Origin of the sequence: Streptomyces sp. NRRL F-5122 (assembly GCF_001507435.1) — a bacterium.
Classification (GTDB): Bacteria; Actinomycetota; Actinomycetes; order Streptomycetales; family Streptomycetaceae; genus Streptomyces; species Streptomyces lannensis.
Genome location: NZ_LMWH01000105.1, coordinates 57,672 through 149,448, shown reverse-complemented (window position 1 = coordinate 149,448; position 91,777 = coordinate 57,672). Strand labels below are relative to the sequence as shown.

Genomic DNA, 91,777 nt, shown 5'->3' with positions numbered 1-91,777 from the left:
CATGATCCGCCGCTACATCATCTGGCGAAACCGCCATGCCGACGACCAGCACCTACAAGCCGTCATCGACAGGGCAAACGTTGCCTGAGGCGGCACTAGGACGTGCAGACCTTGGTCAGCTCTCCGGCGGCGTCCGTGACGGGGCCGACGTCGGGGGTTTTGTCGCCGTTGCGGACGGCCTCGCGGACGTTCGTGACGGACGTGCGCAGATGGTCGACCGCCTTGTCGAGATCGACGTCGTCCGTCGTGTTCCCGATCTTGTCGAGGTTCCTCTCGATGGAGTCGAGGGACGCGTCGGTCTGCGTCGGGTCGTTCGCCGCGTTCTCGACGGCCTGCTGGAGGTCGGTGACGCTGTCGGCGATCGCGTCGGCGGTCTGGACGCAGTCGATCGCCTTGTCGACGGCGTCGCAGCCCGCGCTCGCGCCCATGGCGGCGAGTACGGCGACGGCTGCGAGTGCCGCGGCGGTGGTGCGGCGGCGGTGGCGCGCGGCCATGGAACGGATTCCCTCCCCGTCGGCGGTGCGGCACTTTCCCGTGGGCGCGCCAGCCGGTCCGGCTCGCCCGACCCGTCGGTGGTCGTTCGGGGCTGTGTCCGGGCGCGCGGGGTACCCCCGGGCGCCCTTCGCGTCAGCGGTGCGGCTACCCCTGAAAACGCCGTTCGGCGCTACTCGGTTGCCTCGAGGGCGTCGCGTTGCAGGGTGGCGAGCCGGTCGCAGCCGGAGACTGCCAGGTCGAGCAGGGCGTTGAGTTCCGTGCGGTCGAAGGGTGCGGCCTCCGCCGTGCCCTGTACTTCCACGAAGCGGCCGTCGCCGGTGCAGACGACGTTCATGTCGGTGTCGGCCCGGACGTCCTCCTCGTAGCAGAGGTCCAGGAGCGGTACGCCGCTCACGATGCCGACGGAGACGGCCGCGACCGTGCCGGTCAGCGGCTGCCGGCCGGCCCGTACGAGCTTCTTGCGCTGCGCCCAGGCGACCGCGTCGGCGAGTGCGACGTAGGCGCCGGTGATCGCGGCGGTGCGGGTGCCGCCGTCCGCCTGGAGGACGTCGCAGTCGAGGACGACGGTGTTCTCGCCGAGCGCCTTGTAGTCGACGACGGCGCGCAGGGAGCGGCCGATGAGGCGGCTGATCTCGTGGGTACGGCCGCCGATCTTGCCCTTGACCGATTCGCGGTCGCCGCGGGTGTTGGTGGAGCGGGGCAGCATGGCGTACTCGGCGGTGACCCAGCCCTCGCCGCTGCCCTTGCGCCAGCGCGGGACGCCTTCGGTGACGGAGGCGGTGCAGAGGACCTTGGTGTCGCCGAAGGAGACGAGGACGGAGCCCTCGGCGTGCTTGCTCCAGCCGCGCTCGATGCTGATGGGGCGGAGCTGTTCGGGCGTGCGGCCGTCGATTCGAGACATGGGCCGAGCCTATCCATAGATGCGTCGGGGGCCCCTCCCGGTGGGAGGGGCCCCCGACGTGTGGGCGCGTGGGCTCACATCATGTCTTCGATCTCCGCGGCGATCGGGTCCGCGTCCGTGCCGACGACGACCTGGATGGCGGTGCCCATCTTGACGACGCCGTGGGCGCCGGCGGCCTTCAGAGCGGCCTCGTCGACCAGAGAGGCGTCGTGGACCTCGGTGCGCAGCCGGGTGATGCAGCCCTCGATCTCGTCGATGTTGTCGATGCCGCCGAGACCGGCGACGATCTTCTCAGCCTTGCTGGCCATGTCTCTTCTCCCTGATCCGAACCGCTTTGTCGCAGTAACCCATAGGTGGACGAACTTTGCGAGCGGTCTGGTCGTGCGAACCCGAGGAAGGCGTTCCCGACAGTGCGACCGTCCCGCGAACTGGTCTACACCACGCCGGGATAGGGCGCCAAACGCGGTGCGGCCCGGGGTGACCTTGCCCGGACATAACGACCAAGTGGCACTAATCACGTCCTTCAGACCTCTACCGCATTACCGGATCGAGCTATCGTTTCCGGGAATTCGCCGCAAGTGCGGCACTACTTACGGTATGTCCGGGACTACAGAATTCACGGGTTCCTTATCCCACCTTCACCGTGCTACAACAGGTCTACACCAGTGAGTGGTGTAGACCACGCGGGAGCTGCCCACCTCGTTCAGCCCTTCCCGTCCCCCGGCAGCCCCCAGCACATGGAGGAACTATGAGCACCGCCACCGAAACCTCGGCGGCCCCCGCAAAGAAGCGGGGATCAGGTCTGTTCCAGGGCCTGCAGAAGGTCGGCCGCAGTCTCCAGCTCCCGATCGCCGTACTGCCGGCGGCGGGTATTCTCCTGCGACTCGGCCAGCAGGACGTCCACGACAAGCTGAACCTGCCCGACAAGGTCACGGCAGTGTTCGCCACAGCTGGTGGGGCGATCTTCGACAACCTGCCGATGCTGTTCTGCATCGGTGTGGCGATCGGCTTCGCCAAGAAGTCCGACGGCTCCACGGCACTGGCGGCCCTGGTCGGCTTCCTTGTCTACAGCAATGTGCTGAAGGCCTTCCCGGTCACCGAGGCCAAGGTCCAGGCCGGCGCCGACATAGCCGCCACCTACAACAACCCCGGCGTCCTCGGCGGCATCCTGATGGGTCTGCTGTCGGCGGTGCTGTGGCAGCGCTACCACCGGACCAAGCTGGTCGACTGGCTCGGCTTCTTCAACGGCCGGCGCCTGGTCCCGATCATCATGGCCTTCGTCGGCACGCTCGCCGGCGTCTTCTTCGGTCTGATCTGGAAGCCGATCGGCGAGGGCATCTCGAACTTCGGTGAGTGGATCACCGGTCTCGGCGCGCTGGGCGCGGGTCTGTTCGGTCTGATCAACCGCGCGCTGATCCCGGTCGGCATGCACCAGTTCGTGAACACCGTCTCCTGGTTCCAGATCGGTGACTTCAAGAACTCGGCCGGTGAGGTCGTCCACGGTGACCTCTACCGGTTCTTCGCCGGTGACCCGACCGCCGGACAGTTCATGTCGGGCTTCTTCCCGATCATGATGTTCGGCCTTCCGGCCGCCGCGCTCGCCATCGCGCACACCGCCCGTCCCGAGCGCCGCAAGGCCGTGCTGGGCATGATGATCTCGCTGGCGCTGACCTCCTTCGTGACCGGTGTGACCGAGCCGATCGAGTTCTCGTTCATGTTCATCGCCCCGGTGCTGTACGCGATCCACGCGGTCCTCACCGCCCTGTCCATGGCGGTCACCTGGGCGCTCGGCGTCCACGCGGGCTTCACCTTCTCCGCGGGTGCCATCGACTACCTGCTGAACTGGAACCTGGCGACCAAGCCATGGCTGATCATCCCGATCGGCCTGGTGTTCGCGGCGATCTACTACTTCGTCTTCCGCTTCGCGATCGTCAAGTTCAACCTCCCCACCCCGGGCCGCGAGCCCGAGGAGGAGGTCGAGGACCTCACGAAGGCGTGAGCGACTCCCCCGAACGACACGAAGGCCCCGGAACCTCTCAGGTTCCGGGGCCTTCGGGCGTGTGAGGGGCGTTGCCCGTACGCCGGTCCTAGACCTCGTACGTCGCCCGGGGCGTCGCCAGTTCCACGGGTCCGGAGTAGACGGACCGGGCGTCCGCCAGATTGACCTGGGGGTCGGTCCACGGCGGGATGTGGGTCAGGACCAGTCGGCGGGCTCCGGCGCGGGCGGCGGCCTCGCCGGCCTCACGGCCGTTGAGGTGGAGGTCGGGGATGTTCTCCTTGCCGTAGGTGAACGCGGCCTCGCACAGGAAGAGGTCCGTGTCACGGGCGAGTTCGTCCAGGGCCTCGCTCACACCGGTGTCGCCGGAGTAGGTGAGCGACCTGCCGCCGTACTCGACGCGGATGCCGTACGCCTCCACGGGGTGGCGCACGCGTTCCGTGTGGACGGTGAAGGGGCCGATCTCGAACGAGCCGGGCTTGACCGTGTGGAAGTCGAAGACCTCGCTCATCGAGGAGGCCGAGGGGGTGTCGGCGTAGGCGGTGGTCAGGCGCTGCTCGGTGCCCTCCGGACCGTAGACCGGGATGGGTGCGGCGCGGCCGCCGTCGTGGCGGTAGTAGCGCGCGACGAAGTACCCGAGCATGTCGATGCAGTGGTCGGCGTGCAGATGACTGAGGAAGATCGCGTCGAGGTCGTAGAGACCGCAGTGGCGCTGCAGCTCGCCAAGGGCGCCGTTGCCCATGTCGAGCAGCAGCCGGAAGCCGTCGGCCTCTACGAGGTAGCTCGAGCAGGCCGAGTCCGCGGACGGAAACGACCCCGAGCAGCCGACGACGGTGAGCTTCATAAAGCTGGAACCTCCGCGTGGCAGAAAGTGCACAAGGCAGGAACGGGCGGTGACGGGGGTCGTGCGGTCCGTCGAGCGTAAGGCGCAAAAGGGCCGGTCGCTCCTCCGCCAGGGGCCGTTGTGGGCGAACTCACCTGTGGTGTCACCGGTTCGGCTGGACCATGGGCGCGTGGGGAGTGCGTCGGGGCGCACGACCCGCGGTGCGGCGGCGCGTTGGTGTGCGCCAAGGGCGGGCGGTGGGCCTTGTACGCCGGTACCGTCAACGATATGGACACGTCCTGGTGGCTGGCGCTGGCGGCGGTGGTGCTGCTCGCGCTGATCGCGACGCTGGTGGACGGATGGGGGCGTGGGCAACGCCCCCGCCGTGCCGCGACGCGTCCGCCTGGACGCGCCCGGCTGCATCCGCGGCCGGCCGAGATCTGGTGGGCGAGCGTTCCGTACGAGGACCGGGTCGGTTCGAAGGACCGGCCCTGCCTGGTGCTGACGGTGCGCGGGGACAGCGCGACGGTCGCCAAGATCACCAGTCGGTACCGCGACGAGCGGGCGGGCGTGATACCGCTGCCGCCGGGCACGGTGGCCGACGCCCACGGGCGGCCCAGCTTCCTGGAGACCGACGAACTGCGCGACGTGCCGCTGTGGGACTTCCGGCGCCGGGTGGGCGTGGTGGATCCCGTGCTGTGGGATCAGGTGCGGTATCTCGCTGGGTGACCGGCCTCATGGCGTGTCCTTGACGGCCCTGTCCTTCCTTCGGTCTTCGTCCTCTCCCCCGGCGTCGTCCTCACGGTGCCGTCACGGTCACCGTGACGGTCCACTGCTCGATGCCCAGGCACGCGTTCCGGCCCGGTTGCCGGGCGCACAGGGGGCGGCTCGAGGTGAGCCACGCCGTTCCGGGCGCGACCGCCTCGAACGCGGCGAGGGCGTCGCCCGGCGGGACGGCGATGCCGGCGTTGGTGGCCTCGAGCGCGTCTCCCCTGGCGGCGACGACGGCCCAGGGCCGGTCCTTGGAACCGTCCAGGGCGATGCGGATCCGCCCGCCCTGTGCCAGGCACACCGTGCGGCCCGTGTCGGCCGCGGTGAGCTGCACCTCGGGCGCGCACCCCGTCCCGGTGGGGGTCGGCGGGAGCGACGGTGAGGCCGGTGCCGACGGCGGGACCGGTGCCGACGATGCAGGCGGTGCCGACGGCGGGGTCGCACCGCTGCCGGACGAACCGGCGCCGCTGCCGGCCCCGCAGCCCACGACGAGAAGTGCCGCTGCCGCGACGGCGGTGACGGTGGTGGTCCGGTGGAGCGTCGTACCGCGCATGGGGCGGCCGCCTTCCTCTGCCTCGTCCTCGGTCCTGTCCTCGTGCTGGTGTGACGTTCCTCCAGCTCATCAGGATCCGCCCGCGACCGCGAGCGGGCCCCGGCCGCTGGTACGGCCGGGGCCCTTGGTGCCGGAGGTGCTCAGCCGGTCGTCAGTGCGGTGTCGTCGACGACGAAGCTGGTCTGCAGCGAGGAGTCCTCGGCGCCGCTGAACTTCAGGGTGACCGTGGACCCCGCGAAGGAGGACAGGTCGAAGGACTTCTGCGCGTATCCGGTGGCGGCGTTGAGGTTCGAGTACGTCGCCAGCGTGGTCGAACCGGCGGTCACCGTCAGCTTGTCGTACTGGCTGCCGGTGGTGGTCTCCGCCGTGTCGATGTGCAGGTAGAAGGTGAGCGTGGCCCTGCACCCGGACGGGATCGTCACCGACTGGGACAGCGTGTCGGTGTGCGAGGACCCGTACCCGTCGAGCCAGGCCTTGTACGAACCGCCGTGTGCCGCCTCACCGCTGTCGTTGGTGATGACCCCGCTCGTCGTGGTCCAGCCGGTGCTGCCCGACTCGAAGCCCGGGTTGCCCAGCAACTGCGCCGAGGAGCAGGAGCCGCCGGAGGAGCCGACCGTCCAGCTGAAGGACGCCGAGCCCGAGGCGCCGGTTGAGTCCTTGGCCGTGACGGTCGCGCTGTAGGTGCCCGCTGTGGACGCGGTTCCGGAGATCAGGCCGGTCGAGCTGTTGATCGACAGTCCGGTGGGCAGCCCGGTCGCGCTGTAGGTGAGCGCCGCACCCGCGCTGTCGGAGGCCGAGATCTGCAGGCTGACCGAGCCGCCGGTCGTGGTGGACTGGTTGCCAGGGCTGGTGACGGTCACGGTGTTGCCGGAGCTGCTGCCCGCCGAGAAGGCGGCCGTGCCGTTGGGGGTGCCCCAGCCGGTCGGGCCGTCGTAGCCGGCGCGCGCGGTGCAGAAGTACGACGTGGAGCAGCTGCCGTTGTTGCCGGTCGTGACGTCGTACAGGTTCGCGGTGTGGGAGTAGGGGTACTTCGCCGGGTAGTCCGTGGCGCCCGGGGTGCCCGCGAGGGCGTAGACGCCGGCGATGATCGGGGCGGAGGCGCTGGTACCGCCGTAGACCGCCCAGCCGGAGCCGCCGTAGGTGTCGTAGACCGCGACGCCGGTGGCCGGGTCGGCGACCGCCGAGACGTCGGCCTCCATGCGCCGGGAGCAGCCGGTGTCGGTCTGCCAGCTCGGCTTGGGGTCGTAGGCCGAGCAGCCGGAGCCGGTGCCCTCGGTGCTGTTGGTCTTCCACACGGACTCGGTCCAGCCGCGGGAGTTGGAGGACGTCGACAGCGCGGTGCCGCCCACGGCGGTCACGTACTGGGAGGCCGCCGGGTACTCGGCGCCGTAGGCCTCGTCGCCCGAGGAGACCGTGATCGCGACGCCGGGGTGCTTGAAGTACTGAGTGTCCTCACTGGTCTGGGACGACGCCTCACCGCCGCCCCAGCTGTTGGAGACGAACTTGGCGCCGAGCGCGACGGCCTCGTTCTCGGCCGTGCCGAGATCGGTGTCGTTCGCGGAGTTGGCCTCGACGAGGATGATCTTGCAGTTCGGGCAGACGGCGCTGACCATGTCGATGTCCAGCGCCTCCTCGCCCGCCCAGCCGGTGTCGTTGGACGGCAGCGAGGTGGTCGAACCGGTCTGGCTGACCTGCTTGAAGCAGCCGTTGGCCTTGGTGCACGCGGACAGCCCGTAGGTCGAGCGGTAGGTCGCGAGGTCCGATTCGGCGTTGGGGTCGTTGTACGCGTCGACGACCGCGACCGTCATGCCGGAGCCGCCGGTCGAGGGCAGGTTGTAGGCGCTGTGCAGGTTGGCGGGGCTCAGGCCGGAGGGTGCGGCGGCCGCCATCGCGGAGGCGAGCCGCTGCTCGATATCGGTGCGCCGCTGGGCGAAGCAGGACGCGTGACCGGCGGTCGGGGCACCGCACAGGTGCTGTGTCGGCACCTTCTGGCCGGGCTTGCCGGTGGCGTGGACGGTCTGCGCCTCGGGGCTGGTCAGCGCCCGGGCGTTCTGGGTGGTGTGGGAGGACTGCGCGCTGCCGGGGGCGCTCTGGGCGCCGGCGGCCGGGGCCGCCATGAGACCGGCGACGGTGAGGGCGAGAGCGGGGAGGGCGGCGGTCAGGAGTCTTCGCAGGCTCCGTCGCCGCTTGCTCGGGCGGGACTCACGCATGGGGTGCTGCCTCTCTCGGTTTGAGGCCGGCGCCGCGCGGGGCCTGGGTCGGGCCGGACGCGGAGCCACAGCCGGGAAGTGGGGATTCCTGAAGCTGAGTGGCAGGCCTGTGACGCGCGTAGCGACGGTAGGACGCGTTGCCATGGGCATGACACTTATAGCGCCGTGAACACCCTGAGAGCCCAGTGAGCGTGACATGACAGGGTGCGGGCAGAACCTAGCCCGGTCCGGCGAGGGCGGGCAGTCCCGAAGAGAGATCTTTGCCGCTCCATAGGCGGCACTTAGCGCGCCGATTGGCGGGCATTGGCGTGTTGATGAGAAGGCGGGTTCCGGGGGCGGGGCCCCCGGTCACCTCCGTAGGGAAAACCCTATGCCCACAGCTGACCGTGCAGTGTCTTGATCGCCTCTTCCGTCGTCGCCGCCGTGTAGACGCCCGTCGACAGGTACTTCCAGCCGCCGTCGGCCACGATGAAGACGATGTCGGCGCTCTCGCCCGCCTTGACGGCCTTGGCACCGACCCCGATGGCCGCGTGCAGCGCCGCACCCGTGGAGACGCCCGCGAAGATGCCCTCCTGCTGGAGCAGTTCACGGGTACGGGTCACCGCGTCCGCCGAGCCGACGGAGAAGCGGGTGGTCAGGACCGAGGCGTCGTACAGCTCCGGCACGAAGCCCTCGTCGAGGTTCCGCAGGCCGTAGACCAGGTCGTCGTAGCGCGGCTCGGCCGCGACGATCCGCACGTCCGGCTTGTTCTCGCGCAGATACCGGCCCACGCCCATGAGCGTGCCGGTGGTGCCGAGGCCGGCCACGAAATGCGTGACGGAGGGGAGGTCGGCCAGGATCTCCGGACCGGTGGTCGCGTAGTGCGCGCCCGCGTTGTCCGGATTTCCGTACTGGTAGAGCATCACCCAGTCCGGGTGCTCGGCCGCCAGCTCCTTGGCGACGCGCACGGCGGTGTTGGAACCGCCCGCGGCCGGGCTCGAAATGATCTCGGCACCCCACATGCCCAGCAGGTCACGGCGCTCCTGCGAGGTGTTCTCCGGCATGACGCACACCATGCGGTAGCCCTTGAGCTTCGCCGCCATGGCCAGGGAGATGCCCGTGTTGCCCGAGGTGGGCTCCAGGATCGTGCAGCCAGGGGTCAGCCGGCCGTCCCTCTCCGCCTGCTCGATCATGTGCAGGGCGGGACGGTCCTTGACCGAGCCGGTCGGGTTGCGGTCCTCCAGCTTGGCCCAGATGCGGACGTCGGGGGACGGCGAGAGCCGCGGCAGGCGCACCAGAGGGGTGTTGCCCACCGCGGCCAGCGGGGAGTCGTAGCGCATCCGCGATCAGGCCGTTCGCGGCCGGCGCCCGGCCACCGTACGGGCCGGCCGCGGCTCGGCCGCGGCGGAGCCTCCGGCCACGGCGGGCAGGATGGTCACGTTGTCGCCGTCGGCGAGCTTGGTGTTGATGCCGTCGAGGAAGCGGACGTCCTCGTCGTTCAGGTAGACGTTCACGAAGCGGCGCAGCTCCCCGCCGTCCACGATGCGGGCCTGGATGCCCGTGTGACGCGTCTCGAGGTCGGCGAACAGCTCGGCGAGGGTCTCCCCGTTGCCCTCGACGGCCTTCTGGCCGTCGGTGTACTGGCGGAGGATGGTGGGGATGCGGACCTCGATGGCCATGGCTCGGGGCTCCTGTCGGGAGAAGTCTGGATGGAGGGCGCCCCCTGCTCCAGCGGAGCCGAGAGCTTGCGGACGCGCACGGCGGCGCGGAGCGTCATGACAGGACGCGGGGCGGTACGCCGCGGCCCGGCCGGACGGCGGCAGTGCGGCGTCAACAGATGGCGCTGTTCGACCTGCACAGATCGACGTGCAGCCGCGCCACGAGCAGCGTGCCCGGCGTCTTCTTGCTCACGTCGTGGAGAACCATGGGGTCATCGTATCGATTCCCCCCTCGGCGTCCGGAGTGTGATCTCGCATGGTGGATGAATTCTGCCCGAATTGCGGGATCAGTAGCTCTTCACCACCGTGACCTCCTCCTCTGTCACCTCTCCCTCCACGATCCGGAACGAGCGGAACTGGAAGGGGCCGGCGTCGTCGGTGTCGGCGGTCGAGACCAGGACGTAGTGGGCACCCGGCTCGTTGGCGTACGAGATGTCCGTGCGGGAGGGGTACGCCTCGGTCGCCGTGTGGGAGTGGTAGATGACCACCGGCTCCTCGTCGCGGTCGTCCATCTCCCGGTACAGCTTGAGCAGATCGCCGGAGTCGAACTCGTAGAACGTGGGCGAGCGGGCCGCGTTCAGCATCGGGATGAAACGCTCGGGGCGGCCCGGGCCCACTGGGCCCGCGACCACGCCGCACGCCTCGTCGGGGTGGTCCTGGCGCGCGTGGGCGACGATCCGGTCGTACAGGTCCTCGGTGATGGTCAGCATGACGGTCAGGATAAGCAGAGGGCCGCCCCGTACCGAAGGGTGGTACGGGGCGGCCCACATGGTGGGCTGTGCGACTCAGCCGACCTTCTCCAGCCGCGTTCCGCGGCGCTCGGCGACCTGCGGGTTACGGGCCTTGAGCACGACCCAGCCGACGGCCAGGGCGGCGGCCCAGACGGCCATCACGTACAGGCAGACGCGGGAGTCCGCGTCGTACGCGATCAGGGCGGTGACGAAGAGCAGGAACGCGATGGCGATCCAGCTGCACACCGCGCCGCCGGGTGCCGGGAACGAGGAGGCGCGCAGCCGGCCCGCCACCACCGCGCGGCGGTACAGGACGTGGCTGATCAGGATCATCAGCCAGGTCCAGATGCCGGCCGCGGTGGCCACCGAGGTGACGTAGCCGAAGGCCTTCTCCGGGACGACGTAGTTGAGGACCACGCCGACGCCCATGCAGGCGACCGAGGTCGTGATGCCGAGGGCCGGGGTCTTCGACGCCGACAGCCGGCTGAACGCCTTCGGGGCCTCGCCGTTGTCGGCGAGGGTGCGCAGCATGCGGCCGGTGGAGTACATGCCCGAGTTGCAGGAGGACAGGGCCGCGGTGAGCACCACGAAGTTGACGATGCCCGCACCGGCGGGAATGCCGATTTTCGCGAATGCCTCGACGAACGGGCTCACACCGGCCCCGAACTCGGTCCACTTCACCACGCAGAGGATGACGGTGAGGGCACCGACGTAGAACAGCGCGATGCGCCAGGGCAGGGTGTTGATCGCCTTGGGCAGGGTCTTCTCCGGGTTCTCCGACTCACCGGCCGTCACACCGACCAGCTCGACGGCGAGGTAGGCGAACATGACGCCCTGCAGGGTCATCAGCGAGGAGCCGATGCCCTTGGGGAAGAAGCCGTCGAACTGCCAGAGGTTGGAGACGGAGGCGGTGTCACCGGCGGAGCTGAAGCCGAACGTCAGCACACCGAGACCGATGACGATCATGCCGATCAGCGCGGTGACCTTGACCATCGAGAACCAGAACTCGATCTCGCCGAACAGCTTCACCGAGATCAGGTTGGCCACGAACAGGACCACCAGGAAGACCAGCGCCGTCACCCATTGCGGGATGGACGGGAACCAGTAGTGGACGTAGATCGCGGCGGCCGTCAGCTCGGCCATGCCGGTCACCACCCACATGAGCCAGTACGTCCAGCCGGTGAAGTAGCCGAAGAACGGGCCGAGGAACTCCCGGGAGTACTCCGCGAAGGAGCCGGAGACCGGGCGATAGAGGAGCAGTTCGCCGAGCGCCCGCATGATGAAGAAGATGATGACGCCCGCGAGGGCGTACATGAAGATCAGACTGGGGCCGGCCTTGGCGATGTTCGCCCCGGCACCGAGGAAGAGGCCGACGCCGATGGCGCCGCCGATCGCGATCATCTGGACCTGACGGCTGCCGAGCCCGCGCTCGTACCCCTCTTCGGGGGTGTTGCCGCCCACGGCCTCACTGCCGTCGTAGTTCTTACCGACCTGCGATGAGGTCATGTGTGGTGCACCTTTCTCCATGCCGATCCGAGCCAGTCCCATGGCCCCGGATCGGGTTCCGATCCCCCCGGAATGTGATGGAGCAGTGCCTGGCCGACGGTTGTCGGCTCGGTGGCGCACCCGACCGGACGTGGGTGTTGTCCCGTCGGGCGGTCGTGAAGGTCTATCACGGCCGCACCGTTGATCGGCTGGACGCCATGTGACGTACAACACCGGAAGAACCGGACAAAGATGCACTCGAACGGGCACACCGGGCCGCGGTGGTGACGTGATCGTTATCCGGACTTGAGCCCCCGCTGAGCGAACACCGGCCCCTCGCCGAGCGCCCACAAACCCCTTTGAATCAGGGCATAAGGGTCGTGACGAGCGTCTCCTGGAGGCCACCGAGCCACAGATAGGCCATCACCATGGGCTTGCGCGGATCCTCGTCCGGCAGCCGGTAGAGGTGGTCGGTGTCGTCCTCGTCCACGACCTCGAGCCGCGAGCCGATCGCCAGGCGCAGGTCGTTCAGGGCGCCGAGCCACTGCCCGGACTCCTTCTGCGACAGCTTCAGGACGCCACCCTCCTCGCTCGCCGAGGTCAGCGCGTCCAGCGAGCGGATCACGGCGAGGGCGTTGTCGCGCTTGCGCGCCCGCAGGTCGTTCTCGGTGAAGCGGCGGAACTCGGCCGAATGCGCCCGCTGTTCCTCGGCCTCCTCGGGCGAGTCGGGGTCGCCGCCGGGGCCGCCGTAGGCGTCCGGGAACAGACGGCGCAGCACGGGGTCGGAGGGGGGTTCGCTGGGGCCCTCCGCGAACAGTTCGGCGAGCGGATCGTCCGGGGCGTTCTCGGCGGGGCCGGGGCCGATGAGTTCCAGCAGCTGCACGGCCAGCGACCGGATGATGGAGATCTCGACGTCGTCGAGCGCGACGGCGGCACCGCCGCCGGGGAGTGATTCGAAGTGTCCTGACATCAGGGAGGTCGTTACTTCCGGTCCTGCTGGAGGGTGGCCCACAAACCGTAGCCGTGCATCGCCTGCACGTCGCGTTCCATCTCCTCGCGGGTACCGCTGGAGACGACCGCCCGGCCCTTGTGGTGGACGTCGAGCATGAGCTTGGTGGCCTTGTCCTTCGAGTAGCCGAAGTACGTCTGGAAGACGTACGTCACGTAGCTCATCAGGTTGACCGGGTCGTTGTGGACGATCGTCACCCAGGGGACATCGGGTTCGGGAACGGCGAACTGTTCCTCCGCCGACTCGGTCTTCTCGATCTCTAGGGGTGCAGGAGCCGTCACACGGCCCATGCTGCCACCTCGACCGGGCCCCCGCACAAACGGACACAGCCACCACCCCCACAAATCGTCAGACTGACGAGATGGGAGTACGATCCGACGTCATGAACACAGCGGACCTTGGGCTGCCGGTGGACGTGCCCTCGACGGCACTCTTCACCGACCACTACGAGCTGACGATGCTGCAGGCCGCCCTCCAGGCGGGCAGCGCCGATCGGCGCTCCGTCTTCGAGGTCTTCACCCGGCGGCTGCCCGAGGGCCGCCGCTACGGCGTCGTGGCCGGCACCGGGCGCGTCCTGGACGCGGTCGAGAACTTCCGCTTCGACGCCGACGTCCTCGGCTTCCTGCGGGAACGCCGCGTCGTCGATCCGCAGACCCTGGACTGGCTCGCCGAATACCGCTTCGACGGCGATATCTGGGGCTACCCGGAGGGAGAGGTGTACTTCCCCGGCTCGCCGATCATGCGGGTGGAGGGCTCCTTCGCCGAGTGCGTGCTCCTGGAGACCGTGATCCTGTCCATCCTCAACCACGACTCCGCCGTGGCGGCGGCCGCCTCCCGCATGTCCTCGGCCGCGGACGGCCGGGGGCTGATCGAGATGGGCGCCCGGCGCACCCACGAACTGGCCGCCGTGGCCGCCTCGCGGGCCGCGTACATCGGCGGCTTCACCACCACCTCGGACCTCGCCGCCGGCTTCCGCTACGGCATCCCCACGGTCGGGACCTCCGCCCACGCCTTCACCCTGGTGCACGACAACGAGCGGGACGCCTTCCGGGCCCAGGTCGAGTCGCTCGGGCGGGGCACCACGCTGCTGGTGGACACCTACGACGTCACCGAGGCCGTCCGGCTGGCCGTCGAGATCGCCGGGCCCGAGCTCGGAGCCGTCCGCATCGACTCCGGCGACCTGCTGCTGGTGGCGCACCGGGTGCGCCAGCAGCTAGACGAACTGGGCGCGACCCATACGAAGATCGTCGTGACCTCCGACCTGGACGAGTACGCCATCGCCTCGCTGCGGGCGGCGCCCGTGGACGCCTACGGCGTCGGCACCCAGCTGGTGACGGGTTCCGGCCATCCGACCTGCTCGATGGTCTACAAGCTGGTCGCCCGCGCCGAGTCGGCGGACCCGCAGGCTCCGCTGCAGCCGGTCGCCAAGAAGTCGCTCGGCGGGAAGACCTCCATCGGCGGCCGCAAGTGGGCGGCGCGACGGGTCGACGAGCACGGGGTGGCGGAGGCCGAGGTGGTCGGCACCGGAGCGGTGCCGGACGGGCTGGCGGACCGGCAGCTGCTGGTCCAGCTCGTCAAGGGGGGCCAGGTGCTCACCCGCGAGCCGCTGGACGTCGTACGCGATCGGCACGCCGCCGTGCGCGCCGGTCTGCCGCTGTCGGCGACACAGCTGTCGCGCGGGGAACCCGTCATCCCGACCGTCTACGTGTGAGGCCCCCGGTCCGGCCGGAGCGGCACGGGGGACCGGTGCGGCCGGACCGCGGGGCGAGCGCGGGGTGCGGCTTCGGCCGGACCCCTGCCGCGGGCGCATGAACGCGCGGCCCGTGGGAATGCAACGGCAGCGCACCCGCGCACGCCGCCGACCCGCTGACGCCCCCTCCCGCCCGGCCCCCGAAGTCTCTAGGCTCGGTAGTTCGTACGGACGGCCGGGCTCGCACCCTCTACTCCGAACCGCCGCCAAGCCGAAGGACACCGACCATGCGCCGCGCCTTGATCGTCGTAGACGTACAGAACGACTTCTGTGAAGGCGGCAGCCTCGCGGTGGCCGGAGGTGCCGATGTGGCCGCCGCGATCACCGAGCTGATCGGGCAGGCGCCCGCCGGCTATCGCCATGTCGTCGCCACCCGGGATCACCACATCGCCCCGGGAGGACACTTCGCCGACGACCCCGACTACGTCCGCACCTGGCCCGCGCACTGCGTGGCGGGCACGGAGGGCGTGGGCTTCCACCCGAACTTCGCCCCGGCGGTCGCCTCCGGCGCCATCGACGCCGTGTTCGACAAGGGTGCGTACTCCGGCGCGTACAGCGGGTTCGAGGGGACCGACGAGAACGGGGTGTCGCTCGGCGACTGGCTTCAGGCGCGCGAGATCGACGAGGTGGACGTGGTGGGCATCGCCACGGACCACTGCGTGCGCGCCACCGCCCTGGACGCCGCGCGTCGGGGCTTGCGCACGCAGGTGCTGCTGGACCTGACCGCCGGGGTGTCGGCGGAGACCACGGAGCGGGCGCTGGAGGAGCTCCGGGATGCCGGGGTGGACCTGTCCGGCAAGCCCGTCGTCTCCTAGGGCCGGCGACCGCGCCGCCGGTGCGGTCGCCTCCGGGGGCGCTCACGCCTGCGCCGTCGGCCTCCTCAGCAGCGCCCTGATCGGGTGCCACAGCTCCTGGGACAGCTCCTGGCCCGCGCTGTCGGGTGCCGTGCGCCATATCAGCCCGTCGGGGTGGTGCAGGACCGCGGTGATCTCGTCGGGGGTCGGCGGGGCGGCGTTGCCGCGCAGGTAGACGGCACGCAGGCCCAGGTTGCGCAGTCGCGTCAGCGCCCGGGCGCGGTTCTGGGCGAGGACGAGCACGCGGACGAAGCCGCTGCCGGAACCCGGGCTGGGCAGGTTCAGCGCCACCACCACGCTGCCGTTCGGCAGCTTGCAGAAACCTCCTGCGGCCATTCAGTCACATCCCCGTTCCGGTCGGTGTCAATAAGTGCGCCACAGGACGCACCTAAACACGATCGGCGGCGGCCCGCCAGGGGGTCGCCGCCGATACGCTTCTGACCTGCGAAGATGCGGACTACTTCACCGCGGGCCCGACCTCGAGCTCGATGGTGGAGCCGTCCTTGGCCGCCTTTTCGATCTTGATCTTGGTGTTGGTGTCAGTGATCTTGACACCGGCGGCCGGGTTCGACGCGTCGTAGTAGGTGCTGGTGTGGTCGTTGAAGACCGACACCCCCTTCTGCGACTTGATCCGCACCGGCACGTCCGCCTTGTGCAGCGTGATCGCGTCGGTGGACTCCAGGGTGAACGGCGAGTCGTAGGCCTGGAACCGGTTGCGCAGCAGCGTGCCGTCGGTCCACTTCAGCGGCGCCGGGTGCGAGTCGATCGGCAGGATCAGGCCGGTGCCCGGGTGGTCGGCGGTGTTGTTGTCCGGCTGCGAGGTGTCCCACTTCCAGATCAACAGGCCGTTCTGGTACGGGATGTGCTCCACCCAGTCGGGACGGGTCGTCGAGAAGCCGAAGTTGTACGGGCCGACCTTCAGGGTCTTGTCGTACGACACGTACTGCCGGTTCTCGGCGACGTAGTACTGCTTGTAGAGCTTGGAGAAGGACGCGCCGATGCGGGAGAAGCCCGTCGCCGTCCAGGCCGGGTCCGCGCTCTCCGCGTTGTCGGAGAACACCGCCGAGCCGTCCGCGGTCACCGCGATCTCGTCGGCCGCAAAGCCCTTGAGGGCCACACCGCCGTCGGTCTGGTAGCGGAAGCGCAGATCGAACTTCTTGCCCGCGTAGGCGTCGAGCGGGTACGACAGCTTGGCGTACGCGTCGATGGAACCGGTGAGCGCCGGCTTGCCGCTGGCGTCGCGCGGGACCGGCTGACCGTTCACCGTGCCGTCGAGGACGGTCCAGTTGGCGCCGCCGTCGGTCGACACCTCGGCGTAGAGGTAGTCGTAGTCGGCCTCGATGTCGTACCAGCCGTCCAGGGACAGCACGGCCGAGGACTTGCCGGTGAGGTCGACGGACCGGGTCAGCGTGTTCTTCAGGTCGTTGCCGCTGCCGCTCCACCACTGGGTCGCGCCCTGGGCCGGGGTGACCACCTCGGTGGTGACGGCCTTGTCGGGCAGGGAGACGACCAGCGCCTGCTTGTGCTTGGTGTTGTACTCGGCCAGGCCCAGCTTGTGCCAGGAGTTCACGCCGGCCTTGGCCGTGTCGTAGTTGAGCCAGCCCAGCTGGAGCTTGTCCCAGGCGTTCATGTCGCCGGGCAGGTTGCCGATGGCGTCCTTGCCCGTGCCCAGCCAGGAACCGGACGACATCAGCGTCCAGAAGCCGGTGGAGTTCTCGCCGCCGTTGGTGTCGTACTCGTCCGGCAGACCGAGGTCGTGGCCGTACTCGTGGGCGAAGACGCCGAGTCCGCCGTTCTCCGGCTGGATGGTGTAGTCGCCGACCCAGATGCCGGTGTCGCCGACCTGCGTGCCGCCGAGCTTGTTGCCGTCGGGGCCGGTGGCACCCGCGTCGGTGCCGAAGGCGTACCAGCGGTGGGCCCAGATCGCGTCCTCGCCCTGGGCGCCGCCGCCCGCGGACTCGTCCTCGCCGGCGTGGACGATCTGGAAGTGGTCGATGTAACCGTCGGGCTCGTTGAAGTCGCCGTCGCCGTCGTGGTCGTAGCGGTCCCACTGGTCGAACTGGGCGAGTTCCGTGCGGATCTCGGCCGCGGTGTCGCCGGCCGCCTCGCGCTCGGCGACCCAGGCGTTGACGCCGTCCTGGACCGCGTACCAGGCGGCGCTGTCGCCGGCCTTGTTGGATCCGTAACGGGCCTCGTTGTAGGGGACCTTGACCCAGTCGGTCACCTCACCGTCGACCGAGTAGCGGCCCGAGGACTGCGTCTCGTAGTACTTCTTCAGCGACTCGGTGTTCTTGCCGGTGCCGAAGTACAGGTCCTGGTAGTGCTTCTGGTTGTAGTCCGCCAGCCAGTCCGTGCTGTTGTCCTTCTTGCGGTCCGGCTTGGCGATCTTGTTGTGCAGCGGGCCCGGGGTGCCGCCGTATCGGCTGTCGACCTGGTCGCCGAACTCGACCAGGATCGTGAAGATCTTGTCGGTCTTCTCGCGGCCGAGTTCGACGTACTTGCTGTCGCCCTTCTTGCCCTTGAGCTGGACGACGTTCGAACCGTCATGGTTCTTGATCTTGGCCTTGCCCGATATGACCTGGTCGAGCGCTTCCTGGCGCTGAGCGTCCTGCGTCTTGCTCAGCGGGCCGTCGAAGTCGTGCTCCTTCTGCTTCACCGGCTGTGGGTCGTGCCGGTTCACGGCGGCGGGATTCGCCGGCGTGTTCGCCTCTGCCACCGCGAAGGTCGCGAACGTGGCCGAGGCTGCCGCGAGGGTCGCGCCTATCGCGGCCGCTCTGAACGTCCAGGGTCTACTGGTCACTTGAAGTCCTCCCCGACGCGTCCGATCGCGCGGATGACGAATCCCGATCGAGAGGGGTCCGCGCGTGGTGTACGCGTGTGTCAAGTGACGACATTTGACCGGAGGTTTAGGAGAAAAGACAGACCTTGACTTGAACAGGCCAAATGCATTAATAGAAACTGGCGTTCGGTATACGAACGGCATAATCGCCTGTCAACGGGCGCGTGCATCTCCCCAGTTGGCGGACCCTATGACTCCGTGCGCCCCCTGTGCACCAGCACCGTGGGTAAGGTCACGCTTACCAGACGTTCCGCTCGGGCATGCAGGCGAATAGAGTCGGCGGGCGGAGCGTCGCAACGGTGACGGATCGCCCGGTCGACACCGGTGTCACCCCCGACACGACAAGTGCCCCAGATTCCACACGTTGTCCGCATCCTCCCCCATCGCGAGAGGCACCGGGGGGAGACCCCCACCCCGAGGAATGGCCATGCCTCGTCCGAACGCCGCACAGCTCGCCTACGGTTCCTGCACCGTGATCTTCTCCACCCTCGCCATGCTGCTGCTGTCACAGACGAGTTCGGGCCTGGGCATCGCCGTGATCGCCCTCGCGGCGCTCGCACTCGGACTGCTCGTCGCCGTGACGGTGCCGGTGCCGAAGTCCGCTTCGGCCGGTGGCCGACGGCCCGCCGCCCGGCAGCCCGCACCGGCCGCACGGCCGACGGCGTCCGTGGGATCAACGGCTGCGGCCGAGTCCGTACGCGAGCCGGCGAATCCCTGAACCGGGCGCGCAGCAGAGCACTTCACGGTCGCCACAGGCACCACCGCGCAGCGCATCACGAAACCGGCGGGTCCCGATACAGGGTCCGCCGGTTCGCGCGTCGGCCGTCACCGGGGCGTCGGCGTCACACCGTGCTGACCTCCACCGTTCTGGCCGCCTTGTCGTGCAGACCCTGCTTGTAGGGCTTGTCGAAGAAGCTCCAGCCGCCGCAGACCGCGGTCCAGACGCAGGCACAGCAGAACGCGAACGGAAGCCACAGCACCGCGGCGCGGATCAGCGAGGTCCGCACGGAGGGGCTGGAGCCGTCCTGCAGATTCGCCACCCGCATGTTCAGCAGCTTCTTGCCGAGCGTCTGCCCCGACCTGGAGATCATGACGGTGTCGTAGGCGATGTACAGCACGGCGGCGATCACGGACTGGCCGAGGGACTTGCCGGACTCGATCCGGTTGGCGTCCACGTCGTACTCGGCGGTGCGGAACACCCAGGACAGCAGCGCGACGACGATACCCACGAGGATCATGTCGATGATCCGCGCGAGCACCCGCTTGCCGCTGTCGGCGAGCGGAGGCATCCCGGCGAGGGGGTCCGTCCCGCCGTACGGGCCGTAGGGACCGCCGCCGCCGTACGGCGGCCCGGGGGGCGGAGGCCGGTCGTAGGGGCTTCCACCACCGGGCGGAGGCGCACCGTAGGGGCTTCCGCCGCCGGGCGGAGCACCATGAGGGCTTCCGCCGCCGGGCGGTGGCTCGCCGGCGGGCGGCGGGCCCCAGCGGGGTTCGGTGCCGCCGCCCTGGGACGGCGGGGTCTGACGTTTTCTGAACGGGTCCTCCTCCGGGGAGTCCCCGGAGCCGGGGGGCGGCGGTTCGGTGCTCATGGCCCGAGTCGACCGCGAACCCTCCGGCTCCGCATCCCTACAGGTCCGTCCGGGTCAGCCCGCCACGAACGTGTGCGCCGCCTTGTCGTGCCAGCACTGGCGCCACGGCCGGTCGAACACACACCACAGCACGCCCACCACGCCGACCACGAGCAGGCCCGGGACGCTGTAGACGAGCCAGCGTCGCAGCGCACGTCCGAAGGCCGGCGGTTCATGGGCCTCGATGTCCCGCACCTCGATGCCGCACAGCTTCTTGCCGAGCGTGCGGCCCCACTTGGCGGTGGGCAGCACTTCGTAGAGCACACCGAAGCCGAGGAGCACGGCGAGCACCACGGCGAGATGGAGCGAGGTCGTGCCGTCGAGCAGCCAGACCGTGACGGTCTGCCCGGAGAGTTTGGCCGCGTCGATCTTGTCGTTGATGTGGTCGATCGCCTCGGTGCCCAGCGGTACGGCGGCCACGCCCGTGACCGCCGCCAGCACCACGGTGTCCAGCAGCCGGGCGACCAGCCGCCTGCCGAGGCCGGCGGGACGGGCCGCCGCCTGCGCCCTGGCGGCCGCCAGGAACGGGTCCTCCACCGGAGGCTTCCACGGCGCGACGGGCCGGTCGCCCTCGGGACCCGGGCTCGCGAGCCGGTGCACCTGCTGGGCCCAGGAAGGCTGGCCTCCGCCGGAGCCCGTGGTCAGGGGCGTACCGGCGGACTGCTGAGGGATGCCCGGTGCGGGCTGCTGCGAAGGGGATCCCGTGGCGGCCGGCCCGGGCGCGGGGGCCGGGGGCCCCGCCGGCGGAGCGGTCCGCTGCGGAGCGGGAGCCTGCGCCTCCGGGCCCGGGCCCAACGCATGCCGGGCCGCCGCCTGGGCGCCGTCGGTGTGCGGGGACCGGCCCGAACCGGAAGCGGCCGCCTCCGTGCTTCCCCCCTGCTCCCCCGTGCGCGGGGAGAGCGCACGGAACGCCGTGGTGCCCTCGGAGGCGACGGGACCGTCGTTGCCCGTGGTGCCCGGTGCGCCGGCGTCCGCACCTTCGCCGCGCGGCTGCCGACGGAACACGACCGTGCCGTCCGGGGCCGGAGAGGAACCGGAGCCGGGGCCGCCCGGAGGGTCGGTGGGCGGGATCGTCGCCGTGCCGTCCGTGCGGTTCGCCGCGCCGTCGGGCCGGCCTGCGTGCGGGACCCGGGGGTCGGCTGCCTGGGGCGCGCCCCACGAGACCCGGCGGTCCTGGTCGCCGCCGAAGCCGGACTGCCGGGAGCGGTCGGCGCCCCAGGCCGAGGCGGGCTCCGGACGGCTGCCGTGCCGGGCGTCGGCCGGGTCCACCCGGGCGGACTCCTCGACCGGGTCCTCGTCGAAGAAGTGCGGCCCGGTCTCCTCCACCGCGGGCGGAGCGGGGCGTGCGCCGGGAGGCGGGGAGAGCGGTCCGCCGTCACTGGGCGCGGGCCGGCTGGTGCCCGGCACCCAGGCGACACCGTTCCAGTACCGGACGTATCCAGGGATGGACGGATCCGGGTAGTAGCCCTCGCGGGGTCTGTCGTCACCGGGTGCCGGGGTTGGGGCGCTCATGTCCGTCGTCCCGTATCTGCTCGGGGGCTCGTGTGGACACCCACATCTATCAGAACCGCGCACGGTGTTCTGCCGGTCCGCCTGCATCCACCCCTTTCCGGGCGATACCGTGCACGGCCTTCACACACCTGGAACACTCCCCGAAAGAATTTCTCCGAAAGGCGCGTCGCGCCTTTCGGAGCTGATCGTCGCCGTCCTTGCGCGGGCCCGCGCCCGTTGCCGGAGCGCGAGCCCGGACTCCGCGCCGCGCGCCCCGTCCACCGGACGGGTGAGCACTCCGGCGGGCTCAGAAGAGCTTGCCCGGATTGAGCAGGCAGAGGGGGTCGAAGACCTGCTTGACCGCCCGCTGCATCTCCACGCCCACCGGGCCGATCTCGCGCGCCAGCCACTCCTTCTTCAGGATGCCGACGCCGTGCTCACCGGTGATCGTGCCACCGAGTTCCAGGCCGAGGGCCATGATCTCGTCGAAGGACTCCCGGGCGCGCCGGGACTCGTCCGGGTCCTGTGCGTCGAAGCAGACGGTCGGATGCGTGTTCCCGTCGCCCGCATGGGCGCAGACGCCGATGGTGAGCCGGTGCTTCTCGGCGATCCGCTCCACGCCCTCCAGCAGCTCGCCGAGCCGGGAGCGGGGCACGCACACATCGTCGATCATCGACGTGCCCTTGACGGCCTCCAGCGCGGTGAGCGACAACCGCCGTGCCTTCAGCAGCAGTTCGGACTCGGCCACGTCATCAGCCGGGACGACCTCGGTGGCCCCGGCGGCCTCGCACAGCGCGCCGACGGCGGCGAGGTCGGCGGCCGGGTCCGGGGTGTCGAAGGCGGCGAGGAGCAGGGCTTCCGTGCTCTCCGGCAGGCCCATGTGGGCGAGGTCGTTGACCGCCTTGACCGTCGTCCTGTCCATCAGTTCGAGAAGGGACGGCACATGACCGCCCGCCATGATCCGGCACACGGCGTCGCAGGCGTCGGCCGCGGACGCGAACTCGGCCGCCAGCACCAGTTGCCGGGGCGGCATGGGCTTCAGGGCGAGGACCGCGCGGACGATGATGCCGAGCGAGCCCTCGGAACCGACGAAGAGCCGGGTGAGGTCGTAGCCGGCGACGCCCTTGGCCGTGCGGCGTCCGGTGGACATGAGGCGGCCGTCGGCGAGCACGACGTCCAGGCCGAGGACGTACTCGGCCGTCACCCCGTACTTCACGCAGCACAGCCCACCGGATGCCGTGCCGATGTTGCCGCCGATCGTGCACATCTCCCAACTGGAGGGATCCGGCGGGTAGTACAGGCCCTGTTCGTTCACCGCGCGGGAGAGCGTGGCGTTGACCACGCCGGGTTCGACGACGGCGACGCGGTCGACCGGGTTGATCTCCAGGATCCGGTCCATCTTCGTCAGGGAGAGCACGATGCAGCCGTCGGAGGCGTTGGCCGCGCCCGACAGACCGGTGCGGGCGCCCTGCGGTACGACCGGGACCCGCAGTTCGGTGGCGATCCGCATCACGTGCTGGACCTGCTCGACGGTGCGCGGCAGCACGACCACGGCCGGGGCGCCTGCCGCGCAGAAGCTCGCCATGTCGTTCGCGTACGAGGCCGTGACGTCGGGGTCGCTCAGGACGGCTTCGGGCGGCAGGCCGGCCCTGAGCCGGTCGAGGAGGTTGCCGGTGGCTTCGTCGCGCGGGGCTTCGATACGGCTCATGATCACAGCGTTGCACCCGGGGGCGGCGGTGTGAACCCCGCCCGCACACGGCTCCCCGCCCGGAAAGGAGAGGGGAGGCCGTGTGCGTCCCGTCCGCGCCGCCCCCGGGTGCCGATCGGTCCCGTTCGGTCGCGGACGTCAGGGCTCAGAGGTTTCCGCGCTTCTCCTGCTCCCGCTCGATCGCCTCGAACAGGGCCTTGAAGTTGCCCTTGCCGAAGCCCATGGAACCGTGCCGCTCGATGATCTCGAAGAAGACCGTCGGACGGTCCTGGACCGGCTTGGTGAAGATCTGCAGCAGATAGCCGTCCTCGTCGCGGTCGGCGAGGATCTTCAGCTCGCGCAGGGTCTCGACGGGGACACGGGTGTCACCGACCCATTCGCCGAGGGTGTCGTAGTACGAGTCCGGGGTGTTGAGGAACTCGACGCCGGCCGCCCGCATCGTCCGTACCGTGCGCACGATGTCGTTCGTGTTCAGCGCGATGTGCTGGACACCGGGGCCGCCGTAGAACTCCAGGTACTCGTCGATCTGCGACTTCTTCTTGGCCAGGGCGGGCTCGTTGATCGGGAACTTGACCTTGAGCGTCCCGTCGGCCACGACCTTGGACATCAGTGCGCTGTACTCGGTCGCGATGTCGTCGCCCACGAACTCCTTCATGTTCGTGAAGCCCATGACCTTGTTGTAGAACCCCACCCACTCGTTCATGTGGCCGAGTTCGACGTTGCCGACGCAGTGGTCGATCGCCTGGAAGGTGCGGTGCTCGGGCGGCTCCACGATCGGGTCGGCGGCGGCGTACCCGGGCAGGTACGGGCCGTCGTAGCCGGTGCGCTCGACCAGGGTGTGCCGGGTCTCGCCGTAGGTGGCGATCGCGGCCAGGACGACGACGCCGTGCTCGTCCTTCAGCTCGTACGGCTCGGCGACCGAACGGGCGCCGTGCTCGATCGCGTACGTGTACGCGGCGCGCGCGTCCGGGACCTCGATGGCGAGGTCGACGACGCCGTCGCCGTGTTCGGCCACGTGCTGGGCGAGGAAGTGGCCCCAGGTCGTGGCGGGCTTGATGACGGAGGTGAAGACGAAACGGGCGGAGCCGTTCTCCAGGACATAGGAAGCAGTCTCGCGGCTGCCGTTCTCCGGTCCGGAGTAGGCCACGAGCCGCATGCCGAAGGCGGTGGAGTAGTAGTGCGCGGCCTGCTTGGCGTTGCCCACGGCGAAGACGACCGCGTCCATTCCCTCGACCGGGAAGGGGTCTGCCTCGCGCGCGGTGTCGGGGGTGTGGTGTGTGGTCTGGCTCATAGCGGCAGCCTCACCCCTCCCCGCAAGCTGCGCAATAGTTTGCGCATCCACTGGGCAACCTGCACAACAGGTGCCCCTTTTTGGCGGGCGTTCTGTACAAGATGACCATCGGGGAGAGCGGCAATGGCGATCGATCATCTGGACGCCCGGCTCATCGTGCTGCTGGCGCGGGAGCCACGCATCGGGGTACTGGAGATGTCCCGGCGGCTCGGCGTCGCGCGTGGCACGGTCCAGGCGCGCCTGGACCGGCTTCAGTCGAACGGAGTGGTCCGCGGATTCGGCCCTCAGGTCGACCCGGCCGCACTCGGCTACCCCGTGACCGCGTTCGCGACGCTGCAGATCCGGCAGGGGCAGGGAGCGGACGTCAGGGCCCATCTGTCGACCGTTCCGGAGGTCCTGGAGCTGCTCACCACCACGGGCACCGGGGACATGCTGTGCCGGCTGGTCGCTCGCTCGAATGCCGATCTTCAACGTGTGATCGACCGGGTTGTCGGTTTTGATGGCATTGTCCGGGCCTCCACGGCGATCGTCATGGAGAACCCCGTTCCGCTGCGCATCATCCCCCTGGTGGAGCAGGCGGCCGAGGACCGGGAGACGACCTAGCCGACCGGGGTGAGCACACGTGAGCTTCTGGGAGTACGTGGACGACCGTCACCGACAGTCGCTCATGGACGCCTGCCGGCACGTCGGAACGGTCTTCCCGCGCGGTCCTCGCGGCGCTCCTCGCCATGGTGATCGCCTTCTCCGCCTCAGGGCCCGGCCTCGGTTCACCCGACCGCACGGACGGGCTGGACCAGGTGCCGCGGGCACGCTGGGGATCATCGCCCTGTCGCTGCTGTTCGACGCCGGACACCTGCTCCCCGGGCCGCTGACCGCCCCGGGGAAGCCCATGGCACCGGTACAACCGGAGGAGAGGCGGATGTGACCACGTCCCAGGTGAGGGAGAAGAAGAAGGCCAGGATGCCGGTCCGGCCGAGTCCTCCGGCGACGCCCTGGATCTCCTGGCAGAAGCTGACCTGCCTGCCCCTGGCGCTGGTGATCGCCCTGCTGACGACCCTCGTCCTGTTCCGGCGCGCCCGTCTGGACCCCGTCGCCCGGAACGCCATGGCGCACGGCAGGGTCACGCGAGCGTTGTGGCAGCACCTCGAACTGACCGCGATCGCCACGGTCCTGGTGCTGGTCGTCGCGATCCCGCTGGGCATCCTGCTCACCCGTGCGTCGCTGCGGAGGGCCACGCCCGTGGCCCTGACGATCGCGACCCTGGGCCGTGCGGTTCCCGCGCTCGGTCTGCTGGCGCTGCCGGTGCTCTGGCTCGGCACCGGCCCGAAGGCGGTCCTGCTCGGCGTGGTCGTCTACGCCGTCCTGCCGGTGCTGGCGACCACGATCGCGGGACTCGCGGCGAACGATCCGGCGCTCCTGAAGGCCGCGCGCGGCCTCGGCATGTCCCCGTTGGGCGTACTGGCCCGGGTGGAACTGCCCGCGGCCGTCCCGCTGATTCTGGCCGGCGTGCGCACGGCCCTGGTCCTGAACGTCGGCACGGTGACGCTGGCGGCCCTCGGGGGCGGCGGCGGTCTGGGCGTACTGGTCACCACCGGGCTCACCCGTCACTGCCTGCCGGTGCTGGTCCTCGGTTCCATCCTCACGATGGCGCTCGCGCTGCTGCTCGACTGGCTGGTGTCGGTGGCGGAACTGCTGGTGCGGCCCCGCTTCGGGGAGCGGGACTGAGGGCCCCGCGGGCGCCGGGCGCCGAGGACCCGCCCGTCACCGCCGCCGGCTAGCAGCTCGGCACCGAGCCCTTCCCCCGCTCGAGCGCCACCAGGGCGTCGACCGCGCCGTCCAGCGTGGTCACCGGAACCAGTCTGAGCCCCTTCGGCAGCTCCGCCTTGGCGTCGGGGCACTCCGCCTTCGGGACCAGGAACACCGTCGCGCCGTCACGGCGGGCGGCCTGCGTCTTGAGCGCGACACCGCCGACGGCCCCCACGTTGCCCGCGTCGTCGATGGTCCCCGTGCCGGCGACGGTGCGGCCTCCCGTGAGGTCGCCGCCGGTGCCGTCGCCGTGCAGCTTGTCGATGATCCCGAGCGTGAACAGCAGGCCCGCACTCGGCCCGCCCACGTCCGCGAGCTTCAGGGTGACCTTGACGTTCTTGTCGCTCAGGCCCAGGTACTTCAGCGCCGCCCGGGTCGCCGCGTCCTGGGACTGCCTCATCTGCTCGGAGTTGTGCTGCTCGATCTCCTTGACGGTGTCACCGCTCGGGTAGACCGCGTCGCGCGGCAGCACCGCGCGGTCCGTGCGGAGCCAGCCGTCGACCACGTCGCCGAGCGAGACGTGCGCGTCGGGACCCGTCGCCTCGATCGTCGTCATCCGCAGCTGGCCGGACGTCGTGCGGGTGGGCGTACCGCTGACCGTGATCACGGGAGCGCCCTTGTTCGCACCGAGGACGTTGGCCGTCAGCCCCGGCTGCGCCACGGAGAACGGCAGCGGCGCGGCCGCGGCCGTGGCGAACAGGGCCGCCGCGGGCAGGGCGCAGACGGCGACGGCCTTGGGACGCGAGAGACGAGAGAGCACGGGATCAATCTAACGTGACGGTGGCGTCCGGCCGGGTGCCGGTCAGCCCCTGCCGGTCAGCCCCCGTACAGGCCGCTCCGCCCGGTGGTGAAGCGCCGCAGGGCCTCCGGGAGCGGCTCCACGCCGATCCCCGGGGCGGAGGGCACCGGGAGATGGCCGTCCCGCAGCACGAAGGGCTCGGTCAGGTCCTCGGCGAAATAGCGTGCGGACGCCGAGGTGTCCCCGGGGAGGGTACAGCCGGGCAGGGCCGCCAGGGCCAGGTTGGCGGCGCGGCCGATGCCTGTCTCGAGCATGCCGCCGCACCACACCGGCACCCCGTGCGCATGGGCCACGTCGTGCACGCGGCGCGCCTCCAGATAACCGCCGACCCGCGCCGGCTTCACATTGACGACCCGGCAGGCGCCCATGGCGATCGCGGAGGCCGTGTCACGGGCGTTGTGCAGGGACTCGTCCAGGCAGACGGGGGTGGTGAGGCGCTGCTGGAGCAGGGCGTGGGCGTGCAGGTTGTTCTCCTCGAGAGGCTCCTCGACGAGCAGCAGCCCGAACGCGTCCAGTTTCCGCAGGTGCTCGGCGTCGGCGAGCCGGTAGGCGGTGTTCGCGTCGACCTGGAGCGGCAGTTCGTCGCCGAACCGCTCGCGCACGGCCCGGACGGGTGCCAGGTCCCAGCCCGGTTCGATCTTCAGCTTGATCCGGACGTAGCCCTCGGCGAGGTAGCGCTCGACGTCGTCCAGGAGCTCGGGCACGGAGTCCCTGATGCCGACCGACACTCCGGCCGGCACCCGGTCCCGCACGGCCCCCAGATAGGTCGCGAGCGACATCCCGTACGCGCGCAGCTCCGCGTCGAGGACGGCCGTCTCCAGGGCGGCCTTGGCCAGCTCATGCCCCTTGACCGACGCCAGCGCAGGGGCGAGGGCGGGGGCCGTCAGCCGGGGCAGGGCCGCCACGCGCGGCAGCAGGAAGTCGCGCAGGACGATCTCGGCGCCGGCCACGAACTCCGGGCAGTACCGCGGTTCAGGGTCGGCGGCGAACTCGGACCACCCCTCGGCGGCGTCGGTGACCACATGGAGCAGGAAGGTGTCCTTCGTGGTCATGGTCCCGAAGGAGGTGCGGAACGGGGCGACCAGCGGGATCGCCACATGGACGATCTCGGCGCGTTCGAGCTTCATACCTGGGAGTGCTCCTCTCGGGTGAGCGTGTACCAGCCGTCCCGGGACATGCCCGTCGCGCGGAACCCCTCGGCGAAGGCCTGTGCGAACACCTCGCGGACGGCGTGCCGCCAGCGCAAGGCGAGGGCGGGGTCGGCGGCCCGCAGGGCCACGACGTCATCCGGCACACGGCACCACAGACGGCCGCCGTCGGCGGAGCGCCGGGCGAGCGGCGCCCCGTCCGGCGCCAGGAGGGTCCCCGCCGTCCGCGGGGCCGCCACGGCCGGTCCGGGGCCGGGCGAGACGGCGCGGTCCGCGCTCGTGCCGGACCGCCGGGGCGCCTGCAGGTCCCACAGGACGGTCAGCCGGTCGCTCTCGTCTCCGTCGTTCACTCCGTCGGCCATCGGACCGTAGAAGTCGACGAGGTACTCCGTCCCGGTAGCACCCAGCTTGACCAGGTTGAAGCGGGCATTGCGGCCGACCAGCGGGTCGAAGGTCCAGCGCAGTGTGCGAGCACCGTGCTCCAGCAGCCAGGCACGCTGCGCCTGCTTCAGCGGGTGCCCGACGCCGCGGTCGGCCGCCGCCAGCAGGGAGTACGCGTCCGCGTCGGCGGGCGGGCCGAAGACCGCGGCGCAGGCTCCGGCGAGCCGCTCCCCTTCGACGGTGTACGCGGCGTGCACGGCCCCACCCGCGTGGACCAGGCTGTGCAACACCTCGGCGGGCAGGGGCGGGCTGCTGCGGGGTGTGCGCCAGACGTCGCAGAAGTAGTCGGCCACGGCGGCGAGGCCGGTCACGTCGTGCACGGTACGGAGGTGAACACCCGCGGTGCGCGCTGTCTCCTCCGCGAGCCGCGCCGCGCCCGCATGGGCGGCGGACAGATCCGTCTCTGCTGTCATGGGTCGAGTCTCGGGGCGCGCGCCGGGACACGCGTTGTGCGGGACGCCAAAACCTGCGTACGGTCCTGAGGGGATCGGCCAACGACCGAGGAGGCATCCCTGGACGCGAACTCCCTCGGGGACCTGCTGGACGTCGTCGGTGAACCCTCCGTACGGCTGCACACCGCGCCCGCCGGACTCGGCGTGCCCGTCACCGAGGCGCTGCTCCACGACGTCCACGCCCCTGTCCCCCGTGTGCAGGGTGCGCTGCTGCTCGCGGTGGGCGTGCGCGCCCGCTCCGCCGGACCGCTGGCGCGAGCCGCCGCCGAGGCGGGGATGGCCGCGCTCGTCGTACGCGGTCAGGACGGGCCCGTCGAGGAGGCGGAGGAGGCCGGGATCGCCCTGCTGTCCGTGGACGAGGACGCCGTCTGGCACCGGGTGCACCTGCTGCTGGCCTCGGCGATCGGGGCTCGCCCTGCGGTCACGGGCCCGGGGGACGCGCGCGGTGAGCTGTTCGCGCTCGCCGACGCCGTGGCCGCCGCCGTCGGTGGGGCCACCACCGTCGAGGACCCCCGGCAGCGGATCCTCGCGTACTCGACGGTGCCCGGACAGGTGACGGACGAGGACCGCCGCCAGGGCATCCTCGGGCTCCGGGTGCCGGGGAGCCCGGAGAACGCCGGGCAGTACCGGACCGTCTTCGCCGCACCGGGTCCGGTGCGGCTGCCGGCACTCGCGGGTGCTCTGCCGCGGCTGGCGGTCGCGGTGCGCGCCGGGGGCGAGACCCTCGGCTCGCTCTGGGTCGTCGACGACGGCCGGCTCGCACCCGATGCCGGGAAGGCGCTGGCGCAGGGTGCGTCCACGGCGGCGCTGCTCCTGCTGCGGGTGCGCGCCGCCCGGGAGCTGGCCCGGCATCAGGACGGCGATCTGCTGCGCCGCCTCCTCGACGGCACCGCCGACCCGGCGGCCGCCCAGCGGCTCGGCCCGGAACCGGTACGTGTCGCCGCGTTCGTCCTGGACGCCGCCGTCTCCGCGCCCGACGACGCACAGACCGCGCTGCGGCTGCTGGACCTCGTGAGGCTGCGGTGCGAGTCCCGCTACGGACGGCACGCGTGTGTGCTCGTCGACCGGGTCGTCTACGCCTTGCTGCCCGCTCCGGCGGAACGCGGCACGGGCCGCGGCCGCGGCCATGAGGAGCGGCATCTGCGGCTGGCCGAGGACATCGTGCGGCGGGCCGAGCAGGCACTGCGGGTACCGGTGCGGGCCGGACTCGGTGACGTCGTGCCTTCGGCCGCCGGTGCGGTCGCCTCACGCCGGGACGCGGATGTCGTGCTGCGGGTGCTCGGACCGCGGCTGCCCGTGGCGTCGGTGACCGGGGTGCGGCCCCGGATCACCCTGCTGCGGCTCGCCGAAGTGATGGCCGGACAACGGGATCTGCGCACGGGGGCCGGGGAGAAGGTGCGGGCGTACGACGCCGGGCACGGCACCGAGTACGCGCGCACCCTGCTGGCGTGGTTCGAGGCCGGGTGCGACATGGCGGGCGCGGCGGAGCGGCTCGCGGTGCACCCCAACACCTGCCGCTACCGGCTGCGGCAGGTGCGGCGGCACGTCGGGGTCGACCTGGACGATCCCGACGAACGGCTGGTGCTGTGGCTGCAGTTGAGGACGGCGGCGGACACCGGCGAAGGACTCTGAGGGCGGCCGCTGGCGCTCAGCGCAGCGCCTCGGCCACCTCCCGAGCGGCGTCCACCACCCGTAGCCCCACCCGGTCGGGCACCGCGTCCGAGAGCATCACGACCCCGACGCTGCCCTCTATACCGCTCACCCCGAGCAGCGGCGCCGCCGCACCGCTCGCGCCGGCCTCCAACTCCCCGTGGGTGAGCGTGTATCCGGGGTCGGCGACCGGCTGTCGACGAGCGGCGAGTATCGCCCGGCCGGCGGCGCCCCGGTCGAGCGGATGGCGGAAACCGGCCCGGTACGCCACGTGGTAGTCGGTCCACGTCGGTTCGACGACGGCGACGGCCAGGGCCTCGGACCCGTCGACCAGAGTGAGGTGCGCGGTGGCCCCTATGTCCTCGGCAAGCGCACGCAGCGCGGGCAGCGCGGCCTCCCGTACCAGCGGATGCACCTGACGGCCGAGTCCCAGCACACCGAGCCCGACCCGGGCGCGGCCGCCCAGATCACGGCGGACCAGGCAGTGCTGCTCCAACGTGGCCAACAACCGGTACACCACGGTCCGGTTGACGCCCAGTTTGGTGGACAGTTCGGTGACGGTCAGCCCGTGGTCCGTCTCGGCGAGCAACTTGAGGACCCTGAGGCCCCGATCGAGCGTCTGGGAGGTCTCCGCGGTCACGACGCCCACTCCTTAGTGGTGAGACGGCGGCCCGGTCGCGGCGGATGCGGCGCCGAGTCCCGTCGACGCCGCGCTCCAGAGGCCGCCGATCGGCCGGCGGCCCGGCGGATCCCGGGCCCAGTCGCTTCACGGCTGCGCTCCGCGGCGGAGCTGCCACGGGGCGTGTGCGTAGCGGGACATTAGCGAGCCGGTCCGCTCAGCGGAAGGCTCCGTCCAGAATCCGGTCAGGGGTGGGGAGTCACTCGCTCGTTTTGCGGCGATACGCACCGCTCACCGGACACCGCCCGCCCATCGGGGCGGTGTCCGTGCTCACTTCATGCGCGTGGCCCACTCCTGGACCTTCGCGATGCGCTGGCGCAGCTGACCGGCGGTGCACTCGGCGCTCGGCGGGCCTCCGCACACCCGGCGCAGTTCGGTGTGGATCACTCCGTGCGGCTTGCCGCTCTGGTGCACGTACGCGCCGACCATCGTGTTGAGCTGTTTGCGCAGTTCCAGCAGTTCCTTGTGGGTGACGACGGGCCGCCGCTCGGCGGGCAGTTCCAGCAGGTCGGCCTCCGTGTCCGCCTTCTTGCGGCTGTGCGCGATCTGCCGTGCCTGCCGCTTCTGCAACAGCAACTGCACCTGGTCGGGCTCGAGTAGGCCCGGAATACCGAGGTAGTCCTGTTCCTCCTCGCTGCCGGGATGGGCCTGCATGCCGAACTCGGCGCCGTTGTACATGACCCGGTCGAAGACGGCGTCGGACTCCAGCGCCTCGAACGGCAGCATGTCCTGCTCACCGGTGTCCTCGTCCTGCTCCCGGTTGGCCTCGTCCATCTCCTTCTCGGACTCGGCGTACGGGTCCTCGTCCTCGCCGCCCTTCTTCGGCCTGTCGAGGACGTGGTCGCGCTCGACCTCCATCTCGTTGGCGAAGGTGAGCAGGTCCGGGACGGTGGGCAGGAACACCGAGGCGGTCTCGCCGCGACGCCGGGACCGCACGAAACGGCCGACGGCCTGGGCGAAGAAGAGCGGGGTGGAGATGGTGGTCGCGTACACCCCGACCGCGAGCCGGGGCACGTCGACGCCCTCGGACACCATGCGCACCGCGACCATCCAGCGGTCGTCGCCGTGGCTGAACTCGTCGATGCGGTCGGAGGCGCCCGCGTCGTCGGACAGGACGAGGGTCGCCCGGTGCCCGGTGATGTCGCGGATGAGCTTCGCGTACGCGCGGGCGGCCTCCTGGTCGGAGGCGATGACGAGGGCACCGGCGTCCGGGATGGCCTTGCGGACCTCGGTCAGACGCTGGTCGGCGGCGCGCAGCACGCTGGACATCCACTCGCCGCGCGGGTCGAGGGCGGTCCGCCAGGCCTGGCTGACGGCGTCCTTGGTCATGGGCTCGCCCAGCCGGGCGGCGATCTCGTCGCCTGCCTTGGTGCGCCAGCGCATGTTGCCGCTGTAGGAGAGGAAGATGACCGGGCGCACGACGCCGTCGGCGAGGGCGGACCCGTATCCGTAGGTGTAGTCGGCGGCCGACCGGCGGATCCCGTCGGTCCCCTCCTCGTACGCCACGAACGGAATGGGGTTGGTGTCGGAGCGGAACGGCGTACCGGTCAGGGCGAGCCGGCGGGTGGCCGGCTCGAACGCCTCCAGGCAGGCCTCGCCCCAGGACTTGGAGTCTCCCGCGTGGTGGATCTCGTCGAGGATGACGAGGGTCTTGCGCTGCTCCACACGGTTGCGGTGCAGCATGGGCCGGACCCCGACACCCGCGTAGGTGACGGCGACGCCGTGGTACTCCCGGCCGAGGGGTCCGGCGCTGTACTCGGGGTCGAGCTTGATGCCGACGCGCGCGGCGGCCTCCGCCCACTGCTTCTTCAGGTGTTCGGTCGGGGCGACGACGGTCACCTGCTGCACGACGTGGTGGTGCAGCAGCCAGGACGCGAGCGTCAGCGCGAAGGTCGTCTTGCCCGCGCCCGGCGTGGCGACGGCGAGGAAGTCACGCGGCTGCTCCTGGATGTACGTGTCCATCGCTCCCTGCTGCCAGGCGCGCAGCTTGCCGGCCGTGCCCCAGGGAGCGCGGCCGGGGAAGGCGGGAGAGAGGTGGTGCGAAGGGGAGGAGTGGGAGCTGGCGGCGGTGGTAGTCACGGTCTCCGGTTCGGTCGGCGCTCGAAGGGGCCGCGTCCGGCGTGTCGGACCAGCGGGGGTCGTCGACGGTCGGGCCGGGCTCGGCTGTGTATGACAACCGGGCCACCCTACCGGTGGACCCACCCGCCACTCGGGGCGACGCCGCCGCTTCCGGCCCGGGTGCGACAGGGGTCACAGATCATCGGGACCACGGGGTTTCGGCCGCGCACGGGGGTCACCGCGCCCGCAGCCGGGTCGTCACCCAGGCGCCCACCAGCGCCACCGCCGTCATCGGCAGGAACACCGCGGCGAAGGCGGCCGGGTGGGAACCGGCGGCGCTCGCCTCCGTCGCGGAGGGCGCGATGGAACCGCCGCCCAGCGCGGCGAACGCGGCGCCGACCGCGGAGAGCAGGATGACGTTGGAGAGGCCGTCGGAGATCTGCAGGGCGGCCGAGTTCGCCCCCGCCTCCTCGGGGGCGGACAGCTGCAGCAGCAGGACGCTGGTCGAGGAGATGACCAGGCCCATGCCGAAGCAGCCGAACCCCCAGGCGACGGCGACGGTCCAGACGGGGACCGCATGGATCAGCACACTCGGCGCCGCGACGATCGCGGCGGCGACCACGACCATGCCGAGCGTCATCAGGCGCTCCCGGTGAGGCTCCAGACGTGGTCTCGACTGGACGTAGGACCCCAGCGCCCAGGTGCCACCGCCCGCCGCGAGGGAGAACCCGGCCAGGGTCGGGGACAGTCCCCGCTGCGTGACGAGCATGAGCGGGACAAAGCTCTCCGCCGTGATGAAGGCACCGGCCGCGACTCCGCGCAGCAGCACCACGGACGGCAGCCCGCGGGCCGCGCGGTAGGTGCCGCGGGGCAGCAGTCCGAGCACCGCCGGGACCAGCAGTGCGGCGCCCACGGCACCGGGCAGGAGGGACAGCGGGCTCAGGTCCTGGGCCGCGTACTGGAGGAGTCCCGCGCCCAGTGAGATGCCGAAGGCCAGGCGGAGGCGGCGGACGTCGAAGGGGGCCGCGTCGGCCGGCTCGGCGGGACCGTCCGCCGAGCGCCGGATGCTGGGCAGTGCGAGTGCCAGCGGGAACACCACGAGCACCGGGATGCCGAGGAAGACCCAGCGCCAGCCGAGTTGTTCCGTCACCGCGCCCGAGGCCAGCGGGCCCACCACGGACGGGACCACCCAGCCCGCCGCGAACGCGGCCATGATGGCCGGCCGCAGCCGCTCCGGGTAGGCGCGGCCCACGACGACGTAGAGGGCGACGATCACGAGTCCGCCGCCGAGGCCCTGAACGGCCCGGCCCAGGATGAACTGCCACATCGACCCCGCCGTGCCCGCCAGCAGCAGCCCCGCGGCGAAGGCGCCGATACCGCAGGCCAGCGAACCGAGGGGGCCGCCACGGTCAGACCACTGGCCCGCGAGCACCATGCCGAAAAGGCTCGTCGTGAAATACCCGGAGAAGGCGAACGCGTACAGCGACAGCCCGTCCAGCTCCCGCGCCGCGACCGGCATCGCCGTGCCGACGGCCGTCGCCTCGAAGGCGATGAGCAGCACGACGGAGACGATGCCGATGCTCAGCGCGCGGTACGGGCGGCTCAGCACGCCCGCGGTGTTGTCCGGGGAACCGGACAGGGCCGCGTCGGCGACGTCGGTGTCGCGGGGATCGAGGGCTGCCATGCAGGTCAGGGTAAGGGGCTCGGTCGGGTTTGGCCCCTGTCCGGAGGCGGTGCCGGAGTGCGACCTTGGTCGTACGACCCGCCGTTCGTGAACGGCGCATGGCAGTCCCGTTGCAGCGCCGGCGATTCCCTTGAGCCCGCATTTCGCCCGACCGTACGGTCAATGCGTCAGGTCGGAACGAGTGAGCCGTGCCGCACCTGATCCTGGCCGTGCACCCGAGTGGTTCAGGGACCCGCCCGCACGGGGCGGGCTCCACCGCGGGAAGTCACGTGGGTTCCACGACCAGGAGCACGGCCGTGTGCCCGAGTGGTTCAGGGACTCGCCTGCAAAGCGAGTTACGCGGGTTCGATTCCCGCCACGGCCTCTGGTGCCTTGACCAGGCAAAACGAAAGGGCGGCACTCCATGGGGGTGCCGCCCTTCCGCTATGCCCGTCTCAGTTGGCGTACCGGCTCGCCCCACTGCGGGTCCGTCGGACGCTTCGACGGCGCCCAAGCCAGCCAATGGCGCGGTGAGTAAACGGGACGGTGGCAGCCCGAACACCCGGCAGTTGCAACTGACAGGTTTCGCTACCTCATCAACGCGGCCCGCCCACGGCAGGCCGCGCGTGCCGGTGGCCGTGCCCATCGCCGGCCTGCTCGCGCTGCCGTACGCGGACCTGCCCGGCTACCGCGAAGAGTGGCGGCCGTAGCCGCGCGGCTGAGCGCGCCGAGACGACAGCCGCCGCATAGGATCAGCAGGTGGCGCACAGTTTCGACGAGCTTGTAGAGATCCAGCGGGCGGCCAACCAGGCGCACAATCGGGTCGAGGAGCTACGCGACAGCTACGGGCCACCCGCCTCCAGCACGTGGACCGGCGAGCAGACCGAAACGTGGGAGACCGCCTGGCGGGCATGGCGCGACCTTGCCCGTGACGTCCAGACTGCGGTGACAGAGCATGCCCAAGAGCAGGGGCAGTCTCGGCACGAAGTCGAAGAGGCGCTGAAAAAGGCCGTGCGACACGGATACGAGGCCTGACAGTGCGAGGTCCCGCCGGGCATCACGCCGGCGGGGCGTCGGTCAAGTAGCGGGCCAGCTCGGCGTCGGTCTCGGTGTCGACCAGGAGGATGCGCGCCCCGTCGCGGCCGTGGTCGCCGACCTCCTCTCGAAACTTCTTGCGGGCCTTGCCTTCGCGCCTCCACCAGCCATCCATCAGCCGACGGCCGTCGAGGGCCGGGGTGAGGTGACAGCCGGTCGGCGTCATCCATGAACGGCACCCGTCCTGCCGCCGAGCACGGTCGGCGCGGCCAGTTCGGACAGTACGCCCGGCGTGTGGTCCCGACATAGACCGACCCACCGGGGACCGCTCCCCATGTCGACCACCCAGGTGCTGAGGCAGGTGTCGCCGCAGACCGTGCATCCGGCCAGGGCCGCGAGGTGGTCTCTCATCGCCGGCCACGTAGGGCGCAGGGGCGCGGGGTCGAGCCGGTCGGTGTCGACGCCGTGGCGGTGCAGCAGCTCGTCCACGTCCATGACGTCTCCTTCCGTTGCCCTGAGGTGGCGGGGAAAAGCCTACGCCGTAATATCGAACACGCGAACGACCCCGCGCCGTCGAAACTCGACTTGCTGCACTTCGCACACCGCGTCGTCGTCCAGCAAGCCACGGCCGCCCTCGCCCAGATCGACGGATGGATCGCACAAGAAGGGGAGCGCGAGACGCGGCAGCGGCAGGCCGAGGAGATGCGGCCTCCACCGCCGGAGTGGCTGCTCGAGCGGGACCTGAACAAGACCAACCTGGTCGCCGCTCACGTCGGCGACTGCTGGACCGTTCGGAAGAGCAGCCGATGGATCGGGGTGTCGCAGGTGGAGGCCCTCGGCGCGCCACGCCAACAGGTGCCCGCATGCACGCACTGCCGCCCGGACGCGGAGCTCGGCTTCCTGCCAGTTCGTATTCGGATGAGCGCGTACAACGACGCCCCGTCGTCCGTGGCGGGCGACGGGGCGGCTGAGGTGCGCCTACCGTGCGCGCTGAATATCAACCCGGCCGAAGGCCCATGAATCCACGCTGGCTGCAGGGATGCGGACGTAGCCGGTGCCGATGGCGAGCGGAATCTCCCAACCGGACAGGGTCCTCGCCTCGCTGAGGTGGAGGTACTCCTCGTTGTCCAACGATCCGCCTTCGGCAGCGAACTCTTCAGCAAAGAGCATCTTGTCGATGTCGTTGAGCAGCTTGATATTGACTTCCAGCCAGACAGCACGAGATATGAGCCGGCCGGTGATGACCGCGCCGTTGACGGTGATCGTGATGTCGAAACGGTCGGTGTCGCGGTTGACGCGCTTGATGATCCGCCCGAGCAGGCTGTCGCTAGTGGTCATGCGGAGAACCTACTTCGGATGGTGAGGCGTCTGGTCTGCGTCGTCAGTGCGGCTGGCTGGTGTTGCTGAGCCAGGCGTACGCCTCGGCGAGGTCCTTCAACGCGCTGGCGTTGTCGCCCCCATGTTTCGACAGCTCGGTGGCCGTCTTGGTGATGGCCTGGAAGAGGGTGAGGCGTGCGGTGTCCTTCGCCTCGTCGGTCTCGCGATCGAGCGCCATGGTGCTCCTTGGTCTGGTCGTGCGCGATGGTACTGGTGCCAACGGATGGGGCGGATCGGGCGGTTCCCGGTCACTCTCCTCGGCCGCGTTGGGGCAGGGGCAGCGCGGGCCCTTGGCCTCTCCGCTGAAGCTCAGCGGGCCCGCGTCGCGGCTGACGCCGGTCACGCCCTCCAACCGATCGAGGCGGGTCACGCAGAGGACCTCAACGCCCTGCCCCAGAAAGTGGCGGCATGCACGCACTGCCGGCCGGACACGGCGTTGGGGGTGCTCGACTGCAACGCCGGCCCGCCGGTCCCCACACTCCCGGGATCGGCGGGCCACTTGCGTTGTTCTGTCAGGCGGGCGCTGAGTGGGACGTTCATCCGATGGTGCTCTGCCTGCGGGTCGATTCCTCGCGAATGTCTGCCGCAAGGTGGCCGGTCACACCCCAGGCGATCACCAGCTGGGATACGTGCCGCAGATTGATGTTGGTGCGCATAGACGTCTCACGGAGCAGATCCCAGGCCTGAGCTGGGGTCAGGCGTCCGACGGCGACGATGACGCTGATCGCTTGGTCGACCGCGGCGTGTGAATCCACGGCGTTCTCAAGTTGAGAGACCTTGCTCCGAAGTTCATTGATCTGATCAACGGCGTGGTGTTCCGGTTCCGGGACCGCGCCAGGGAGCTCATTCGCGTGGGTTTCCACATTGCCTTCGCGGTAAGGGGATCGGCATTTCACGAATCGTCTGTCCGCCTTTGGGCCAGGCAAGCAGGATCCGTCTCACGGTCACACCGTGAACGGGTGCGGGCAAGTGAGGCGCGCAGGCGGCCCGTCTCGACCTCGGCAGCCCTTGGCCTGCTGAAACGCCCCCCACACTGCGTGGCTCGTGCGGGGGGCGTGATGCGTTGCGCGGACATCGAGGGTGTAGCTGGCAGGTGGAACAGCATGGACACCGGCACCGTGCGCCAGGCCACGGTCAGCGCAACTTGTACTTTTCGGCGCGGGCCCATGAGCCCGCTACGGCGGCACCCCAGGAGCACGGGCTGCCTGGAAGTCCCAGCCGACCTGGGACACCTTCCCAATAGATCAAATGTGACGCTGTCAGCGTTCCGGTGCATCTCGACCACGCGAGCGCGCCTCCCACTCGATGTGGTGCTGCGCATCCGGATGGGTGGGAGGCGTGCCTCGACTTCCTGCGACCTGAGCTGAGGGGGATGCCAGGGCGCGGGGTCGAGCCCATCCTGACCCGGCAGTTTCGGGGCCGCGAACCGTGGCAGCCATGCGGGTGGCGCGGGACCTCGCTCAGGGACACCCAGGATCAGCAGAACCGTGGCGGCTGTGTGGCGCGCATCGTGTAGTCGCCCGTCACGGACGTTCGCCTCGGTCAGCAAGGCCTTCCACTCAGCCCAGTCCCGGCGGTGGGACGGGCTACGGCCGTGCTCGTCCGGGAACACCAAACCACTTTCCACCCAGTGGCTCCCGGCGGTCTCCCGCTCCGCTTGCTGCGCCTTGTTGTGAGACCGCAGCAGGTCAACGTCCGCCGCGCTTGAAGCCGCGCAAGCCGACGGGCTCGCCGAAGCAGGCACAGAGCGCCTGCTGTACGGCCTGCTCACCGACGGCGTAGCCGTCGCCACCCTGGAAAAACTCGGCGCCACCCGCGACAAGATCCGCGAAGCGAGCCGCCTCTTCGACAACCCCACCTGACCGGCCTGCGCACGGCACCCCTCCCCTTGTGGCCGACGGCCTCGAAGACTCCCGGTCGGACGGGCCGTCACATGCCCCGCATCATGCCGCGGGCCACAGACAACGGGCCTGACGACAAGCGAGTTACGCGGGTTCGGTCCCCGCCGCGGCCTCTGCCGCCGGACCCGGAAAACGGAGAGGCGGCACCCTAGGAAGGGTGCCGCCCCGCGCTCCGGTTTCTCAGAGCTTGCCGCCGATCTCACATGCCCGGCACGGCGGGCGGCCGCAGGTGCACTGCATCAGGGCCTCGACGACGCCGCGGTCGTGGTAGAGGCACTCGTCCTTGCAGGTGTGACGCGGGATGAACCCGGCCGGGATCTCGCCGGGCCACGGCTCGTGACCGTCCCGGCAGCGGGCGAAGCGCTCGGGGTCGGTGGCGTGCAGGTCGTGCATGGTCGACCTCGCCTCGTCCTCGAGCTCCCGCACTCGCTCCACCAGGCTCTTCAGCTCGGCGGCCAGGCCGGAGTACCGCTCGGCGCCGGTCCTCACGTGCGCGGCACGCAGGGCCATCGCCGCGTTGCCGAGAAACCTGCCGGCGTCCTGAAGGTCGGTCACGTGATGCAATTGAATGCCGTTCACGCCACGTACCCATACGGCGTCCATATTGCTCACTGATCCGCCCTTCCGGCGTTCGCCTTTTCTCGCACGACGGCATGCGCGGCGCCGGTGCCTCCGCATAAGAAAAAAATGACCTGTTTACGGAACTTAAGGGTCCGGATCGAAACCGTCCAGCGAATTCGGCGTGAGTCGACTCACAGCAGACCCGAACCCGCAATCCGCGCTCGGCACCATAAGGGTGGGCCGACCCGGACCCCGGCGCCCGGTCAAGGGAAGACGATCACGGCGAAGATCCTCGGTGACCTTTCCCCGCAGACGGCAACCGAACCGGCCCGCACCGGTGATCTTGATTTCCGGTCGGCTTCGAGCGGTCGCCGCAATGCCCTCAAGTGGCCCTTGCGCTCTCCACTTGACGCATGGATAAGCGAGTCGTCCACTTGAAAAGAGAGCAACACTGGGATGTGGGCGCGGGCGAATGCCGGCCACGCCCTCGGGTTGACCGGCGTCCGCCGACATGCGGAGTGGTGATGGCAACCTACGAATACCTTTGCAGCCGTTGCGGGCCCTTCGACGTGAAAATGGCGATCGGGACTGCGCCCCCTGTTCACGGCTGCCCTGCATGCTCGGGCACCGCACGACGTGTGTTCACCTCGCCCGGCCTCGCGACGACCCCGCACGCGGTCGCCGCCCTGCACGACCGGCAGGAGCAGTCCCGCGAGGCTCCGGAAGTCGTGTCCGAAGTGCCGCGGGGCCGGGTGCCGGTCCGGCGCCCGCACCCCGCGTTGTCGCGGTTGCCGCGACCCTGAGGGCGGGTTGCGGGCGATCCCGCCCCGCGCGGACCGAGGAGGTGCGTCCCCGTGAGCAACGTGGGACTGCTCTTTGTCGGCGCGGTGCTGTTCATGAACGGGCTGTTGCTGCTCGGGAGGGTCGACCCCAAGTCCGCGGCGGTCTTCAACCTCTTCGTGGGGGCATTGCAGGTACTGACACCGACCTATCTCATCTTCACGGCCGGCGACGACCAGATGAAGATCCTGGCAGCGTCCGGGATCTACCTGTTCGGATTCACATACCTTTACGTGGGCATCGTCCTGCTCGCGGACATCGACAACATCTGTGTCGGCTACTACTCCCTCTTCGTCGCGATCGTCGCCCTCGGGTATTCGTTCGCCAATTTCCACCTGCTCAAGGACTATCCGTTCGGAGTCATCTGGCTCTACTGGGCCTTCCTCTGGTTCCTGTTCTTCCTGTTGCTCGGCCTCAGAAAAGTGCCACTGTCCGACTATGTCGGCTGGGTGACGGCGATCGAGGGCTGGGTCACCGGAGTCATTCCCGCGGCGCTGCTGCTTTCCGGTTACTGGAAGCACACCACGGAGATCGCCATCGCTCTCGGGGCCTTCGGGGTCGTCGTGTTCGCGGCGCTGTGGCCGCTCACCAGGAAATCACGGCAACCGGTTCCGGCCGGATCGACCGGAGGTACGGGCACACCGTCCTGACCGGATCTGAAATGAGAGGCTGTCATGCCCGAAGTCGTATTCAGTGTGGACCAGAGCAAGTCGATGCGTGACCAGGACGTGCCCGGACACAACAGGTGGCACCCGGACATCCCCAACGTCGCCATGGTGAAGCCGGGAGCGGAGTTCCGCATGGAGTGCCGTGACTGGACCGACTGCCAGATCGGCAACAACGACACCGCCGACGATGTGCGCGACATCGACCTGACCATCCCTCACATGCTCAGCGGCCCGATCGGCGTGGAGGGCGCCGAACCCGGCGACCTGCTCGTCGTCGACATCCTCGACCTCGGCCCCGTGCCGCAGCAGACCGGGGATGCGGCGGGCCAGAACTGGGGCTACACCGGCATCTTCGCCAAGGCCAACGGTGGCGGCTTCCTGACCGACTACTACCCGGACGCCTACAAGGCGATTTGGGACTTCCACGGGCAGCAGGCCACGTCCCGTCATCTGCCCGGTATCCGCTTCACCGGCATCACCCACCCCGGGCTGTTCGGAACGGCGCCGTCGTCCGAGATGCTCGCCCAATGGAACACACGTGAGCAGGCGCTGATCGACGCCGACCCGAACCGGGTCCCGCCCCTCGCGCTGCCGCCGGAAGGCACCAACGCGCTCGCCGGCACGGCCACCGGCGACCTCGCCGCGCGCATCGCCGCGGAGGGCGCCCGTACGGTTCCGGCCCGTGAGAACGGCGGCAACCAGGACATCAAGAACTTCACGCGCGGTTCGCGGGTGTTCTTCCCTGTGCACGTCAAGGACGCCAAGCTCTCGGGAGGCGATCTGCACTTCAGTCAGGGCGACGGAGAGATCACCTTCTGCGGCGCCATCGAGATGGGCGGCTTCATCGACTTCCACGTCGACCTGATCAAGGGCGGCATGGAGAAGTACGGCATCTCGACCAACCCGGTGTTCATCCCGGGCAACGTCGAGCCGCGGTACACGGAGTTCCTCACCTTCATCGGAATCTCCGTCGACCACGACACCGACACGAACTACTACCTGGACGCGACGCTGGCCTATCGCCGTGCCTGTCTCAACGCGGTCGAGTACTTCAAGAGGTTCGGCTACAGCGGGGAGCAGGCGTACCTGCTGCTCGGCTCCGCGCCCGTCGAGGGACGCATCAGCGGCATCGTCGACGTCCCCAACGCGTGCTGCTCGCTGTACGTCCCCACCGCGATGTTCGACTTCGAGATCCGGCCCTCCGCCGCCGGCCCGGCGACGGCCGACCGCGGCCAGTGCGCCCTGACCACCATCTGACCGGGCGACGTCCCCGCCCCCGCACCGCCTGCTTCGGGGGCGGGCGACTCACGCCGACACGGTCGCACCGGGGCCCGAGCCGTCGTCTGGATCAGGTCGGCTGAGAGACCGCGCCCTTCAGCCGACCCGACGCCGGTTCGGTCCGAACGACGGACCCTAGGCGTACAGTCCGCCGCCCGCCTGGTCCTCGAAGGCCTCGGGCCAGTAGCGCCAGCCGTCGTCCTGCGGCGTCCTCGGGGTCGGGTCGCAGGCGATCGGGTCGACCGCGGCGAGGGTCTCCGCCATCGTCGCGGCCAGCTGCTCGTAGGCGTCCGTCAGATCGTGCTCCGCGTCCAGTGCCTTCTCGCGGTGCACCAGCCAGACCGTGAAGGCCAGGGTGGAGATGTCCGCGTTGAGCGGGCGCAGCGTGGCGTCGGGCTCGCTCCAGCACAGCACCGCTCCGGTGGAGCCGTCCAGCACCAGGCTCGTGTCCTCCAGGAGATAACCGAGACGTATCAAACGGTCGGCCTCGGGCGGGAGTTCGTCCGCGGGGCCGCGGTCCTCGTCCGCGTAGTACTCGGCCAGGGTCGGCAGCGGCACGTCCGTGTCGAGTTCGTACCAGTAGCCGTTCTCCGGCAGGCCGACCTCACGCAGGAAGCGGCGGGTCGGCTCGTGCGTGAGCTTTCCGGGGAAGTCGACGTCCTCGAAACGCACGATCGAGGCGGAGCCGAACTCCTCGTCCAGCAGCCGCGAGGGCAGGTCGAGCGCAAGTCCCGTACCGGGACGGGCGATCCGGGCCAGCGGACGGATCAGCGCGGCCATCCGCCAGTACGGCGCGGGGTCGTCCCCCGCATCCTCGGCGAACACCGCCGCCAGCCGCTCGGAGGCCTGCGCCACCGCCTTGGCGCCGTACCCGTGCGAGGCGAACCGGCCCCGGGAGGTGACCAGTTCGTCGGTGACCGCGGCGAACCGCAGCAGCACCTCCAGCGAGGGGGCGAGCGGCGACAGGTCCATCAGGCCGGGATGGCGCGGGTGGACGTATGTCGTGGAGACCTCGCCCGTGGCGCCGTTCAGCACGAGGGACTCCAGGTCGCGGTCGACGGTGCGCAGTGCCCCTATGACCAGCTGGTCACGCAGCTCCTCGGCGAGCTTCTCCGCGTCGTCCACCAGCTCGGCCACCCGCCGCAGCGCGGGCCGCTCGCACAGCGGCCCGAACCCCAGCAGGGAGCTGCCGGAAGGCACTCCCGCCCCCGTCAGCAGGCGCCGCGTCTCCGCGTGCGTGATGTACGGATCGAGGTCCGTCCCGGCCAGCGTGATCACGCTGCCGACGTCGCTCAAGTCCATTGTTCCCCCGCGTACTTCGTTCCCGGAGCGCTCGCGTGGTCGATCTTCTTGGAGCGCCTCTCCCCCGACGCCGAAAACCATACGCCGCCGCACTGACAACGCCGCCGGATTTGCGGCGCGTCCCCGCCGTTCACCACGGACTCGTGACAAGAACCACACCGAGGACCGTCCACCGGCCGGGGTCCGTCAGGTGAAGTACACGCCGCCCAGCACGACGACGATCGCGGCGAGCACGAAGAGGAGGACCCAGCCCAGGAGCTTCCCGATCGCGGGCGCGGGCTCGTAGCGCTGCTCCTGGTCCGACGACGGGGTAGCGGGGCCCGGGTCGTCCGCGCCCTCTCCGGTGCTCACTGCCCCGTCACCACGGCAGCCTGAGGTCGGATCGGCAGGCGGTTGACCGGGCGGCCGGTCGCCGCCCGCACCGCGGACGCGATGGCCGCCGGGGAGGTGACCACCGGCACCGCGCTGACCGACTTCGCACCGAAGGGCGCGACCACGTCCCGTTCCTCGACGAGCTTGACGATCCGGATGTCGGGCGCGTCCAGCGCCGTCGGCAGGGAGTAGCCCGTCAGATCGGGGTGGCGGACCAGTCCGCGGGCCGTGCGCAGGTTCTCGGTGAGCGCGATGCCCACACCCTGGGTGACGCCCGCCTCCACGCGCGCGACGAGCTGCGCCGGGTTCAGCACCCGGCCGACGTCCTGGGCGAGGGCCAGTTCCACGACCCGCACCGAGCCGATCTCGATGTCCACGTCCACCACCGCGCGGATCGCGCAGAACGCGAGCCCCACGAAGGCGTCGCCCTGGCCGGTCTCGTTCAACGGCTCCGTCGGATGCGGGCGGCACTGCGCCGTGGCCCACAGCTCCTTGCCGTCCATCGCCTCCGTGACGGTGGTCGACAGCACCCCGTCGTACGAGGTGATCTTGCCGTCGGTGATCTGGAGCAGTTCGGTCGACATGCCGAACTTGTGCGCCAGGGGCTGCAGCAGCTGGGTACGGACCATCTTGGCGGCACGCTCCACGGCGCCGCCGGACACCCAGGTGTGGCGGCCCCGGCAGCCGGCCCCTGCCGACGGCTGGTCCGTGTCGACCGGTGCCACGTGCACCTCGTCGATACCGAGCGTTTCCTGGACGATCTGCCGGGCCAGCGTGGTGAAGCCCTGGCCGGTCTCGACGGCGGCGCACAGCACCGTCGCCACCCCGTCCTGCACCTTCACCGTGGCCGTGGAGACCTCGTCCGCGCCCTCCGCGCCGAGCATGTGCACCATGCCGATGCTGTAGCCGACACCGCGCCGCACGGCACCGGGTTCGCCCGCGCCCTCGGGGCCGCCGGGCAGCAGCCACTCGTCCTCGGGGGTGTCCTTGGGGAGCGCGGGCAGCGGGTGGTCCCTGACCGCCTCGAGCAGCTCGGCGACGGGTGCCGGGCAGGTCACGGTCTGGCCGGTGGGCAGGATGTCGCCCGTGGCCATGACGTTGCGCAACCGCAGTTCGGCCGGGTCGAGCCCGAGCTTCTTGGCCAGCTTGTCCATCTGGGCCTCGTAGGCGGCGCACACCTGCATCGCGCCCTCGCCGCGCACATGGCCCGACGGCGGGTTGTTGGTGCGCACGGCCCAGCCCTCGATGAAGGCGTTCGGTACGACGTAGGGGCCGCAGGCGAAGGAGACCGCCGCGGCGAGCGCTTCCGAGGACGTGTCCGCGTAGGCGCCGGCGTCCAGCAGGATCTGCGCCTCGACCTTCACCAGATTGCCCTCGGCGTCCGCGTGGTGGCGGTAGCGCAGAAGGGTGGGGTGGCGGTGGACGTGCCCCAGGAAGGATTCCTCGCGCGTCGCGGTCAGCTTGACCGGGCACCCCGTCTTCAGGGCGAGCAGTCCGAGCGGCAGTTGGAAGCCCTGGTCCTCGCGGTCCGCGCTGGCGCCGGGCACGCCGGTGACGACGACCTTCACCCGCTCGGGCTCGAGGCCGTAGACCGCGGCCGCGCGGTCGCGGTCGGTGTGCGGGTCGGTGGAGGCGATGTACAACTCGACCCCGCCGTCGGGCCGGGGCACGGCGAGACCCGCCTCCGCACCGATCGGGGCGGGGTCCTGGCGGCCGATGCGGTACAGGCCCTCGACGACGATCTCGCCGAGCGCGTCGGGGTCGCCGTGGCGCAAAGGGATGTGGCGGATCAGGTTGCCGTCGGGGTGCAGCGGCTCGGAGTCGAAGGCCTGTTCGGGATCGGTCACCGGGTCGAGCACCTCGTACTCGACGATGACGGCGGCGGCGGCCATGCGTGCGGTGTCGGGGTGGTCGGCGGCGACCGCCGCGATGGCCTCCCCGTGGTGACGTACGACCTCGGAGGCGAACACGGGCCGGTCGGCCGTGCCCCGTCCGTGGACAGCCTCGCCGGGAATGTCCTCGTGGGTGACCACGGCCCGCACACCCTGCATCTCGCGCGCGTGGCTGGTGTCGATGGACAGGATCCGCGCGCGCGGATGCGGCGAGCGCAGCACGGCGGCCCACAGCAGTCCCTCGGCCCACAGATCGGCCGCGTACGGGAAGGTGCCCTCGGTCTTCGCCCCGGCGTCGGTGGACGGCAGGGAGGCGCCCAGGCCGTGCGGCAGCGGCTCGGGGGCCGGTGCGGCCTCCGCGGTGGTCGCGGTGGCGGCTTCGTTGCTCACGCCTGGCCTCCGTCCTGGCCGTACGGGTGCTGGTCGGGGTCGGCGCCGTCGAACGCGGAGGGGTGCACACCGCCTGCGCCCGGACCGGCCTGGTGCGGGATGCGCGGCTCGTCGCCGCCGGTCGCGGACTCGGCCTGCGCGTGGGCCCCGCGCTCGGCGACGACCTCCTTGACGGCCTCCACCACGCCTCGGTAGGCGGAGCAGCGGCACAGGTTGCCGCACAGGGCCTGGCGCGTCTCCATCTCGGTGGGCGCCGGGTTGCCCTCCAGGAGGTCGTGCACGGTCATCGCCATCCCGGGGACGCAGAAACCGCACTGCACGGCGCCGCACCGGGCGAGCGCCCGTTGCACGTCCGAGGGCTGTCCGTCGGCGGCGAGGCCCTCCACCGTGCGCACCTCGCTGCCCGCCGCCGTCACGGCGGGCACCAGGCAGGACGCGACGAGCCGTCCGTCGACCTGGACGTTGCAGGCGCCGCACTCGCCCTGCGAACAGCCGTCCTTGGCGCCCGCGAGGCCGAGCCGCTCGCGCAGCACGTACAGCAGTGACTCGCCGATCCACGCGTCGGTCACGGGCCGGTCGGCGCCGTTGACCCGCAGGACGTAGGACGCCAGCGGGTGTTCGTCGTGCGCCCCGGCGGGGCCGCGGGCCGGCTCCTCCGCCTCGGCGGCCTCGGCCGCCGGTTCCGGATCGGCTTCGGGAGCCTGTTCGGCCTCGGACGCCTCGACGGCCGTGGACGGCTCCTGTGCCGCCTCAGGCGCCTCGGGAACACCGGGGGGCCCGGCGTTCCCGTACGGCCCGACGGACGGCTCTGCAGGGACCTCGACGGGCGCCTGCGCGGCACCGCCCGGTGTCTCCTCCGACCACGGCTGTCCGGCCGCGCTCGTCGCCCAGGGGGCGGCGGCGCCCCCCGGCAGGGTCGCCGGCGGACTGCCGCCCCACTGCTCGACGAGGGCGGAAGTGCTGAACTCGCCCGATTCGTCTGGAAGATCACCGTTCGCCACGGGGATCGACCACTGTCCGGTGACGTCGTGCCCGGAGGCCGGAGCCTCCTGCGCGGCGGCGTCCTCGAAGTTCCACTGTCCGGTCGCACCGGGCTGGTAGGTGAACCGGTCGCCGGAGCCCTCCGGGCCGGCGGCGCCGGGATCGGGCCACCGGGCACCCTCCGCGGGCGCGCCCCACGCTTCGTCGCCCTGCGGCTGCGCGGCCGCGCCCGGCGCCGCGGTGAACTGCGGGGGCACATAACCGTGACCGGGCGCGGCCAGCGGGCTGTCGGAGGCCAGCAGCGCGTCGATGCCGCCCTCGGGCAGCTGCACGAAGGCCGTGGCGCCGTCGTCGTAGTCCCCTTGCGGCAGCCGCTCCCAGGAGCCGCGGGCGCGCCCCTGAGGGCCGCCCTCCCGGTGCTGGTCGTCGGTCACGACAGCGCCCTCCCCAGTGCTCGTCGGGCCAGCGCGGCGACGGTGCGCCGCAGGTGCAGTACGGCGGGCGGCAACTGCTCCACGGTGCCGTCCTCCGCCGGAGCGGGATCCGGGATGCAGGCGGCCGCGACGTACTCGCCGAAGGCGGTGAGCGCCTCCGGGACGATCGCGCGGTTGTTGTCCCAGTCGATGAGCTGGGCGACCCACTGCTCGGCGTCCAGGGGGCGCAGCGGCATCGGCGCGATGGCACCGACGGCGCAGCGCACCCCGCGCCGGGCGGGGTCGAGGACGAGCGCCACTGACGCGACGGCCCGCCCGGGACCGGTGCGTCCGGTCGCCTTCAGGAAGACCTGGGGGGCATGCAGCAGCGGTACACGCACGTAGCCGACGAGTTCGCCGGCCCGGAGCAGCTCCATGCCGGCGAGCAGATGCGAGACCGGGATCTCACGGCGGGTTCCGTTCGTGCCCGCGATGATCAGCGTGGCCTCCAGTGCCGCCAGCACCGGAAGCGCGTCCCCGGTGGGCGCGGCCGAGGCGATGTTGCCGCCAAGGGTGCCGGCGTTGCGGATGTGCGGCGGACCGGCCGCCCGCGCGGCGGCGGCGAGGGCGGGGATGAGGGCCGCGAAGTCGGGACGGCCCATGCGCGCGTGGGTGAGACCGGCGCCGAGCAGTGCGTGGCCGTCCTGGTACTGCCAGCCGCGGATCTCACTGATGCGACCGAGACCGACCAGCGCGGCGGGCCGCAACTGACCGGAGTTGACCGCGGCCATGAGGTCGGTGCCGCCCGCCACGGGGACGGCGGCCGGCATGGCGGCGAGCGCCGCCACGGCCTCGTCGAGAGAGGCGGGCAGCGTCACGGCCTGCGCCGCCTGCGGTGCGTGCGTGGTCAAACCGGCTGCCCCTTCCCGCTGCCCCACCTGGTCCCACCTGTGTTGCCGTACGGTACGTGCTGACAGGGCGGACGTGGCAACTCTGGCACATCTTCCCGGGTCCCTGACGCAGGGGTCCGCTAGGAGGCATTCGCCCTCTCACCAGGTCGATGGTCCGTTTTGCAACAAGTTCGCAAATGCGGGCGAATTTCCGCTCTTCGGTGACCCTTGTGCCGCTTTTCCCATGCCGGGTCACGTTTCCAGGGAGCCGGGTCCCCCGGCTCCCTGTCCCGGGCCTCCTCACACGTTCGGGGGGGCACCCTCGATCGGGCGTCCGAGCACACCGGGTCGCCGCTGCCACGGCAGCGGTCCGGCGGGCGGCCGGTAGGCGACGCCCAGGGCGTCGAGCCGGGGGTAGTGGGCGGTCATCCGCCGCTCGAAGTCCGCGAAGTCGCGGTCCGCGGGCGCGGGCAGATCGCTCCAGACGGCCTCGGCGAAGGCGGCGAGCCGGGGAAACGTCTGGTAGTCCACGCGCCCCGGGTCCTCCATCACCTCGGTCCACACATTGGCCTGGGCCCCGAGGACGTGACGCGCCTGTTCCTCGGTCAACTGGGGCGGAACCGGCTCGAAACGGTAGACGTCCTCCAGCGTGCGCACGTACCCGATGGGCACGGGCTCGTCCGCTCCGGCGTCCTGACGGTGGTCCAGGTACACCTGCTGCTCCGGGCACATGACGACGTCGTGGCCGCTCCGCGCCGCCGTGACCCCGCCCGCGTAGCCGCGCCACGAGGACACCGCGGCGCCGTCCGCGAGGCCGCCCTCCAGGATCTCGTCCCAGCCGATGAGCCGGCGGCCGCGCGCCGTGAGCCAGGTGTCGAAGTGCCGTACGAACCACGACTGGAGTCCGTCCTCGCCGGCCAGGCCCAGTTCGCTGATGCGCGCCTGGGCGGCCGGGGACTTCCGCCACTGGTCCTTGGCGCACTCGTCGCCGCCGATGTGGACGAACGTCGAGGGGAACAGTTCCAGGACCTCCTCGAACACCCCCTCGTAGAACCGCAGGGTGGCGTCGGTGGGGGCGAGCACGTTCTTCGAGACGCCCCAGTCGTCCCAGACCGAGAGGGAGCCCGTGTCGACGACATCGCCGTTGCCGAGTTCCGGATAGGCGGCGATGGCGGCCTGGCTGTGCCCGGGTACGTCGATCTCGGGAACGACGGTGATATGCCGCTCGGCCGCGTACGCCACGATCTCGCGGATGTCGTCCTGGGTGTAGAAACCGCCGTGCGGCTTCTCCTCCCACAGTGGGGAGGCACGATGGCCGTATCTGGTGCGCGCCCGCCAGGATCCGATCTCGGTGAGCCGCGGATACCGCTCGATCTCCAGACGCCAGCCCTGGTCGTCCGTGAGGTGGAAGTGGAAGACGTTGAGTTTGTGGGCGGCCATGAGATCCAGGTAGCGCAGAACGCCGTCCTTGGGCATGAAGTGCCGGGCCACGTCGAGCATGAGACCGCGCCAGCCGAAACGGGGTGCATCCTCGATGATCCGGTGCGCAATTCCGTGGACGAGTCCCGGACGCACGGGGGCACGCCGAAAGGCGTCGGCGCCGAGCAGCTGACGCAGCGTCTGGGCGCCCCAGAACACCCCGGCCGGGCCGCCGCCGCGGATCTCGAGCCCCCGGCCGACGACGGCGGAGAGTTTGTACGCCTCGGGCTCCAGTTCGTCGTCCAGGCACAGCCGCAGCGAATTGGCGCCGTCCTTCGGACCGGGCGTCAGAGGCAGCCCGAGGGCCGGCCCCAGGGTGGAGCGCAGCCAGCGTTCCGTGGTCCCCGTACCAGGTCCGGCCCACAGGGTGGTGTCCTCGTCGAGCTCGACACCGCAGCGTGTGGGGCCGTCGACGGCGCGTGGCGCCGGAATCAGTTCCATCACGTCAGTCCTCAATCCTTGAGAGATCCGCCCAGCCCCGATACGAGCCGTCGTTGCACGACGACGAAGAAGACCAGGACCGGAATGGTCATCACCGTCGACGCGGCCATCACGCCTCCCCAGTCCGGCTCATCGGGCTTGTAGAACACCAGAAGTGCCATCGGGAGAGTGGACTGCGAAGTGTCGCTGATGATGAACGACTTGGCGAACAGGAAGTCGTTCCAGGCGGAGATGAAGGAGAACACACTCGTCGCCACCAGGCCGGGCAGTACGAGCGGGAAAAGTATCTGCCACAGGAATCGCGCCCGGCTCGCCCCGTCGAGATGGGCGGCCTCCTCCAGCGCCTCGGGAACCGCCTTCACAAAACCCCGGAGCATCCAGATCGCGAACGGCAGCGAGAAGGCGATGTGGGGCAGGATGAGCGCGCCGAGGGTGTTGAGCTGTCCGAGGTCCCGCATCAGGAAGAACAGCGGGATCGCCAGGGCTTCCACGGGCACCGTCTGGGCGACCAGAAACATGATCAGCAAGGTCGTCCGGAAACGGAAGCGGAATCGCGTCACCGCCGTCGCGGCGAGAAACGCGATCAGTGCCGAGGCGACGACGACGCAGCCCGCGACGACAAGGCTGTTGAGGAAGTAACGGCCGAATTCCTGCTGCCCGAAGACCCGGCGGAAGGAATCCAGGGTCGGCGATCCGGTCCACGGACGCGGACGGGTCGACTCGATCTCGCCGGCCGGCTTCACGGCGCTCAGCACCATCCAGTACAGCGGAAAGGCGACCACCGCCGCGATCAGCAGCGCCGACGCCTCCGCCGCCGACCGCCAGGGACGGCGCACGGATCCGCGCACAAGATTCACGAGGGTCACAGCTCCTCCCCCTGCCTGCGCAGCAGCCGCAGATAGCCGAGTGTGACGGCCAGCAGGATCAGCAGGGTCACCACGCCGATCGCCGAGCCGAGGCTGTACTCGGATGACGCGAACGCCTTTTGGTACGCGTACACGTTCAGCACCAGGTTCTGCCCGGCGATGCCGCCGCCGTTGGTCATCACGTAGATCTGTGTGAATACCTTGAAGTCCCAGATGACCGACTGGATGGTGACGACGGCCAGGATCGGGCGCAGCATCGGCGCGAGCACCGACCGCCAGATCCGCCACTGCGAGGCGCCGTCGAGTGCGGCGGCCTCCAGCACCTCGGCCGGGACGGCACGGATACCCGCGTACACCGTCACCATCACGAACGGGAAGGAGCACCACACGACTTCGAGCAGCACGAGGAGGAACGCGCTGTAGCGGCCGTACGTCCACGAGTGGTCGCCGAGTCCCAGGAGGCGGTTCACCGGGCCGAAGTCGGGGTCGAACAGGAACAGCCAGACCGTGGAGCCCGTGACGGCCGGGGTCGCCCATGCCCCGAGGGCGGCCAGCATCAGCGCGAGCCGCGGCACGGCACGGACGCGGGTGAGCAGCACGGCGAGCGCGCAGCCGACGGCCAGGGTGCACAGGACGCAGGCCGCCGCGAACACGACCGTGGCCAGCAGCACCGACCAGAACTGGTCGTCCGAGAAGAGGGTCGTGTAGTTCCCGAGCCCCCGGAAGCTCGTCGGCTTGCCGCCGCTGACCTGGGCCTGGGTGTACTCCAGGACCGAGATCAGGCCGAGCTGGTAGACGGGGTAGACGAGCAGCCCGCCGAGCACGACGAGGGCGGGGGCGAGATAGAGCCACGGGGTGCGGCCCGCTCGCCGCGCTCCCTGTGTGCGTGTCACGGTCGTGGTGGCGGGCGGGTGCCGGTCCACGACCGTGTCCGGAGCGGCCACCCGCTCAGCCCGCGGAGCCGAACGCGTCGTTCATCTTCTTCGCCGCCGCCGCCGAGGCCGCCCGCACGTCCTTCTTGCCGCTGACGATCTCCTGGAACATCGTCGGCAGGACGAGCGAGGCGTCGATCCGGGCCCACGCCGGGGACACGGGTACGAACCTGGTGCCCGCGGCGAGCGTCCGCACGAACGGCTCGACGAACGGCTCCTCGCGCGCGACCTGCTCACGCACGTCCGTGAACGTCGGCAGGAAGCCCATGGCGTCGAAGAGTTCCTGCTGGGTCCGCTTCGAGGCGAGCCGCTCCATGAGGTCGACGGCGAGGCTCCGGTGCGCGGTGCTCTTCAGGACGCCGATGTTGTTGCCGCCCGCGAACGCCGGCGCGATCTCGCCCACCTTCAGGCCCGGCAGCGGTACGACGGCGTACTTGCCCTTGACCTTCCCGGCTTCGACCGCCTGGTGGCTGAAGTCGCCGCCGATCGCCATGGCGGCCTTGCCCGCGGCGAAGGCGGTGACCGTGTCGTTGCCGCCCATTTCTGCACACTTGGCGGCGGGGCAGTTGCCGTTGCCGAAGAGCGAGGTGTAGGCGGAGATGCCCGCCCTCGCGGCGGTGCCGTCCACGGCCGCGCTGTACGAACCACCGCTGCCGACGGCGAGTTCACCACCGTGGGCCCAGATGAAGGGCAGCGCACCGTAGGTGTAGGCGCCGCCGACGGCGAGGCCGTACAGACCGGGCCTGGCCGCGTGGACGGCGCGCGCGGTCTCCACCAACTGCGCCAGCGTCTTCGGGGGTTGCAGTCCCAGCTCCTCGAAGACGTCGGTGCGGTAGTAGAGGGCCCGGACTCCGACGAAGTACGGGGCCCCGTAGACGCGGCCGTCGACGGTGACGGACTGGCGTGCGGTGGGGTCGGTGTCCTTGGACTCGCTCCAGGCGGTGAAGTCCTCGGTGACGTCGGCGAGTCCGCCGTCCTTGACGTAGCCGGCGGTGTCCGTGTTGCCGTACTCGATGACGTCGGGCGCGCTCTTCGGGTCGTTGAAGGCGGCCTTGACGCGCTGGGCGCGGGTCTCGACGGGGATGTACTCGACGGTGACGTCGGCGCCGTCGTGGGCCTTCTCGAAGGCGGCGACTGCCCGGTCGACGACCTGTTCCTTGGGCTTGTTGTCGACCTCCTGGAAGAGCCACACCCGCAGGGTCCCGGTCTTCTCGTCCTTTCCTGAGCCGGAGCCGTCGGCGGTCTGAGGGGCGCACGAGGTGGCGGTGAGGGCCGCGAGCAGAAGGGCGGCCAGACGGGTGGCTGGGGCAGAGAGCTTCATGGAGCATCCTCCGGAGCTGAGCGCGTTGCAACATGCGCAATGGCTGTTTTGCTCTGCACAACACATCGGAGGCTAGGGACTACATGAACATGACGACAAGAGGTCTCCACCACTCTGTGACCGCCTTACGCACCCCGTGCAACGGCAGTGCCCCGACAGAAGACACAAAAGCCCCCGGAGTGCATGAAGTGCACTCCGGGGGCTCAGCAGATGCCCGGCGGGAGGCCGATCGCTACTTGTCGCCACCCTTGCCGTCGTCGCCGCTGCCCATGGAGTCGTAGATCTCCTTGCACATGGGGCAAACTGGGTATTTCTTCGGGTCGCGACCCGGTACCCACACCTTGCCGCACAGCGCGACGACGGGCGTACCGTCGAGGGCGCTCGCCATGATCTTGTCCTTCTGGACGTAGTGGGCGAAGCGCTCGTGGTCACCGTCGCCGTGCGACACCTGCGGCGTCGGCTCTACGAGGGTCCCCGTACCAGTGCCGCGCTCGGGCTCAAGAGTGCTCATAGGGCCAAGAGTACTGAAGACTCCCACGCATCAGTTGAGCGTAGGGTCGTCCGGGTAGGTGGCCACCATCGCCAGCTCGCTGCGCTGTCGCCGCAGCACCTCCCGCCACAGCCGCTCCGGCTCCGGGGAGGACACGTCGCCCGGTTCCGACTCGACGACGTACCACGCGCCTTCCACGAGCTCGTCCTCGAGCTGTCCCGGACCCCAGCCCGCGTACCCGGCGAAGATGCGCAGTGAACCGAGGGCCTTGGCGAGCAGCTCCGGCGGTGCCTCCAGGTCGACAAGGCCGATCGCCCCGTGCACCCGCCGCCAGCCGAGCGGGGCACGCTCCCCGGACCCGCCGGGGATCACCGCCACGCCGAGCGCCGAGTCCAGCGAGACCGGACCGCCCTGGAAGACGACGCCGGGTTCGCCCGCGAGTTCCGCCCAACCCTCCAGGATGTCTCCCACGTCCACCGGGGTGGGGCGGTTGAGGACCACACCGAGCGAGCCCTCCTCGTCGTGGTCGAGGAGGAGCACCACAGCGCGGTCGAAGTTCGGGTCCGCCAGGGCGGGTGTGGCCACGAGCAGCCGCCCTGTGAGCGAGGACACCTCGGTCATGGCAGACATGATCCCGCATCTTGCCTCCACGTGGAGAGGCAATGCGGGTACGCGGGTGAATGCGGTCGGTGACCGGACAGGCCGCCTGGTGAGGGCCCGTTCCCGAGAGGCGCCGGGAGAGCGGAGGGCGGGTGGCCGACGCGCGGGCGCCCCGTGACACGTGGTAACCCCGTGCGTCCGGTTACGCACGGTTCGTGTTGTGGCAAAGCTATGACGTAGCCCGGAGGTCCTCGGGCTTACTTGCGGGGGGTGGACGGCCATTACGCTTACGTCTCCGGCCCCTGCCCAACTCCACGGAACGCGAGATCCATGACCGTCAACGACGATGTCCTGCTTGTCCACGGCGGAACCCCCCTGGAGGGCGAAATCCGTGTCCGCGGCGCGAAGAACCTCGTGCCGAAGGCCATGGTCGCCGCCCTGCTGGGCAGCGCGCCGAGCCGCCTGCGCAACGTTCCCGACATCCGCGACGTGCGTGTGGTGCGCGGACTGCTGCAACTGCACGGTGTGACGGTCCGTCCGGGCGAGGAGCCCGGCGAGCTGGTGCTGGACCCGACGCACGTCGAGAGCGCGAACGTCGCTGACATCGATGCCCACGCGGGCTCGTCGCGCATCCCGATCCTCTTCTGCGGCCCCCTGCTGCACCGGCTGGGCCATGCGTTCATCCCCGGCCTCGGCGGCTGCGACATCGGCGGCCGTCCCATCGACTTCCACTTCGACGTGCTGCGGCAGTTCGGCGCCACCATCGAGAAGCGCGCGGACGGCCAGTACCTGGAGGCGCCCAAGGGGCTGCGCGGCACGAAGATCCGGCTGCCCTACCCGTCCGTCGGCGCCACCGAGCAGGTCCTGCTGACGGCCGTGCTCGCCGAGGGTGTCACCGAGCTGTCCAACGCGGCCGTCGAACCGGAGATCGAGGACCTCATCTGCGTGCTGCAGAAGATGGGCGCGATCATCGCGATGGACACCGACCGCACGATCCGCATCACCGGTGTGGACAAGCTCGGCGGCTACGCCCACCGCGCCCTCCCGGACCGTCTGGAGGCCGCCTCCTGGGCGTCGGCGGCGCTGGCGACCGAGGGCAACATCTACGTCCGCGGGGCGCAGCAGCGCTCGATGATGACGTTCCTGAACACCTACCGGAAGGTGGGCGGCGCCTTCGAGATCGACGACGAGGGCATCCGCTTCTGGCACCCCGGCGGCCAGCTGAAGTCCATCGCGCTGGAGACGGACGTGCACCCGGGCTTCCAGACGGACTGGCAGCAGCCCCTGGTGGTCGCCCTGACGCAGGCCACGGGCCTGTCGATCATCCACGAGACGGTCTACGAGTCCCGTCTCGGCTTCACCTCCGCGCTCAACCAGATGGGCGCACACATCCAGCTCTACCGCGAGTGCCTCGGCGGCTCCGACTGCCGCTTCGGGCAGCGCAACTTCCTCCACTCCGCGGTCGTTTCGGGCCCGACCAAGCTCCAGGGCGCCGACCTCGTCATCCCCGACCTGCGCGGCGGGTTCTCGTACCTGATCGCGGCCCTCGCCGCCCAGGGCACGTCACGGGTCCACGGCATCGACCTCATCAACCGCGGCTACGAGAACTTCATGGACAAGCTCGTGGAGCTGGGCGCGAAGGTCGAGCTGCCGGGCAAGGCGCTCGGCTGAGGCCACCAGGACAGCGCTAGGGGCGGCCACCCGAACCGGGTGGCCGCCCCTTCGGCCTTACCGGGCCCGTACGCCGTCCCGAGGAGCGTCTGCGGGCCTCGTTACGCCGTCCCGTGGCGGTACGGCCTGTGTTGCGCCGTTCCGTGACGGTACGGCCTCGTACGCCGTCCCGCGGCGTACGACCGGCAAGGTCACTTGCCCTTGGCGGCTTCCTTGAGCTTGGAGCCCGCGGAGACCTTCACGCTGTAGCCGGCCGGGATCTGGATGGGGTCGCCGGTCTGCGGGTTGCGCGCGGTGCGAGCGGCACGGTGGGTGCGCTCGAAGGTCAGGAAGCCGGGGATGGTGACCTTCTCGTCGCCCTTGGCGACGATCTCGCCGACGGTCTCGGCGAACGCGGCCAGCACGGCGTCGGCGTCCTTGCGGGTCACCTCGGCGCGGTCGGCCAGCGCGGCCACCAGCTCACTGCGGTTCATGTTGTTACTCCCGTGTTCTTCTTGCCGTTGAGGCGTGCCACGCGGCGGAGCCGCATGATGGGCACGGCGAAGCCGATGCTGCCAGGGTCCTCGGTGGGTCCCCGGACCCGGGTCCGTCGTCAGACCCTCGCGCCCGAAGACGCATCCTGCCCCCACCTGCGGCGGGAAAGCCAATCCGGCACCCGTAGGAGCCACGAGAACACCCTTGGGAGTCACACGAAAGCGCCACGGCCTCGCTGTGGTGACGCTCCGCCCCCTCCCGGCAACGGACCGCAGGCCCCTGGGGCCATGAGCCTGGCCGCCACCATAGAGGGCGGCCAGGGCTCCGGGGTTCCGCGACGCGCCGGACACGCGGCCACCGTGGCCATGGTCACAGGGCCGGACTACTGGCCCGACGGCACCGCCGTCCTCGCCGCTTCCCGCACCGCACCCGCCACCGCGCCCGCGACCTTCTCGTTGAAGACGCTCGGGACGATGTAGTTCGGGTTCAGCTCGTCCTCGGTCACCACGTCCGCGAGGGCGGTCGCGGCGGCCAGCATCATGTCCGTGTTGACGGTGCGGGACTGCGCGTCCAGCAGACCGCGGAAGACGCCGGGGAACACCAGGACGTTGTTGATCTGGTTCGGGAAGTCGGAGCGGCCCGTGGCCACAACGGCCGCCGTCTGGCGAGCGATTGCGGGGTCGACCTCGGGGTCGGGATTCGCGAGCGCGAACACGATCGCGCCGTCGGCCATGGCGGCGACGTCGTCGCCGTCGAGGACGTTCGGGGCGGAGACGCCGATGAAGACGTCCGCGTCGTGCACGGCCTCCTTGAGCGTGCCCGTCAGGCCCTCGGGGTTGGTGTTGTCGGCGATCCAGCGCAGCGGCGAGTCCGCGGCGGCGGCCACCAGGTCCTCGCGGCCGGTGTGCACGACGCCGTGGATGTCGGCGACGACCGCGTTCTTCACCCCCGCCGCGAGCAGCAGCTTGAGGATCGCCGTACCGGCCGCGCCCGCGCCCGACATGACGACCCGAACGCTCTCGATCGCCTTGCCCACCACACGAAGCGCGTTGGTCAGGGCCGCGAGCACCACGATCGCGGTGCCGTGCTGGTCGTCGTGGAAGACCGGGATGTCGAGGGCCTCGCGCAGCCGTGCCTCGATCTCGAAGCAGCGGGGTGCCGAGATGTCCTCGAGGTTGATCCCGGCGAAGCCGGGGGCGATCGCCTTGACGATCTCGACGATCGCGTCGGTGTCCTGGGTGTCGAGGCAGAGCGGCCAGGCGTCGATGCCGGCGAACCGCTTGAAGAGCGCCGCCTTGCCCTCCATCACGGGCAGCGCGGCCTTCGGGCCGATGTTGCCGAGGCCCAGCACGGCCGACCCGTCCGTCACGACCGCAACGGAGTTGCGCTTGATGGTCAGACGGCGGGCGTCCTCCGGGTTCTCCGCGATCGCCATGCAGACGCGCGCCACGCCCGGGGTGTAGATCATGGAGAGGTCGTCACGGTTGCGGATGGGGTGCTTCGACGCCATCTCGATCTTGCCGCCGAGGTGCATGAGGAAGGTACGGTCCGAGACCTTGCCCAGGGTCACGCCCTCGATGCCACGCAGCTTCCCGACGATCTCCTCGGCGTGGGAGGTCGAGGTGGCGGCGATGGTGACGTCGATACGGAGCTTCTCGTGGCCCGACGCGGTGACGTCGAGGCCCGTCACCGAGCCTCCGGAGGACTCCACGGCCGTGGTGAGCTGGGACACCGCGGTTCCGCTCGCGGGCACCTCCAGCCGGACCGTCATCGAGTAGGAGACGCTGGGCGCCGTTGCCATGGCCGACTTCCTCTGCTTTCACCGTGTCGCGTATGTGCCGTCCGATCGTCGCACCTACCGGGGAGTACGTGGTAGCCGCCCTGGATTGCGAACCTTGTGTTCAGCCGGCGTACGTTCGGAAAGCATCTTTGACCATACGAGAGGGCGGTCGCGGCGGCCAAGGAGGGGCTGTGTCACCACAGACGCCAGAGGTCCGCGCCACCCCGTGACGCGGACCTCTGCGACGTTCATGACACCGACCCGCCATGCTCGCCTCGCGGCAAGTGGTCGCTCGTAGCGACGAAGGTTGGGCCCGGGGGCTTGGATCGAGCCGGTGTCACACCCAGGCTAACAAACGGATCCCGTAAGGCCATTCCCGCACCGGAAGTTCATTTCCGCCGACCCGCGCAGGCCTCCCCCGATCAGTCCCGCAGCAGGTCCGGAACTCCGGCGCTGTCCGGTTCGTCACGCTCTCCCGAGACCACCGTCAGCTGTTGCGTCGCCCGGGTGAGGGCCACGTAGAGCACCCGCAGTCCCGCGGGGCTCTCGTCGGCGATCTCCGCGGGCGAGACGACGACGGTCGCGTCGTACTCCAGCCCCTTGGCCTCCAGGCTGCCGAGCGCCACCACTCGGTCGCCGAGCCCCTCGAGCCAGCGGGCCGCCTCGTCGCGCCGGTTCATGGCGACGACGACGCCGACCGTCCCGTCGACGCGGGCCAGCAGCCGGGCGGCCTCCTCGCGGACCGTTCGGCCCAGCGACCCGTGCACGGCCGCGAAGCGCGGCTCGACGCCGGTGGACCGCACGGCGGAGGGGGACTCGGAGCCCGGCATCGCGAGCGCGAGCACCTTCGAGGCCAGTTCGGCGATCTCCGCCGGGTTGCGGTAGTTCACCGTGAGGGTGAAACGGCGGCGCGGACGGGTGCCCAGGGCCTCCTCACGGGCCTCGGCCGCCTCGTCCGGATCGGACCAGGAGGACTGGGCCGGATCGCCGACCACCGTCCAGGTGGCGTGCCGGCCGCGCCGCCCGACCATCCGCCACTGCATCGGGGTGACGTCCTGCGCCTCGTCCACGATCACGTGCGCGTACTCGGTCCGCTCCGCCGCGAGCCGTTCGGCGCGCTCGCGCTGGGTCTCCTCGCGGACGGGCATCAGCTCCTCCAGCCCGGTCAGCTGGTCCAGCGGGTCCAGCTCGCGCTTCTTCCTCGGGCGGGCCGGCTGGCCGAGGACGGCCTGGAGCTCGTCCAGCATCGCCACGTCGTGCACGGACAGGCCCTCCCGCTTCAGGGAGCGCGCGACCCTGCGCACCTCGCCGGGGCTGAGGATGCGCCGCCCCCAGCGGCCGAGACGCCTCTCGTCGGCCATGGTGTCCAGCACGGCCTGCGGGGTCAGCTCCGGCCACCAGGCGGCCAGGAAGTCGAGGAAGGAGTCCTCCGAGGCGACGTCCTCGTCGAAGGAGGAGCGCAGCTCGGCGGCCAGTTCGGGGTCGGTGTGCCGATGGGCCGAGCCGGAGCGCGCCCACAGGGCGTCCAGCAGCAGCTTGCGGGCGCGCGGGCGCAGCAGGTTCACCGGGGCGGTGCCGCCCAGGGCGGTGCGCCGGATGCGCTCCAGTTCCTCGGCTTCCAGTTCGAGGCGGCGGCCGAAGGCGACGACCCGCAGCCGGGTGGGTGCCTCGTTGGTCTCCAGGGCGCCGCGGGCGGCCTTCCGCAGCACCTTGAGCATGCGGTGCGAGCCCTTGGCACGGGCGACGGAAGGGGAGTCGTACAGGGTTGCCTGCACCCCGTCGACGAGCGAGCCGATCGCCCGGATGGCGACCTGGCCCTCCTCACCCAGCGAGGGCAGCACTCCTTCGGTGTACGCGACCAGCAGAGGCGTGGGCGAGACGATCAGGATGCCGCCCGCATATCTGCGCCGGTCCTGGTAGAGGAGGTAGGCGGCCCGGTGCAGGGCGACGGCCGTCTTGCCCGTGCCGGGACCGCCCTCGACGTAGGTCACGGAGGAGGCGGGGGCCCGGATCACCAGGTCCTGCTCGGCCTGGATCGACGCCACGATGTCCCGCATGGTGTGCGTGCGGGCCTGGCCGAGGGCCGCCATCAGGGCGCCGTCACCGATCACGGGCAGCTCGCGGCCGTCGAGGGTCGCCGTCAGCTCGGGCCGCATCAGGTCGTCCTCGACGCCCAGCACCTGGCGCCCCTTGGAGCGGATGACCCGGCGGCGGACCACCCGCCCGGGGTCGACCGGTGTGGAGCGGTAGAAAGGAGCCGCCGCGGGCGCGCGCCAGTCGATGACCAGCGGCGCGTACTCCTCGTCGAGGACGCCGATACGGCCGATGTGCAGGGTCTCGGCGATGTCGGCGGTGTTGTCCGGCCGCACCGCGCCCTCGGCGGGCTCGACCGCCGTGTACGCGCCGTCCGGGCCCTTCTTGCCGTCCCTGCCCCGCAGCAGGTCGATGCGGCCGAAGAGGAAGTCCTCGAACTCGTTGTTGAGCCTGTTCAGGTGTACGCCCGCGCGGAAGACCTGCGCGTCCCGCTCGGCCAGGGCTCCTGGTGTGCCGACGTGCCCGCGCTGGGCGGCGTCGTGCATCAGGAACTCCGCCTCGTGGATCTTCTCCTCCAAGCGTCGGTACACCCGGTCCAGGTGTTCCTGTTCGACGCTGATCTCCCGGTCGCGGAGCGAGTCGTGCGCGGACTTGCCGACCGGGCCGAGCGCGGTTTCCTGTTGAACCTGAGCGGCCACCGGGCCCCCTTCTGACGTGCTGGGCAGCCGTCTACCGTACGCGAAGGGGGCCCGAAGAGGCTACGGCCTGCTCCGGACCCCCACACGAGTCGGCCCGCGGCGTCCCTCGTTCGTACGCCGCGGGCTTGCTCAGGCAGGTGTGCGAACGCCTACGCGTCCACCTCCACCAGTTTCTTCCCGTCGAAGGTCATGACCTCGAAGTGGTCGATCTCGTTGGGTGTGAAAGCGGCGCCACCGTGGACGTAGAGGGGCTCCTTGGCCTGCTCGGTCTTGGCGTTCGTGATGCCGTAGCCCCACTTCGGGACGGCCCACGAGGTGACCGTCTCCCGCTCGCCGTTCTTGCCGACGGCGATCAGCGAGCACTTGAGCGGACCCGTGACGTTCTTCAGCTGGAGCACCGCGTGCGTGCCCCAGTCCCTGGGCTCCATCGCGACCACGGCGTTGACCTTGGTGCTCGGGTCGGTCCCCGCGTGCTTGTCGCTCATGACCTGGAAGGCCTGCTGGGCGGGGCCCATGGCCATCGGGTCGGTGGCGCCGTGGTCGCTGCCGCCGTTCACCGCCATCACGGTGAGCGGACCGCCGATGATCAGGGCGGCCGCCGCCGCGACGAGGTAGAAACCGCGGCGGCGCTTCTGGGCCCGCCGTTCGGACACGTCGTCGATCAGCCGCTCGACCAGCCGGGGGCTGGGCTTGGCCGACAGGGACTCGCCGATGGCCGGAGACCCCTGGCTGCCCGGCAGATCCGCGAGGGCGGCCAGCATCGGCTCCATGCCCGCGAGATCGTCCAGTTGCTGTGCGCACCAGTCGCAGGTGGCGAGGTGGGCCTCGAAGGCCGTGGCCTCGGCGTCGTCCAGGATCCCGAGGGCGTAGGCGCCGACGGTCTCGTGGATGTCGCCCTGTCCCTGGGGGCCTTGTGGACCTCGCACGGCCCCAGGGCCGCCGGTGCCGAACCCCCCGTACACATTGCTCATGCCGTCACCCCCCGCTCCTCCAGTGCCAGCTTCATGGACCGCAGGGCGTAGAACACCCTTGAGCGCACCGTTCCGCTGGGGATGCCGAGCGTTTCGGCCGCCTCATTGACCGTACGCCCTTTGAAGTACGTTTCGACCAGGACCTCCCGGTGGGCCGGGGTCAGGTCGTCCAGCGCGTCCGACAGTGTCATCAGCCACAACGCCTTGTCGATCTCGTCCTCCGCGGGGATGACCTCCAGCGGCGACGGGTCGACCTCCTGCGGCCGGGCCTGCCGGCTGCGGTGACCGTCGATGACGATGCGCCGGGCGACCGTCACCAGCCAGGGGCGTACCGAACCGGTTGCTCGATTGAGCTGACCGGCGTTCTTCCAGGCACGGATGAGTGTCTCCTGCACGACGTCCTCGGCGCGCTGCCGGTCGCCGGCGACCAGGCGCAGCACATAGGCGAGCAGGGGTCCCGCGTGTTCCCGATACAGGGCACGCATCAGCTCCTCGTCGGGTTCCGGCGAGGAGGACGCCGCGGACGAGGTCATGCGATGTCGGGCCCTTGGCCTTCGTTCATCAGCCACGGCGGAATCCTTGCGCACGCCTACCTCCGATGTCCGGGGGTTCCCCCAGTCGGTCGCTCGCATCGGGATACGGGAGCGGGCACCGCCGTGTTCAAAGTGAGACCAGATTTTTCTTGGGCGAGGTGTGGGAGGCCACACCGCTGGGCACTCATTTCTCCCTCAAGGGGACATACGGCCGCTACGCCCGAGAGACGCAGGTCACAGCGGCAGTGGGCTTCACTCCCGCGGCACGCCGGATCATCCTGTGAAAATTTCCCTTGACTTCGATGAAGAAATTGTCGAGGTCTTCACGGTCCGTTTCGGATTCGGCCACCTTTTGCCACGACTCGCCCGTTTCCAGCGAGTTCCGCAAAAGCCTCTCTTTCTGCGACAGAAGGTCTACTTTCGGCGACGGTCCGATCCCTTTCCGTCACCGTTCCGCTTTCTCCGCCTCCGCGGTCCTGTTCCGCGGTACGGGCGTCGGCCGGGCATGGGGCTGCTCGACAGACGGGCCCCGGCACGGCGGACCCGGCCCGGCTCGACCCGGCTCGACCCGGCTCGACTCGGCCCGGCGCTCGGCCCGGAAAGCTTCGCGGGCGGGTCCGGGCTCGGAGGACTTCGGTCGCGGCAGGCTTCGGGCGCCGCGGGGTTCAGGCCCGGGCGAGCGCGGCCCGGCGGCGGTGGCGGGCCACGCGCTCCCGGTTGCCGCACACCTCGCTCGAGCACCAGCGGCGTCGGCGGCCCCGGGACGTGTCCAGGTACACGATGGGGCAGTTGTCGCCCTCGCACTGCCGCAGGCTCGCCCGGGCAGCGGGGTCCGTCAGCAGTTCGATCGTCTCGCGGGCCATCACGGCGAGCAGTTCCTCGCAGCGCGGCACCGTGCGCAGCCCGCGCACCAGCCCGCCGTCCGCCGCCCGCATCGCGCACGGCGCCGGCGGTGCTCCCCGTGCCACCGTGTTCACCCGCGCCAGCGCCCCGTCGGCCGGCCGGCCCTCCAATTCCCCGCGCACCAACTGGCTGATGTGAGCTCGCAGTTCGTGGAAGGCCGACAGCCAGTCCGGGTCCACCTCGGCCAGCGGCGTGCCCGCCGGGACGAGCCCGGCACCGGCGATCCACGCCCGCAACCGCTCCACCGAGTCGAGCCGTTCCTCGGGATGCGTTGTCGCCAGCAGGTCCAGGCAGATCCGCCCGGAGTCGAACCGCAGCTCGTAGGAGGCCGTGGCGCCGGTTGCCATGTGCCTGTCACCGCCTTGGGTTGCCGCCGCGGGCGGCCGGTGAGGTCCACCGGGCGGACATGTCCGCTCGAGGGCGCTGCCGGGAGAGTCCTACCGGAGGTCGTACCCCCGTTCGTACCCACTACGATGCCCGTCCGCACCCGCCCCGGAAAGGCCCCGTTCGCGCCCGCGTCCGACGCGGACCCCGCACGCGCGCCCACGCGCCCCGCGGCGGTCGCCCGGCAGGACGGCTCACACGTCGGCGTACTTGGACTCGGCCGCCGGGTCGAGCGCGAGCCGGTAGCCGCGCTTGACCACGGTCTGGATCAGCCGGGGCGCCCCCAGGGCCGTGCGCAGCCGGGCCATCGCCGTCTCCACGGCGTGCTCGTCCCGCCCGTCGCCCGGCAGTGCCCGCAGCAGCTCGGCCCGGGCGACCACCCAGCCCGGCCGCCGGCACAGGGCGCGCAGCAGGGACATACCGGCCGGCGGCACGGGCCGCAGCTCCCCGTCCACCACCACGGCATGCCCGCGGATCTCCACCCGGTGGCCCGCGACGGGCAACGCACGGCTCCGGCCGGGCAGTTCCTGGCACAGGAGCTGGACGAGCGGGCCCAGCCGGAAGCGTTCGGGCTGGATCGTGTCGAGGCCCCGTGCCTGGAGCGGAAGCGCGGTGACGGGGCCGACGCAGGCGGTCACCACGTCGTGGTGGAGGGCGGCGAGCGTCTTGGACAGCAGCCCGCGCTCCTCGGCCCGGGAGAGCAGGGACGCGGCGGCGGGCGCACTGGTGAAGGTGAGGGCGTCGAGCCCCCGTGCGACGGTCGCGTCGAGCAGCCGGTCGAGGGGCGCCGGGTCCTGCGGCGGCATCCACCGGTACACGGGCACCCCGACGACCTCGGCGCCCCCTTCACGCAGCGCCTCCACGAAGCCGGGCAGCGGCTCGCCGTGCAACTGGACGGCGACACGGCGCCCTTCGACGCCTTCGTCCAGCAGCCGGTCCAGTACCTCGGCCATCGACTCCGAGGTGGGCGACCACTCCTCGGTCAGTCCGGCGGCCCGGATGGCACCCTTGACCTTCGGTCCGCGAGCCAGCAGTTCCACCTCGCGCAGCCGGGCGAGCAGATCCCGCCCAAGACCCCAGCCGTCGGCGGCCTCGACCCAGCCCCGGAAGCCGATCGCGGTGGTGGCGACCACGACGTCCGGCGCCCGGTCGATCAGCTCCTCGGTGGCGGCGAGCAGCTCGCCGTCGTCGGCGAGCGGAACGATGCGCAGGGCGGGGGCGTGCAGCACCGCCGCACCGCGCCGCTGGAGCAGGGCGCCCAGCTCGTCGGCCCGCCGCGCGGCCGTCACCCCCACGGTGAACCCCGCGAGCGGGCCGTGTTCGGTTCGGTGCTGGTTGTCGTCCATGGCTGTCGTCCCGCACTCGAGTCGTCGTAACTGCCTGCCTGCCTGACGTACCGGGATACCCGGATGCCGACCGAGCCTGTCAACGGCGCGTGACGGGCCCGGTTCGGCTCCGTGTCGCCGGTGTTACGTCACACCTCGGCATAGCCGGGCTGCGGCTTCACCTCCGAGGCAGCGACGTCGGCCCGGGGTTCGGCGGCCGGACGGCGAAGGTATACGGCCCATGTCACCGCGAACGCCGCGGCGTAGAAGGCGAGGAAGGCCAGGAACGCGCCCGTCCCCGATCCATGGGAGAGGAAGGACTGCCGGAAGGCGAGGTTGATGCCCACGCCGCCGAGCGCGCCCACCGCCCCGATCAGCCCCATGGCGGCACCGGACAGCCGGCGGCCGTACGAGACGGCCTCCTCCCCGGTGAGCCCCCGGGCGGCGGCCTTGGTCCGGAAGATGCCGGGGATCATCTTGTACGTCGATCCGTTGCCGAGCCCGCTGAGCACGAACAGCACCACGAAGACGGCGACGAACAGCGGCAGCGACTTCCGCGCACCGGCCACGACCAGCACCGCGGTGGCGGCGGCCATGGCGATGAAGTTCCACAGGGTGATCCTCGCACCGCCGTACCGGTCCGCGAGCCGGCCGCCCACGGGGCGGACGAGGGAGCCGAGGAGCGGGCCGATGAAGGTGAGGTAGGCCGCCTGCAGCGGAGTCCGTCCGAACTCGTTCTGGAGCACCTGACCGAAGGCGAAGCTGTAGCCGATGAAGGACCCGAAGGTGCCGATGTACAGGAAGGACATGATCCAGGTGTGGACGTCCTTCGCGGCCTCGAGGGCGGCGCCGGTGTCGTTCCTGACGGACGTGATGTTGTCCATGAACAGCGCGGCGAGCACGGCGGCCACGACCACGAGCGGGATGTAGATCCCGAGCAGCACCCGTGGTCCACCGCCCGCGCCGATGACCGCGAGCGCGACGAGCTGGATGACGGGCACGCCGATGTTGCCCCCGCCGGCGTTGAGTCCGAGGGCCCATCCCTTCTTCCGCAGCGGGAAGAAGGCGTTGATGTTGGTCATGGAGGAGGCGAAGTTGCCGCCGCCGATTCCGGCGAGCAGCCCGACCCACAGGAAGGTGGAGAAGGAGGTGCCCGGCTCCATGACGGCAAACGCGGCGACGGTCGGGATCAGCAGCAGACCGGCGGAGACGACCGTCCAGTTCCGCCCGCCGAAGGCGGCCACCGCGAAGGTGTAGGGCACGCGGACGACGGCCCCGACGAGCGTGACCACCGAGGTGAGCAGGAACTTGTCGGCGGGAGTCAGGCCGTACTCGGGTCCCATGAAGAGCACGAGCACCGACCACAGGGTCCAGATCGAGAAGCCGATGTGCTCGGAGAGGACCGACAGGACGAGATTGCGCCGGGCGGTCCTCTGCCCGGTCTGCCTCCAGAAGGTCTCGTCCTCCGGGTCCCAGTGGTCGATCCAGCGGCCTCCCCCGCGCGGTGCGGGAGCTGTGTTCGGGGCTGACATGGCGCCTCCACGGTTCTCCGGTGCCCTGACGTCGTACGCGCTGACGAGACCCGAAGGTAGGAACAACGCGTTTCCGCGCTGTGGCCCCGGGTGACCGGAAGGGAACGTTGCTCTCACGCGGTGCGAAGGGACACGGTGAGGCGGGCCGCCGACCGGTCGTCGAAGCGCCCTGGGCGCAGGGCTCTGCCGGCGGCGAAGGCCGGACCGGTGCCGCGATTCGACCTCCGGGCCGGCCCCGGACTCAGCCGGCTCCCATCACATGTGCGTCCGCGGCCGGAAGCCATGCTCCGTCCGCGGGGCGCAACCACCGGTCCTCCGCACCCAGTTCGACCGCAGCCCGTCGAAGCGCATCGATTCCGGGGTGGGCCACGCCCTTTCGCCACACCAGGGACACGGGTGACAGGGGAACCGGGTCGACCAGCGGCCGCAGCACCATCCGCGGCATGGGCGGGAAGTCCACCACGGCCAGGATCGGGTTTCCCCGCTTCGCCATGATCCGCTGGAATTCCTCCGCGCCCACGGCGAGCGGAGCGGGGGACGCCAGCCGTATGCCCCGGTTCTCGAAGAGGCGCCGCGCGAGGTCCGTCCACTCCGGGGTCCTCGGGTTCCCGGCACCCGCGTACACGGTCTCACCGGCCAGTTCGGACAGCGGCACCTCGGCCAGGGGCGCAAGCCGATGGTCCTCGGGCAGGACGATCGCCATCCGCTCGTAGCGCACCGGCTGCTGGTCCAGCCGCGCCCGAACCGCAGGGTCCAGTCCCGCGAACCGCCCGAAGGACACATCGAGCCGTCCGGCCAGTATCTCCGCGGCGGCCCCGGTCAGCCCGCTTTCGTAGCGCGCCATCAGGTCGATGTCCGGGACGAGTTCACGAGCCCGTTCCAGGACCCGGCCGCCGATCAGGCCGGGGCTGTTGACGTCCACCAGCAGGGGCCGCTCGGGCTCCGCGGCCCGCCCGAACGCGGCGAGCAGGGCACTCTGCGCCTCCAGGACCCGGCGCGCGTACGGCAGCAGGCGCGCACCGTCGGGTGTCAGCGCCACCTGGCGGGTGGTGCGGACGAACAGCTCGGCGCCCAGTTCCCGTTCCAGCCGGCGGATGTCGCGGCTCAGGGCCTGCTGGGCCAGGTAGAGGCGGCTCGCTGCCCGGGTGAAGTGGAGCTCCTCCGCCACGGCGAGAAACGAGCGCAGGAGGCGGGTGTCGAGGCCGGTGGCGGGCATCCGGGAAACCTACAACCCAGGTGCGTCAATCGCCATGGAATTCGGTGTTGGACGCCAGGTCAGAGCCTGGGCGAGGGTTGATCCATGTCGCAGGCCGCCTCCGCAGCAGATCCGTCCCGGAACCCCTACCGCCGTCTCTTCGCCCTGCCCGGCACGCTTGCCTTCACGATCGGGAACCTCGTGGCGCGGCTCCCCATGGGCATGTTCAGTGTGAGTGCGGTGATCATGATCGCGGGGGCGCGTGGCTCGTACGCGCTCGCCGGCGCCGTCACCGCCACCGGTCTGCTGGCCACGGCCGTCGTCGCGCCCTGGGTCGCGCGCCTGGTAGACCGCCACGGCCAGGCCCGGATCGCCGTACCCGCGACGGCGTTCTCCCTGCTCGGCGGCCTGTCCCTGCTCCTCTGCGTGCACTACGACGCCCCGGACTGGACCCTCTTCGCCGCCTATGCCGCCACCGCCACCACACCCAACATCGGCGGTATGTCCCGAGCTCGCTGGGCCCATCTCTTCAAGAGCGAGCCCGAGGCCCTGCACACCGCGAACTCCTTCGAACAGGCTGCGGACGAACTGTGTTTCATGCTCGGGCCGGTGCTCGCCGCCTTCCTGTGCGGCACGCTGTTCCCGGAGGCGGGCACCCTGGCCGGCGGGATCCTGCTGATGGCGGGCATGCTGCTCTTCACCGCGCAGCGGGCGACGGAACCGCCGCCGAGCCGGGGCACCGGAGCGGCTCCACCGCTCCGCGCCCCCGGCATGCCCCCGCTCCTGCTCGGTCTTCTCGCCACCGGCGCGGTCTTCGGTTCGATGGAGGTCGTCACCATCGCGTTCGCGGACGCGCAGGGGCACAGGTCGGCCGCGGGTGCCGTGCTCGCCCTCCAGGCCGCGGGGTCGTGCGCCGCCGGCCTGCTGTACGGTGCGCTGAAGCCGACCGGACCCGCCGAGCTCCGCCACCCCTGGTGCCTGGCCGCCATGACGGGCCTGATGAGCCTGCCCCTGCTCGCGGCCCGTACCACCGGCTCGCTGACCGCGCTGGCACCGGCCCTCCTGCTGGCGGGCATGGCCACCGCCCCCACCATGGTCACGACGATGACCCTGGTCCAGCAGCGCACCCCCGAGGGCCGGTTGAACGAGGGCATGACCCTCGCGGTCACCGGCCTGCTGGGCGGCGTCGCCGGTGGTTCCGCCATCGGCGGCTGGGCGGCGGAGCATCTGTCCCCGGCCACCGGCTTCGCGGTACCGACGACCGCGGCGGCCCTCGCTCTGCTGATCGCGACCGGCCACACCGCCGCCACCCGCAACAAGCGGCGCGCGGCGGCCGCCCGGCGCCCCTGACGAAACCCCGCGCCGGGCCGCGCCCCACCTGGACGACCGACCACCGGCCTCGCCGTACCGACACCCCCCGGCGGCCCGCTCCGCTGATCGCGACGGTGTGCGGGCCGGGTGTTCACCGTCCCGTGGACTCCCGCCGGCACTCCGCGACGGCGCTCGGCGGCGCGGCGAATCTCCGCTGATTCGTGCGCCGCCCATTGACGCGACCGGAGCCCCCACATACCTTCCCCCGTCGAAGCGCTTCGACGTCACGCATCGAAACGATTCGACGACGGTTGCGTGGCACCCCAGACCCCCATCCGACTCCCCTGGAGGCACTGGATGTTGACGGCACGAAGGCGTGTGGTGGCGACGGCGGCGGCGGTCCTGACCGGATCCCTGCTCCTGGCCTCCTGCGGCGGCTCGGACAGCGGATCCTCCGACGGCAAGACGCTGAAACTGTGGCACTACGAGGCCCCGAACAGTGCGATGGGCATCGCCTGGAACGAGGCCATCAAGGAGTTCGAGGCGAAACACCCGGGCGTGAAGGTGAAGTTCGAGGAGAAGGGCTTCGAACAGATCCAGAAGACGGCGCCCATGGTCCTCAACTCCTCCGACGCGCCCGATCTCATGGAGTACAACAAGGGCAACGCGACGGCGGGCCTGCTCTCCAAGCAGGGGCTCCTCACCGATCTGACCCCTGTGGTCACCGAGCACGGCTGGGACAAGATGCTCAGCGCGGGCGTCAAGACCACCAGTCAGTACGACGCGAACGGCGTCATGGGGTCCGGGAAGTGGTACGGAATACCCAATTACGCCGAATACACCATGGTCTTCTACAACAAGGACCTCTTCAAGAAGTACGGCATCGCCGAGCCGAAGACGTTCGACGACCTCACCGCCGCCATGGACACCTTCGTCGCCAAGGGCGTCACCCCGCTCGCCAACGCCGGCGCCGAGTACCCGGCCCAGCAGTACCTCTACCAGCTGGCCCTGTCCAAGGCCGACCGCTCCTGGGTCGACTCCTACGAGCTCTACAAGGGCAAGCCCGACTTCCACGACGCCGCCTGGACGTACGGCGCCACCACCTTCGCCGACTGGGTGAAGAAGGGCTACATCGGCAAGACGTCCAGCGGCGCCAAGGCCGAGGACGCCGGCGTCGCCTTCATCCAGGGCAAGAACCCCATCCTGTTCAGCGGCAGCTGGTGGTACGGCCGCTTCAAGGCGGAGAACAAGTTCGACTGGGGCACCATGCTGTGGCCCGGCTCGAACCTGACCCTCGGCTCCGGCGGCAACCTGTGGGTCGTCCCCAAGGGCGCGAAGAACAAGGACCTCGCCTACGACTTCATCGACATCACCATGTCCAAGAAGATCCAGAACCTGCTGGGCAACAAGGGCGGCGTGCCCGTCGCCGCAGACGCGTCCGCCATCACGGACCCGCAGGCGGGGACCCTCATCTCGAACTTCAACACCCTGTCCGACCGTGACGGCCTGGCCTTCTACCCCGACTGGCCCGTCCCCGGCTTCTACGACGTCCTCGTCTCCGAGACCCAGAAGCTGATCACGGGCAGCGAGAAGCCGGACGACTTCCTCGACCATGTGCAGCAGGCGTACGACAAGGGCGTGCCGCAGCAATGACGGTCACCGTCGAACGGGGCGCGCGGGCCGTCGGCAGACAGCCGCACACCGGCCCGCGCCGCCCGCGCACCTCGTACGCCCTCTTCCTGCTCCCCGGCGTGCTCACCTTTCTCGTCGTGGTCGTCGTCCCGTTCCTGATGAACACGGGTGTGAGCTTCACCGAGTGGAGCGGCGTCGGCTCGCCGAAGTGGTCCGGGCTCGCCAACTACCGCGAGCTGATGGACGACGGCGAGTTCTGGGCGTCCTTCCGGCACAGCCTGTTCATGGTCGTCGCCATGGCCGTCGTACCGACGGTGGTCGGACTCGTCCTGGCCGCGGCGCTGTTCGACTACATCGGCAAGCATTTCGGCACGAAGACCGCCGCCGTGCTCCGCGCCTGCTTCTACCTCCCGCAGGTGCTGCCCATCGCGGTCGCCGGCATCGTCTGGAGCTGGATCCTCGCACCCGACAACGGCGCCCTGAACGCGCTGCTGAAGGCGATCGGGCTCGGCTCCTGGCAGCAGGACTGGCTCGGTGATCCGGACATCGCCCTCTACAGCGTCATGGGGGTGATGGTGTGGGTGCAGATCGGCTTCCCGCTCGTCGTCTTCATGGCGGGTCTCCAGCGCGTCGACCCGCAACTGTACGAGGCAGCCGAACTGGACGGCGCGGGCTGGTGGCGCCGCTTCTGGCACATCACGCTGCCGCAGATCAGGCCCGAGATCTCGGTGGTGCTGACCTGGTGCACGATCGCCGCGCTCAAGGTCTTCGGGGCGGTCTATGTGCTGACCAAGGGCGGCCCGGGCGGCGCGACCGACGTCCCGTCGTACTTCTCCTTCACCACGTTCTTCGAGAAGACCCAGGTCGGTTACGGCGCCGCGATCTCCACCGTGCTGACCGTGATCATCCTGCTGCTCTCCCTGGTGGGCCTGAGGCTTCAGACCCGCGCCGAGGACGCCGAGGAAGGGGTCCGCGCATGACCACCGCCCTACGCCGCTACCCCGTGCTCGTCGCCCTCTGCCTGGCGGCCCTGTTCATGGTGCTGCCGTTCCTCATCGTCGCGGTCAACGCCTTCAAGTCGCCCGCCGAATACTCCCAGCACGGCCCGCTGAGCCTGCCGGGGGGCTTCTACGTCGACGGTCTCAAGGACTTCTGGCAGCGCGTGGACTACAGCCAGAAGCTCCTCAACTCGGTACTGATCAGCGGCTGTGTCGCGGTTCTCGCCGCGGTTCTGTCGATCCTCAACGCCTACGCGATCGGCATCGGCCGCATCAAGGGCCGCACCTGGGTGCTGGCCTTCTTCGTGCTGGCCAACGTGCTGCCGCAGGAGGCGCTGGTCTATCCGCTGTACTACCTCAGCAAGCAGGTCGGCCTCTATGACACACGGCTGAGCGTGATCATCGTCTTCACGGTGATCCAGTCCGCCTTCGGCACCTATCTGCTCTCCTCCGTCCTCGGGCAGTTCCCGCGCGAGATCATCGAGGCGGCCCGGATCGACGGGGCGAACCGGTGGCAGGTGCTGTGGCGCATCGTGGTCCCGGTCAGCCGCCCCACCATCGGCGTGCTGCTCGTCTTCTTCTTCATCTGGACGTGGAACGAGTTCCTGCTCCCGCTGGTCATGCTGATCTCCAACGACAACCAGACGGTGTCGGTGGCGCTCGGCGTGCTCCAGGGCCAGCGGCTGATGGACGCCACGATGACCAATGCGGCGGCCCTGCTGGGCGTCCTGCCCGCACTCGTCTTCTTCCTCGTCTTCCAGCGGACTCTCACCCGCGGCATCGCCGTGGGTGCCGTCAAGTAGGGGGTACGCGCTTGAAGTTCACCGACGGCTACTGGCTGCTGCGCGAAGGCGTCACCGCGGCCCACCCGGTGGAGGTCCTCGATGTGACCGCCTCCCCGGGGGCACTGGAGATCCACGCGCCGACGCAGCCCATCCGCCACCGCGGCGACCTGTTGAAGGGACCGGTCGTGACGATCAGCGCGCACGCGCCGATGCCGGACGTCATCGGCGTCACCTTCACCCACTTCGAGGGCGAGCAGCCCCGGGGCCCCCGTTTCGAGGTGCGGGCGGAGGACGGCTTCGCACCGCACACGGAGTACGACGAGGACCACGCCACCCTCACCTCGGGCGCCCTGTCGGTACGGGTCGCCCGCACCGGCCGCTGGCGGATCGACTTCCTGGCCCACGGACGCACCCTGACCACCAGCGGACCCAAGGGCATGGGCATCATGCGGGACCCCGGCGGCGCCCACTATCTGCGCGAACAGCTGAACCTCGGCGTCGGGGCCTCAGTGTACGGCCTCGGCGAACGCTTCGGGCCGCTGCGGAAGAACGGCCAGGTCGTCGACATGTGGAACGCCGACGGCGGCACGGCGACCGAACAGGCCTACAAGAACGTCCCGTTCTATCTGACAGACGCGGGCTACGGGGTCTTCGTCGACCACCCGGGCAAGGTGTCCTTCGAGGTCGGCTCGGAGGCGGTGTCCCGGGTCCAGTTCAGCGTGGAGGGTCAGCAGCTGACGTACTACGTCGTCTACGGCCCGACCCCGAAGGAGATCCTGCGCAAGTACACGGCCCTCACCGGCCGCCCCGCCCTGCCGCCCGCCTGGTCCTTCGGCCTGTGGCTGTCCACGTCCTTCACCACCTCCTACGACGAGGGCACCGTCACCTCCTTCATCGACGGCATGAAGGAGCGCGAACTTCCCCTGTCCGTCTTCCACTTCGACTGCTTCTGGATGCGCGAGTTCAACTGGTGCGACTTCCGGTGGGATCCGCGCGTGTTCCCGGACCCCGAAGGCATGCTGTCCCGGCTCAAGGACAAGGGCCTGCACATCTGCGTCTGGATCAACCCGTACATCGCCCAGCGCTCGCCGCTCTTCGCCGAGGGCAAGGCCCTCGGCCATCTGCTGCGCCGCCCGGACGGCAGTGTGTGGCAGTGGGACCTGTGGCAGCCGGGCATGGCACTCGTCGACTTCACCAGCCCGGCCGCGCGCGACTGGTACGCCGCCAAACTGGAGGCGCTGCTGGCGCAGGGCGTGGACTGCTTCAAGACCGACTTCGGCGAGCGCATCCCGGTGGACGTGGCGTACGCGGACGGCTCGGACCCCGAGCGGATGCACAACTACTACACGTACCTGTACAACCGCACCGTCTTCGACGTGCTGCGCAAGCACCGCGGAGAGGGCGAGGCCGTCGTCTTCGCGCGCTCGGCCACGGCGGGCAGCCAGCACTTCCCCGTCCACTGGGGTGGCGACTGCGAGGCCACGTACGAGTCGATGGCCGAGTCGCTGCGCGGCGGGCTCAGTCTCGGCATGTCCGGCTTCGGGTTCTGGAGCCATGACATCGGCGGCTTCGAGGGCACGCCCAGCGCGGCGCTGTTCAAACGGTGGCTCGCCTTCGGGCTGATGTCCTCGCACAGCCGGCTGCACGGCTCCTCGTCCTACCGGGTGCCCTGGCTCTTCGACGAGGAGGCCGTCGACGTCCTGCGCCTGTTCACCCGGCTGAAGCTGCGCCTGATGCCGTATCTGTACGAGACCGCGCGCACCGCCCACACCGACGGCGTGCCGATGATGCGGTCGATGGTGCTGGAGTTCCCGGACGACCCCGGGTGCGCACATCTGGAGCGGCAGTACATGCTCGGTTCCGACCTGCTGGTCGCGCCGGTCTTCAGCGACGAGGGGGACGTCTCGTACTACGTGCCCGAGGGCGAGTGGACCCATCTGCTCGACGGGCGGACGGTCACCGGGCCGCGCTGGGTCCGCGAGCGGCACGGTTTCTCCAGCATGCCGCTGCTGGTGAGGCCCGGTGCGGTGATCCCGATGGGCGCGGTGGACGACCGGCCCGACTACCCCTACGCGGACGGGGTCACCCTGCATGCCTACGGCCTCGGGCGCGGGGCACGGGTGACGGTGCCGGTCGGGGACGTGACCTTCACCGTCGTCCGGGAGGGGGACACACTGCGGGCCTCCAGCAGTGATCCTGCGGCCCCCTGGGCGCTGGCCTGCGGGGACCGTGTCGTACGGGCGGCCGCGGGCACCGGGTTCCTCTCCCTGGAACTGGGCTGACCATGGTGAAGATCACGGATGTGGCGCGGCACGCGGGTGTGTCGCCCAGCACCGTCTCGTACGCGCTGAGCGGCAAGCGCCCCATCTCGCAGATGACCCGGCAGCGCATCGAGTCGTCCATCCGCGAATTGGGCTACCGCCCGCACGCCGGCGCGCGGGCGCTGGCCAGCAGCAGGTCGAACGTTCTCGCGCTGGTCGTCCCCCTGCGGGCCGGCATCCATGTCCCGGTGGTGATGCAGTTCGCGGTGTCGGTGGTGACCACCGCACGCGGCCACGACCACGACGTGCTGCTGCTCACCCAGGAGGAGGGCGAGGAGGGGCTCCGGCGCGTCGCGGACACGGCGCTGGTGGACGCCCTGATCGTCATGGACGTCCAGCTGCGCGACCCCCGGCTGCCGTTGCTGCGGTCACTCGACCGGCCCTCGGTGATGATCGGGTTCCCGCAGGAGCCCGACGGTCTCACCTGCATCGACCTCGACTTCAGGGCGGCGGGCGAGCTGTGCGTGGAGCGGCTCGCCCGGCTCGGCCACCAGGTCGTGGCGCTGGTCGGCTCACCGCCCGAGGTCTATGTGCGGGAGACCGCGTTCGCCCAGCGGGTGGTGCAGGGGTTCACGGCATCCGCCGACCGCAACGGGATGTCGTCCTGTGTCCGTCCGTGCGAGGCGGCGCCGGGTGCCGCCCGCCGGGTCGCCGAACGGCTGCTGAGCGAACAGCCCGCGCTGACCGGGGTCGTCGTCCACAACGAGGCGGTCCTGGAGCCGCTGATCGAGGCCTTCGAACAGCTGGGACTGCGTGTCCCAGGCGATCTGTCGATCATCGCGATCTGTCCCGACGAGCTGGCCGAGTCCCTGCGCGTCCCGGTCACCTCGGTCGCCCTGCCGTCCGCCGAGCTGGGCGCACGGGCCGTGGAACTGCTGACGAAGAAGCTGGACGGCGCGGCCGTCTCCGAGGCGACGCTCCTGCCGCCGCGCCTGACGGACCGCGCCAGCACCGCACCACGCAACGCGTCCTGAGACCCCTCACCTGCACGGCCCTACTCGAAGGAGCCCTGAGATGAAAGGCACCGAAGGAAGACGCAGAACCACCCTCGTCGTGACGCTCGCCCTGATCGCGGGGCTCGGCGCCACCGCACCCACGCACGCCGACGGCCCTGCCTATCCCTTCCGCGACCCGCGCCTGCCCGTCGACCGGCGCGTCGAGGACCTGCTCTCCCGCCTCACCCCGGACGAGAAGATCTCCCTGCTCCACCAGTACGAGCCGGCCGTCCCACGGCTCGGCATCCAGGCGTTCCGCACCGGCACCGAAGCCCTGCACGGCGTGGCGTGGCTCGGCAGGACGACCGTGTTCCCACAGGCGATCGGGCTGGCCTCCACCTGGGATCCGGCGCTGATCCGTCAGGTCGGCTCGGCGGTCGGCGACGAGGCGCGCGGCTTCCAGCAGGAGCGCCCGGCCGGCTGGGGCCTCAACCTGTGGGCGCCGGTGGTGAACCTGTTGCGCGACCCCCGCTGGGGCCGCAACGAGGAGGGCTACTCCGAGGACCCCTACCTCACCGGGTCCCTCTCCACCGCATACGGCGCCGGCCTGACCGGCGGCGACCCGGACCACCTCAAGACGGCGCCCACGCTCAAGCACTTCCTCGCCGACAACAACGAGGTGCGGCGGGACACCACGTCCTCCGAACTGCGCCCGCGAGTGCTGAAGGAGTACGACGAGCAGGCCTTCAAGCCCGCGATCGAGGCGGACGCGGCGACCGGGGTGATGTCCTCGTACAACCTCGTCAACGGCCGGCCGAACACGGTGAACCCGGCCCTCGACGACACCGTGCGCAGCTGGACCACACGGGATCTGCTGAACGTGACGGACGCCTTCGCGCCGGGGAACCTGACCGGCAGCCAGAAGTACTACGGCACCCAGGCCGAGGCGGACGCGGCCGCGCTGAAGGCGGGCATCGACAGCTTCACGGACAACGACACGGACTCGGGACCGACCACGGCAGCGATCAAGTCGGCACTGTCCACAGGCCTGTTGAAGGAGAAGGACGTAGACGAGGCCGTCGGGCACATCCTGAACATCCGGGTCCGTCTCGGCGAGTTCGACCCGGGCGGCGGCCCGTACGGTGACATCGACGCGTCCGTCATCAACAGCACGGCCCACCGGACGCTGGCGCGCAGAGCGGCGACCGAGGCGACCGTGCTGCTGAGAAACGACGGGACGCTGCCGCTGCGGAAGTCCGGGAGCGCCGCGGTGGTCGGCCCGCTCTCCGACACCCTCTACACCGACTGGTATTCCGGCACCCTGCCGTACGCCGTGACTCCGAAGGACGGCGTCGCGGCCGAGCTCGGCGCTCCGGTGGCCGGCAGCGAGGGGGTGGACCGGATCGCGCTGAAGGACACCGCGACCGGCCGGTACGTGACGGCGGGGAACGGTGACGCCGGCGCGGCCCTGAAGGAGACGGCGGACTCCGGGGCCGGCACACAGTTCGACGTGTTCGACTGGGGCTCGGGGATCGTGACCCTGCGCTCGGCCGCGAACGGCAAGTACGTGGGCTACAACGGGTCGGGCTTCGTCAACGACCAGGCACAGCCGAACGGATGGTTCGTGCAGCAGCAGTTCGCGCTCGAGCGGCAGAGCGACGGCACGTACCTGCTGCGCTACGCGGGCTACGAGACCGGCGAGTCCTGGTGGACGAGCCCGGTCTACCTCGGCCCGGCCGGCGCCGACGGCACCCTCGGCCTGGTCGGCAAGGACAAGGCCGCGCACTACGCCAAGGACGTCGTGCGCGACGGCACCGCCGAGGCGGTGGCGGCGGTGAAGGGCAAGGACACGGCGGTCGTCGTGGTCGGCTCGATGCCCGCGATCAACGGGCGCGAGGCCCACGACCGGACCGACATGGCTCTTGCTCCGTCGCAGGAGGCCCTGGTCAGGGCGGTGCGCGCGGCCAACCCCCGGACGGTCGTGATCGTCGAGAACAGCTATCCCACCACTCTGGGCGCCCTGCAGAAGGAGGTGCCGGCCCTGCTGTGGACGTCCCACGCGGGTCAGGAGACGGGCCACGCCCTCGCCGATGTGCTGTACGGCGACGCAAACCCGGCGGGCAGGCTCACCCAGACCTGGTACCGCTCGGAGTCCGATCTGCCGTCGATCCTGGACTACGACATCATCAAGTCCGACCGCACGTACCAGTACTTCGAGGGGAAGCCGCTGTACCCCTTCGGGTACGGGCTGTCGTACACGTCCTTCCGCTACGGCGAGCTGAAGCGGGTCCCCGACGGCTACGAGGTGGCGGTGACGAACACGGGCCGGCGGACCGGCGACGAGGTGGTGCAGCTCTACCTCCACCAGCGCACCTCCCGCGACCAGCAGCCGCTGAAGCAGCTCAAGGCGTACTCGAGGGTGTCGCTGAAGCCGGGCGAGACGAAGACGGTCCGGCTGGCACTGCGCACCCCGGACCTCGCGCACTGGGACGTCACACGCTCGAAGTGGGTCGTCGAGACGGCGGCGTACGACGTGATGGTGGGCGCGTCGTCGGCGGACATCCGCGCACGGACGTCGCTGAAGGTGCGGGGGGAGACGATCCCGCCCCGTGACCTCTCCCGGACGACCCGGGCGGAGAACTTCGACGACTACCGGGGGATCAGCCTGGCGGACGAGTCGAAGGCGCGCGGAACGGCGGTGCGGGCGACGGCGGAGGGGTCGTGGCTGAAGTTCGCGGACACGCTCCTGGGGCCGGGCACGGACGGGTTCGCCGCGCGCGTCGCCGGTGCGGCGGGCACGGTGGAGGTCCGTCTCGGCTCCCCCACCGGCACACTCGCCGGCACGGCGCACTTCGAGGGCACGTCGTCGCCCTACGCCTACGAGACGGTGAAGGCGCCGCTGACGACCGCGGCGAAGGGGCGCCGGGACGTGTACCTCGTCCTGCACGGAGATCTTCGCCTGTCGACGTTCAGCCTGCGCTGAGGTCCACGTACCGGACCCGGCCGGGAGTGTGGGGTCGGGTCCGGCCTCGCACGGCCGGTCATCAACGCCGTCCGTGGAGCGGGGAGGCGCACCCCGCTCCACAGGCTCGTTCCACAGGCTGCTGCGACGACAAAGGCCCCGCTGTCCGGGAACAGCGAGGCCTTGCCCACATGGGGTAAGTGGAGATGGCGGGAATCGAACCCGCGTCCAACGGTGCGGAACCAGGGCTTCTCCGTGTGCAGTCCGCTTCGTTTTTCTCAGCCCCGGAGATCACGCGGACAAGTCTCCGACGGGCTCAGTCACTGTTTGGTTTCCCTCTTCACCCCGTGACCGGGATCAAGGTTTAGTCCCCTAGCTGATGCCAGGATCCGGGTCGGGAACAGCCCCGGGCTGACACTCCCTGTTTAGGAGGCTCGCTCTGCTGCCTTATCAGGCAGCGAGGGCGAAGGCCTGCTGGGAGGAATCGCGCTTGGTATTGGCGATTATTTTTTTCGGCCTGTGGTTTACGAGATCATGGCCGCTTCCTCGACACGCTTCCCCTGCTTCGACAACCGCTGTCGAAACCGATCATCCCCATGTTGATTTTTCAATCCTCGCACCGGTTGTGCGGTGCAGCCGCCATCGTACGTGATCGACGCACCCCGATGCCAGCGTATTCCCGGCGGCCACCCCGCCGTGACTACAGGTTCAACCGCGCGCGGGACCCGGTCATTCCCCGGCTCAGGCCTGCTGCCGGCGCCGGACCGCCGAGATCGCCCGATCCGTCTCGCGGCGGTCCTGCTTCTCGCGCAGCGTCTGCCGCTTGTCGTACTCCTTCTTGCCCTTCGCCAGCGCGATCTCGATCTTGGCGCGGCCGTCCTTGAAGTACAGGGCGAGGGGCACGATCGTGTGACCCGTCTCCTGCGACTTCGACTCCAGCTTGTCGATCTCGTCGCGGTGCAGCAGCAGCTTGCGCCTGCGGCGGGCACTGTGGTTGGTCCAGGTGCCCTGGCTGTACTCCGGCACATGCACGTTGTGCAGCCACGCCTCGTGCCCGTCCAGCTGCACGAAGCCGTCCACCAGCGAGGCCCGCCCCTGGCGCAGCGACTTCACCTCGGTGCCCATGAGGACGAGACCGGCCTCGTAGGTGTCGAGGATGTGGTAGTCGTGCCGCGCCTTCTTGTTCTGCGCGATCAGCTTGCGCCCTTTTTCCTTAGCCATAGTGCCCACCATTTTCGCACTACGGGGGGCCGTGGAGGAAAGTGCATTACCGGGAGCGCCGGGCTCGCTACGAAGGGTCTCCCAGACCGCTGAGCACCGTCTCGGCCCGCTTGAGCACCTCGCGGTCGGTCACGAGATCGGGAGTGATGCCGTGGCCGTCGACGCCGCGACCGGAAGGGGTGCGGTAGTGCCCGACGGTCAGCTCCGCGACGGAGCCGTCGGGGAGGCGGCTCGGCATCTGGACCGAGCCCTTGCCGAAGGTGCGGGTGCCCACGACGACGGCCCGGCCGCGGTCCTGGAGGGCACCGGTGAGCAGTTCCGCCGCGCTCATCGTGCCGCCGTCGACGAGCGCGACCAGAGGTCTGGTGGTGTCAGCGCCGGGGTCGGCGTGCAGGGCGCGCTGGTCGCCGTTCACGTCGTACGTCGCGACGAGGCCCCCGTCGAGGAAGGCCGAAGCTGCGGTGACCGCCTCGGTGACCAGGCCACCGGAGTTGCCGCGCAGGTCCAGGACGATCCCGGCGCCCTTGGGCGCCTCGGCGACGGTTCTGCGGACGAGGTCGCCCGACCCCTTGGTGAAGGCGGCGATCCTGATCACGACGACCCGGTCGGTGAGCCGGCTCACCGACACCGAGTCCGTGGACAGCCGGGCCCGGCGCAGTTCCCGGTCCCAGCGGTGCGCGCCACGCTGCAGGCCGAGCCGGACCCGGGTACCGGCCTGTGCCTCGTCGGCGTCGCCGCGCAGGAGGGCGACCACCTCGGTCACGGGCCTGCCGTCGACGCCCTTGCCGTCGACACTGCGCAGCCGGTCACCCGTGCGGATACCGGCGACTGCCGCGGGCGAGCCGGGCTGGACCCGGGTCACTTCGATCCTGCCGTCCCGCTCGCGCCGTGCGGACAGCCCGACGCCCGTGTACTGGCCGTCGAGGGCTTCTTCGAACTCCTGGTACTCGCCCTGGGAGTAGACGGCGCTCCAGCGGTCGCCGCTGCGGCTCACGGCCCGTTCGGCCGCCTCCATGGGGGACTTGCCGTCCGCCATCGCCCTGGCCGCCGCCTCCGTCACGGTGTCGTCCTCGGCGGTCAGTGTGTCGGACCCGGCGGCGGCGGACTTGCCGGCGGACTCGTCGAACGAGCCGGTCGCCGCGCCCGCCACGAGGACGCTCGCGAAGACCAACGTCAGCGCCGCCCCGCGGCGGATGCGGCGGGGCTGACAGAACGGGTCACGGCCTGACATGCGGGTGAGTCTAGGACAACCCGCGGGGCGGTACCGGCCGTTGCCCGTACCGCCCCGTTGTCGTGCGTCACACCTTCAGGTACTTGCGCAACGCGAAGAATGCGGCCAGCGCCGGCATCAACAGGCTCGTGGCAAGTATCAGCGGCAGCTTGGTCAACACGGCGTCCCAGCCGATGAAGTTGATCAGATTCAGCTTGTGGGACAGATCCAGACCGTGGTCGATGATGAAGTACCGGGCGACCACGAGGAATCCACAGGCGACCGTGCCTCCGATGAGCCCGGCGACCGCGGCCTCCATGATGAACGGCGCCTGGATGTAGAAGCCGGATGCGCCGACCAGGCGCATGATGCCGGTTTCCCGGCGACGGCTGAACGCGGAGACACGCACCGTGTTGACGATCAGCATCAGCGCGACCACCAGCATCATCGCCATGACCGCGCGTGCGGCCCAGTTCATGCCGTTGAGCAACCCGAAGAGGTTGTCGAGGATGCCCTTCTGGTCCTGCACCGACTGCACGCCGTCGCGGCCGTTGAAGGCGCTCGCGATGACCTGGTACTGCTCCGGGTTCTTCAGCTTGATGCGGTACGACTCCTGCATCTGGTCCGGGGTCAGCGAACTGGCCAGCGGCGAGTCGCCGAACTGCTCCTTGTAGTGCTTGTAGGCCTCGTCCTGCGACTCGTAGGTGACCTTCTGGACGACGGTGGTCATCTTGTCCAGGTCGCCGATGATCTGCTTCTTCTGCTCCTCGGTGACCGCACCCTTGGAGCAGTTGGGGTCGGACTCCGCGTCGCTCTTGTTGCAGAGGAAGACGGAGACGTTGACCTTGTCGTACCAGTAGCCCTTCATCTGGTTTACCTGGTCGCTCATCAGGAGTGAGCCACCGAAGAGGGCCAGGGAGAGGGCGACCGAGACGATCACCGCGAAGGTCATCGTCAGATTGCGGCGGAGACCGACACCGATCTCCGACAGAACGAACTGGGCGCGCATGGCGTCTGCTCAAGCCTTTCCGTGGATCTCAGTGCTGATAGCCGTAGACGCCGCGCGCCTGGTCGCGGACGAGGCGGCCCTTCTCCAGCTCGATGACGCGCTTGCGCATCTGGTCCACGATGTTCTGGTCGTGGGTCGCCATCACCACGGTCGTGCCCGTCCGGTTGATCCGGTCGAGCAGTTTCATGATGCCGACGGAGGTCTGCGGGTCGAGGTTGCCGGTGGGCTCGTCGGCGATCAGCAGCTTGGGGCGGTTGACGAAGGCCCTGGCGATCGCCACACGCTGCTGCTCACCACCCGAGAGCTCACCGGGCATGCGCTCCTCCTTGCCGCCGAGCCCGACGAGATCGAGCACCTGGGGCACCGACTTGCGGATCTCACCGCGCGACTTGCCGATGACCTCCTGGGCGAAGGCCACGTTCTCGGCGACCGTCTTGTTCGGCAGAAGGCGGAAGTCCTGGAACACGGTCCCCAGCTGCCGGCGCATCTGGGGCACCTTCCAGTTGGAAAGGCGGGCGAGATCCTTGCCCAGCACATGCACCTGCCCGGTGCTGCACCGCTCCTCGCGGAGGATGAGCCGCAGGAAAGTGGACTTTCCGGAGCCGGAGGATCCCACGAGGAACACGAACTCGCCCTTCTCGACCTCCAGGGACACATCCCGGAGGGCGGGGCGGTTCTGCTTGGGGTAGACCTTGGACACGTTGTCGAATCGGATCACGGATGCACCACTGGCCGTTGGGGTAGGTGACCGTGACCATACGCGAAGCAGGTGTGCAAGCGCAGTCGCCGGTCTGGGTTGCACGAGAGTCGCACCTTTTGTCCCTCACCGGCGCGAGGAGCGCCGTGGAAGGAGTGCGGCGGAGCGCGCGAGCGGCCCATGGACCGCCGATGACCGCAAAGGGGACGGAACCGCCCCTGGGGGAGCGCTTCCGGGCCCAGTCCATCAGGGTCCCGCGCCGAAATTCACGGAACCTGGCACAGTGGAGTGGGAACGGTTGCGTTCCCGGAAACGTTGTGTACGTGAAAGCGGCACAAGGAGGGCGAGGCGCATGACGTACGACCGATTGGTGTGCGCGAACTGTGCGGCGCCCGTCAGTGAGGGTCGCTGCCCCGTATGCCGTGCCAGCCGACAGCGGCTCCAGCAGGAAAACCCCTGGTCGGGGCTGAACCCTACGGCACTGATCGTACTTGTCGCCGTACTGATCGCGGCGGTGGCGCTGCTGGCGCACCAGACGGTGTAGCCCGGCGGGGCGCCGCAGAGCGCACTCTGGAACGTACGGGAAGGGCCCGGGGCGGCAGAACGCCCCGGGCCCTTCGTACGCGCTTCTCACGCCCGCGGACGGGCTTGTGCGCCCGTCGATCAGGCGACGGTCCCGCCACGGCCGCTCACGAGGCGCGGCAGCACACGGAAACCGATGCCTCCGACGATCATCGTGGCGGCACCGACCAGCAGGATCGCGGTCTCGCCGGCACCGGTGTCGGCCAGTTCCTTGCCCTCGCCCTTGTCGGCCGGGGTGGAGGACCCGGTGTCGGTCAGGGCGGAGGACCCCTGGTCCTGCGGGACGGCGTTGTTGCCGTCGGGGCTCGTCTGGTCGCCGCCGGTGCTGCTGCCGCCGGAGTTGCCGGAACCGCCGGTGCTGCTACTGCCACCGGAGTTCCCGGAGCCGCCGTTGCCGTTGCCGCCGGAGTTCCCGGAACCACCGTTGCCGTTGCCGCCGGAGTTCCCGGAACCACCGTTGCCGTTGCCGCCGCCGTTGCCGGAACCGCCCTCGGTGGTGCCGGTGGACGTGCCCGCCGAGGTACCCGTGGAGGTGCCCTCGGACGTACCCGTGGACGTGCCCTCCGACGTACCCGTGGAGGTGCCCTCGGACGTACCCGTGGACGTGCCCGTCGAGGTGCCCTCCGACGTACCGGTCGAGGTGCCCTCCGACGTACCGGTCGAGGTGCCCTCCGACGTACCGGTCGAGGTGCCCTCGGACGTACCCGTGGACGTGCCCTCCGACGTACCGGTGGACGTGCCCACGGAGGTGCCCTCCGACGTACCCGTGGAGGTGCCCTCGGACGTACCCGTGGACGTGCCGACGCTCGTGCCGCCGTCGGTGTCCCCGTCGCCCGTGCTCACTTCCACGGCAAGCGGGCCCGCCTCGATGCGCGCGTCCAGGGCGGAGGCCGCACCCGCAGCGGTCAGCGAGGCGCCCGCGGCTATCACCGCACCGGCGGCTATCCGCGCCACGCGGATCCGCGTCTTCTTGGTCATCTTCCTGTTACCCCCTGTAGCTGATCGTCATCGGAGCAGCGCACGGGGGCCACGACGTCGGGGACGGCGGTACTGGAACCCCCCGGTTCTCAAACGCCCCAGTGATGCGCATGCCGCGCTTCACCCTTCCGAGTTTTCACAGCAACGTCAAGGTCGTTGCGTGCGCGATGTCCCATTGCTGATCGTTTGACGGAGACGCCGCCCTGTGAGTGTGATGCAAAACCCGGACATCGGGTCACGGAAATGGCAACTGCCCCCGCGCGGGGGGCAGTTACCTTTGGACAGAAGGCCGCTTTTCGGCCGCGGCGACGACGTCCGTCGTCCGGTCTACTTCTCCTGCTGCTTGCGCCAGCGAATCCCGGCTTCGATGAACCCGTCGATCTCGCCGTTGAACACGGCCTCGGGGTTGCCGACTTCGTGCTCGGTCCGCAGGTCCTTGACCATCTGGTACGGGTGCAGGACGTACGAACGCATCTGGTTGCCCCAGGAGTTGCCGCCGTCACCCTTGAGGGCGTCCATCTTGGCCTGCTCCTCCTGACGGCGCCGCTCGAGGAGCTTGGCCTGCAGGACGTTCATCGCGCTGGCCCTGTTCTGGATCTGGGAGCGCTCGTTCTGGCAGGTGACGACGATGCCGGTGGGGAGGTGCGTGATCCGCACGGCGGAGTCGGTCGTGTTGACGCCCTGGCCGCCCGGACCGGAGGACCGGAACACATCGACGCGGAGGTCGGAGTCGTCGATCTCGACGTGGTCGGACTGCTCGACGACGGGAAGGATCTCCACGCCCGCGAAGGAGGTCTGACGCCGCCCCTGGTTGTCGTAGGGGGAGATGCGGACCAGCCGGTGCGTGCCCTGCTCGACGGAGAGGGTGCCGTAGGCGTACGGCGCCTGGACGGCGAAGGTCGTGGACTTGATCCCGGCCTCTTCCGCGTACGACGTGTCGTAGACCTCGGTCTTGTAGCCGTGCTGCTCGGCCCAGCGCAGGTACATGCGCTGGAGCTTCTCGGCGAAGTCGGCGGCGTCGACGCCACCGGCCTCGGCGCGGATGTTCACGAGCGCCTCACGGGCGTCGTACTCGCCGCTGAGAAGCGTCCGGACCTCCATCTCGTCCAGTGCCTTCCGCACCGCGGTGAGCTCGGACTCGGCCTCGACGCGGGTGTCCGGGTCGTCCTCGGCCTCGGCGAGCTCGAAGAGCACCCCGAGGTCGTCGATCCGGCCGCGCAGGGCCTCGGCCTTCCTCACCTCGGACTGGAGGTGGGAGAGCTTGCTGGTGATCTTCTGCGCCTCGTCCGGGTCGTCCCACAGGGACGGCGCGGCTGCCTGCTCCTCGAGCACGGCGATGTCTGCCCTCAGCCTGTCGAGGTCCAGAACGGCCTCGATCGACTCCATGGTCGAGGAGAGGGACTTGAGCTCTTCGGATACATCGACGACTGCCACGCATCCAGCGTAACGGCTCCGCCAGGCGGTGAACGCCGGGTGACCGCCGGTTACGGAAAGGCCGGGCGCCGGGGCCGGTGCGGGACCCGCGCCGCCCCCGCACCGGCCGGAAGCAGTGGGGCGGGACGTCGGCGGTCACGCGGGCGCCCGCCGTCAGGGGGACGCCGGAGCCGAGTTCGGGGTCGCCGGGGGCTGCCCGTCGTCGGCGTCGGACGTCGCGAGCCACGCCCCCACCCCGACCGCCGCCAGCAGGGCCGCCGTCACCGCGCCCAGGACGAGCCGGCGCCTGCGGGTCTGCGCGCGATGGCGGGCCGATCCCGGGCGCGGGGCGCCCGCGGCCCGGGGCGCGCGGGCCGTGCCCCGGGCGCCGCCGGCCAGCTCGTCCGGCGCCGGCACCCGCATCGAGGTGTGGGTGTCCCGGTTGGAGTCCGGCTTCGCGCCCGGCACCAGAGGGACGGACCCGCGGCGCTCCCGGGCCGTGGCCCGCTCGCCCGGCACCACCGCCTCGTACGGCGGCTCCTCGGCCGGCTCCGCATCGGGTTCGTCCACGTCCAGCGGCGGCATCCCGGTCAGCATCGGCACCTGCTCCCGCAGCCGCGCCGCGAGCTCCGACGCCCGCAGCCGCGAGGCGGGGGCCTTCGCGAGGCACTGCACGATCAGCTGCCACAGCTCGTCCGGGATGCCGGGCAGGGGCACGACGGTCTCGGTGACATGGCGGCGCAGCACCGCGCCCGGGTGCCCGCCGCCGAAGGGCGTGAAGCCGGCCAGGAGCTCGTACAGGACCGTCGCCAGCGCGTAGATGTCCACCGCGGCCGTGGGCGGCAGCCCCTCCACCAGTTCCGGCGCGAGGTAGTCCGGAGTGCCGATGATCTTCGTGGCCCGGGTGCGGCGCGGTGAGTCGATCAGCTTGGCGACACCGAAGTCGGTCAGCAGCGCGGGGTGGGCGCCGCCCGGGCCGAGCGGCCCCTGCATGTCCAGCAGCACGTTCTCCGGCTTCACGTCCCGGTGCACGACCCCGGCCGCATGCGCCGCCGCCAGCCCGTCCGCCACGTCCGCGACGATCGCCACCGCGGCCTCGGGCGCCAGGCGGCGCTCGCGGTCCAGGCGGGTCCGCAGATCGGTGCCCCGGACCAGGTCCATGACCAGCGCCAGGTCGTTGCCGTCGACCACCAGGTCCCGCACGGCGACGACGTTCGGGTGGTCGAGCCCCAGCAGCGCCGTGCGCTCCTGGACGAAGCGGCCCACGAGCTCCTGGTCGGACGCGAGGTCCTCCCGGAGCAGCTTGATGGCGACGGGCCCTTCCGGCCCCTCGCCCAGCCACACCGTGCCGGCGCTCCCCCGCCCAAGGATCTGGTTCGCGGTGTACCGGCTGCCGATCTTCCGTGCCAAGACTGCTCCTACTGGGACGCGTGTTGCCGACGCTGCGCCGTTCCGGGTCGGTGATGCCGCGGCGGATGCCGCGGATCCCCGGACCCGGTCGACAAAACTACGCGTCCGGGGCCGCAACCTTCACCGCCAAGGCGGAAATCACCCGTCAGGTGTCGACAAATCCCCAAGCTCGAAGGGTTCTTGGGCTCTCCGACCCCCTCGTTCAGGACGTGCCGCCGCCCAGTTTCCCGATCCAGCCGGTCACGTCGGAGAACCACTGGCTCAGCTGCGCCCAGTACGACTTCGACGTACCGATCCACTCCTGGAGCGGGCTGAACTCCCAGACCAGCCACCCGGCCACGAACAGGATGACGATCGTGAACAGGCACCCCTTCAGGCAGCCGAGTCCCGGGATCTTCATCGGGTTGGCGCTGCGCTGCCGCGGCTCGCGCGCCGGGCGCGGGGCGGGCTGCCGGGGCTGCTGCGGCGCGGGCGCGTACCGCTGCGGCTGCTGCTGGGGCGCGTACTGCTGACGCTGGGGCGCGTACTGCTGGGGCTGCTGCTGCGGGTAGCCCTGCTGCTGCGGATGCCCGTACCCGGGCCCGGACTGCCGCTGCCCCTGCTGAGGCCGGGCGACCTGCCGCTGCGGCCGGCGGCGCAGCGGGTCCTGGTCGGGGTCGAGGTACGCCTGGACCTGCGTCTGCTCGTTGCGGTCGCGGGCCGCGCGCAGCTGCGTCTGCCAGGGGTGCGGCTGCTCCTCCTGCCGGGGCTGACCGCCCGGCTGGTGCTGCGGCACCGGCGGCATCACGGTGGTGGGGTCCGCCGCGCCGGTGCTCGGCAGCACGGTGGTGGGGTCCCCGGCGCCCGGGGTGTTCGGCAGGACGCTGGTCGCCGCGTTCGGGTCGTATCCGGCGGCGTTGTGCGGCAGCACCTGGGTGGGGTCGGCGGAGCCCGGGACGCTCGCCGGATCGGGGTCCGGGGCGAGCAGCGCGCCCACCCCCTCCGCGGCGGCGATCTGCGCGGAGTTCGCGTGCACGCCGACCCCTTCGGCGACGACCCGCAGTGCCCGCGCCAGGTTCTCGGCGCTGGGCCGCTCGTCCGGGTTCTTGCGCAGGCAGCGCTCCATGACCGTCCACAGCGGGTCGGGCACCGTCGAGGGGCGGCGCGGTTCGGCGCTCAGGTGCTGGTGGAGCACCTCAAGGGCCGACCCTCCACCGAACGGAGGACGCCCGGTGACCAGCTCGTACATCAGGATGCCGGCACCGTAGATGTCGACGGCGGAGGTCTGCGGGCGGCCCTCGGCCGACTCGGGTGCGACGTATGCGGGCGTGCCCACGAACTCGTGCGTGCGGGTGAGGCCCGGGGAGTCCGCCAGCCGGGCGATCCCGAAGTCGGTCAGCATCGGGTGCATCCGGCCGCTGTCCTGCCGCAGCAGGACGTTCGCCGGCTTGAGGTCGCGGTGCACTACGCCGTCCGCGTGACTCGCGGCCAGCGCGTCGGCGATCTGCGCGGTGAGCAGGGACGCGGCGACGGGGCTGAAGGGCCCGTTGTCACGGAGGTAGCGGTGCAGGTCGGGGCCGTCGACGAGGTCCATGACCAGGGCCAGCAGATCGCCCTCGACCACCAGGTCCCGCACGCGCACGATGTTCGGGTGGGTCAGCCGGAGCAGGACGGACCGCTCCCGCAGGAACCGCATCACGACGTCGGGGTCGCTCGCCAGCTCCTCCTTGAGGACCTTGATCGCCACGGTCTCGCCGGGCTGCCCCGCGACGGCCGCCTCGGCACCCGCGGTCTCCCGCTGGCGGGCTCGCCAGACGGTGCCCGTGGCGCCGCGTCCGAGCGGCTCCTCGAGCAGGTACTTGCTGCCTACCGGCCGCACGTCATGCGCTCCCTGCTGCTTGCTTGTCCGGACCGTCCACCCGTTCTAAGGGTGGTCCGACCCACTGTAGTGCCGCAGATCCTGGCACCGGGATGTCGACGGCTGTGCGTCCGCCGCCTTTCACAGCCATGGACGTCTGCGGACACTCCGCCGTTCCCCGGTTCACGTACCCGGGTCCCACGGGTCCCCGCGTCCCTTCCCGACCGCTCCATGGAACGTACGTACGCGAGGCACGTGAATGTTCGATATTCGGTCGTCGACGGAAAGACGCTCGCTGCGGCGCACATGGTTGCCAGGACCGGACGTGACCGATCTCAAGCGGACAGGGGCCGTGCACTGGTCAGGCACTTTTGCGGGCAGAGCCGACCAATCAAGATCACTTGACGGCGGGCGGCGGGCGCACTGTCGGTGGCAGGTGCGAGGATGCAACCCGTACTGGCCGATGTGCTCGTGCGCGGTGGGGGGAAGGTCGCGGTCGGGACCGTGACGCGGCTCCCTTTTCCGGCCTCGGGCGCCCGTGCAGAAGGGACCGCTGACGGCGATGCAGATCCGGCTGACCGTCGTAGACCCGCTGGGACCGCCCCCGGAGTCCCGGGCACGCGCCGCGCGCTGCGATGTGCTGGTCACCGCTCCCGCCGGGACGGCGCTGGCCGCGGTCGCGTCTGGCCTGGCCGCGGCGGCCGGCTCGGGCGAGGGTCCCTCGGTGCTGTACGCGGGCGCGGAGCGGCTGGACGCGCAGCGCTGCACCCTGGGTGAACCGCCACTGCTGGACGGCGCGGTACTGACCCTCGGCGCCCCCGCGGATCCGGGCCCCGAGCCCGACGCGGACGCGCCCCAGTTGCACGTGGTCGCGGGCCCGGACGCGGGCGGCGTCCATCTGCTGCACGGCGGTGCCATCCGCATCGGCCGCTCCGCCGACGCGGACGTCCCGCTGGACGACCCGGACGTCTCCCGGCTGCACTGCGCGATCACGGTCACCGACGACGGCAGCGTCTCGGTCACCGACCTGAACTCCACGAACGGCACCGTGCTCGACGGCAGCCCGGTGGCCGACCGCCCGGTGCGCTTCGCCCCGGGCGCCCTGCTCCGTATCGGCGAATCGGCCCTGCGGCTGACCCTGCCGGGCCGGGTGCGCCCCGTGGGCACGGCACCGGACGGAGAGGGCCGGGTACGCGTCCTCGGCGAGACGGACACCGAGAGCCCGGCGCCGGCCGCGCGGCCGGCATCCGTGCCCCCCGCACACCAGGGGAACGCCACGGCGGCTGGTTCCGGCACCGCCGACCTCACCGGAACGGGCGGCGGTCCCGCCGGCGCCCGGCGCACCGGTCCCGCCGGCGGCCTCGCGGGCGACACGCATCACGGGTTCGGTGTCACGGCCTGGGGCGCCGCGGACGCGGCCGGCTCGGGCGCCCAGGAGCACGGGGCCGTGGAGCCGCCCTCCCCCGCGTTCACGGACCCGCTCCAGCCCCGGCACCCGCGGAACGCGGACGGCACCCCGACGGCTCCGGTCGTTCCGGGGCAGGGCGGAGCCCCCTCGATCGAGAGCCGGGACCTGGCTGGCGAGAGCACACGCAAGGGCACCCCACCGCGCGGCACGGACGTGCCCGCGGGGCTGCGCAGGCGCGGCTTCACCGCGTGGGCGCGCAGGCTGACCGGCGGCCGCGGAGACCAGAGCGGCATCGGAGCAAGGGCGTACGACGCGGACGCGGGTGCGCCGGCGCCCGCGTTCCTGGCGGCCGCCGCCCCGGAGAAGTGGCCCGACCCGGCATCGCTGCTGCTGGCCGTCCTCGGCCCGGGTCCGCGGTTGTGGGAGCGCGGACCAGGGCATCCGGAGACGCTCACCGTGCGGCTGGGCACGGCCGACCGGGCGGCCCCGGACGGTTCGGGACTGCTGCCCGCCGTCCCCGTGACCGCCGGACTGCGCGAGGTGGGCTCGCTCGGCCTCGCGGGGCCCCGGGAGCGGCTGTCCGGGCTGGCCCGTGTGGTGATCGCGCAGCT

General features: G+C 70.6%; 84 protein-coding genes, 1 tRNA gene, 1 other RNA gene and 1 pseudogene (1 of these 87 running past the window's edge). 27 read left to right on the top strand and 60 right to left on the bottom strand.

The genetic code is table 11. The annotated features are described in order from the left end of the window. A pseudogene (locus tag ADL25_RS51825) lies at positions 1-88 on the top strand (transposase); the annotation flags it as partial. Between the two features lie 7 nt (positions 89-95). Here ADL25_RS51825 and ADL25_RS13060 read toward each other — a convergent pair. The 3 genes from ADL25_RS13060 to ADL25_RS13050 all read right to left on the bottom strand — a co-directional run bounded on the left by ADL25_RS13060 (position 96) and on the right by ADL25_RS13050 (position 1,704). Further along, positions 96-494 (bottom strand): hypothetical protein, encoded by a 399-nt coding sequence (locus ADL25_RS13060; protein WP_059127863.1) that lies wholly within the window; start codon positions 492-494, stop codon positions 96-98. A 170-nt stretch (positions 495-664) separates the two neighbouring features. Further along, positions 665-1,396 (bottom strand): ribonuclease PH, encoded by a 732-nt coding sequence (gene rph, locus ADL25_RS13055; RefSeq protein WP_059127862.1) that lies wholly within the window; start codon positions 1,394-1,396, stop codon positions 665-667. Positions 1,397-1,470: 74 nt separating this feature from the next. Continuing rightward, positions 1,471-1,704 carry a glucose PTS transporter subunit EIIB gene (locus tag ADL25_RS13050; RefSeq protein ID WP_059127861.1) on the bottom strand — a complete coding sequence of 78 codons (234 nt, stop codon included), beginning with the start codon at positions 1,702-1,704 and terminating at the stop codon, positions 1,471-1,473. A 440-nt stretch (positions 1,705-2,144) separates the two neighbouring features. On the opposite strand from ADL25_RS13050, the gene ADL25_RS13045 reads away from it, so the two are divergent. Then, positions 2,145-3,395, top strand: a complete 1,251-nt coding sequence (locus tag ADL25_RS13045; protein ID WP_059127860.1) for a PTS transporter subunit EIIC — start codon at positions 2,145-2,147, stop codon at positions 3,393-3,395. An 88-nt stretch (positions 3,396-3,483) separates the two neighbouring features. Here ADL25_RS13045 and ADL25_RS13040 read toward each other — a convergent pair whose 3' ends face one another. Next, positions 3,484-4,236: an MBL fold metallo-hydrolase gene (locus tag ADL25_RS13040; protein WP_059127859.1), complete on the bottom strand. Its 753-nt coding sequence runs from the start codon at positions 4,234-4,236 to the stop codon at positions 3,484-3,486. Between the two features lie 267 nt (positions 4,237-4,503). On the opposite strand from ADL25_RS13040, the gene ADL25_RS13035 reads away from it, so the two are divergent. Continuing rightward, on the top strand, positions 4,504-4,944 hold the full coding sequence (locus ADL25_RS13035; RefSeq protein WP_059127858.1) for a type II toxin-antitoxin system PemK/MazF family toxin: 441 nt from the start codon (positions 4,504-4,506) through the stop codon (positions 4,942-4,944). A 70-nt stretch (positions 4,945-5,014) separates the two neighbouring features. Here the strand turns inward: ADL25_RS13035 and ADL25_RS13030 are convergent, their stop codons facing one another. The 9 genes from ADL25_RS13030 to clpS all read right to left on the bottom strand — a co-directional run bounded on the left by ADL25_RS13030 (position 5,015) and on the right by clpS (position 12,961). Then, complete coding sequence (locus tag ADL25_RS13030; protein WP_059127857.1) at positions 5,015-5,539, bottom strand: hypothetical protein; 525 nt, start codon at positions 5,537-5,539, stop codon at positions 5,015-5,017. Between the two features lie 140 nt (positions 5,540-5,679). Next, positions 5,680-7,749, bottom strand: a complete 2,070-nt coding sequence (locus ADL25_RS13025) for a putative Ig domain-containing protein (RefSeq protein ID WP_059127856.1) — start codon at positions 7,747-7,749, stop codon at positions 5,680-5,682. 368 nt (positions 7,750-8,117) lie between these two features. Further along, entirely contained in the window at positions 8,118-9,068 is a 951-nt protein-coding gene (locus tag ADL25_RS13020; protein WP_059127855.1) for a PLP-dependent cysteine synthase family protein, read from the bottom strand. 6 nt (positions 9,069-9,074) lie between these two features. Continuing rightward, complete coding sequence (locus tag ADL25_RS13015) at positions 9,075-9,407, bottom strand: MoaD/ThiS family protein (protein WP_059127854.1); 333 nt, start codon at positions 9,405-9,407, stop codon at positions 9,075-9,077. Positions 9,408-9,558: 151 nt separating this feature from the next. Continuing rightward, entirely contained in the window at positions 9,559-9,654 is a 96-nt protein-coding gene (locus tag ADL25_RS51820) for a putative leader peptide (RefSeq protein ID WP_319114358.1), read from the bottom strand. A 79-nt stretch (positions 9,655-9,733) separates the two neighbouring features. Then, the gene (locus ADL25_RS13010) at positions 9,734-10,156 is read right to left on the bottom strand and encodes a Mov34/MPN/PAD-1 family protein (RefSeq protein ID WP_059127874.1); all 423 of its coding nucleotides are present in this window, start codon (positions 10,154-10,156) and stop codon (positions 9,734-9,736) included. Positions 10,157-10,231: 75 nt separating this feature from the next. Then, positions 10,232-11,683 carry an amino acid permease gene (locus ADL25_RS13005; RefSeq protein ID WP_059127853.1) on the bottom strand — a complete coding sequence of 484 codons (1,452 nt, stop codon included), beginning with the start codon at positions 11,681-11,683 and terminating at the stop codon, positions 10,232-10,234. 343 nt (positions 11,684-12,026) lie between these two features. Next, positions 12,027-12,632, bottom strand: coding sequence for a DUF2017 domain-containing protein (locus tag ADL25_RS13000; RefSeq protein ID WP_059127852.1), 606 nt, complete (start codon positions 12,630-12,632; stop codon positions 12,027-12,029). Positions 12,633-12,643: 11 nt separating this feature from the next. Then, the gene (clpS, locus tag ADL25_RS12995; protein ID WP_059127851.1) at positions 12,644-12,961 is read right to left on the bottom strand and encodes an ATP-dependent Clp protease adapter ClpS; all 318 of its coding nucleotides are present in this window, start codon (positions 12,959-12,961) and stop codon (positions 12,644-12,646) included. Positions 12,962-13,053: 92 nt separating this feature from the next. Between clpS and ADL25_RS12990 the strand changes: the two genes are divergently transcribed. Beyond that, entirely contained in the window at positions 13,054-14,382 is a 1,329-nt protein-coding gene (locus ADL25_RS12990; RefSeq protein ID WP_059127850.1) for a nicotinate phosphoribosyltransferase, read from the top strand. Positions 14,383-14,648: 266 nt separating this feature from the next. Then, a complete protein-coding gene (locus ADL25_RS12985; protein WP_059127849.1) occupies positions 14,649-15,236 on the top strand; it encodes an isochorismatase family protein in 588 nt (195 codons plus the stop codon). A 42-nt stretch (positions 15,237-15,278) separates the two neighbouring features. Here the strand turns inward: ADL25_RS12985 and ADL25_RS12980 are convergent, their stop codons facing one another. Together ADL25_RS12980 and ADL25_RS12975 are read right to left on the bottom strand one after the other, a co-directional pair. After that, positions 15,279-15,611, bottom strand: coding sequence for a hypothetical protein (locus ADL25_RS12980; RefSeq protein ID WP_059127848.1), 333 nt, complete (start codon positions 15,609-15,611; stop codon positions 15,279-15,281). Positions 15,612-15,732: 121 nt separating this feature from the next. Further along, positions 15,733-18,075 carry an immune inhibitor A domain-containing protein gene (locus ADL25_RS12975; RefSeq protein WP_059127847.1) on the bottom strand — a complete coding sequence of 781 codons (2,343 nt, stop codon included), beginning with the start codon at positions 18,073-18,075 and terminating at the stop codon, positions 15,733-15,735. A 466-nt stretch (positions 18,076-18,541) separates the two neighbouring features. Here ADL25_RS12975 and ADL25_RS12970 point away from each other — a divergent pair, with 466 nt between their 5' ends. Further along, the gene (locus ADL25_RS12970) at positions 18,542-18,832 is read left to right on the top strand and encodes a hypothetical protein (RefSeq protein WP_059127846.1); all 291 of its coding nucleotides are present in this window, start codon (positions 18,542-18,544) and stop codon (positions 18,830-18,832) included. Between the two features lie 124 nt (positions 18,833-18,956). Here ADL25_RS12970 and ADL25_RS46025 read toward each other — a convergent pair whose 3' ends face one another. From ADL25_RS46025 to hppD, 4 genes are all read right to left on the bottom strand, one after another. Continuing rightward, a complete protein-coding gene (locus ADL25_RS46025) occupies positions 18,957-19,703 on the bottom strand; it encodes an RDD family protein (RefSeq protein ID WP_079050317.1) in 747 nt (248 codons plus the stop codon). 54 nt (positions 19,704-19,757) lie between these two features. Continuing rightward, complete coding sequence (locus tag ADL25_RS12960; protein WP_059127844.1) at positions 19,758-21,254, bottom strand: RDD family protein; 1,497 nt, start codon at positions 21,252-21,254, stop codon at positions 19,758-19,760. A gap of 286 nt (positions 21,255-21,540) precedes the next feature. Beyond that, positions 21,541-22,947 (bottom strand): FAD-binding oxidoreductase, encoded by a 1,407-nt coding sequence (locus tag ADL25_RS12955; RefSeq protein WP_059127843.1) that lies wholly within the window; start codon positions 22,945-22,947, stop codon positions 21,541-21,543. Between the two features lie 139 nt (positions 22,948-23,086). After that, complete coding sequence (hppD, locus tag ADL25_RS12950) at positions 23,087-24,232, bottom strand: 4-hydroxyphenylpyruvate dioxygenase (RefSeq protein ID WP_059127842.1); 1,146 nt, start codon at positions 24,230-24,232, stop codon at positions 23,087-23,089. A gap of 123 nt (positions 24,233-24,355) precedes the next feature. Between hppD and ADL25_RS12945 the strand changes: the two genes are divergently transcribed. Both ADL25_RS12945 and ADL25_RS12940 read left to right on the top strand, forming a co-directional pair. Next, the gene (locus ADL25_RS12945; protein ID WP_059127841.1) at positions 24,356-24,835 is read left to right on the top strand and encodes an Lrp/AsnC family transcriptional regulator; all 480 of its coding nucleotides are present in this window, start codon (positions 24,356-24,358) and stop codon (positions 24,833-24,835) included. A 318-nt stretch (positions 24,836-25,153) separates the two neighbouring features. Next, positions 25,154-25,957: an ABC transporter permease gene (locus ADL25_RS12940; RefSeq protein ID WP_059127840.1), complete on the top strand. Its 804-nt coding sequence runs from the start codon at positions 25,154-25,156 to the stop codon at positions 25,955-25,957. Between the two features lie 49 nt (positions 25,958-26,006). Here ADL25_RS12940 and ADL25_RS12935 read toward each other — a convergent pair whose 3' ends face one another. The 3 genes from ADL25_RS12935 to ADL25_RS48010 are packed head-to-tail and all read right to left on the bottom strand — an operon-like array spanning position 26,007 to position 28,839. Further along, complete coding sequence (locus ADL25_RS12935; RefSeq protein WP_059127839.1) at positions 26,007-26,798, bottom strand: S16 family serine protease; 792 nt, start codon at positions 26,796-26,798, stop codon at positions 26,007-26,009. Between the two features lie 56 nt (positions 26,799-26,854). Beyond that, entirely contained in the window at positions 26,855-27,964 is a 1,110-nt protein-coding gene (gene menC / locus ADL25_RS12930; RefSeq protein WP_059127838.1) for an o-succinylbenzoate synthase, read from the bottom strand. Next, positions 27,961-28,839, bottom strand: coding sequence for a hypothetical protein (locus ADL25_RS48010; protein ID WP_063805626.1), 879 nt, complete (start codon positions 28,837-28,839; stop codon positions 27,961-27,963). The genes menC and ADL25_RS48010 overlap by 4 nt, the downstream gene beginning before the upstream one ends. Before the next feature lie 183 nt (positions 28,840-29,022). Between ADL25_RS48010 and ADL25_RS12920 the strand changes: the two genes are divergently transcribed. After that, positions 29,023-30,510, top strand: coding sequence for a PucR family transcriptional regulator (locus ADL25_RS12920; protein ID WP_234380887.1), 1,488 nt, complete (start codon positions 29,023-29,025; stop codon positions 30,508-30,510). 16 nt (positions 30,511-30,526) lie between these two features. Here ADL25_RS12920 and ADL25_RS12915 read toward each other — a convergent pair whose 3' ends face one another. From ADL25_RS12915 to ADL25_RS12905, 3 genes are all read right to left on the bottom strand, one after another. Beyond that, positions 30,527-31,168 (bottom strand): IclR family transcriptional regulator, encoded by a 642-nt coding sequence (locus ADL25_RS12915; RefSeq protein WP_059127836.1) that lies wholly within the window; start codon positions 31,166-31,168, stop codon positions 30,527-30,529. Positions 31,169-31,477: 309 nt separating this feature from the next. Then, entirely contained in the window at positions 31,478-33,286 is a 1,809-nt protein-coding gene (locus ADL25_RS12910) for a DEAD/DEAH box helicase (RefSeq protein WP_059127835.1), read from the bottom strand. A gap of 214 nt (positions 33,287-33,500) precedes the next feature. Continuing rightward, positions 33,501-34,949, bottom strand: a complete 1,449-nt coding sequence (locus ADL25_RS12905) for an MFS transporter (protein WP_059127834.1) — start codon at positions 34,947-34,949, stop codon at positions 33,501-33,503. 292 nt (positions 34,950-35,241) lie between these two features. Here ADL25_RS12905 and ADL25_RS12900 point away from each other — a divergent pair. The 3 genes from ADL25_RS12900 to ADL25_RS12895 all read left to right on the top strand — a co-directional run bounded on the left by ADL25_RS12900 (position 35,242) and on the right by ADL25_RS12895 (position 35,963). Then, positions 35,242-35,313, top strand: a tRNA-Cys gene (locus ADL25_RS12900). A 145-nt stretch (positions 35,314-35,458) separates the two neighbouring features. Further along, entirely contained in the window at positions 35,459-35,638 is a 180-nt protein-coding gene (locus ADL25_RS48950) for a DUF6221 family protein (RefSeq protein ID WP_147317919.1), read from the top strand. Between the two features lie 49 nt (positions 35,639-35,687). Next, entirely contained in the window at positions 35,688-35,963 is a 276-nt protein-coding gene (locus ADL25_RS12895) for a hypothetical protein (protein WP_059127833.1), read from the top strand. A gap of 22 nt (positions 35,964-35,985) precedes the next feature. Here ADL25_RS12895 and ADL25_RS12890 read toward each other — a convergent pair whose 3' ends face one another. Continuing rightward, entirely contained in the window at positions 35,986-36,189 is a 204-nt protein-coding gene (locus ADL25_RS12890) for a hypothetical protein (RefSeq protein WP_059127832.1), read from the bottom strand. Beyond that, positions 36,186-36,458: a hypothetical protein gene (locus ADL25_RS12885; protein WP_059127831.1), complete on the bottom strand. Its 273-nt coding sequence runs from the start codon at positions 36,456-36,458 to the stop codon at positions 36,186-36,188. Before ADL25_RS12885 ends, ADL25_RS12890 begins: the two co-directional genes overlap by 4 nt. Between ADL25_RS12885 and ADL25_RS46020 the strand changes: the two genes are divergently transcribed. Next, positions 36,435-36,983: a DUF6233 domain-containing protein gene (locus ADL25_RS46020; protein ID WP_234380886.1), complete on the top strand. Its 549-nt coding sequence runs from the start codon at positions 36,435-36,437 to the stop codon at positions 36,981-36,983. The genes ADL25_RS12885 and ADL25_RS46020 overlap by 24 nt on opposite strands. On the opposite strand, the gene ADL25_RS12875 is transcribed toward ADL25_RS46020, so the two are convergent. The 3 genes from ADL25_RS12875 to ADL25_RS12870 all read right to left on the bottom strand — a co-directional run bounded on the left by ADL25_RS12875 (position 36,942) and on the right by ADL25_RS12870 (position 38,203). Further along, positions 36,942-37,301 carry a hypothetical protein gene (locus ADL25_RS12875; protein WP_059127829.1) on the bottom strand — a complete coding sequence of 120 codons (360 nt, stop codon included), beginning with the start codon at positions 37,299-37,301 and terminating at the stop codon, positions 36,942-36,944. The two genes, ADL25_RS46020 and ADL25_RS12875, sit on opposite strands and share 42 nt — an antisense overlap. A gap of 43 nt (positions 37,302-37,344) precedes the next feature. Next, on the bottom strand, positions 37,345-37,518 hold the full coding sequence (locus ADL25_RS48945; RefSeq protein ID WP_159044920.1) for a hypothetical protein: 174 nt from the start codon (positions 37,516-37,518) through the stop codon (positions 37,345-37,347). Positions 37,519-37,876: 358 nt separating this feature from the next. Next, positions 37,877-38,203, bottom strand: a complete 327-nt coding sequence (locus tag ADL25_RS12870; protein ID WP_063805625.1) for an ANTAR domain-containing protein — start codon at positions 38,201-38,203, stop codon at positions 37,877-37,879. An 888-nt stretch (positions 38,204-39,091) separates the two neighbouring features. On the opposite strand from ADL25_RS12870, the gene ADL25_RS52165 reads away from it, so the two are divergent. Then, complete coding sequence (locus ADL25_RS52165) at positions 39,092-39,202, top strand: hypothetical protein (protein WP_374203143.1); 111 nt, start codon at positions 39,092-39,094, stop codon at positions 39,200-39,202. Positions 39,203-39,421: 219 nt separating this feature from the next. On the opposite strand, the gene ADL25_RS12865 is transcribed toward ADL25_RS52165, so the two are convergent. Then, positions 39,422-39,844: a hypothetical protein gene (locus ADL25_RS12865; RefSeq protein ID WP_059127827.1), complete on the bottom strand. Its 423-nt coding sequence runs from the start codon at positions 39,842-39,844 to the stop codon at positions 39,422-39,424. 371 nt (positions 39,845-40,215) lie between these two features. On the opposite strand from ADL25_RS12865, the gene ADL25_RS52160 reads away from it, so the two are divergent. From ADL25_RS52160 to fmdA, 3 genes are read left to right on the top strand one after another with little or no spacing between them, the layout of a single operon-like run. Next, the gene (locus ADL25_RS52160; RefSeq protein ID WP_365299171.1) at positions 40,216-40,605 is read left to right on the top strand and encodes an FmdB family zinc ribbon protein; all 390 of its coding nucleotides are present in this window, start codon (positions 40,216-40,218) and stop codon (positions 40,603-40,605) included. Between the two features lie 51 nt (positions 40,606-40,656). Next, positions 40,657-41,292 carry an AmiS/UreI family transporter gene (locus ADL25_RS12855; RefSeq protein ID WP_059127825.1) on the top strand — a complete coding sequence of 212 codons (636 nt, stop codon included), beginning with the start codon at positions 40,657-40,659 and terminating at the stop codon, positions 41,290-41,292. A gap of 24 nt (positions 41,293-41,316) precedes the next feature. Beyond that, positions 41,317-42,567, top strand: coding sequence for a formamidase (gene fmdA / locus ADL25_RS12850; protein ID WP_059127824.1), 1,251 nt, complete (start codon positions 41,317-41,319; stop codon positions 42,565-42,567). Positions 42,568-42,723: 156 nt separating this feature from the next. On the opposite strand, the gene ADL25_RS12845 is transcribed toward fmdA, so the two are convergent. From ADL25_RS12845 to ADL25_RS12800, 11 genes are all read right to left on the bottom strand, one after another. Then, complete coding sequence (locus tag ADL25_RS12845; RefSeq protein ID WP_059127823.1) at positions 42,724-43,890, bottom strand: SUKH-4 family immunity protein; 1,167 nt, start codon at positions 43,888-43,890, stop codon at positions 42,724-42,726. Positions 43,891-44,076: 186 nt separating this feature from the next. Continuing rightward, positions 44,077-44,241 carry a hypothetical protein gene (locus ADL25_RS48940; protein ID WP_159044919.1) on the bottom strand — a complete coding sequence of 55 codons (165 nt, stop codon included), beginning with the start codon at positions 44,239-44,241 and terminating at the stop codon, positions 44,077-44,079. Further along, a complete protein-coding gene (locus tag ADL25_RS12840) occupies positions 44,238-46,544 on the bottom strand; it encodes a xanthine dehydrogenase family protein molybdopterin-binding subunit (protein WP_059127822.1) in 2,307 nt (768 codons plus the stop codon). The genes ADL25_RS48940 and ADL25_RS12840 overlap by 4 nt, the downstream gene beginning before the upstream one ends. Further along, entirely contained in the window at positions 46,541-47,959 is a 1,419-nt protein-coding gene (locus ADL25_RS12835; protein WP_059127821.1) for a (2Fe-2S)-binding protein, read from the bottom strand. Before ADL25_RS12835 ends, ADL25_RS12840 begins: the two co-directional genes overlap by 4 nt. After that, on the bottom strand, positions 47,956-48,849 hold the full coding sequence (locus ADL25_RS12830; RefSeq protein ID WP_059127820.1) for an FAD binding domain-containing protein: 894 nt from the start codon (positions 48,847-48,849) through the stop codon (positions 47,956-47,958). The genes ADL25_RS12835 and ADL25_RS12830 overlap by 4 nt, the downstream gene beginning before the upstream one ends. A 279-nt stretch (positions 48,850-49,128) precedes the next feature. Further along, the gene (locus ADL25_RS12825; RefSeq protein ID WP_059127819.1) at positions 49,129-50,748 is read right to left on the bottom strand and encodes a beta-N-acetylhexosaminidase; all 1,620 of its coding nucleotides are present in this window, start codon (positions 50,746-50,748) and stop codon (positions 49,129-49,131) included. Between the two features lie 11 nt (positions 50,749-50,759). After that, positions 50,760-51,605: a carbohydrate ABC transporter permease gene (locus tag ADL25_RS12820; protein ID WP_059127871.1), complete on the bottom strand. Its 846-nt coding sequence runs from the start codon at positions 51,603-51,605 to the stop codon at positions 50,760-50,762. 5 nt (positions 51,606-51,610) lie between these two features. After that, positions 51,611-52,537 carry a carbohydrate ABC transporter permease gene (locus tag ADL25_RS12815; protein WP_059127872.1) on the bottom strand — a complete coding sequence of 309 codons (927 nt, stop codon included), beginning with the start codon at positions 52,535-52,537 and terminating at the stop codon, positions 51,611-51,613. 25 nt (positions 52,538-52,562) lie between these two features. Beyond that, positions 52,563-53,867 (bottom strand): extracellular solute-binding protein, encoded by a 1,305-nt coding sequence (locus tag ADL25_RS12810; protein ID WP_059127818.1) that lies wholly within the window; start codon positions 53,865-53,867, stop codon positions 52,563-52,565. A 232-nt stretch (positions 53,868-54,099) separates the two neighbouring features. After that, complete coding sequence (locus ADL25_RS12805; RefSeq protein WP_079050316.1) at positions 54,100-54,378, bottom strand: DUF3039 domain-containing protein; 279 nt, start codon at positions 54,376-54,378, stop codon at positions 54,100-54,102. 30 nt (positions 54,379-54,408) lie between these two features. Next, complete coding sequence (locus tag ADL25_RS12800) at positions 54,409-54,978, bottom strand: YqgE/AlgH family protein (RefSeq protein ID WP_059127816.1); 570 nt, start codon at positions 54,976-54,978, stop codon at positions 54,409-54,411. A gap of 309 nt (positions 54,979-55,287) precedes the next feature. Between ADL25_RS12800 and murA the strand changes: the two genes are divergently transcribed. After that, complete coding sequence (murA, locus tag ADL25_RS12795) at positions 55,288-56,628, top strand: UDP-N-acetylglucosamine 1-carboxyvinyltransferase (protein WP_059127815.1); 1,341 nt, start codon at positions 55,288-55,290, stop codon at positions 56,626-56,628. Between the two features lie 191 nt (positions 56,629-56,819). Here the strand turns inward: murA and ADL25_RS12790 are convergent, their stop codons facing one another. The 9 genes from ADL25_RS12790 to ADL25_RS12750 all read right to left on the bottom strand — a co-directional run bounded on the left by ADL25_RS12790 (position 56,820) and on the right by ADL25_RS12750 (position 68,478). Beyond that, on the bottom strand, positions 56,820-57,101 hold the full coding sequence (locus ADL25_RS12790; RefSeq protein ID WP_007382399.1) for an HU family DNA-binding protein: 282 nt from the start codon (positions 57,099-57,101) through the stop codon (positions 56,820-56,822). A 383-nt stretch (positions 57,102-57,484) separates the two neighbouring features. Then, a complete protein-coding gene (locus tag ADL25_RS12785) occupies positions 57,485-58,903 on the bottom strand; it encodes an NAD-dependent malic enzyme (RefSeq protein WP_059127814.1) in 1,419 nt (472 codons plus the stop codon). 401 nt (positions 58,904-59,304) lie between these two features. Next, on the bottom strand, positions 59,305-61,614 hold the full coding sequence (locus ADL25_RS12780) for a HelD family protein (RefSeq protein ID WP_059127813.1): 2,310 nt from the start codon (positions 61,612-61,614) through the stop codon (positions 59,305-59,307). A 149-nt stretch (positions 61,615-61,763) separates the two neighbouring features. Next, a complete protein-coding gene (locus tag ADL25_RS12775; RefSeq protein ID WP_059127812.1) occupies positions 61,764-62,585 on the bottom strand; it encodes an anti-sigma factor family protein in 822 nt (273 codons plus the stop codon). After that, positions 62,582-63,118: a sigma-70 family RNA polymerase sigma factor gene (locus ADL25_RS12770; protein ID WP_059127811.1), complete on the bottom strand. Its 537-nt coding sequence runs from the start codon at positions 63,116-63,118 to the stop codon at positions 62,582-62,584. The genes ADL25_RS12775 and ADL25_RS12770 overlap by 4 nt, the downstream gene beginning before the upstream one ends. A gap of 665 nt (positions 63,119-63,783) precedes the next feature. Continuing rightward, positions 63,784-64,368 carry a CGNR zinc finger domain-containing protein gene (locus tag ADL25_RS12765; RefSeq protein WP_059127810.1) on the bottom strand — a complete coding sequence of 195 codons (585 nt, stop codon included), beginning with the start codon at positions 64,366-64,368 and terminating at the stop codon, positions 63,784-63,786. Between the two features lie 231 nt (positions 64,369-64,599). After that, a complete protein-coding gene (locus ADL25_RS12760) occupies positions 64,600-65,751 on the bottom strand; it encodes a uroporphyrinogen-III synthase (RefSeq protein ID WP_059127809.1) in 1,152 nt (383 codons plus the stop codon). A 128-nt stretch (positions 65,752-65,879) separates the two neighbouring features. Continuing rightward, the gene (locus ADL25_RS12755) at positions 65,880-67,262 is read right to left on the bottom strand and encodes an MFS transporter (RefSeq protein ID WP_059127808.1); all 1,383 of its coding nucleotides are present in this window, start codon (positions 67,260-67,262) and stop codon (positions 65,880-65,882) included. Between the two features lie 241 nt (positions 67,263-67,503). After that, complete coding sequence (locus ADL25_RS12750) at positions 67,504-68,478, bottom strand: LysR family transcriptional regulator (protein ID WP_059127807.1); 975 nt, start codon at positions 68,476-68,478, stop codon at positions 67,504-67,506. Positions 68,479-68,562: 84 nt separating this feature from the next. Here ADL25_RS12750 and ADL25_RS12745 point away from each other — a divergent pair, with 84 nt between their 5' ends. From ADL25_RS12745 to ADL25_RS12715, 7 genes are all read left to right on the top strand, one after another. Beyond that, positions 68,563-69,807: an MFS transporter gene (locus tag ADL25_RS12745; protein WP_059127806.1), complete on the top strand. Its 1,245-nt coding sequence runs from the start codon at positions 68,563-68,565 to the stop codon at positions 69,805-69,807. 318 nt (positions 69,808-70,125) lie between these two features. Then, positions 70,126-71,421 (top strand): ABC transporter substrate-binding protein, encoded by a 1,296-nt coding sequence (locus ADL25_RS12740; RefSeq protein ID WP_059127805.1) that lies wholly within the window; start codon positions 70,126-70,128, stop codon positions 71,419-71,421. Then, entirely contained in the window at positions 71,418-72,380 is a 963-nt protein-coding gene (locus tag ADL25_RS12735; RefSeq protein WP_059127804.1) for a carbohydrate ABC transporter permease, read from the top strand. Before ADL25_RS12740 ends, ADL25_RS12735 begins: the two co-directional genes overlap by 4 nt. After that, a complete protein-coding gene (locus ADL25_RS12730) occupies positions 72,377-73,201 on the top strand; it encodes a carbohydrate ABC transporter permease (RefSeq protein ID WP_059127803.1) in 825 nt (274 codons plus the stop codon). The genes ADL25_RS12735 and ADL25_RS12730 overlap by 4 nt, the downstream gene beginning before the upstream one ends. A gap of 11 nt (positions 73,202-73,212) precedes the next feature. After that, a complete protein-coding gene (gene yicI, locus ADL25_RS12725) occupies positions 73,213-75,465 on the top strand; it encodes an alpha-xylosidase (protein WP_059127802.1) in 2,253 nt (750 codons plus the stop codon). 2 nt (positions 75,466-75,467) lie between these two features. After that, positions 75,468-76,478: a LacI family DNA-binding transcriptional regulator gene (locus tag ADL25_RS12720; RefSeq protein WP_059127801.1), complete on the top strand. Its 1,011-nt coding sequence runs from the start codon at positions 75,468-75,470 to the stop codon at positions 76,476-76,478. Positions 76,479-76,518: 40 nt separating this feature from the next. Further along, the gene (locus tag ADL25_RS12715) at positions 76,519-79,422 is read left to right on the top strand and encodes a glycoside hydrolase family 3 protein (RefSeq protein WP_059127800.1); all 2,904 of its coding nucleotides are present in this window, start codon (positions 76,519-76,521) and stop codon (positions 79,420-79,422) included. A gap of 177 nt (positions 79,423-79,599) precedes the next feature. On the opposite strand, the gene ssrA is transcribed toward ADL25_RS12715, so the two are convergent. The 5 genes from ssrA to ftsE all read right to left on the bottom strand — a co-directional run bounded on the left by ssrA (position 79,600) and on the right by ftsE (position 83,559). After that, positions 79,600-79,997: a transfer-messenger RNA gene (ssrA, locus tag ADL25_RS12710) on the bottom strand. A 145-nt stretch (positions 79,998-80,142) separates the two neighbouring features. Continuing rightward, positions 80,143-80,622, bottom strand: coding sequence for an SsrA-binding protein SmpB (smpB, locus tag ADL25_RS12705; protein ID WP_059127799.1), 480 nt, complete (start codon positions 80,620-80,622; stop codon positions 80,143-80,145). A 67-nt stretch (positions 80,623-80,689) separates the two neighbouring features. Next, positions 80,690-81,853: a S41 family peptidase gene (locus ADL25_RS12700; protein WP_059127798.1), complete on the bottom strand. Its 1,164-nt coding sequence runs from the start codon at positions 81,851-81,853 to the stop codon at positions 80,690-80,692. A 67-nt stretch (positions 81,854-81,920) separates the two neighbouring features. Further along, positions 81,921-82,841, bottom strand: coding sequence for a permease-like cell division protein FtsX (ftsX, locus tag ADL25_RS12695; protein ID WP_059127797.1), 921 nt, complete (start codon positions 82,839-82,841; stop codon positions 81,921-81,923). Between the two features lie 28 nt (positions 82,842-82,869). Then, a complete protein-coding gene (ftsE, locus tag ADL25_RS12690) occupies positions 82,870-83,559 on the bottom strand; it encodes a cell division ATP-binding protein FtsE (RefSeq protein WP_059127796.1) in 690 nt (229 codons plus the stop codon). A gap of 331 nt (positions 83,560-83,890) precedes the next feature. Here ftsE and ADL25_RS12685 point away from each other — a divergent pair, with 331 nt between their 5' ends. Further along, a complete protein-coding gene (locus ADL25_RS12685) occupies positions 83,891-84,082 on the top strand; it encodes a hypothetical protein (RefSeq protein ID WP_059127795.1) in 192 nt (63 codons plus the stop codon). A gap of 119 nt (positions 84,083-84,201) precedes the next feature. Here ADL25_RS12685 and ADL25_RS12680 read toward each other — a convergent pair whose 3' ends face one another. From ADL25_RS12680 to ADL25_RS12665, 4 genes are all read right to left on the bottom strand, one after another. Beyond that, entirely contained in the window at positions 84,202-85,098 is an 897-nt protein-coding gene (locus ADL25_RS12680) for a hypothetical protein (RefSeq protein ID WP_059127794.1), read from the bottom strand. A gap of 327 nt (positions 85,099-85,425) precedes the next feature. Continuing rightward, entirely contained in the window at positions 85,426-86,532 is a 1,107-nt protein-coding gene (gene prfB / locus ADL25_RS12675; RefSeq protein ID WP_059127793.1) for a peptide chain release factor 2, read from the bottom strand. A gap of 153 nt (positions 86,533-86,685) precedes the next feature. Beyond that, entirely contained in the window at positions 86,686-87,921 is a 1,236-nt protein-coding gene (locus tag ADL25_RS12670) for a serine/threonine-protein kinase (RefSeq protein ID WP_059127792.1), read from the bottom strand. Positions 87,922-88,123: 202 nt separating this feature from the next. Continuing rightward, positions 88,124-89,779: a serine/threonine-protein kinase gene (locus ADL25_RS12665; RefSeq protein WP_059127791.1), complete on the bottom strand. Its 1,656-nt coding sequence runs from the start codon at positions 89,777-89,779 to the stop codon at positions 88,124-88,126. Positions 89,780-90,320: 541 nt separating this feature from the next. Between ADL25_RS12665 and ADL25_RS12660 the strand changes: the two genes are divergently transcribed. Continuing rightward, on the top strand, positions 90,321-91,777 hold the 5' portion of the coding sequence (locus ADL25_RS12660; protein ID WP_059127790.1) for an FHA domain-containing protein. It continues 1,960 nt past the right edge of the window; the window shows 1,457 of its 3,417 coding nt (coding positions 1-1,457); the start codon lies at positions 90,321-90,323; the stop codon falls past the right edge of the window.

Excerpts from the sequence above, each read along its gene's own strand:
- ADL25_RS13060 (WP_059127863.1), bottom strand. The coding sequence starts at position 494 with ATGGCCGCGCGCCACCGCCGCCGCACCACCGCCGCGGCACTCGCAGCC.
- rph (WP_059127862.1), bottom strand. The coding sequence starts at position 1,396 with ATGTCTCGAATCGACGGCCGCACGCCCGAACAGCTCCGCCCCATCAGC.
- ADL25_RS13050 (WP_059127861.1), bottom strand. The coding sequence starts at position 1,704 with ATGGCCAGCAAGGCTGAGAAGATCGTCGCCGGTCTCGGCGGCATCGAC.
- ADL25_RS13045 (WP_059127860.1), top strand. The coding sequence starts at position 2,145 with ATGAGCACCGCCACCGAAACCTCGGCGGCCCCCGCAAAGAAGCGGGGA.
- ADL25_RS13040 (WP_059127859.1), bottom strand. The coding sequence starts at position 4,236 with ATGAAGCTCACCGTCGTCGGCTGCTCGGGGTCGTTTCCGTCCGCGGAC.
- ADL25_RS13035 (WP_059127858.1), top strand. The coding sequence starts at position 4,504 with ATGGACACGTCCTGGTGGCTGGCGCTGGCGGCGGTGGTGCTGCTCGCG.
- ADL25_RS13030 (WP_059127857.1), bottom strand. The coding sequence starts at position 5,539 with ATGCGCGGTACGACGCTCCACCGGACCACCACCGTCACCGCCGTCGCG.
- ADL25_RS13025 (WP_059127856.1), bottom strand. The coding sequence starts at position 7,749 with ATGCGTGAGTCCCGCCCGAGCAAGCGGCGACGGAGCCTGCGAAGACTC.
- ADL25_RS13020 (WP_059127855.1), bottom strand. The coding sequence starts at position 9,068 with ATGCGCTACGACTCCCCGCTGGCCGCGGTGGGCAACACCCCTCTGGTG.
- ADL25_RS13015 (WP_059127854.1), bottom strand. The coding sequence starts at position 9,407 with ATGGCCATCGAGGTCCGCATCCCCACCATCCTCCGCCAGTACACCGAC.
- ADL25_RS51820 (WP_319114358.1), bottom strand. The coding sequence starts at position 9,654 with ATGGTTCTCCACGACGTGAGCAAGAAGACGCCGGGCACGCTGCTCGTG.
- ADL25_RS13010 (WP_059127874.1), bottom strand. The coding sequence starts at position 10,156 with ATGCTGACCATCACCGAGGACCTGTACGACCGGATCGTCGCCCACGCG.
- ADL25_RS13005 (WP_059127853.1), bottom strand. The coding sequence starts at position 11,683 with ATGACCTCATCGCAGGTCGGTAAGAACTACGACGGCAGTGAGGCCGTG.
- ADL25_RS13000 (WP_059127852.1), bottom strand. The coding sequence starts at position 12,632 with ATGTCAGGACACTTCGAATCACTCCCCGGCGGCGGTGCCGCCGTCGCG.
- clpS (WP_059127851.1), bottom strand. The coding sequence starts at position 12,961 with ATGGGCCGTGTGACGGCTCCTGCACCCCTAGAGATCGAGAAGACCGAG.
- ADL25_RS12990 (WP_059127850.1), top strand. The coding sequence starts at position 13,054 with ATGAACACAGCGGACCTTGGGCTGCCGGTGGACGTGCCCTCGACGGCA.
- ADL25_RS12985 (WP_059127849.1), top strand. The coding sequence starts at position 14,649 with ATGCGCCGCGCCTTGATCGTCGTAGACGTACAGAACGACTTCTGTGAA.
- ADL25_RS12980 (WP_059127848.1), bottom strand. The coding sequence starts at position 15,611 with ATGGCCGCAGGAGGTTTCTGCAAGCTGCCGAACGGCAGCGTGGTGGTG.
- ADL25_RS12970 (WP_059127846.1), top strand. The coding sequence starts at position 18,542 with ATGCCTCGTCCGAACGCCGCACAGCTCGCCTACGGTTCCTGCACCGTG.
- ADL25_RS46025 (WP_079050317.1), bottom strand. The coding sequence starts at position 19,703 with ATGAGCACCGAACCGCCGCCCCCCGGCTCCGGGGACTCCCCGGAGGAG.
- ADL25_RS12960 (WP_059127844.1), bottom strand. The coding sequence starts at position 21,254 with ATGAGCGCCCCAACCCCGGCACCCGGTGACGACAGACCCCGCGAGGGC.
- hppD (WP_059127842.1), bottom strand. The coding sequence starts at position 24,232 with ATGAGCCAGACCACACACCACACCCCCGACACCGCGCGCGAGGCAGAC.
- ADL25_RS12945 (WP_059127841.1), top strand. The coding sequence starts at position 24,356 with ATGGCGATCGATCATCTGGACGCCCGGCTCATCGTGCTGCTGGCGCGG.
- menC (WP_059127838.1), bottom strand. The coding sequence starts at position 27,964 with ATGAAGCTCGAACGCGCCGAGATCGTCCATGTGGCGATCCCGCTGGTC.
- ADL25_RS48010 (WP_063805626.1), bottom strand. The coding sequence starts at position 28,839 with ATGACAGCAGAGACGGATCTGTCCGCCGCCCATGCGGGCGCGGCGCGG.
- ADL25_RS12905 (WP_059127834.1), bottom strand. The coding sequence starts at position 34,949 with ATGGCAGCCCTCGATCCCCGCGACACCGACGTCGCCGACGCGGCCCTG.
- ADL25_RS12890 (WP_059127832.1), bottom strand. The coding sequence starts at position 36,189 with ATGACGCCGACCGGCTGTCACCTCACCCCGGCCCTCGACGGCCGTCGG.
- ADL25_RS12885 (WP_059127831.1), bottom strand. The coding sequence starts at position 36,458 with ATGGACGTGGACGAGCTGCTGCACCGCCACGGCGTCGACACCGACCGG.
- ADL25_RS12875 (WP_059127829.1), bottom strand. The coding sequence starts at position 37,301 with ATGACCACTAGCGACAGCCTGCTCGGGCGGATCATCAAGCGCGTCAAC.
- ADL25_RS48945 (WP_159044920.1), bottom strand. The coding sequence starts at position 37,518 with ATGGCGCTCGATCGCGAGACCGACGAGGCGAAGGACACCGCACGCCTC.
- ADL25_RS12865 (WP_059127827.1), bottom strand. The coding sequence starts at position 39,844 with ATGGACGCCGTATGGGTACGTGGCGTGAACGGCATTCAATTGCATCAC.
- ADL25_RS52160 (WP_365299171.1), top strand. The coding sequence starts at position 40,216 with ATGGATAAGCGAGTCGTCCACTTGAAAAGAGAGCAACACTGGGATGTG.
- fmdA (WP_059127824.1), top strand. The coding sequence starts at position 41,317 with ATGCCCGAAGTCGTATTCAGTGTGGACCAGAGCAAGTCGATGCGTGAC.
- ADL25_RS12845 (WP_059127823.1), bottom strand. The coding sequence starts at position 43,890 with ATGGACTTGAGCGACGTCGGCAGCGTGATCACGCTGGCCGGGACGGAC.
- ADL25_RS12825 (WP_059127819.1), bottom strand. The coding sequence starts at position 50,748 with ATGGAACTGATTCCGGCGCCACGCGCCGTCGACGGCCCCACACGCTGC.
- ADL25_RS12810 (WP_059127818.1), bottom strand. The coding sequence starts at position 53,867 with ATGAAGCTCTCTGCCCCAGCCACCCGTCTGGCCGCCCTTCTGCTCGCG.
- ADL25_RS12805 (WP_079050316.1), bottom strand. The coding sequence starts at position 54,378 with ATGAGCACTCTTGAGCCCGAGCGCGGCACTGGTACGGGGACCCTCGTA.
- ADL25_RS12800 (WP_059127816.1), bottom strand. The coding sequence starts at position 54,978 with ATGACCGAGGTGTCCTCGCTCACAGGGCGGCTGCTCGTGGCCACACCC.
- murA (WP_059127815.1), top strand. The coding sequence starts at position 55,288 with ATGACCGTCAACGACGATGTCCTGCTTGTCCACGGCGGAACCCCCCTG.
- ADL25_RS12790 (WP_007382399.1), bottom strand. The coding sequence starts at position 57,101 with ATGAACCGCAGTGAGCTGGTGGCCGCGCTGGCCGACCGCGCCGAGGTG.
- ADL25_RS12785 (WP_059127814.1), bottom strand. The coding sequence starts at position 58,903 with ATGGCAACGGCGCCCAGCGTCTCCTACTCGATGACGGTCCGGCTGGAG.
- ADL25_RS12775 (WP_059127812.1), bottom strand. The coding sequence starts at position 62,585 with ATGAGCAATGTGTACGGGGGGTTCGGCACCGGCGGCCCTGGGGCCGTG.
- ADL25_RS12770 (WP_059127811.1), bottom strand. The coding sequence starts at position 63,118 with ATGACCTCGTCCGCGGCGTCCTCCTCGCCGGAACCCGACGAGGAGCTG.
- ADL25_RS12765 (WP_059127810.1), bottom strand. The coding sequence starts at position 64,368 with ATGGCAACCGGCGCCACGGCCTCCTACGAGCTGCGGTTCGACTCCGGG.
- ADL25_RS12760 (WP_059127809.1), bottom strand. The coding sequence starts at position 65,751 with ATGGACGACAACCAGCACCGAACCGAACACGGCCCGCTCGCGGGGTTC.
- ADL25_RS12755 (WP_059127808.1), bottom strand. The coding sequence starts at position 67,262 with ATGTCAGCCCCGAACACAGCTCCCGCACCGCGCGGGGGAGGCCGCTGG.
- ADL25_RS12750 (WP_059127807.1), bottom strand. The coding sequence starts at position 68,478 with ATGCCCGCCACCGGCCTCGACACCCGCCTCCTGCGCTCGTTTCTCGCC.
- ADL25_RS12745 (WP_059127806.1), top strand. The coding sequence starts at position 68,563 with ATGTCGCAGGCCGCCTCCGCAGCAGATCCGTCCCGGAACCCCTACCGC.
- ADL25_RS12740 (WP_059127805.1), top strand. The coding sequence starts at position 70,126 with ATGTTGACGGCACGAAGGCGTGTGGTGGCGACGGCGGCGGCGGTCCTG.
- ADL25_RS12735 (WP_059127804.1), top strand. The coding sequence starts at position 71,418 with ATGACGGTCACCGTCGAACGGGGCGCGCGGGCCGTCGGCAGACAGCCG.
- ADL25_RS12730 (WP_059127803.1), top strand. The coding sequence starts at position 72,377 with ATGACCACCGCCCTACGCCGCTACCCCGTGCTCGTCGCCCTCTGCCTG.
- ADL25_RS12720 (WP_059127801.1), top strand. The coding sequence starts at position 75,468 with ATGGTGAAGATCACGGATGTGGCGCGGCACGCGGGTGTGTCGCCCAGC.
- ADL25_RS12715 (WP_059127800.1), top strand. The coding sequence starts at position 76,519 with ATGAAAGGCACCGAAGGAAGACGCAGAACCACCCTCGTCGTGACGCTC.
- smpB (WP_059127799.1), bottom strand. The coding sequence starts at position 80,622 with ATGGCTAAGGAAAAAGGGCGCAAGCTGATCGCGCAGAACAAGAAGGCG.
- ADL25_RS12700 (WP_059127798.1), bottom strand. The coding sequence starts at position 81,853 with ATGTCAGGCCGTGACCCGTTCTGTCAGCCCCGCCGCATCCGCCGCGGG.
- ftsX (WP_059127797.1), bottom strand. The coding sequence starts at position 82,841 with ATGCGCGCCCAGTTCGTTCTGTCGGAGATCGGTGTCGGTCTCCGCCGC.
- ADL25_RS12685 (WP_059127795.1), top strand. The coding sequence starts at position 83,891 with ATGACGTACGACCGATTGGTGTGCGCGAACTGTGCGGCGCCCGTCAGT.
- ADL25_RS12680 (WP_059127794.1), bottom strand. The coding sequence starts at position 85,098 with ATGACCAAGAAGACGCGGATCCGCGTGGCGCGGATAGCCGCCGGTGCG.